Origin of the sequence: Streptomyces sp. NPDC052012, from assembly GCF_040689265.1 — a bacterium.
Taxonomy (GTDB): Bacteria; Actinomycetota; Actinomycetes; order Streptomycetales; family Streptomycetaceae; genus Streptomyces.
Genome location: NZ_JBFAXA010000002.1, coordinates 111,727 through 223,147 on the forward strand (window position 1 = coordinate 111,727; position 111,421 = coordinate 223,147).

Below are 111,421 nucleotides of genomic sequence, written 5' to 3' on the forward strand. Positions count from 1 at the left end.
GTCACCAGGGCGTGCTCCGCCGCGAACAAGGCACCCGTCCGCCCGAACCCGGTGGCGATCTCGTCGAACACCAGCAGCACGTCGTGCGCGTCGCACGCCTCACGCAGCACCCTCAGATACGCGGGGGAGTGGAACCGCATGCCGCCCGCGCCCTGCACCACCGGCTCCACGATCACCGCGGCCAGTTCACCGGCGTGCCGCTCGATCAGCTCCCGCAGATGCCCGGCGTAGGACTCCTCGTACCCGGCGGGCGGGGCGTCGGCGAACACCTGGCGGGGCAGCACCCCGGTCCACAGCTCGTGCATCCCGCCCTCGGGGTCGCACACCGACATCGGCTGCCACGTGTCACCGTGGTAGCCGCCCCGCCACGTCAGCAGGCGCCGCTTCTCCGGCCGCCCCAGCGAACGCCAGTGCTGCAGGCACATCTTGACCGCGACCTCGACCGACACCGATCCGGAGTCGGCGAGGAACACATGCTCAAGTCCCTCCGGCGACATGTCGACAAGGAGCTTCGCCAGCCGCACGGCGGGCTCGTGCGTGAGCCCGCCGAACATCACATGGCTCATCCGCGCCAGTTGCTCGCGCGCCGCCTCGTTCAGCACCGGGTGGTTGTAGCCGTGGATCGCCGACCACCAGGACGACATCCCGTCGACCAGCTCACCCGAGCCGTCGGCGAGTTTCAACCGCACCCCGCTCGCCGACTCCACGACCAGCGGGGTATGACGCCCCGGCATCGGCCCGTACGGATGCCACACATGGCGCCGGTCGAGCTCCAGTACCTCGGTGAGGGACAGCTCAGGCATTGGGCGCGAGATCCGTCCCGGCACCCCGGCGCCGTACGGCCACGAGATCGGTCCGCGGCTCGGCGGCCGGCACCGCGGCGGAGGTCCCGCACACACCGCCCCCCTCGTGCGACCCGCACCCGGCCCCCTCGTGCGACCCGCACCCGGCCGCCTCGTGCGACCCGCACCCGGAACCGGCGTGCGCCCCGCACCCGGACGCGGCGTGCGCCCCGCCCGCGGACGCCTTTTCGCCCTCCTGCGACCCGCACCCGCCGGCGTCGGCGTGCGACCCGCACCCGCCCGCACCCGCGGCACGATGCTCCGGCAGCGTCACCTGATCGGCGCCCTCCACCTCGAAGCCCGCGTCCGCGATCATCTCCAGGTCGGCCTTGCCCGCCTGCCCCTCACTCGTCAGGTAGTCCCCGAGGAAGATCGAGTTGGCGAGGTGCAGCGCCAGCGGCTGCATCGTCCGCAGATGCACCTCACGGCCGCCCGCGATCCGCACTTCGACATCCGGGCACACGAACCGCACCATCGCGAGGATCCGCAGACACCGCTGAGGCGTCAGGTTCCACTCCTTGGCGAGCGGCGTCCCCTCGAACGGGATCAGGAAGTTGACCGGCACCGAGTCCGGGTCCAGCTCGCGCAGCGAGAAGACCACGTCGATCAGGTCCTCGTCGCTCTCACCCATACCGGCGATCAGCCCGGAGCAGGCGGACAGCCCCGCCGCGTGGGCCTTCTGCACGGTCTCCACGCGGTCGGCGTAGGTGTGCGTGGTGGTGATGTCCGCGTACGTCGCCTCGGAGGTGTTGAGGTTGTGGTTGTAGGCGTCCGCGCCGGCCTCGCGCAGCCGCTCCGCCTGGCCGTCGGAGAGCAGCCCGAGGCAGGCGCACACCTCGACGCCCTCGTTCTGCTCCTTGATCGCCTTGATCGTGTCGGACACCCGGTCCACGTCACGGTCGGTGGGACCGCGCCCGGACGCCACCAGGCACACCCGCTTGGCACCGCCCGCGAGACCGGCGGCCGCCGCCTTCGACGCCTCGTCCGGCTTGAGCCAGGTGTACTTCAGGATGCCGGCCTTCGAGCCGAGCCGCTGGGAACAGTAGGAGCAGTCCTCGGGACACAGGCCGGACTTGAGGTTGACGAGATAGTTCAGTTTCACCCGCCGGCCGAACCAGTGCCTGCGCACCTTCCCGGCCGCGGCCACCACATCGAGCAGCTCGTCGTCGGACGTCCTCAGGACGGCCAGCGCTTCCTCGCGGGTCGGCGTCTCGCGCCGAAGCCCCTTGTCCACCAGCGTGTTCAGCAGGTCCATGAGAGCCGATCCTGTCCTACTCGGCCCCCCGGGGCCAAGGAGAGTTCGTACAACAGAGCCGCTCGGCGGTGTGGGTATTGCCACACCGTGCCCCGTCCGGCGGCCCGCTAGTGTCTGTGCACTGCCTACAAAAGCCCCCGGAGGACCCATGGCGTTCGGCTGGATCGACGAGCAGGCGCAGGCGCGCCGCCGCGCCGGACTCGTGCGGACGCTGCGTCCACGCGCCGCCGGCGCGCCGCTCCTCGATCTGGCGAGCAACGACTACCTGGGTCTGGCCCGCCACCCCGAGGTCGTCGAGGGCGCGGCGCGTGCCGCGCGGACCTGGGGCGGGGGCGCGACCGGCTCCCGGCTCGTCACCGGCACCACCGAGCTCCACGCGGAGCTGGAACGCGAGCTGGCCGGCTTCTGCGGCTTCGAGGCGGCCCTGGTCTTCTCCTCCGGTTACGCCGCCAATCTCGCCGCGGTCACCGCGCTGGCCCCGCACGGCTCCCTGATCGTCTCCGACGCGGGCAACCACGCCTCGCTGATCGACGGCTGCCGGCTGGCCCGGGGCACCACGCAGGTCGCGGCGCACGCCGACCCGGAGGCCGTGCGCAAGGCCCTGTCCGGGCACGACGGTCCGGCGATCGCGGTGTCGGACACGGTCTTCTCGGTGGACGGCGACGCGGCTCCGCTCGCCGGTCTGGCGGCGGTGTGCCGTGAGTACGGCGCGGGACTGGTGGTCGACGACGCCCACGGTCTGGGCGTGCTCGGAGACGGCGGGCGCGGCGCCCCGTACGCGGCGGGGCTCGCGGGCGCGGACGACGTGGTGGTGACCGTGACGCTGTCCAAGTCGCTGGGCAGCCAGGGCGGAGCCGTGCTCGGCCCGGCCCGGGTGATCGAGCATCTGGTCAACGCGGCACGGACGTTCATCTTCGACACGGGACTGGCCCCCGCGGCGGCGGGCGCGGCCCTGGCGGCGCTGACCCTGCTGCGCCGCGAACCCGAACGGGCGGCGCGGGCGGGAGCGGTGGCACGGGAGATGCACACCCGGCTGACGGCCGCGGGTCTGGAGGCGGTACGCCCGGACGCCGCGGTCGTCTCGGTGCGCGCCCCGTCCCCGGAGCAGGCCGTACAGTGGGCGGCCGACTGCCGGGCGGCCGGTCTGTCCGTGGGCTGTTTCCGTCCTCCTTCCGTGCCCGACGGCATCTCACGGCTCAGACTGACCGCCCGCGCCGACCTCTCCGGGGCGGAGATCGAACGCGCTGTACAGGTGATCGGCGAGACGCGACCGTGAGTCGGCGTGGCACGGCCGTGCGTCGCTCGATGACGGATCGACCGGTGGGCTCCGGTCACCGGTTCCGGATCAGCGGACCGCCGCGACGAATCGTGCCCAGCTCCGGGAGGAGAAGAGCAGCGCCGGGCCGGCCGGGTCCTTGGAGTCGCGCACGGCGAGCAGTCCGGCCATGGGGCCGGTGACCGGCCGGGCCGTCTCGACGCAGTTGTTCGCGCCCGTGCTGTAGCTGCTGCGCAGCCACCGCACTCCGTGCAGTCGGGTGCTGGAGGAAAGGGTCCGAGGCGGTGCAGGCATCATGCCTCCTTACACGCCGGCAGCTGTCCCGGCGATGAAATCCAACGAGTCCTCGGGCGAAAGGGCGTGGATCGAAAGGGCGTTGAAGGCCTCCGTGTACGCCCTGAGGTCTTCTTTCCGCTCGAGATAGAGGCTACTCGTCAAGTGGTCGAGAACAACCACGTCCAGATCAGAAGTGCGCGAAAAGGAGAAGATGACGAAAGGGCCGGTGACGCCGATGTGCGCCCCGGCCGAGAACGGCAGCACCTGCAACCGGACATGGGGAAGCCGCGCCGCCTCCATCAGCCGCTCCAGCTGACGGGCCATCACTCCGGGACCGCCCACCTCCCGGCGCAGCACCGCCTCGTCCAGGACGGCGCTCAGCTCCAGCGGAGGATCGGCGCGCAGCACGTCCTGCCGGGCCAGCCGCACCTCCACCAGGGCGTCCAGCCGTTCCTCCGAAGCCCCTTCCAGAGCCGCCGCGGTGACCGCCCGCGCGTACTCGGGCGTCTGCAGCAGTCCGGGGACCACCGTGGTCTCCAGCGTGCGCATGGCACTCGCCTGGGACTCCAGGCTGATGAAGTCCCGGTACGTCGGCGGCAGTACACCGCGGTACGCGTGCCACCAGTGGTGCCGGCCACCGCCGTCGTCGGAGCCGGCCAGCACCAGCAGCAGCTGGCGCAACTGCGGATCGGACACGCCGTAGGTGTCGAGCAGTAACCGTACGTCGGCCGGTTTCACCCCGCTCGTGCCGGTCTCGATGCGGCTCACCTTGGACTGGTGCCAGCCCACCAGCCGGGCCGCCTCGCCGCTGGTGAGCCCCGCCGAGGTGCGCAGCGCGCGCAGTTCGGCGCCCAGTTTGCGGCGGCGCACCGCGGGACCGTGCTGCATGGGCTTCTCCTTACTCCTTCCGAGCCGCCCAAATACGGTCTCGCGTCGTAGAGTTCACCGCTTTGAGCGACAGATATATGCATATCTTGGTGGATCGCTGCCCTGCGCCGTGCGGTGATGGCACTCTGGCGACGAAGCACCAGTGCGGGACCGTACTCGAACCATCCGCTCCGTGTCGGACTGCGGTCCCGTGGAAAGGGACGACGTCGCCATGGCAGACCACCTGGAAGCATCCGTCACTCTGCCGAGCGATCCCGCCTCGGTCTCCGCGGCCCGGGCCCATGTGGTGGGCACGCTGGCGGAGTGGGGCATGCCCGAGGACACGGAAGTGTCGGACACCGTCCGGCTGATCGTCTCCGAACTGGCCACCAACGCCGTGCAGCACACGTTCGGTCAGTCGCCGACCTTCACGGTGGACCTCGTCCTCGACCGGGACGAACGACTGCGGATCGGTGTGACGGACAGCCACCCGCGGTTCCCCAAGCGGCTGCCGGCCGCGGTTCAGCAGGACAACGGCCGCGGCCTGGTCATCATCCGCTGGCTGACCGCGGAATGCGGCGGCAGACTGAGAGTCCGCCGCACGAGGGAGGGCGGCAAGACCATCTCCGTGGAACTCCCATGGACCGCCCCGGTCGAACCGGTCACGGCGGCGGGACAGCCGGAGCCCTGAAGGTCATGAGGAGAAGCGGCAGGACGGGGCGGCGACGCGTCCGACGCGTCGCCGCCCCCTTCGGGTCACTTGACCCGGCCGTACCAGACGCTGCGGGTCCAGATCTTCTGCAGGCGTACGACGTCCCCGGTCTTGGGGGCGTGCCAGATCTTGCCCTTACCCGCGTAGATGCCGACGTGGTAGATGCTCCGGCCCGAGTGGAAGAACACCAGGTCCCCTGCCCTGCGGTTGGAGGCGGAGATGTGGCGTGTCCGGTTGTACTGCTGGGCAGCGGTGCGCGGCAGCTTCTTGCCGGCCTTCTTGAAGGAATACAGGGTGAGTCCGGAGCAGTCGAATCGATAAGGTCCGGTGGCACCCCATTGGTAAGGTGACCCCTTCTTTGACGCCGCGATCTTCAAGGCCTTGGTGCCGAGGCTCGCGGCGGACGCCTCCGATGCGGCGCCGGGGATCACGATCGAGCCGCCCACGGCGGCGAGGGTGAGGGCCGAGGCCGTACCGGCGCGGGCCATCAGAGACGGGACACGATTGAGCGCAGTCATGCGCAACCCTTCGTCAGCCGCCTGTGAAGGATGACCTGTCGGATTCGGGCTGGCGAAGTGGCCCGGCCGCACGGGTGCGGCTTCACCCCAAGGGCTGCTCGGAACGTCGAGGTTCCGGCGACCCGTCGTGCTTGGGTCCTCCACTCCTGCCGATCCACTTCCTGTCGACCGGTCATCCGGGCGGCGGCAGGACTCGGCGTCCGCCCGGATCGCCCCGCCGCGGCGGCGGGGTCTTGTCGTCAGTCACGGATCTTGGCTCATGGCCCGCCCGATTTCCCAACGGAACCGGGGATTTGTGTTGTTACTCACCACTCACCCGTTCGGGTGGACACGCCTGTGTTCGAGCCGCTGGCCGGGGTGTCGGCGGGCCCCCGACCAGCGGCGGAATACTCCATTCCGGCCTCCGCTTGCGTGCGATGCGCAACCTCGGCACCCCGAAAAAAGTCGGTTTTTCTACGCCGGATGGGGGTACGCCGTTTGGTCCGTTTCAACTCCGGTCGGTCGCGCAGTTTCGTCGGGGGCCTCAACCCGCGGAGATCGGGGGCAACATGACCCGGGCCGTGCGGCGTTCGCCGTCCAGCACCCGCAGCGCACGGGCCAGTGTGGCGGCGTGCAGTTCGGTCTCGCCGCGCCGGTGCATCAGCGCCAGCGCGTCGCGCAGCGCGACCGCCTTGCCGACCAACGCCTGCGCGGCGCGCAGACCGCGGTAGGTGTCGCCGTCGTGGGCCGGATTGATCCGGCCGATCAGGTCGACGACTTCGAGGTAACGGTCGATCAACTCGGCCTCGGCACGCGTCAGCGCGGGCAGCGGGGGGAGTTCGGGTGGCAGCATCGGCGGCTCACTTCGTGCCGGGGACCGGGCGTGCGCCCTTGCGGCTGGGCACGATCCGGTCCGCGAGGCCGTAGTCCACCGCCGCCTGCGCGTCCAGCACGGTGTCCCGCTCGGTGTCGGAGCGGACCTGCTCCGCGCCGCGTCCCGTGTGCCGGACCAGGATCTCCTCCATCCGGGCCCGAATCCGCGTCAGTTCCTCGGCCTGGATGGCCAGATCGCTCGCCTGCCCCTCCACCGGCTCCGGAAGCGCCGGCTGACGCAGCACCAGACGCGCCCCGGGCAGCACGAACCGCTTGCCCGGCGTGCCGGCCGCCAGCAGCAGCGCGGCGGCTCCCTCCGCCTGGCCGAGACAGATCGTCTCCACCTCACAGGTGACGTACCGCAGCGTGTCGTAGATCGCCGACATGGCGTGGAACGAGCCGCCGGGGGAGTTGATGTACAGCGAGATGTCCCGCTCCGGGGCCAGGTGCTCCAGGTACATGAACTGGGCCATCACGTCGTTCGCGGAGGTCTCGTCGAGCGGTGTCCCGAGGAAGACGATCCGCTCCTCCATCAGCTTCGAGTACGGATCGCTCGTCCGGTGCCCGGTGGCTGTGCGTTCGGTGAACTCGGGCAGGACGTGACGGGCGTACGGCCGGGTCATGGGTACCCCTCCTCGTGATCGGGCGCGGCGCTGCGGCCTCTGTAAAAAATGTACAGGATGTACGTCACGTTATGATGGGGGCATGGCCTACGAGATTCCGGTGACTCAAGCCAGGGCTGAGCTCGCCGACCTGATCAACCGCGTGGTCTACGGCGGGGAGCGCGTCGTGGTCACCCGGCACGGCAAGCCCCTCGTCGCCCTCGTCTCCGCCGATGACCTGCGACGACTCGACGAGCTCCCGGAGGCGACGGCACCCGCCGAGGAGCAGGTGATCAGCGCTGTCTCGGCCGTCCGTGACATCGCTCCGGCGTCCGCCACGGGCGAACGGCAGCGGTTCGGCATCGCCGCCGAGCACCGGGGGCCTGCGACCTCGTAGGCCCCGGCAGGCACGCACAGCGCGCAGGACGAGCAGAGCGAGCAGCGCCGGCAGAACGACATGACCGAGCGCCCCCGCCGCGGCGGGGGCGCTCGGTGTTTCGCACGGACGGTCAGCCGGTGGGCGCCAGGTCCCGCTCGGCCGTGGGCTGCTCGCTCCTCGTGCGCCGCTCCAGCGCTCCGCCGAGGAGTACGGCGCCCAGCCCCAGGACCGCCCACCAGGTGAGAGTGAGGGCGGGGCCCGCCGCGGCCGCGCCGTCGAAGAAGGACACCGAGCGCAGCAGCGTCACACCCGCGCCCGGGGGCAGCCACTGGCCGATCGCCCCGGCCGGCTCGGGCAGCATCTCCGGCGCCGAGGCGGCCCCGGAGAACGGATTGCCGAGCAGCATGATCAGCAGGCCGCCGAGCGCGATCCCGGCCCGTCCCAGCAACGCGGCGAGCCCGGCGACCGCCGCGCCCATGGCCAGGGTCGCCATCGTGAACGTGCCGGCCACCGCCCACCAGTTCCCCGGGACGGCCTCCAGCCAGCTCTGCGCCAGCGCGGTGGCCACCACACCGACCAGGGCGGCGCAGGCGGCCAGCGCGGTCCCGGCGCGCACCCCGCGCAGGCCGAGCAGGGTCACCGCCGCGCCGGTGCCGATCCCGGCCAGGGCGAGCGGCAGGACGCTCGCGGTCAGGGCCGCACCGCGGGGATCCTGTGCGGCGGCGGGCACGACGTCGACGGTCGTGACCGGCGTGCCCGAGGCGGAGGCCTGGTGGGCCACGGCCTGCTGGAGCGTCTGGGCCACCGCCGGGCCGGCGGCCGTGGCGGTGAGCAGCTTCGGGCCCTGCGGGGTGACGACGATCGCGCCGTACACCTCCCGGTCCTCGATGGCCTTCCGGGCGGCCGTCTCGTCGGCGTAGCGGTGGAGGTCGAAGGCGCCCCGGCGCTGTGCGAGCCGCTGCTCCACGGGGGCGGTGGCGGCCGCCGGACCGGCCACGCCGAGCGGCAGATCGCGGGGCGCGGTGCGGGCGGCGGGCCAGGCGAAGGCCCAGAGCGCCAGGGCCACCAGGGCGGGGATGAGCACCAGGACGGCGGCCGTGCGGCGCCTCGAAGTGGCGGACGTGGTGGACATGATGCTCCTTGGGGGTGTCCCGAGATCAAAAAGAAGGATCGTTCGTTTTTGTTGTGCTGTCACCGTCCCGCTGCCGGGCGCGCTTGTCAAGAAGGAACGTTCGTTTTAGGTTGGCGGCATGGCCCGCGTATCCCAGGAGCACCTCGACGCCCGCCGCCGCCAGATCCTCGACGGCGCCGCCCTCTGTTTCGCCCGCAACGGCTTCCACGCCACCTCCATGCAGGACGTGCTCAAGGAGGCCGACCTCTCCGCGGGCGCGGTCTACCGGTACTTCAGCGGCAAGGACGAGCTGATCACCGCGATCGTCACCGATGTGCTCGACACGGTGCGCGGCACCTTCGAGCAGGCCGCCCAGGAGAGCCCGCCGCCCACCCCGGACGTGCTGATCCCGCGCACCCTGGGCCGGATGCGGGAGTTGCGCCCGGCGACCCTGGACGGAGGGGAGTGGATGTTCCCCCGGCTGATGATCCAGGTGTGGACGGAGACCACGCGCAGCCCGGAACTGGCGGCCGTACTGGAGGAGGGGTACCGGAAGGTCCGGGCGGCCTGGGCGAAGGTGGTCGAGAAGTACAAGGACGCCGGCCTGATGCCCGCCGACGCCGACGCCGACGCCATGGCGCGCACGATGATCGCGCTCGCGCAGGGCTTCGCCGCCCAGATGGCGCTGTTCGGCGGCGTCTCCGAGCAGACGCTGGGCGACGGCCTGCGGGCGCTGATGGCGCTGGGCCGGACCGCACCGGACGCCTGAGCGTCCGTCACGGCACGGTTAACGTGCCGGAAACGCCGCCCCACTAGCCTGCCGCTCCATGCCACCAGGGACGTTGCCCGTGGCTGCGGCACCCGGACCCCGCACGGTCCGGAGCGAGACTGTGAGGTGGGACGCCGTGCAACTGACCCCGCACGAGCAGGAGAGGCTGCTGATCCATGTGGCGGCCGACGTGGCGGACAAGCGCCGGGCGCGCGGGCTGAAGCTGAACCACCCCGAGGCGGTCGCCCTGATCACGTCGCACATCCTCGAGGGCGCCCGGGACGGCAGGACCGTCGCCGAACTCATGGCCTCCGGGCGCACGCTGCTCACCCGGGACGACGTCATGGCGGGCGTGCCGGAGATGATCCACGACGTCCAGGTCGAGGCCACCTTCCCGGACGGCACCAAGCTCGTCACCGTCCACGACCCGATCGTCTGACGGGGGAGGAGCCGCCGTGATTCCCGGAGAGATCCTCTTCGCCGACGATCCGATCGCATACAACGAGGGCCGCGAGGTCACCCGCCTGACCGTCCTCAACACCGCCGACCGGCCCGTCCAGGTCGGCTCCCACTACCACTTCGCCGAGGCCAACCCCGGCCTCGACTTCGACCGTGCGGCGGCCCGCGGCAAGCGGCTCGACGTCGCCGCCGGGACGGCCGTGCGCTTCGAACCCGGCATCCCCGTCGAGGTGGCGCTCGTTCCGCTCACCGGAGCCCGCATCGTGCCGGGGCTGCGCGGGGAGACCGGGGGTGCCCTCGATGCGTGAGATCTCCCGCGCCGCCTACGCCGACCTGTTCGGCCCGACGACCGGCGACCGCGTCCGGCTCGCCGACACCGATCTGCTGATCGAGATCGAGGAGGACCTCTCCGGCGGGCCGGGCCGCGCCGGGGACGAGGCCGTCTTCGGCGGCGGCAAGGTCATCCGCGAGTCCATGGGCCAGTCACGCGCTACGCGCGCAGACGGCACCCCCGACACCGTGATCACCGGTGTGGTGATCGTCGACCACTGGGGCATCGTCAAGGCCGACGTCGGCCTGCGCGACGGCCGGATCACCGGCATCGGCAAGGCGGGCAACCCCGACACCATGGACGGCGTCCACCCCGACCTCGTCCTCGGCCCCGAGACCGAGATCATCGCCGGGAACGGGCGGATCCTCACCGCGGGCGCCATCGACGCGCACGTGCACTTCATCTGCCCGCAGATCGCCGACGAGGCGCTCGCCTCCGGCGTCACCACCCTCGTCGGCGGCGGCACCGGACCCGCCGAGGGCTCCAAGGCGACCACCGTCACCCCGGGGCCCTGGCATCTCGCGCGGATGCTCCGGGCGATGGAGGCGTACCCGCTCAACATCGGTCTGCTCGGCAAGGGCAACACCGTCTCGCACGAGGCGATGATGTCCCAGATCCGGGGCGGCGCCGTCGGCCTGAAGCTGCACGAGGACTGGGGCTCCACCCCGGCCGTCATCGACGCGGCCCTGACCGTCGCCGACCGGACCGGCATTCAGGTCGCCATCCACACCGACACCCTCAACGAGGCCGGATTCGTGGGCGACACCCTCGCTGCGATCGCCGGACGCGGCATCCACGCGTACCACACCGAGGGCGCGGGCGGCGGGCACGCACCCGACATCATGACCGTGGTGGCCGAGCCGCACGTGCTGCCCAGCTCGACCAACCCGACGCGGCCGTTCACCGTCAACACCGCCGAGGAACACCTCGACATGCTGATGGTGTGCCACCACCTGAACGCGGCGGTGCCCGAGGACCTCGCCTTCGCCGAGTCCCGGATCCGGCCGTCCACCATCGGGGCGGAGGACATCCTGCACGACCTGGGCGCGATCTCCATCATCTCCTCCGACTCCCAGGCCATGGGGCGGGTCGGCGAGGTGATCCTGCGGACCTGGCAGACCGCCCATGTGATGAAGCGCCGACGGGGCGCGCTGCCCGGCGACGGACGCGCGGACAACCGCCGGGTGCGTCGCTATGTCGCCAAATACACCATCAACCCCGCGCTCGCGCAGGGACTCGCCGGCGAGATCGGCTCCGTGGAGAGCGGGAAGCTCGCCGATCTGGTGCTGTGGGAACCGGCGTTCTTCGGCGTGAAGCCGCACCTGGTCATCAAGGGCGGGCAGATCGCCTACGCGCAGATGGGCGACGCCAACGCCTCCATCCCCACCCCGCAGCCGATCCTCCCGCGTCCGATGTACGGGGCGATCGGGCGGGCACCGGCCGCGAACTCGGTCAACTTCGTCGCGCCGGCGGCGATCGAGGACGGGCTGCCGGAGCGGCTCGGGCTCGGCAAGGAGTTCGTCGCCATCGAGTCGACCCGCCGCGTCACCAAGGCCGACATGCGGGAGAACGACGCCCGGCCGGACGTGCGGATCGACCCCGACAGCTTCGCGGTGCACATCGACGGGGAGCTGGTCGAGGCGACGCCGGCGGCGGAACTGCCGATGGCTCAGCGGTACTTCCTGTTCTGAGGGATCCGGAGGGGAGGAGCGGGATGTCGAGGGCCGCGTTGCTCGTCCTGGCCGACGGGCGCTTTCCGGCGGGCGGGCATGCCCACTCCGGTGGGGCCGAGGCCGCGGTCGAGGCCGGGCGGGTCACCGGGGCGGCGAGTCTGGAGGACTTCTGCCGGGGGCGCCTGCACACGGCCGGGCTGGTCTCGGCCGCCCTGGCCGCGGCTGCCGCGCTCGGGGTGGATCCGGTGGAGCTCGATGCCGCCGCCGACGCGCGGACTCCCTCGCCGGCGCTGCGGAGTGCCGCGCGGAAGCTGGGGCGGCAGTTGATGCGGGCGGCCCGGGCGACGTGGCCGTGCGGTGAACTCGACGCGCTGGCGGGGGAGTTCCCCAAAGGAGCCCATCAGCCCGTGGTGCTCGGGGTCGTCGCGCGGGCGGCGGGGCTGGGGGCGGGTGACGCGGCGTACTGCGCCGCGTACGAGAGTGTGAGCGGGGCGGCCACGGCGACGGTGCGGCTGCTGAGTCTCGATCCGTTCGACGCCACGGGGGTGTTGGCGCGGCTCGCTCCGGAGCTGGACCGGGTGGTGGATCAGGCGGTCGTGGCGGCTCGGGGGGTGGTCGACGAGGGGGTCGATGCGCTGCCCGCGTGTTCCGCGCCGTTGCTGGAGATCGGCGCGGAGTCGCATGCCGGGTGGCCTGTGCGGTTGTTCGCGTCGTGAGGGTTTCGCCCCCGCCGCCCCTTCCCGTTCCCGACCCCGGGGGCTCCGCCCCCGGACCCCCGAATCGGCCTGAACGGCCTCGTCCCCCGACGCCGGACGGGCTGTAAGGACCAGGTCCGTCGTATTAGGAGCCGTACATGCACCTCGACCACTCCCACGCCGGCCCCACCGCCCTCAGTGCCGACGCCCGGCGCCCCGACGGCGGTCGGCGTGCTCTGCGGATCGGGCTCGGTGGGCCCGTGGGGTCCGGGAAGACCGCGACCGTCGCCGCCCTGTGCCGGGCTCTGCGCGAGGAGTTGTCCCTCGCCGTCGTGACCAACGACATCTACACCCGCGAGGACGCCGAGTTCCTGCTCAGGGAGGCCGTGCTGCCACCCGAGCGGATCACCGCCGTGGAGACCGGGGCCTGCCCCCACACCGCCATCCGTGACGACATCTCCGCCAACCTCGAAGCGGTGGAGGATCTCGAGGACGAGGTCGGTCCGCTGGATCTGATCCTCGTGGAGTCCGGCGGGGACAATCTCACCGCGACGTTCTCCAAGGGGCTCGTCGACGCGCAGATCTTCGTGATCGACGTGGCCGGCGGGGACGACATTCCCCGCAAGGGCGGCCCCGGTGTGACCACGGCCGATCTGCTGGTCGTCAACAAGACCGACCTCGCCCCCTACGTCGGCTCCGACCTCGCGCGCATGGCGGCCGACGCGAAGGCTCAGCGGGCTCATCTGCCGGTGGTGTTCCAGTCGTTGCGCGGTGAGGCGGGCGTCGCGGACGTCGCCGACTGGGTGCGCGAGCGCGTCGCGGCGTGGACGGCGTGAACGCCTCCGGTGTCCGCGCCACCGCCCGGATCCGCGCCCGCGGTGACGGCCGGGGCGGAACGAGCCTGCCCGTGCTGGAGAGCGACGGGCCGCTCGCACTGCGGCGGACCCGGGGGAGCGGTGCCGAGGCGCGCGTCATGCTGGTCGGCGCCATGAGCGGACCGCACGGCGGTGACCGCTTCACCGTGCGGGCGGAGGCGGAACAAGGCGCCCGGCTGCGCGTCGGTTCGGCCGCCGCCACCCTCGCCCTGCCCGGACAGCACAAGGGCGAGGCCCGCTACGACGTACGGCTCACCGTCGCCGACGGCGCGGAACTGCACTGGCTGCCCGAGCAGTTGATCTCCGTGCGGGACAGTGAGCTGCGGGTCTCCACCCAGGTCGACCTGGCCGCCGGCGCCCGGCTCGTGCTGCGGGAGGAGCAGGTGCTGGGGCGCGCGGGGGAGGAACCAGGAGGGCTTGTCGGCCGTCTGACCCTGCGGATCGCGGGGCGCACCGTGCTCGATCAGGAACTGGCCTGCGGAGCCGGGGCTCCCGGCGGCTGGGACGGGCCCGCCGTGCTCGCCGGGCACCGGGCCGTCGGGCAACTGGTCGTCGCGCGACCCGAGTTCGCGGACCTGCCGGTGGACGCACGCGTAGTGGGTGAGGGTGCCGTCGTACTGCCGCTCGCCGGGCCGGCGGTCCTGATCAGCGCTGTCGCCCCGGACGCGCTGCGGCTGCGGCGCCTGCTGGACGAGGCGCTGACGTCCCTCGCTCCGGCGTCCGCTTAACAGAAACCCCTTATCCGGTTATCGGATTGGCAAAGAAGCGCGGCCGCCCCTGTCGCCGGACACCCGGCAACAGCAAGGATCCCCCGTACCCATCGCAACGATGAACGGGGAGGCCCCACTTGAGGGACAGCAGACCGAAGAGGCGGGCGGTGGCGCTCGGCTCGGCCGGAGTGCTCGTCACCGCGACACTCATATCCGGCGCCGTCGCGGCGCCCACGGCGAGCGCCACGGCGGACACGACCACCCACCAGGGCAAGGACCGTGAGGCCAGGGGCGTCGCCATCGCCGCAGCCCGGGCCGCGAAGGCCGGCATCGACTGGCAGGACTGCCCCGCCGACTGGAACCTGGCCAAGCCCATCCAGTGCGGCTGGGTCTCCGTGCCGCTCGACTACGCCAAGCCCCACGGCAAGCAGATCAAGCTCGCCGTCGACCGGATCGGCAACACCGGCACCCCGAGCGAGCGGCAGGGCGCGCTGCTGTACAACCCGGGCGGCCCCGGCGGCTCCGGACTGCGCTTCCCGGCCCGCGTCACCGGCAAGAACCCGGTCTGGGCGAAGACCGCCAAGGCCTACGACTTCGTCGGCTTCGACCCGCGCGGCGTCGGCAAGTCGGCGCCCATCTCCTGTGTGGACCCGCAGGAGTTCGTCAAGGCGCCCAAGATGGACCCGGTGCCGGGCTCCGAGGCCGACAAGCTCGCCCAGCGCAAGCTGGCCCGCAGTTACGCCGAGGGCTGCTACGAGCGCAGCGGCGAGATGCTGCCCCACATGACCACGCCGAACACCGCACGCGACCTCGACGTCATCCGTGCCGCCCTCGGCGAGAAGAAGCTCAACTTCCTCGGCGTCTCCTACGGCACCTACCTCGGCGCCGTCTACGCCACCCTCTTCCCGGGCCATGTGCGCCGCATGGTCGTCGACAGCGTGGTCAACCCGTCCCGCGACAAGATCTGGTACCAGGCCAACCTCGACCAGGACGTCGCCTTCGAGGGCCGCTGGAAGGACTGGCAGGACTGGGTGGCGAAGAACGACGCCACCTTCCACCTCGGCACCACCCGGGACGCCGTCCAGGCACAGTGGCTGAAGCTGCGCGCCACCGCCGCGAAGGACCCGATCGGCGGGGTCGTCGGCCCGGCCGAGCTCATCTCCTTCTTCCAGAGCGCCCCCTACTACGACTCCGCGTGGGTCCCGGTGGCGACCGTCTTCAGCAAGTACGTCGCCGGCGACACCCAGGCGCTCGTCGACGCCGCCGCCCCCGACCTGTCCGACACCGCGGGCAACGCGGCAGCCGAGAACGGCAACGCCGTCTACACGGCCGTGGAGTGCGCCGACGCCAAGTGGCCCACCAACTGGAAGACATGGGACCGCGACAACACGCGGCTGCACAAGGACCACCCGTTCATGACGTGGGCCAACGCGTGGATGAACCTGCCGTGCGCGACCTGGCCGGTCAAGCAGCAGACCCCGCTGAACGTCAAGACCGACAAGGGCCTGCCGCCGGTGCTGATCGTCCAGGCCGAGCGGGACGCGGCCACCCCGTACGGGGGCGCCGTCGAACTGCACAAGCGGCTCGAAGGCTCTCGCCTCGTCACCGAGAAGGACGCCGGTTCCCACGGCGTCACCGGGCTGGTCAACCCGTGCGTCAACGACCGGGTGGACACCTATCTCCTCACCGGCGACCCGGGCCGCGGCGACGTGACGTGCGCACCCCACGCCACGCCGAAGCCGTAACCGTCCGGCGTACGGCATGAACGAGGGGCGGCCGGAGAACCGGCCGCCCCTCACCCGTGCCGGGTGATCAGCGCTGGGGGAGCCGGGGGAACCGCCGCTTCTCCTCGGCCCGGCCCTGGTGCCCGGCCTCCTCGGCCTTGGCGACGGCCGCGTACTTGTCGACGTACTCCTGCCCGGACAGGGCGAGGATCGCGTACATGATCTCGTCGGTGACGGCGCGCAGCACCGCCTTCTCGTTCTCCATGCCGGCGTAGCGCGAGAAGTCCAGGGGCTCGCCGAAGCGGATCCGCACGGGGTGGATGCGGGGGACGACCTTTCCGGGCGGCTGCGCCTCGAACGTGCCGATCATCGCGCAGGGGATCACCGGGACGCCCGCCTTGAGGGCCATCACGGCGACGCCGACCTTGCCCTTGTACAGACGGCCGTCGTGCGACCGGGTGCCCTCGGGGTAGATGCCGAGGAGTTCGCCCTTGCTCAGTACGCCGAGACCCTCGCGGATCGCCGCCTGACCCGCCTCCTTGCCGGAGCGGTCCACCGGGATCTGGCCCGCGCTGTGGAAGAAGAACGCGGTCAGCCTGCCCTTGATGCCGGGGCCCGTGAAGTACTCGGCCTTGGCCAGGAAGGTGATGCGCCGTTTGAGTACCGCGGGCATCAGGAAGTGGTCCGAGAAGGACAGATGGTTGCCCGCGACGATGGCGGCTCCGCTCGGCGGTACGTGCTCCAGGCCCTCTATTCGCGGCCGGAAGACCAGTCTCAGCAGCGGGCCCAGCAGCACGTATTTGAGCAGGTAGTAGAACAAGGGCACGCTCCTCGACTCGGGCGGACGGGCTCGCCCACCGTGTTCCAGCAGGTCAACCGGCACGTCGTAGGGGTGCCAGTGTAGGTCCGGGCCGGGCGGCCCGGCACCACGTCCGACCGGACCGGACCGGGACCGCGCCGGGCGCCTGAACGCCCGTCAGCGAAAGCGCCGGCGGGGACGCGTGCGGCTGGGGAGGGCCACCGCAACAGCCTCCTGCCGATCACCGCCGCAGGGCAACCCGATCGACGCGCATGACCGGATCACAGGGGGTGTCCGGCGGGCTGCCCGGCGCGCGTTCCCGGCCGGCACGGTGGCCGAGTAGGCTCCGAGGTATGAGGATCTCCGTCTCCTCCGACATGGACGAACCCGTGGCCAGGGCGCTCGTCGCCGAACTGCGCGAGCGCGGTCACGAGGTGCGTCCGCACGGCGCGCTGAGCCCCGGGGACGACACCCAGTGGGCCGTCTGCACCGAGTCCGCCGTCCGCGAGGTCGCGAACGGCACGGCGGACCAGGCGGTGGTGTGCTGCTGGACCGGCACGGGCGCCTCCATCGCCGCCAACAAGGTGCCCGGCGTGCGGGCCGCGCTGTGCACCGACGCCTACACGGCGGACGGAGCGCGCCGCTGGAACGACGCCAACGTGCTGGCGCTGAGCCTGCGGCTGACGTCCGAGCCGCTGCTGAAGGAGATCCTCGACGCCTGGTTCGCCGGCGCGCCCAGCGACGACGCCGAGGACCGGCTCAACGTCGACCACGTGACCCGCCTCGACGCGCCGCGCGCCTAGGGGGTGTCCGCAAAGTCCCGCCTGCCCTGCGACGCCCGGCACGCTCCCCCACTGCCTCAAGGGCGTGGGAGGTGCCCCCACTCGCCGCACCGGGCGGACACCCGAGTACAACCAGTACGCGGATGTCCGCCCGGCACACCGAGAGCACGCACCGGACGCCGCAGGGCCCGCCCTTCGGGCGGACGACGCGACTTTGCGGACACCCCCTAGGGACCGGGGCCGGCGTCCGGGCAGTCCCGGGAGAGCTCTGCGCGCGGTCACTCCGCCGGTCCGGTCAGGGACTGCTCGGCCCAGATGATCTTTCCGTCGGCCACGAAGCGGGTGCCCCACCGCTGGGCCAGCTGGGACACCAGCAGCAGGCCCCGGCCGCCTTCGTCCATGGCGCGCGGATGGCGCAGATGGGGCGCGGTGGCACCGCCGTCGAAGACCTCGCACACCAGCGCGCGCTCGCGGATCAGCCGCAGCCGGACCGGGCCGGTGGCGTACCGGATGGCGTTGGTGACCAGCTCGCTGACCACCAGCTCCGTGGTGAAGACCAGCTCCTGAAGGCCCCACTGCGTCAGCTGCCGGACGACCGTCCTGCGGGCCTCGGCCACGACCGCCGGGTCCGCCGGCAGGTCCCAGACGGCGACCTGCCCGGCGGCCAGCCGCTTCGTGCGCGCCATCAGCAGCGCCACGTCGTCGTACGGGCGGGCCGGGGCCAGCGCGTCCACGACCGCCCGGCACCGCCGTTCCAGCGTGGGGAACCGTTCCTCCAGTGCCGCGCGCAGCCGCTCCTGTTCGGTGCCGGCGGCGGCCTGGGCCTCGTCGTCGCGGGCCAGCAGACCGTCGGTGTGCAGCGCCAGCGTGGTGCCCTCCGCCAGGGTCAGTTCCACCGACTCGAACGGCGGGCCACCCACCCCGAGCGCCGGGCCCTGCGGCAGTTCGACGAAGCCGACCGCCCCGTCGGGCGTCACCATGGCGGGCGCGGGATGGCCCGCCGCGGCCATCGTGCACCGGCCGTCGACCGGGTCGTAGACGACGTACACACAGCCGGCCCCCACGGACTGCCCGTAGGTGCCCTCGGTCCCACCGGCGGAGCCCTCGTCCCCCGCGGAGCGGCCCACCAGGTCGTCCAGGTGCGCCAGCACCTCCTCCGGCGGCAGGTCCAGCGCGGCCAGCGTCCGCACCGCCGTCCGCAGCCGGCCCATCGCCGCGGCGGCGTCGATGCCGTGCCCGGGGACCTCCCCGACGACCAGCGCGACCCGCGCCCCGGACAGCGGGATCAGGTCGTACCAGTCGCCGCCGAGGCCCGTCAGCTCGTCGGCCGGGCGGTAGCAGGCGGACACCTCGACGGCGTCCTGCTCGGGCAGCCGGCGGGGGAGCAGGCTGCGCTGCAGGACGAGGGCGGCGTCCCGCTCCCTGGTGTAGCGGCGGGCGTTGTCCACGCAGAGGGCGGCGCGCGAGACCAGCTCCTCGGCGAGATGCGTGTCGTCCTGGTCGAAGGGCTGCCGGCGGTGGCGCCGGAAGAACGTGGTCACGCCGAGGGTGACGCCCCGGGCGCGGATCGGCACGATCATCACGCTCTGCAGACCCAGCTCCAGGAACGTGTTCTCCCGCTCGCCCGCCGTGCCCACGGCCCATTCGAGGGCGAGCGGGGTCAGCTCGTCCTGCCGCCAGGAGCGGCCCGTGGTCAGACAGCGCACCGGCGGCGAGCCGGCCAGATAGCCGGCCACCCCGCCGATCTCCACCACCGTCTGCGGCAGCTCCCCCTGCGACGCCTTCTGGCCCGCACGGCGCAGCGCCACGGTGTCGGTCTCCGCGAGCGGTCCGGGCGGCAGCTCGGCGCCCCCGAGCACGGTCTCCAGGAGATCCACGGTGACGACGTCCGCGAGCCCCGGCACGACGACGTCGGCCAGCTCCTGCGCGGTGCGCATGATGTCCAGGGACCGGCCGATGTGCTCACCGGCCCGGTCGAGCAGCGCGAGGCGCTGACGGGCGCGGTGCCGGTCGGTGATGTCGACGACCGTGTAGTACACGCCGATCGGGCGGCCCCGCTCGTCGTCGAGGCGGGTGAAGGAGAGCATGTGAGCGGTCTCGCGCAGCGGCGCCGAGCGGATGCGGCCGACGTGCTCGTAGCCGACCACCGGTTCGCCGGTGCGCAGCACGTGGCGCATCCGGGCCTCGACGGCCTCGGCGTCCAGTCCCGGCTGGACGTCGGCGAACCGCAGGCCGAGGCGCTGCTCGGCGCTGCCGCCGCCGAACTGTTCCAGCGCGGTGTTCGACCACACGAACCTCAGGTTCGTGTCCACGATCGCGATCCCGATCGGCGATCCGGCGACCATCTGCTCCAGCACCGTGCGGCTCAGGGCCCCGCCGGAGGCGCCGGCCGGCTCCGACAGCAGGACCAGCAGCGACGTACGGCCCTTGGGTTCCACCGTCGGCGTGACCCGCACGATGACACCGACGGGCCGCCCGTCGCGGTGCCGGGCCGTCAGCAGCCCGGCCCAGCCGCCGTCCACCCGGCACCGCTCGACGAGCTCCGGCACCCGCTCGGCGGCCTCGGCGGTCAGCAGCTCGGCCAGTTTCCTGCCGACCGCCTCGGACGCCGTGTACCCGAGCAGCCGCTCGGCCCGTGCGGTCCAGCCCGCCACGACGCCCTGCGGATCGAGCAACAGGGGAGCGGCGTCGGCCACGTCGAACCCCTGCCGGGCCACGTCCTGCTCCTTGTGTCCGCCCACGGCCGACCTCTCTGTCGCCTGAGAGTGGTCTACCACCTCATGCCTCAATCTTCACCCTTGCCCGGAAACGGGGCGCTTCGGGTGGGATCCGGCTGAGAGGTGCGCCGTGGGCCGACACGGCCGCAGGGACGCCGCCCACGGCCGCAGGGACACGGCGAGCGGCAGGCGCGGGCTCCGGCTCGTCAGGCTCCCTGGGCCAGCACCTTCTCCAGCGTGCCCAGGGCGCCCTGCAACTCGTCCGCCGTGATCGTCAGCGGCGGGGCCAGGCGGATGGTGGAGCCGTGGGTGTCCTTGACGAGGATGCCTTCCTGCATCAGGCGTTCGCTGATGTCGCGGCCCGTGCCGAGGGCCGGGTCGATGTCGACGCCGGCCCACAGACCGCGCGTGCGGAAGCCCACGACGCCCTTGCCGGCCAGCGACTGAAGGCCCCCGCGCAGCACCACGCCCAGCTCCGCCGCCCGGCGCTGGAACTCGCCCGTCTCCAGCAGCTCCACCACCGCCGTACCGACCGCCGCGGCCAGCGGATTGCCGCCGAACGTGGAGCCGTGCTCACCGGGGTGCAGCACCTGAAGTACCTCCCGCCGGGCCACGACCGCCGACACCGGGACGATCCCGCCGCCCAGCGCCTTGCCGAGCAGCACCACGTCCGGCACCACCGACTCGTGCTCCACCGCCAGCGTGCGACCGGTGCGGCCCAGCCCCGACTGGATCTCGTCCGCGATGAACAGGCAGCCCTTGCGGCGCGTCAGCTCCCGCACGCCCGCCAGATAGCCGTCGTCCGGAACGATCACACCCGCCTCACCCTGGATCGGCTCGATCAGCACCGCGGCCGTCGTGTCGTCGACCGCCGCCTGCATCGCCGCCAGGTCGTTGTACGGCACGATCCGGAAGCCCGGGGTGAACGGGCCGAAACCCGTCCGCGCGACCTCGTCCGTCGAGAAGCTGACGATCGTCGTCGTACGGCCGTGGAAATTGTCCGACGCGACCACGATCGTCGCCCGGTCGGCCGGGACGCCCTTCACGTCGTAGGCCCACTTGCGGGCCACCTTCACCGCGCTCTCCACCGCCTCCGCGCCGGTGTTCATCGGCAGCACCATGTCCAGACCGATCAGCGCGGCCAGCCGCTCCGCGAACTCGGCGAGACGGTCGTTGTGGAACGCGCGCGAGGTCAGCGTGAGCCGGTCCAGCTGGCGGTGCGCCGCCTCGATCAGCGCCGGGTGCCGGTGGCCGAAGTTCAGCGCCGAGTAGCCGGCCAGCATGTCGAGGTAGCGGCGGCCCTCCACGTCCTCCACCCAGGTGCCCTCCGCGCGGGCCACGACCACGGGCAGCGGGTGGTAGTTGTGCGCGAGGACCGGCTCCTCCGCGCCGATCAGCTCGGCGGACGAACGCGTACGGGCGACAGAGGTCATGAGCGGATCTCCTGAGTGCAGCACTTGATACCGCCGCCTGCCTTGTGGAACTCGGACAGATCGACGGGGACGGGAACGTAGCCGCGGTCGGCGAGCTGGGCGGCGAGGGCCGTCGCCCCCGGCGAGATGAACACATGGCGTCCGTCGGAGACGGAGTTCAGACCGAAGGCCATCGCGTCCTCCCGGGTGGCGATGACCGCGTCCGGGTACAGCCGCTCCAGGACCTCGCGGCTGCCGGGCGAGAACGCCTCCGGGTAGTACGCGACGTTCTCACCGTCCAGTACGAACAGCGCCGTGTCCAGGTGGTAGAAGTACGGTTCCACCAGCGTCAGGCTGATCACCGGCACTCCGAAGAACTCCTGCGCCTCGCGGTGCGCCTCCCGGGTGGTCCGGAATCCGGTGCCCGCGAGGATCCAGCGCCCGGCCGGCACCAGATCGCCCTCGCCCTCGCACACCGACTCGGGGTGGTGGACGTCGAAGCCCTCCGCCTTGAACCAGGTGTCGTACGGCAGGGACTCGGGGCGCCGCTCGGGCGCGTGGAACAGCGAGCCGAGCACCCGGCCCTCCACGACGACCGCCGCGTTCGCGGCGAACACCATGTCGGGCAGAGAGGGCACCGGCTCCACGGTCTCCACGGTATGACCGTGATCGCGATAGGTGTCGACGAGCGTCCGCCACTGCCGCTGGGCGAGCGAGACGTCGACGGGACGGTCGGGATCCATCCAGGGATTGATCGCGTACCGCACGGCGAAGAATCTGGGTTCACAGACGAGGTATCGCCGCCGGGACGCCACACGGGACTCGGGCACGAAGGGGTTCCTCCGCTTCCACGCGCTGTCGACTAGGGATGACTCCACGTTAGGAAGCGACCCCGAGGGGCGACAAGAAACAAGAGCTGCGTCTTCACGCAGCAATACTGCGCATCCCGACCGCTCAGCGCACGTCCGTTGCGCCGTCCGGGGCGAGCTGACTCGCGCCGGCCTCCGGACTGTCCGGCAGCAGATGGGACAGCACCATCACGCTGATCGTCTTCCGGATGAACGGCTCCGCACGGATCCGCTCCAGCACCTCCTCGAAGTGCTCCACGTCCCGCGCCCGCACATGCAGCAGCGCGTCCGCCCCGCCGGTCACCGTCATCGCCGCGGCGATCTCCGGATACGCGCGCACCACCTCCGCGAGCCGCCTCGGCGGCGCCGCGCCCTCGCAGTACACCTCGACGTACGCCTCGGTGCGCCAGCCCAGCGCCGACGGCCGCACGGTCGCCGTGAAGCCCGTGATCACCCCGGTCTCGCGCAGCCGGTCCACCCGGCGCTTGACCGCCGTCGACGACAACCCGATCGCCCCGCCGATCTCGGCGAAGGACGTCCTGGCGTTCGCCATCAGAGCGGTGACGATCTTCCGGTCGAGCTCGTCGAACGACGCGGGCCTGCTGTTCATGCGGGCACTGTATCCAGCGCGCCGCGACACCGTGTCCGGCGAGAACGCCCACGTCCGGCCATGTACCAGACGACGGCCTCGCCCCTACACTCCGCTTCATGCTGCGCGCCCTGGCCGTCGACGACGAACGTCCCTCGCTGGAGGAACTGCTGTACCTGCTGAACGCGGACCCGCGCATCGGCAGTGCCGAGGGCGCCGGCGACGCGACCGAGGCGCTGCGCCGCATCAACCGCGCCCTGGAGTCGGGACCCGACGGGCCCGAGGCCATCGACGTGGTCTTCCTCGACATCCAGATGCCCGGCCTCGACGGACTCGACCTCGCCCGGCTGCTCACCGGCTTCGCCCGGCCGCCGCTCGTCGTGTTCGTCACCGCCCACGAGGACTTCGCCGTGCGGGCCTTCGATCTCAAGGCGGTGGACTACGTCCTCAAGCCCGTGCGCAAGGAACGGCTGGCCGAAGCCGTCCGCCGGGCCGCCGCACAGCGCGGCACCGCCCCACGCATCCCGGTCAGCGAACCCGACCCGGACCACATACCCGTCGAGCTCGGCGGCGTGACCCGCTTCGTCGCCGTCGACGACATCACCCATGTCGAGGCCCAGGGCGACTACGCCCGCCTGCACACCGACAAGGGCAGCCACCTCGTCCGGATCCCGCTGTCCACCCTCGAGGAGCGCTGGCGCTCCCGCGGCTTCGTCCGCATCCACCGCCGCCATCTGGTGGCCCTGCGCCACATCGGCGAGCTGCGCCTGGACGCGGGCACCGTCAGCGTCCTGATCGGCTCCGAGGAACTGCAGGTCAGCAGGCGGCACGCCCGGGAACTGCGGGACCTGCTGATGCGCCGGACCACGAGCTAGGGGGAGACCGCATGCCCCAGGACCCCACCGAACGCCGCGTGGTCGTCACCGGCCCGCCCCGTCGCGCCGGCCGCGCCTCCGGCTACTACCGGCCGCGCACCGAGATCGACGAGCAGACCACCCTCGGCCACACCTACGTCCGCTCCCTGATGCGCACCCAGCTGCGCGCCGGACTCAGCGTCTTCGCCGTTCTCGCCCTGCTGATCGGCCCGCTCCCCCTGGTCTTCGCCGCCGCCCCCGACGCCCGCCGCCTGGAGTGGGCGGTCCTCGGCTTCGGGCTCTACGCCCCGCTGGTCCTGCTCGCCCGCTGGTACGTCCGCCGCGCCGAACGCAACGAACGCGACTTCGTACGGCTCGTCGAGGACCGCTGAGACAAGGACCGCACGGGCCGTGAACTCCAGCTACGCCGTCCCAGCCGTCGCCCTGGTCGTCCTGGCGACCGTCCTCGTGGGCGCCTTCGGCCTGCGCATATCCCGCACCACCTCCGACTTCTACGTCGCCTCCCGCACCGTCGGCCCCCGCCTCAACGCCGCCGCCATCAGCGGCGAGTACCTCTCCGCCGCCTCCTTCCTCGGCATCGCCGGGCTCGTCCTGGTCCAGGGCCCGGACATGCTCTGGTACCCGGTCGGCTACACCGCCGGCTACCTGGTGCTGCTCCTCTTCGTCGCCGCCCCGCTACGCCGCTCCGGCGCCTACACGCTGCCCGACTTCGCCGAGGCCCGGCTCGCCTCGCACGCGGTACGGCGGCTCGCGGGCGCCTTCGTGGTCGGCGTCGGCTGGCTGTATCTGCTGCCCCAGCTGCAGGGCGCCGGGCTCACCCTGAACGTCCTCACCGGGGCGCCGGACTGGCTGGGCGGGCTGATCGTCGCCGTCGTGGTGACCGTCATCGTCGCCGCGGGCGGCATGCGCAGCATCACCTTCGTGCAGGCCTTCCAGTACTGGCTCAAACTCACCGCCCTGCTCGTCCCCGCCCTCTTCCTGGTCCTCGCCTGGCAGCGTGACGGCGCCCCCAGCCACGCCTTCGACGAGCCGGCCGCCTTCCGCGAGCAGCGGGTCGTCCGCGTCGAGGACAGCCTCGACCTCCGGCTGGACAAGCCGCTGCCCGTGACCGTGGACGGCACCGTCGACGGCCGCGCCCACGACGGCACCGACCTCGTGCTCCCCTCCGGCACCCACCACATCGACAGCGGCACCCGCCTGACCTTCGCGAAGGGCACCGAGGTCCCCGCCGCCGGACGCGGCGCCGACGACGCCCTGTCCCCGTCCCGCGCCGAGTCCCGCGAGGAACGCCCGCTGTACGCCACGTACGGCCTGATCCTCGCCACCTTCTTCGGCACCATGGGCCTGCCGCACGTCGTCGTCCGCTTCTACACCAGCCCGCACGGAGTCGCCGCCCGCCGCACCACCGTCGCGGTCCTCGGCCTGATCGGCGCGTTCTACCTGCTGCCGCCCGTCTACGGCGCCCTCGGCCGCCTGTACGCCCCCGAGCTGACCCTCACCGGCAACGCCGACGCGGCCGTGCTGCTGCTGCCCGACCGGATGATCGGGGGAGTGGGCGGGGATCTGCTCGGCGCGCTGGTCGCCGGGGGCGCCTTCGCGGCCTTCCTGTCCACGGCGTCGGGGCTGACCATGGCCGTCGCCGGGGTGCTCACCCAGGACGTGCTGCCCTCCCGGGGCGTGCGGCACTTCCGGCTCGGCACGGTGCTCGCCATGGCCGTCCCGCTGGCCGCGAGCATCCTGGTCGGCGGCCTGCCCGTGGCCGACGCCGTAGGGCTCGCCTTCGCCGTGTCCGCCTCCTCGTTCTGCCCTCTGCTCGTCCTCGGCATCTGGTGGCGCAGGCTCACCCCGCCGGGCGCGGCCGCCGGGATGCTGGTGGGCGGCGGTTCCGCCTTCCTCGCGGTCGCAGCGACCATGACCGGCTACCCGGGCGAGGGCACCTGGCACGCCCTGCTCGCCTGGCCCGCCCTGTGGTCGGTGCCCCTCGGCTTCCTCACCATGATCCTCGTCTCCCTGGCCACTCCCGGCCGCGTGCCGCCCGGCACGGCGGGTGTACTCGCCCGGTTCCACCTCCCCGAGGAACTGCGCACGGAGGTGTCCGCATGAGCGGCTTCCTCGCCGGCCTCCTCGTCGCCGTACTGCCCCTGCTCGCCGCCGGCTTCTGGCTGGGCCGGCGCACCGCCCGCCCGGCCAGCCTCGCCGGACTCGGCACGCCCGTCGAGCACGCCACCTTCGAGACCCTGCACACCGCCTCCCTGGCCACACCGCCGCTGCGCGCGGGGCTCACCGAGGAGACCGCCCGCAAATCCGCCCGCAAGCTGCGCTCCCTGCTCGGCACGGACGCCCTGTGCCTCACCGACCGCGAGCGGGTCCTGGTCTGGGACGGCGTCGGCTCCCATCACCGCGGCGAGATCATGGAACGCCTCGCCGGCCCCCTCGACACCGGCCGCGGCGAGGCCTTCCCGCTCACCTGCGACACCCCCGACTGCACGGTGCGCTGGGCCGTCGTCGCCCCGCTGACCGTCGACGACCGGGTGCACGGCGCCCTCGTCGCCTGCGCGCCCCGCGAATCGGCGGTCCTGGTCCGGGCCGCCGGGGAGGTCGCCCGCTGGGTCTCGGTCCAGCTGGAGCTCGCCGACCTCGACCAGTCCCGCACCCGTCTCATCGAGGCCGAGATCAGGGCCCTGCGCGCCCAGATCTCCCCGCACTTCATCTTCAACTCGCTCGCGGTGATCGCGTCCTTCGTCCGCACCGACCCCGAGCGGGCCCGCGAGCTGCTGCTGGAGTTCGCCGACTTCACCCGCTACTCGTTCCGCCGGCACGGCGACTTCACCACCCTCGCCGACGAGCTCCACGCCATCGACCACTACCTGGCGCTGGTGCGGGCACGCTTCGGCGACCGCCTCTCCGTCACCCTCCAGATCGCCCCCGAAGTACTGCCGGTCGCCCTGCCGTTCCTGTGCCTCCAGCCCCTGGTGGAGAACGCCGTCAAGCACGGCCTGGAGGGCAAGGCGGACACATGCCACATCCAGATCACGGCGCAGGACACGGGCGCCGAGGCCCTGGTCGTCATCGAGGACGACGGCGCCGGGATGGACCCCGGCCTGCTGCGCCGCATCCTCGCCCGAGAGGTCAGCCCCACGGGCGGCATCGGCCTGTCCAACGTCGACGACCGGCTCCGTCAGGTGTACGGCGACGACTACGGCCTCGTCATCGAGACCGCCGTGGGCGCGGGCATGAAGATCACCGTCCGGCTGCCGAAATACCAGCCGGGCGTGCACTCCGCGGCGCGGCTCGGGGGATGAGGCTCAGGTGCTGCGCGTCGCGACCATACCGAGGGTGATCAGGCCCAGGACGACCCAGCCGAACCACAGCCAGCCGTTGCTGCCGAGCGCCACCGTGTAGGCCGTGACGGCGACGAGCCCGCCGACGGTGAGCACTCCCATGGTCTTCGTCGAGGTGGAACCGTTCGTGGAACCGGGCATCGCAACACCCTCCTCATGCGGTTCCCTCCATGGTGCCCCTTGGACACCGTCCGCACATGCGTTCAGACACCCAGTTTTCGCGCGGGCGGTCGGCGCACCGGTCTCGCCCGCTCAGTTTCCGCGTGCGTGCAGGGAGGCCAGGTAGGCGTTGTACGCCTCGAGCTCCTTGTCCCCGTCCCGGTCGGCCGCGCGGTCCTTGCGGCGGGCCTGCCGCTGGTCCGAGGCGTACCACTGGAACAGCAGGGCGATCAGCACCAGCACGGACGGGACCTCGCTGAACGCCCAGGCGATGCCACCGGCCGCGTTCTGGTCGGAGAGCGCGTCGATCCCGAGGGAGGCCGGCGGGTTCTCGAACGTCGAGATCATCGGCGTGGACGCCATCATCAGCGCGATGCCGAAGAACGCGTGGAACGGCATGCCCGCGAACAGCTCCAGCATCCGCATCAGATACCCCGGCCGGTGCGGACCCGGGTCCACGCCCATGATCGGCCAGAAGAACACCAGCCCGACGGCGAGGAAGTGCACCATCATCGCGATGTGCCCCACCTTGGACCCCATCAGGAAGTCGAACAGCGGGGTGAAGTACAGCCCGTACAGGCTCGCGATGAACAGCGGGATCGTGAACACCGGGTGGGTGACGATCTTCATGTACCGGCTGTGCAGCAGCATCAGCAGCAGCTCACGCGGCCCCTTGCGCCCCCGCCCCGCAGTCGGAAGCGCCCGCAGGGCCAGAGTGATGGGGGCGCCGAGCAGCACGAGGATCGGCGACACCATGCTGATCATCATGTGCTGCACCATGTGCACGCTGAACATGACCATGCCGTAGTCGTTCAGCTTGGTGCACATCATCAGCCCGACACTCAGGACCCCGAGCACGAACGCGACCGTCCGTCCGACGGGCCACTTGTCACCGCGCCGGACCAGCCGCACCACACCCCATCCGTACAGCGCCAGCGCCAGCAGACAGGCGACGAGAAAGAACGGGTCCGCCGACCAGGCGAGCCCCCGCCCCAGCGTGAACGGCGGCAGATCCATGGTCATGCCGTGCCCGCTGTGATCCATCCACCGGCTCCTGATTCGTGGGGGTTGTACGAGTCTGTCCGCCCCACAGACTACGGCGAACCCCGGCCGCCTCTGCGACCGGGGTCAGCTGCAGCGCCCCTCCAGGGGCGCGGGGAACTGCGCGATCAACCACATACGACCGTCAGCCCGCGACGAACCGCAGAACCCGAGCTCTACCCGGGACTACAACACACACTCGGCCTCGGCGTACCGCCCCTCCGGCACCGTCTTCAGCCTCTCGACGGCCTCGGCCAACGACACCATCACGATGTCCGTCCCCTTCAGCGCCGTCATCATCCCGAACTCACCCCGGTGCACGGCCTCCACCGCATGCCACCCGAAACGAGTCGCCAGCACCCGGTCGTACGCGGTCGGCGTTCCACCCCGCTGCACATGCCCCAGGATCACCGGCCGCGCCTCCTTCCCGAGCCGCGACTCCAGCTCCAGGGACAGCTGCCGCGCGATCCCCGCGAACCGCTCGTGACCGTAGATGTCCTTGCCGCCCTCGTCGAAGTCCATCGTCCCGGCCTTCGGCTTGGCCCCCTCCGCCGCGACGACGATCGCGAACCGCTTGCCCGCCGAGAACCGCTCGCCGACCTTCGCCGTCAACTCGTCGATGTCGAAGGGCCGCTCGGGCACGACGATGGCGTGGGCGCCCGCCGCCATGCCGGAGTGCAGCGCGATCCAGCCGGTGTGGCGGCCCATGACCTCCACGATCAGCACGCGCTGATGGGACTCGGCGGTGGTCTTCAGCCGGTCCAGGGCCTCGGTGGCGACGCCCACGGCCGTGTCGAAGCCGAAGGTGACGTCCGTGACCGCGATGTCGTTGTCGATGGTCTTCGGCACGCCGACTATCGGCAGACCGTTGTCGGACAGCAGCCGGGCCGCCTTGAGCGTGCCTTCCCCGCCGATCGGGATGATCGCGTCGAGGCCGAGCTCACGGACATGTCCCTTGGCTCGCTCCACACCGTCCCGCAGATGCTCGGGACGCACCCGGGAGGAGCCGAGGATCGTGCCGCCGCGGGCGAGGATGCCGCTGACCGCGTCGAGGTCGAGCTTGAGGTAGTCGCACTCCAGGAGGCCCTTCCAGCCGTCCCGGAAGCCGATGACCTCGTCGCCGTGGTCGGCGACGGCACGGTGCACGACGGACCGGATGACGGCGTTCAGGCCGGGGCAGTCGCCGCCGGACGTGAGGACACCAATGCGCATAGCCCGAAACAACCTTCTCGATGTGGGCCGGGACCGGACCGCGCTGTCCGGCTCGATCCCCGCCACCCTAGCGGCAGAAGGGGGCGGGGCCGCACCTCGCGTCCGCCTGCTGGACGACCCCGCTCACCTGTGCGGACCAGCCGTCAGACGGGCCTCGAGAACGCCGTGACGAACGCCGTCACGCAGGCTGCTGCGCAGCCGCGATGCGCTCGTTGCGCAGCGCCTCGTACCACCGGTCGTCGGTCGGCGGCAGCGCGTTGACGTCGAGCGCCAGCTTCAGCAGCAGGTCGGCGATCTGCGGATTGCGGGCCAGCACCGGACCGTGCATGTAGGTGCCGAACACCGTGTCGTTGTACGCGCCTTCCGTGCCGTCACCCGTGCCGTTGCCGTTGCCGAAACGCACCCGTGCGAACGGGCGTGCCGTCGGGCCCAGATGGGTGATGCCCTGGTGGTTCTCGAAGCCCGTCAGCGGCGGCAGCCCGAGCTGCGGGTCGATGTCGGCGAGCACGTCACCCACGCACCGGGCACCCTCACCCCGCACCGACACCACGTCGAGCAGTCCGAGACCGGGCTCGCGCTGGCCGAGGTCGTTGATGAACTCGTGACCGAGGATCTGGTAGCCGGCGCACACCGAGAACACGATCGCGCCGTTCTCCACCGCCCGGTGCAGTCCGCCGTCCCGGCGCAGCCGCTCGGCCGCGAGCCGCTGCGGACGGTCCTCGCCGCCGCCGATCAGGTAGATGTCACCGGAGGTCGGGATCGGCTGGTCGCTGCGCACGTCGAGCCGGGCCACGTCCAGGCCGCGCTGCCGCGCACGGCGCTCCACGACGAGCACGTTGCCCTGGTCGCCGTAGGTGCTGAGCAGGTCGGGGTAGATCCAGACGACCCGCAGGCTGTTGTCACTCACAAGAATCCCCTGAGTTGTCAGTTGCCGACGCGGCGGCGCAGGTCCTGGAAGGCTGTGTAGTTGGCGATGACCTCGATGCGGCCCGGCGGGCAGGCGGCCACCGCCTGGTCGAGGTTCTCGCAGACCTGGAACTGCTGGTCGGCCACCTCCAGCCGCACCGCGAGGTCCAGCCGCCGGTCGCCGATGACGCAGATCGGGTGCCCGGTGAGCCGGGTGTAGTCGACGTCCCACAGCCAGGAGGTGTCGGTGCCGTCGGCGGAGCGCGCGTTCACCGAGAGGATCACCGGGGTGGGCGGCGGGTCGATGAGCGAGAACGTCTCCAGCCAGCCGGCGGGGTTCTTGGCGAGCAGCAGCCGCAGATCCCGTCCCTGGAACTGCACGACGTCGTAGCGGCCGGCCACGGCCTGCACCTGGTACATGCGCTCCAGCGCGACCTGCGGCGGCACGCCGAACACGGCGGCGACGGCGGCGGAGCTGGCGGCGTTGGCCTTGTTGGCGCGCCCCGGCAGCTGGAGGTGGATGGGCCAGGCCGACCCGTGCGGGTCGAGCACGTGGTCGCCGGACAGTGCCCAGCTCGGCGTGGGCCGGCGGAAGCCGCACTCGCCGCAGAACCAGTCGTCACCGGGGCGCTGCATCACGCCGCCGCAGGACGGGCAGGACCAGGCGTCGTCCTTCCACATCTGCCCGGCGGCGACCCAGATCACGTTGGGCGACGAGGAGGCGGCCCATACGACCAGCGGGTCGTCGGCGTTGGCGACGATGACGGCCTTGGACCCGGCCAGCCCCTCACGCCAGTTCTCCGCGAGCATGCGGGTCTCCGCGGCGCGGTCCAGCTGGTCGCGGGAGAGGTTGAGCAGGGCGATGCACTTCGGGTCGGTGTCGCGGGCGACCCCGGCGAGGTACTTCTCGTCGACCTCGATGACGCCGAACTTCGCGTCCGAGCCACCGGCGAGCGCCGAGGTGATACCGGCCGGCATGTTGGCGCCGAGGGCGTTGGAGACCACGGGCCCCGCGGCCCGCAGCGCCTCGGCGATCAGCCGTGTCGTGGTCGTCTTGCCGTTGGTCGCCGAGACCAGCACGCAGTCCAGGTTCTGCGCGAGCCGCGCGAGGAGGTCGGGGTCGAGTTTCAGCGCCACCCGGCCGCCGATCACCGAACCGCTGCCGCGCCCGGCGGCGCGGGATGCCGCTGCGACCGCCTTGCCCGCGGTCACGGCCAGCTTGGCCCGCGGCGTGAGCGGGTCCGAGTTGCCTGCCATCAGTTCTCGATCCTCCTTGCGTACGCGCCGCGCCTTGTGCCTGACGGCCACGTGGTGTGGACCTCAGCCTATCGAGATCCATTCGCACTCCAGAACCGCGGCACCACCGTGAGACGGGCGTTGCTGGAAGGACCGTACTCTTGCCGCCATGCGACACGGCTCCATCCCCGGCGTCCACGGACGCGTGCGGCCCCTCACCCTGCTCGGCGCCCCGGTCCTGCACGCCCCCTGCCGCGAGGTCACCGACTTCGGCCCGGAACTGGCCCGCCTGGTGGAGGACTTGTTCGCGACGATGTACGCGGCGCAGGGCGTGGGCCTGGCGGCGAACCAGATCGGCGTACCGCTGCGCGTGTTCGTCTACGACTGCCCGGACGACGAGGATGTCCGGCATCTCGGACATGTGGTGAACCCGCGCCTGGTGGAGGCGGACGGAGTGGTGATCCGGGGCCCGGAGGGCTGCCTGTCCCTGCCGGGCCTGGAAGCGGGCACGGAGCGTTACGACCACGCGGTGATCGAGGGCGTCACGATGACGGGCGAGCCGGTGACGATCCACGGCACAGGCTGGTTCGCCAGATGCCTGCAACACGAGTACGACCACCTGGAGGGCAAGATCTACGCGGACCGCCTGAAGGGCTGGCGCCACCGCCGCTTGATGCGCCGAGCAAGCCGCGCCTCCTGGCACCGGCCCGGATGACCTACCTGGGGTGCGGGGCTGTCTCGATGGGCGGCTCCGCCGCGTGGGCGCGACAAGCCGCAACGCACCCGCAGCCGCCCCACCATCCTCAGAACCCCGGACCTCCGACCTTGTCCCCCGCCGCGGCAAGACGACCCCACAACAGGTCAGCCAGACTCCGCACCAACTCGGCCCGAGAACAAGGACGCTCACCGAGCCACCAGTCCCCGGCGGCATGCATCATGCCGACGATCCCGTGCCCCCACACCCGCGCCAGCTGCTGGCTTCCCGGCCCGAGATCCACCCGCTCCTCGATGACCTGCGCCAGCTCCTCACCCATCCGCCGCAGCAACGGCGCCGAGTGCTTGCCCACGTCGAACCCCTGGTCCCCCGACGACCCCTCCGCCGGATGCATCAGGAAGCGGTACACCTGAGGCCGCGCCTCGATCGCCGCGAGATACGTGTCCAGCGTGTGCTCCACCCGCTCCCGCCGCTCCGCGGGAGCGTCCAGCGCGGCCCGCAGCGAGTCGAGCAGGGCGTCGGTGTGCCGTTTCGCCAGCGCCGCGTACAACCCGCCCTTGTCACCGAAGTGCCGATAGAGAATCGGCTTCGTGATCCCCGCCTCCGCCGCGATCGCGTTCATCGACGCCTGCGGACCGTCGCGCAGCACCACCCGGTCGGCGGCCTCCAGCAACTCGCGCCGGCGGCGGTCGGCGGACCGCTGCTGATCGGTCCGCTGTGTGGTGTCCATGAGCTCTCCCCACCAGTGCTGGTTCGGTGACGCCTGCGCAAACTAACACTGCCACCGGCCCGCCCATCGAACGGGATACCGACCTGTGCTCGGGAGTTGACTTTTCCTACCCACCGGTAACAGACTGCGGTTACCGCAAGTAACACGCACGTGCGTCGCCGCTGGAGGGGACATGGCCGAGTTCACCATGGAGCTCAACGACGAACAGAAGGAGGTGCGGGACTGGCTGCACGGCTTCGCCGCCGATGTCATCCGCCCCGCGGCCGCCGAATGGGACGAGCGTGAGGAGACTCCCTGGCCGGTCATCCAGGAGGCCGCCAAGGTCGGAATCTACTCCCTCGACTTCTATGCGCAGCAGTACTTCGACCCGACCGGTCTCGGCATCCCCATGGCGATGGAGGAGCTGTTCTGGGGCGACGCGGGCATCGCCCTGTCCATCGTCGGCACCGGTCTCGCCGCCGTCGGCGTCCTCGCCAACGGCACCGAGGAGCAGATCGGCACCTGGATCCCCCAGATGTACGGCGACGCCAACGATGTCAAGGTCGCCGCGTTCTGCTCCTCCGAGCCCGACGCCGGCTCCGACGTGGCCTCCATGCGCACCCGCGCGGTGTACGACGAGGCCAAGGACGAGTGGGTGATCAACGGCACCAAGACCTGGGCGACCAACGGCGGCATCGCCAACGTCCACGTGGTGGTCGCGGTCGTCGACCCGGAGCTCGGCTCCAAGGGCCACGCCTCCTTCATCGTCCCGCCGGGCACCCCGGGTCTGTCCCAGGGCCAGAAGTTCAAGAAGCACGGCATCCGCGCCTCGCACACCGCCGAGGTCATCCTGGACAACGTGCGCGTGCCCGGCTCCTGCCTGCTCGGCGGCAAGGAGAAGCTCGACGAGCGCCTCGCCCGCGCCCGGGAGAAGGCCAGGCAGGGCGGCGAGCGTGTGAAGAACGCCGCGATGGCCACGTTCGAGGCGTCCCGTCCGGCCGTCGGCGCCATGGCGGTCGGCACCGCCCGTGCCGCGTACGAGGTGGCCCTGGAGTACGCGCAGACGCGTGAGCAGTTCGGCCGCCCGATCATCGACAACCAGGGCGTCGCCTTCCAGCTCGCCGACATGCGCACCCAGATCGACGCCGCGCGCCTCCTCGTCTGGCGTGCCTCCTGGATGGCGATCAACGGCAGGCCGTTCACGGCGGCCGAGGGCTCGATGTCCAAGCTGTTCGCCAGCGAGACGGCGAAGAAGGTCACGGCCCAGGCGATCCAGATCCTCGGCGGCAACGGCTACACCCGCGAGTACCCGGTGGAGCGGATGCACCGCGACAGCGCGATCTACACGATCTTCGAGGGCACGAGCGAGATCCAGCGTCTCGTCATCGCCCGCACCCTGTCGGGCATGCCGATCCGCTGAACGGCGCGACAAGGGGCGACCCGCCGGTCCCGCCGGGTTGCCCCTTCCCGGCCGTCGGGGAACCCTCATGGGTGACCGACGCGACGGAGGACGCGATGACACGCACGGCTCGGGACCTGCTGGAGACGATCACCGGGGAGCTCGCCCCCGACCCGCGGTCCAATCCCCTGGTGCCGCTGATCGCCTCGGGAGAGGCGGACCGGGACGTCCTGGCCGTGCTCGCCCTGGAACAGATGTGGGTGATCCCCGCCGACCGCCGTGCGTTCCTGCAGCTGGCCCTGCGGTCCACGGCGGAGCCGGAGGCCGACGCCTTCTTCACCGCCCTCGCCCAGGGCGAGGCTCTGGCCCAGGAGCGGCTGGGGACGTTCGCCGCCGCGTGCGGCGTCGACGAGGCCCGCGCGTCCGCGTACACCCCCTTGCCGGGCTGCCAGGCGTACCCCGCCTACGTCGCCTGGCTGGCCCTGAACGCCGCACCGGCCGACGCCGTCCTGGCCCTGACCGCCAACTTCTCGGCGTGGGGCGGCTACTGCGCGACGATCGCCGGAGCCCTGCGCATCCACTACGGCTTCTCCGACGAGGCGTGCGCCTTCTTCGACTTCTTCGCCGAACCGGCCCCCGACCTGGACCGCACGGCCGAGGCCGCGGTCCGGGCGGCCCTGGACGCCGGCCGCCTGGACGAGAACCGCGCACGCGCGTACGGCCACCTGCTGCAGAGCTACGAGTCGCTGTTCTGGCGGACCCTCCACCGGCCGGCCTGACAACGCACGGCTACGGGGCTCCGCCGCTGCTGTGCGCGATGCACGCCACGTCGATCCGGTCGGCCAGCTTGGCCAGCTCGATGGTGAGCGCCGCCACCGTGTCCTCGTCGAGCCCTTCCTCCCCGGCCTCGACCAGACGCACCCACCGTCCGCCCACCGTCCGCAGCAGCTTGCTGACATCGGCCGCAGCCACCTGCAAGGTCCCGCGGTCGTCGACGATCAGAGGCAGAGTCACTTCGCGGTTCACAGATCGGATCGTAGCCCCGGAAGCATCACGCACCCTGCCAAACCGTGGTGATGTTGCAGAACTCGCGGATTCCGTGCCCGGACAGCTCACGTCCGTACCCCGACCGCTTGACCCCGCCGAACGGGAACGCCGGATGCGACGCCGTCATCCCGTTCACAAACACGCTCCCCGCCTCCAGATCCCGTACGAACCGGTCGACTTCCGCCTCGTCCCGCGTCCACACGTTCGAACTCAGCCCGAACAGGGAGTCGTTGGCTATCAGCACCGCCTCGTCCAGGTCCGCCGCCCGGTACAGCGTGGCGACCGGGCCGAACGCCTCCTCACGGTGGATGCGCATCTCCCGGTCGATCCCCGCCAGGACCGTCGGCGGGTAGTACCAGCCCGGTCCCTCGGGCCGCTCGCCGCCGCACAGCACGCTCGCGCCGCCCCGCACCGCGTCGTCGACCAGCTCCTCCAGATCCTGGCGGCCCTGCTCGCTCGCCAGCGGCCCGACGTCCGTGCCCTCGTCCAGCGGGTCGCCCACCTTCAGCGCCTTCATGCCCTCGGTGAAGCGCTCGGCGAAGGCGTCGTAGACGTCCGTGTGCACGATGAACCGCTTCGCGGCGATGCAGGACTGCCCGTTGTTCTGCACCCGGGCGGTCACCGCGACCTCGGCGGCCCGGTCCACGTCGGCCGACGGCATGACGATGTACGGGTCGCTGCCGCCCAGCTCCAGCACCGTCTTCTTGATCATCTCGCCGGCCGTGGAGGCGACGGCCCGTCCCGCGGGCTCGCTGCCGGTGAGGGTGGCCGCCTTGACCCGCTCGTCCCGCAGGATCTCGTCGACCGCGCCGGAGCCGATGAGCAGCGTCTGGAAGCAGCCCTCGGTGAAGCCCGCGCGGTGGAAGAGGTCCTCCAGGTACAGGGCGGTCTGCGGCACGTTCGAGGCGTGCTTGAGCAGGCCCACGTTGCCCGCCATCAGCGCCGGCGCGGCGAACCGCACCACCTGCCACAGCGGGAAGTTCCACGGCATCACCGCGAGCACCGGGCCGAGCGGCCGGTAGCGCACCACGGCCCGGGAGGCACCGGAGTCCTTCACGTCGGACGCGTCGGGCTCCTCGTCGGCGAGGAGCCGCGCCGCGCGGTCGGCGTACCAGCGCATCGCCTTGGCGCACTTGGAGGCCTCCGCGCGGGCCTGCTTGACCGGCTTGCCCATCTCGGTGGTCATCACCCGGGCGATGCTCTGCTGGTCCTCGTCGAGCAGGTCGGCGGCGCGGCGCAGCAGGGCGGCCCGCTTGTCGAAGCTCGTCGTCCGGTACGTACGGAACGTGGCCTCGGCGAGCTGGAGCCGGCGCTCGATCTCCTCCTCGCCCATGGCCTCGTACGTCTTGAGCGTCTCGCCGTTCGCCGGGTTCACCGTTGCGATGGGCATGGCCGACCTCCCTCGGGACTGTGCGTTTCGACCTTCCCGCGCGGTCGTGGGCGGCGCAACGCGGGAGGGCTCCTCAGGGCGAGTGCTCCGCCAAGCGGTCGAGAAACGCCGACTGCGCCTTGACGATCACCTCACGGGCCCGGTCCAGGGCGAGCCACTCCACCCGGTCCAGCTCGGGGAACTCCTGGATGCGCCCCGACTTCGGCGGCCACTCCATCTCGAACGTGCCCGGCACCACCGTCGCGGGGTCGAGATCGGCCTCCAAGGCCCACGCCGTGACGATCTTGCCGCCGGACTGCCGGACCTCCCCGAGCGGTACGGCCTGCCCGTCGGGCGGCTCGAGGCCCAGTTCCTCCCGGAACTCCCGCAGGGCCGCCTCCCAGGCCGGTTCGGCCGGGTCGTACTCGCCCTTGATCACGGTCCAGGCACCGGTCTGCCTGCGGGCGAAGAACGGGCCGCCCATATGACCGAGCAAGACCTCCAGGCCCTGATCGGTGTGCCGGAACAACAGCAGTCCGGCGCTGCGGGGGCCCGTCACGGCCGTACCTCCGGGTGCGCGGCCAGCAGGGACTCGACCGTGTCCGCCTCCTCGGGACGCTTGTCCTCGCGGTAGCGGACCACGCGTGCGAAGCGCAGCGTGACGCCGGCCGGGTAGCGGGTGGAGCGCTGCAGGCCGTCGTAGGCGATCTCCACGACGAGTTCGGGCCGCACGGTCACGACGTACCCGCTGTCGTCGACGGCCAGCTCCCGCAACCGCTCGGTCTGCCAGGTCAGCATCGCGTCGGTCATGCCCTTGAAGGTCTTGCCGAGCATCGCGAAGGAGCCGTCGGCGGTGCGCGCGCCCAGGTGCAGATTGGACAGCTTGCCGGTGCGGCGGCCGTGACCCCACTCGGCGGCCAGCACCACCAGGTCGAGCGTGTGCACGGGCTTGACCTTCAGCCAGGAAGCCCCGCGCCGGCCCGCGCTGTAGGGGGCGTCGAGCCCTTTGACCACGACGCCCTCGTGGCCGCGCTTCAGGGTCTCGGCGAGGAACTCCTCCGCCTCGGACACGTCGTCCGGTCCGGACACGACCGTGCGCCGCACCCGCATCGGCTCCGGGACGAGCCGCGCCAGCTCCGCGTGCCGCTCGGTGAACGGCAGGTCCAGCAGGTCGCGGCCGTCGACGGACAGCGCGTCGAAGAAGACGGGCGAGACGGGCACCTCGCGGGCGGCCGTGGTCACGTCCACCCGCGAACCGACCCGGCCGGCGGTCTCCTGGAAGGAGCGGGGGCGGCCCTCGGCGTCGAAGGAGATGACCTCGCCGTCCAGGATGAACCGCTCGCCCCGCAACTCCCGTGCCGCCCGGGTCACTTCCGGCAGCCGGTCGGTGATGTCGTCCAGGGTGCGGGTGTGCACGCGCACGGTGTCGCCGTCACGGTGCACCTGGACCCGGATGCCGTCCAGTTTCTCCTCGACCGCGCAGGCCCCCAGCTTCTCCACCGCCTCGGCGACCGAGGAGGCGCTGTGCGCCAGCATCGGCAGCACCGGACGGCCGACCGTGAGCCGGAACCGCTCCAGCGCCTCCGGCCCGTGGGCCAGCAGCGCCTCGGCCACCGTCTGCAGCGAGCCCGCGAGCATCACCGCCCGCCGTACCGCGTCCGGGGGCGCCCCCGTCGCCTGCGCCAGCCCCTCCACCGCGACCGCGTCCAGGGCGCCCTGCCGCACCTCGCCGGTGATCAGCCCGAACAGGAACCGCTGCTCGTCCTCGGTGGCGGCGCCCATCAACTCCCCGACCAGCCGGGCCCGCTCGGCCTGCGACCCCGGCCCGGCCACCTTGCCGAGCGTGGTGAGCAGGGCGTCGACCTCGCGCACGGTGAGCGTGGGCTCGGCGGCCGGGGCGACCGGGCGGCTCAGCACCTTCCAGCCCACCCCGAGCCGCCCCTGCGGCAGCCGGCCCGCCAGATACGGGATGACGATCGGCACGTCCTCCGCCTCCGCCTCCCGGAACAGCTCGGCGAGCAGGGCGATCTTCCGGGACCGCGCCGAGGTGGCGGCGACCTCCTGGGACACACGGGCCAGCCGGGTCAGCAGCATGCAGCCATGGTGCTACGGAGGCGTGCGCTCCACACCCGGACCGCTACACGCCGGCGTCCAGTTCGCTCATCAGCAGGTCGCCCACGATCGCCGCCGCGGCCCGGTAGCCCCCGCTCGCCGCGTGGATCACCTGCTCGGCGAAACCGATCGCGTTGCCCGCCGCCCACACGCCCGGCACCGTGGTCAGCCCGGTCGCGTCGACCACCGGGTAGGCCCCGAACGGGGTCTCGTTCATCTCGGCGCCCAGCTTCCGCAGCAGGCCCGTCTGCGGGACCGGGCGCGGGCCGACATAGAGGACCGACCGGGCGTGGAGGGAACCGTCGGCGAGACGGACCCCGGTGAGCCGGTCGCCGTCGATGACCAGCCCGGCGACCTCGCCGGGCACCACGTCGACCCCGGCGGCGGCGAGCCGGCGCAGGTCCTGGTCGGACAGCTCCTCCTCGGCGACGGTGTGCAGGAAGAAGGTCACGTCCTTGGACCACTGCGACACCATCAGCGCCTGGTGCACGCTCGCCGCGCCGGACGCGAGCACGCCGAACGGCTCGTCCCGCACCTCCCAGCCGTGGCAGAACGGGCAGTGCAGCACGTCCCGCCCGAACCGCTCGGCGACGCCCGGGACGTCGGGCAGCTCGTCCTCGAGCCCGGTCGCGACGACCAGGCGGCGGGCGCGCACCTCGCGTCCCCCGTCCAGGACGACGGTGAAGTCCGCGCCCTCGGTCACGTCGGTCACCCGGTCCCGGACCAGCTCGACGCCGTACCGGGCGATCTCCTCCCGGCCCACCGCGAGGAACTCGGCCGGTGACATCCCGTCCCGCGACAGATAGCCCTGCATGTGCGACGAGGGCGCGTTGCGCGGCTCGCCCGCGTCCACGACCAGCGTCCGGCGCCTGGCCCGGCCCAGCACCAGCGCGGCGGACAGCCCGGCCGCGCCGCCCCCGACGACCACCACGTCGTAGCGATCGTTCCCGTACTGCTCGTTCCCGTTGCTCTCGGTCACGTCGACCACCTCCACGCCCGACGGTCGCTCAGCGACTGCCGGATTGACAAACTTCTTTGCCGAAACTGCAATGTCCACATGACGACGGACGACGTTCTCGCGGAAGTGGGCCCCCGGCTGCGCCGGATCAGGAAGGAGCGGGAGGTCACCCTCGCCGCGCTGTCCGAGGCGACCGGGATCTCCGTCAGCACCCTGTCGCGGCTGGAGTCCGGGCTGCGCAGGCCCAGCCTGGAGCTGCTGCTGCCGATCGCCAGGGCGCACCAGGTGGCACTGGACGAACTGGTCGGTGCGCCCCCGGTGGGGGACCCGAGGGTGCCGACGAGACCGCTGGTGCGGCACGGGCGCACCTACTGGCCGCTCACCCGGCAGCCCGGTGGCCTCCAGGCCTACAAGGTGCTGGTGCCGCAGGGCGCGGAGGAGCCGGAGCCGCGCACGCACGAGGGCTACGAGTGGCTGTACGTGCTGTCCGGGCGGCTGCGGGTCGTGCTGGGCGAGCACGACGTGGTGATGACGGCGGGGGAGGCCGCGGAGTTCGACACGCGCGTGCCGCACTGGTTCGGCTCGACGGGGGAGGGGTCGGTGGAGTTCCTCAGTCTGTTCGGGCCGCAGGGCGAGCGGATGCATGTGCGGGCGCGGCCGAAGCGGGCGGGAGATGCCTGACCTGCCTGTTCCGTGAGTGACGCGTCTTACTCGCGTCCGAGGTGCCTCCGGCTGTTCCCTCATCGGCAAGCGACCGCTTAGTATGCGAACCGACCCCGGTCAGACGAAGCAGTCCCCCGTGGAGGCCCCGCATGCAGGCATGGCAAGTGCACGAGAACGGTGAGCCGGGCGAGGTGATGCGGCTCGAGGACGTCGAGACGCCCACCCCCGGCGAGGGTCAGGTCCTGCTGAAGGTGCGCGCCGCCAACATCAACTTCCCCGACGCGCTCCTGTGCCGGGGCCAGTACCAGGTCCGGCCGCCGCTGCCGTTCACGCCGGGCGTGGAGATCTGCGGCGAGACCGAGGACGGGCGCCGCGTGATCGCCAACCCGGCGCTGCCCCACGGCGGTTTCGCCGAGTACGCCGTCGCCGACGCGAGGGCGCTGCTGCCCGCGCCCGACGCGCTGGACGACGCCGAGGCGGCCGCCCTGCACATCGGCTACCAGACCGGCTGGTTCGGTCTGCACCGCCGGGCCGGTCTGGAGGCCGGAGAGACGCTGCTCGTCCACGCTGCCGCAGGAGGGGTCGGCAGCGCGGCCGTGCAGCTGGGGAAGGCCGCCGGCGCCACCGTCATCGGTGTCGTCGGCGGCGCCGCCAAGGTGGCCGTCGCCCGCGAGCTGGGCTGTGACGTGGTGATCGACCGGCGCGAACAGGACGTGGTCGCCGCCGTCAAGGAAGCCACCGGTGGCCGGGGCGCCGACGTGATCTACGACCCGGTCGGCGGCCAGGCCTACGCACAGTCCGCCAAGGTCGTCGCCTTCGAGGGCCGGATCGTGGTGGTCGGCTTCGCCAGCGGCACGATCCCCAGCCCGGCGCTGAACCACGCCCTGGTCAAGAACTACTCGATCCTCGGCCTGCACTGGGGCCTGTACAACACCAAGAACCCCAAGCTGGTCCAGCACTGCCACGAGCAGCTCACCGAACTGGCCGCTCGCGGCGCGATCAAGCCGCTGGTGAGCGAGCGCGTGCCGCTCGCCGGGGCCGCCGACGCCGTGCAGCGCGTCGCCGACGGTGTCACCACCGGCCGCGTCGCCGTGCTGCCCTCGCTGGAGAACGGAGCCGCCGCATGACCGACGCCGCCGAACTGCGCCGCCGCACCCAGGAGTTCCTGGCCGCGCACGCTCCCGCCGACACCGACCGCCTCGACTTCCTGCGCGCCCGCTTCGACGCCGGTCTCGCCTGGGTGCACTTCCCCGAAGGGCTCGGCGGCCTCGGCGCGCCCCGCTCGCTCCAGGCCGTCGTGGACGCCGAACTGGAGGCCGCCGGGGCGCCCGACAACGACCCCCGGCGCATCGGCATCGGCCTCGGCATGGCCGCGCCGACCATCCTCCAGTACGGCACCGAGGAGCAGAAGCAGCGGTTCCTGAAGCCGCTGTGGACCGGCGAGGAGGTCTGGTGCCAGCTGTTCAGCGAGCCCGGCGCCGGATCCGACCTGGCCGCGCTCGGCACGCGAGCCGTCCGGCAGGGCGACGAGTGGGTGGTCAACGGGCAGAAGGTCTGGACGTCCAGCGCCCATGTCGCCCGCTGGGCCATCCTCATCGCCCGCACCGACCCGGACGTGCCCAAGCACCGGGGCATCACCTACTTCCTGTGCGACATGACCGACCCGGGCGTCGAGGTGCGGCCGTTGCGCCAGATCACCGGCGAGGCCGAGTTCAACGAGGTCTTCCTCACCGACGTCCGCATCCCCGACTCCCGCCGGCTCGGCGAGGTCGGTGACGGCTGGCGCGTCGCGCAGACCACGCTGAACAACGAACGCGTCGCCATCGGCGGCATGCGGCTGCCCCGCGAGGGCGGCATGATCGGCCCGGTCTCCCGGACCTGGCGCGAACGCCCCGAACTGCGCACCCACGACCTGCACCAGCGGCTGCTGACACTCTGGGTCGACGCCGAGGTCGCCCGCCTCACCGGCGAACGCCTGCGCCAGCAGCTCGTGGCAGGCCAGCCCGGCCCCGAGGGCGCCGGCATGAAGCTGGGCTTCGCCCGCCTCAACCAGGCCATCAGCGGCCTCGAAGTGGAACTCCTCGGCGCCGAGGGCCTGTTGTACGACGACTGGACCATGCGCCGTCCGGAGCAGGTCGACTTCACCGGCCGCGAGGCCGGCTACCGCTACCTGCGCTCCAAGGGCAACAGCATCGAGGGCGGGACCAGCGAGGTCCTGCTGAACATCGTCGCCGAGCGCGTCCTGGGCCTGCCGGCCGAGCCGCGCACCGACAAGGACGTCGCCTGGAAGGACCTCGCCCGATGAGCACACAGCCGGACCTCCTGTACTCGGAGGAGGAAGAGGCACTGCGCGCCGCCGTCCGTGACCTGCTCACGGACCACTGCGACGCGGCAGGCGTGATCGCCCGCGCCGAGACGGACGCCCCGCACGACCTGTCGCTGTGGAAGGCCCTCACCGACGGCATGGGGCTCGCGGGCCTGCTCGTCCCCGAGGACCGGGGCGGCCAGGGTGCCACCCACCGCGAGGCCGCCGTCGTGCTGGAGGAGCTGGGGCGCGCGGTCGCTCCCGTGCCGTACCTGACCAGTGCGGTCGTGGCCACCGAGGCGCTGCTCGCCTGCGACGGCGGCGGCGAGCTGCTCGCCGAACTGGCCTCGGGGCGGAGGATCGGTGCTCTCGCCGTCGGACTGCACACCGCTCCGGGGGGCGCCCTCACGACCGTCCGGGCGGAGAACGGCACGCTGCACGGCGAGGTGAGTGCCGTCGCGGACGCCGGCGTCGCCGATGTGCTGCTCGTCCCGGCGGACGACGGCGGGCTGTACGCGGTGGAGGCCGACGCGGTCACCGTGACCCCGCAGACGTCCCTGGACCTCACGAGGCCGGTCGCCACGGTGGCGTTCGACGGCGCCTCGGGCCGCCGCCTCGGTGACGCCGAACCCGCCGTACGACGCGCCCTGCGCGCGGGTGCCGGACTGCTGGCCTCGGAGCAACTCGGTCTCGCCGACTGGACGTTGACCGAAACCGTGCGCTACCTGAAGGACCGCAAGCAGTTCAACCGCCCCGTCGGCGGCTTCCAGGCGCTCAAGCACCGGCTCGCCCAGCTGTGGCTGGAGGTCGTCAACCTCCGCGCCGCCGCCCGCGCCGCCGCCGACGCCCTCGCGACCGGCCAGGACGCCGACGTGTCCGTCGCCGTCGCCCAGGCCTACGCGACCTCCGTCGCCGTCCACGCGGCCGAGGAGGCCCTGCAACTGCACGGCGGAATCGGCATGACCTGGGAACACCCGGTCCACCTCTACCTCAAGCGTGCCAAGGCCGACTCGATCGCCTACGGCACCGCGGGCGCCCACCGTGAGGCGCTGGCCGAACTGGTGGACCTCCGGGCGCCCTGACCCGCGGAGCGTTCCGAGCCACGGCCGGAGCCCGTCCCCGCACGGGGGCGGGCTCTTCGTGTGCCCGGCCTGCTCCGGTGAGGTGAACGCGCGACGGCGGATCGGCCAACTCCCCGCACGACCCTGCTCCTTGGCCCCGGGCGGACCTCATACTCCTTGAGGTCCCACAGGTCCTTCCAGGGAGGCAGAGCATGGCCCTCACCACCCGTCGCAGAGCCCTCACCACCCTCGGCGCCGCCCTCGCCGGCTCGGTCGCGCTGCCCGCCACCCAGGCGCTGGCCGGTGAACAGGGGCACCGCCCGCGCCCGTTGTGGCGCGCCCACGCCCACAACGACTACGAGCACCCGCGCCCCCTCCTCGACGCCCTCGACCACCGCTTCGGCAGCGTCGAGGCCGACATCTTCCTGGTCGGCGACCAACTCCTCGTCGCCCACGACCCCGTGGACCTCGACCCGTCCCGCACGCTGGAGTCCCTCTACCTCGAGCCCCTCGCCGCACGCGTCCGCGCCCACCGCGGCTCGGTGTACCGGGGGTACTCCAAGCCCCTTCAGCTGCTCATCGACATCAAGACCGAGGGGTCGTCCACCTACCTGGAACTGGACCGCCATCTGCGCCGCTACCGGCACCTGTTCACCACCTACGCGCACGGCCGGGTGCTGCCCGGGCCGGTCACCGCCGTCGTCTCCGGCGACCGCGCGGCCCGGCTCCCGATGGAGGCGCAGCGCGTGCGCCGCGCCTTCTACGACGGCCGGCTGGCCGACCTCGGCGGCCCGGCGCGGGCCTCCTTCATCCCGCTGATCAGCGACAACTGGACGCTGCACTTCACCTGGCGGGGTGTCGGCGCGTTCCCGGAGACCGAGCGTGCGAAGCTGCGGCAGATCGTGCGCACGGCCCACGCACGCGGGCAGAAGGTGCGGTTCTGGGCCACCCCTGACCTGCCGGGCCCGGAGCGCGACGCCCTGTGGGGTGAACTGGTCGCCGCGGACGTGGACTACCTCAACACCGACGACCTGGCGGGCCTGGAGTCCTTCCTCGACGCGTATCGCCCGGCGTAGACGCCGTCGGCCCGGACCCCGTCCGGGGCGGACACCACTCGTTCGGAGGACGCCTCAGCCGCCCGGATGAACCCTCCGCTACGCCACACTTGCGGCCGAACGCCGCGAAGCGGACGTGGCGGAGGAGGTTGACGATGGCCGTTTCCATCTCTGTGGTGCTGCTGCTCGGGATCCTGGCGGTGATCTTCCTGCGCAACGGCGGGTTGAAGTTCTCCCACGCCCTGGTCTGTCTGCTGCTCGGCTTCTACCTGGCCAGCACCAGCATCGCCCCCACCATCCACAGCGGCCTCACCGCCACGGCGGACATCGTCAGCAGCCTGCGGCCGTGAGCCCGCTCGGGCGGCCCGGACCAGCTCGGCGTCAGGCGCGTTCGGCCACCGCGGCCGGGTCGTCCAGGACGCCCCGCACCACCGAGTGCGCCGCGCCCAGCAGCGGCCCCTGCGGCCCGAGCGCCGAGACCGTGACGGGGCAGGCCGGCCCGGCGGTGCGCCGCGCCAGCTCCGACCGCAGCGACGGCAGCAGCCAGGGCGCGAGGCCCGCCAGCGCGCCGCCCAGCACCACACCCTCCGGGTCGAGCAGGTTCACCGCGCCGGTCAGGGCGATGCCGAGCGCGGTTCCCGCCTCGTTCAGGGCGCGTCGTACGTCCGTGTCGCCCCGTTCGGCGCGGCCCGCGAGCAGGCCCACGCGGTCCTCACCGGGCTCCAGGCCCGCCGCCCGCAGCACGGCCTCCTCACCGGCGTACTGCTCCAGGCAGCCCCGGCCCCCGCACGGGCACGCCGGACCGTCCGGGTGCACCGGCACATGACCCAGCTCGCCCGCGAAACCGCGGTTGCCGTGCAGCAGCCGCCCGTCGACGACCACGGCCGCGCCGATGCCGATCTCCGCCGACACATGCAGGAAGTCCCGCGGGGTGCCCTCGCCGAGCCAGAGTTCGGCAAGGGCGCCGAAGTTGGCCTCGTTGCCCACCGTCAGCGGGAACCGGTCCGGGAGGAGCGCGCCGAGGTCGGTGTCCTGCCAGCCGAGGTTCGGCGCGCGGACGACGGTCCGGGCGTCGCGGGCCACCAGACCCGGCACGGCCACGGCGAGCCCCGCCGGCCACAGCCCCTCGCCCTCCGCCTCCGCGACGACCCGGCCGATCAGCTCCGCCAGTTCCGCGATCACCGGTTCGGGTGCGCGGTCCCGGTTCGCCGCGTGCCGCACCGCCCGCGCCCTGACCTCTCCGCGCAGGTCGATCGCGCACACGGCGAGATGATCGACACCCACCTCGGCGCCGATGCCCGCGGGGCCGTGCCCGCTGACCGCGAGCGCCGAGCCGGGGCGGCCCACCCGACCGGGACGCTCCGGGCCCAGCTCCTCCAGCAGCCCCGAGCGGATCAGCTCGTCGACGAGGGTCGACACCGCGGCCCGGGTCAGACCGATGCGTGAGGCGACTGCGGCCCGGGACAGCGGTCCCTCGGCGCTGACGGTGTGCATCACGCGCGAGAGGTTGCGGCGGCGCATGCCCTGCTGGGTGTCGGGCAGCGCCCGCCCCGGACCGACCGCCGGTCGTGCCTCGTGCAGCGGTGCGCTCATGCCTCCGTCAGTCCTCGGTCGGTCGTGTCACGGGTGGTGTGGCCGCCGGGCGCGGCCGGCCACACCGTCATCGTCTGCCCTCGCCGCGGGCCGCTCTGCCGCGCCGTCAGCGTCCGCCCCTGCCGCGGACCGCTCTGCCGCGCCGTCAGTCGGTGTCGGCGCCGCGGTCCAGGAGCTGCGCCGCGTCGGAGCGTACCCCGGCGATCCTGGTCAGCGTCTGCTCGTCCCGTTCCACGGCCTCCAGGACCGGCCCGGCGGCCGTGTTCCAGCGCCGGGCGACCGCCGCCGCGTCCTCCCCGGTGAGCAGCCCGGCCGCCTGTGCCGCCGCACCGAGCGCGACCAGTTCCCTCGCCTCGGGCACCTGCACGGGCCGCCCCGACAGCCGCCGTACGGTCTGCTGCCAGGCCGTGCCGCGGGCGCCACCGCCGATCAGCAGCAGGGGGGCCGACGGGTCCGCGTCCTCGTCGAGGACGAGATCGAGGGCGCCGAGGAGGGAGTGCACGGCACCGTCGTAGGCGGCCTGGAGCAGCTGGCCGCCGGTGGTGTCGTGGCGCAGTCCGTGCAGCAGGCCGGAGGCGTTCGGGAGGTTCGGGGTGCGTTCGCCGTCCAGGAACGGCAGCAGGGTGACGCCACCGCCGGGCTCGACCGCCTCACGGTCCAGGCCCAGCAGCGTGGCGACGCGGTCCACGGCGAGCGTGCAGTTGAGCGTGCAGGCGAGCGGCAGCCAGTCGCCGCGGGCGTCGGCGAAACCCGCCACGGTGCCGCTGGGATCCGCGGGCCGCCGGCGCGACACGGCGTACACCGTGCCCGAGGTGCCGAGGCTCATCACGGGTACGCCGGGCCGCAGCCCGAGGCCCAGCGCGGCGGCGGCGTTGTCACCGGTGCCGCAGGCCACCAGGGTGCCCTTGGAGAACGGCAGGTCGTGGTGGTCGCGTACGGTTCCGGCCACCTCGCCGGGGTGCACCACGCGCGGCAGCAGCGCCGGGTCCAGCCCCACGTGGGCGAGGATCTCCTCGTCGTACGCCTCGGTCCCGGACGCCCACCAGCCGGTGCCGGAGGCGTCACCGCGGTCGGTGGTGCCCTGACCGGTGAGCCGCTCGGTGAGGTAGTCGTGGGGGAGCCGTACCGCCCGGGTGGCGCGGACCGCCTCCGGCTCGTGCTCCGCCAGCCAGGCCCACTTGGTGACCGTGAAGGAGGCGGCGGGGACGCTGCCGGTGCGTTCGGCCCAGAACTTCGCGCCGCCCAGCTCCTCGGTCAGCCGGCGGGCCTGGGGCGCGGAGCGCACGTCGTTCCACAGCAGGGCCGGGCGCACCGGCTCGCCGTGCTCGTCCAGGGTGACCAGGCCGTGCTGCTGCCCGCCGACGGACACCGCGGCGGCCTCGCGCGCCGGCTCGCCGCACTGGCGCAGCGCCTCGCACAGGGCCTCCCACCACTGGCGCGGATCGCTCTCCCGGCCCGCGCCCGAGGTCACCGTGTGCGGTGCCTGGCCGCTCGCGACCACCCTCCCGGTGGCGACGTCGACGACGAGCGCCTTGGTGGACTGGGTGGACGAGTCCACGCCGACGACGAGCGGACCCTCGGCTGCTGACATCGGTCTCTCCCTCTTCCGGGCTCGGGCGGCTCTGCGGGATGTGTCACGGGCGGATCGGGACACCTTGTGACTTCCCAGAAGTGCGCTCGCATACTAATTTGTAAATCGCCATGACGAAATAGCCTCAGCGAGCAAGGAGCCGCGGCATGAGCCACCAGCCCACCCCCGAGGACAAATTCACCTTCGGCCTGTGGACCGTCGGCTGGCAGGGACGGGACCCCTTCGGCGACGCCACCCGGCGCGCCCTCGATCCCGTCGAGTCGGTGCAGCGCCTGGCCGAGCTGGGCGCCTACGGCGTCACCTTCCACGACGACGACCTCATCCCCTTCGGCTCGAGCGACAGCGAGCGCGAGGAACACATCAAGCGGTTCCGGCAGGCACTGGACTCCACCGGCATGAAGGTGCCGATGGCCACCACCAACCTCTTCACCCACCCGGTGTTCAAGGACGGCGCGTTCACCGCCAACGACCGCGACGTGCGCCGCTACGCGCTGCGCAAGACCATCCGCAACATCGACCTCGCGGTCGAGCTCGGCGCGCAGGTCTACGTCGCCTGGGGTGGCCGTGAGGGTGCCGAGTCCGGGGCGGCGAAGGACGTACGCGTGGCGCTGGAGAGGATGAAGGAGGCCTTCGACCTGCTCGGCGAGTACGTCACCTCCCAGGGCTACGACCTGCGCTTCGCCATCGAGCCCAAGCCGAACGAGCCGCGCGGCGACATCCTGCTGCCCACAGTCGGGCACGCGCTGGCGTTCATCGAGCGCCTGGAGCGCCCCGAGCTGTACGGCGTCAACCCGGAGGTCGGCCACGAGCAGATGGCCGGGCTGAACTTCCCGCACGGCATCGCGCAGGCGCTGTGGGCGGGCAAGCTCTTCCACATCGACCTCAACGGCCAGTCCGGCATCAAGTACGACCAGGACCTGCGCTTCGGCGCCGGTGATCTGCGGGCCGCGTTCTGGCTGGTGGACCTGCTCGAGTCGGCCGGCTACAGCGGCCCGCGGCACTTCGACTTCAAGCCGCCGCGCACCGAGGACCTCGACGGCGTGTGGGCGTCGGCCGCGGGCTGCATGCGCAACTACCTCATCCTCAAGGAGCGCGCGGCGGCCTTCCGCGCCGACCCGGAGGTCCAGGAGGCGCTGCGCGCGGCCCGCCTGGACGAGCTGGCCCAGCCGACGGCGGCCGACGGCCTTCAGGCGCTGCTGGACGACCGGTCCGCCTTCGAGGACTTCGACGTGGACGCCGCGGCGGCGCGGGGCATGGCGTTCGAGCGGCTCGACCAGTTGGCGATGGATCACTTGCTGGGGGCTCGGGGCTGACGCTCCGCGATCCGTGCGGCGGGCGCGGCTCCTTCGTCTGACGCCGCGTCCGGCGGGTGCCGCGGCCCCGCCGCGTGCTCCACGCGCGTGTGGTGTGTCCGGCGGTGCTTCACGCGCGTGTGTGTCCGGCGGTGCTGTCCGGCGGTCGCGCACGCGCGCGGTGCGGTCCGGGTGAGGCAGGGCGCCGAGTTTTCGTGCGCGTGCGGTGTGTCGCCTGGCGCGGATGCGCGCGTGCGTGAGGCGCCGGGCCGGCCCGTGCCCGCCGGGGTGCTGCCGGGCCGGGTGCGCACGCCGGTGTCCCGTCAGGCGCGGCCAGGGCGGCGCACGCGTCGCCGAGCGCGTGGGCGTCGCGCACCGCCCTGGGGCACGGGCGTCCGCGTCAGTCGCCGGCGGGTGCGCCTCGGCGGCGTCTGCCGTTCCGCGCGGCATGCTCGCGCCGTGCGCTGTCGGCGGCGACCATGGGGCGTATGGCCATTCCACCCGTACCGCCCCAGCCGCCGGCCGGACCACCGGGGGACACGCCGCCTCCGGGCGGTGGTTTCGGACCGCCCTCGTACGGCGGCGCCCCACCGCCGGAGCCCCCCGGCGACCACGGCGGCGGGGGACGGGGACCCGGTGGGCGCAGGGTGCTGCTGGTCCTGCTCGCCGCGATCGTGGCCGTCACCGTCCTGTCCCTGATCGTGCTGTTCGCCTCGGGCGACGAGGACTCGCCGGACACGGAGCCGACCGGTACGGGCACCCGCGGCTCGCCCGACCCGTCCCTGGGCATCCCGTCCGAGCTGCCCAGCGGTCTGCCGAGCCGGCTGCCCTCGGGATTCCCCACCGCACTTCCGTCCGAGCTCCCGTCAGGTTTCCCCTCCGAGTTGCCGTCCGACGTCCCGACAGCGTGGCCGTCCGGTTTCCCCAGCCATCTGCCGAGCGGTCTGGAATCGCTGCTGCCATCCGTGGGCGAGGCCGCCGCGCCCTGACGCCCTCGACGCGGGCCCCGTCGCCATGGGCGGACCTCGCCTGCCGCGGCACTACTCGCCGGCCGCTCCCTCCGCCGTCGCCAGTGCCGTCGCCGGATCCTGGGCGGCGGCTCCCGCCGGGGTCCAGCGGCCGCGCTCCTTGCGGTAGGGCCACCAGCGGCCGTCCCGGCCCAGGCGCAGCTGGACCGGCGCGCCGACGACGGTCCACCGGTTGGCGCGGACCCTCAGCCGCGGGCGTTCGTCCTCCTCCCAGGCCGAGCCGAGGGCGGCACGCGCGCGTGCGAGGGCGTCGCCGTCCACCGCCCACTCCTCGTCGAGCACCGCCAGCGCCGCCGCACCGCCCTGCTGCCAGGCCCGGACCGCCACGGCAAGCCCGTCCCGGCCGCGCCCCGACCCCTCGGCGAGGCGGTCCTCCACCGCGCGTACGGGCGTCCCGGCGGCCAGCCGCACCGCGTCCTCGGCCACCGTCGGCTCCACCGCGACGGCCTGCCGCTCGTGCCCGTCCCGCAGTGCCTCCGCGAGCAGCCGGTGTGCCTCCGCGGCGGTCCGGGCGGCCAGGAACTCCAGCGCGTCGGGGTCGATCCCGGCGGCCGGCGGGGTCTCCGTGTCCAGGGACGGGGGAGTGCCCGGCTCCTCCGGCAGAGCCGGAAGGGCCGGCAACGACGGCAGGACGGCCCCGGCCGCGTACGCCTCGGCCGCGTCCACGCCCTCCGCCTCGGCTCGCCGCCCCCCGGTCTTGGATGTCCCGCCGCGCGTCTGGAGTGCCTCCAGCAGGTCACGTTCGGCCCGTCCCCGCATCAGCAGCAGCACGAACGGGTCCTGGTCCAGCAGCCGGGCCATCTGGTAGCACAGCGCCGCCGTGTGACCGCAGTGGTCCCAGGCCCCGCATTCGCACTCGGGCTCCAGGTCGCCGAGACCCGGGAGCAGTTCGACCCCGGCCAGCTCCGCGTCCTCCACCAGATGCGTAGGCATCTCCCGGTCGAGCAGCGCCGCGACATGCCCGGCCCGTTCGACCGTCATGTCCAGGAAGCGGTCCCACTGCTCGCCCGTCAGCTCCTGGAGCAGGACGTCCGCCCGGTGCGCCGTGCGGTCGCTGTCCTGGACGACCGCCGTGATGCGCCCCGGCCGCACCGACACCGCCCCGACCGCTCCCGCCCGCGCGAGCCTGCGGCCCGCCTTGAGCTGCTGGGCGTCCAGCGCCGTACCCTCCAGCGCGGTCAGCCAGGCGAGCCCCCACCAGGTCTGTGCGAAACCCCGCCCCCGCGCGGGAGGCAGTGCGGCGAACGTCCGCTCCGCATCGGCCCCTTCACCGTCGTACCGGCTCATCGCAGTCCCCCTCGCTCGTCCTCGCGCAGCGCCACCAGATCCGCCAGCTCCGCGTCCGTCAGCTCGGTGAGCGCCGCCTCACCGGAACCCAGCACCGCGTCGGCCAGCTCCCGCTTGCGGACCAGCAACTCGGCGATGCGGTCCTCGATGGTCCCCTCGGCGATGATCCGGTGCACCTGCACGGGCCGGGTCTGGCCGATCCGGTACGCGCGGTCCGTCGCCTGGGCCTCGACGGCGGGGTTCCACCAGCGGTCGTAGTGCACGACGTGCTCGGCCCGGGTCAGATTCAGGCCGGTGCCCGCGGCCTTCAACGACAGCAGGAACACGGGCACCTCGCCCTCCTGGAAGCGGTGCACCATGGCCTCGCGTTCGGCGACCGGTGTGCCGCCGTGCAGGAACTGGGCCGGCACGCCCCGCGCGGCGAGGTGGCGTTCCAGGATCCGGGCCATCGCCACGTACTGCGTGAAGACCAGCACACCCGCCTGTTCGGCGAGCACCGTGTCCAGCAGTTCGTCCAGCAGCTCCAGCTTCCCGGAGCGACCCGCCACGACCGGGCGGTCCTCCTTGAGGTACTGCGCCGGGTGGTTGCAGATCTGCTTCAACCCCGTCAGCAGCTTCACGATCAGCCCGCGGCGCGCCATGCCGTCCGCCTCGGCGATCTCGGCCATCGCCTCACGCACCACGGCCTCGTACAGACCCGCCTGCTCCTCGGTGAGCGACACGGCGTGATCGGTCTCCGTCTTGGGCGGCAGCTCCGGCGCGATCCCCGGATCCGACTTGCGGCGGCGCAGCAGGAACGGCCGCACCAGCCGGGCGAGTCGCTCCGCCGCCGCCGGATCCTGACCGCCCTCGACGGCATCGGCGTACCGCCTGCGGAACGTGCCGAGCCGGCCCAGCAGCCCTGGTGTCGTCCAGTCGAGGATCGCCCACAGCTCCGTCAGGTTGTTCTCCACCGGGGTGCCGGTGAGCGCCACGCGCGCGCGTGCGCCGATGGACCGCAGCTGCCGGGCGGTCGACGCGTACGGGTTCTTCACGTGCTGGGCCTCGTCGGCGACGACCATGCCCCAGTCGACCTGGGCGAGCCGGCCGGTGTCCAGGCGCATGGTGCCGTACGTCGTCAGGACGAACTCGCCGTCGGCCAGGTCGTCCAGCGAGCGGCGGGCGCCGTGGAAGCGACGCACCGGAGTGCCGGGCGCGAACCGTTCGACCTCGCGCTGCCAGTTGCCCATGAGCGACGTGGGACAGACCACGAGGGTCGGTCCGGCCGCCGCCGGATCGGTCTGCCGGTGCAGATGCAGGGCGATCAGGGTGACGGTCTTGCCGAGCCCCATGTCGTCGGCGAGGCAGCAGCCGAGGCCCAGGGACGTCATGCGGGCCAGCCAGTTGAGGCCGCGCCGCTGGTAGTCGCGCAGGGTGGCGGCGAGCGCGGCCGGCTGCTCGACGGGCTCCTGCGCCTCGGGATCGGCCAGCCGGTCCCGCAGCGCCGCCAGCCAGCCGGTCGGCCGCACCTCGATCCGCCGGCCGTCGACCTCGACGGAGCCCGTCAGCGCCGCGCCGAGCGCGTCCAGGGGCGTGACCTTATGGTCCTGGCGTGCGCGGGCCCGCAGCACTTCCTGAGGGTCGATCAGGACCCACTGGTCGCGCAGTCGCACGACCGGACGGCCGGCCTCGGCGAGCCGGTCCAGCTCCTCGCGTGTGAGCCGTCGGTCGCCCAGCGCGAACCACCAGTCGAACGCGAGCAGGGCGTCGGCGGACAGGAACGACGGTCCCTCCGCGAACCCGGACCGCCCGGCCCGCTGCTCGTCCTCGGAGGGACCGACCTCCGCGCCGGTGGACACCTCCCGCGTCAGCTCCTTCGGCCAGTGCACGTCGACGCCCGCTCCGGCCAGTGCGCGGGTGCCGTCCACGAGCAGGTCGGTGACCTCCTCGTCGGCCAGCTCCACCGCGTCCGGAACGGTCGTCGCCAGCAAGGGTGTGAGCGGTGACCACGCGCGTGCCGCCCGGCGCAGCGCCAGCAGCGCGTCCATCCGCGCGGGCGCGCCGAAGGCGCCGCCCGACGAGTCGGACCAGACCTCGGCGGCGTCCGCGACGAGGGAGGGGTCGCTGACGCTGTGCACCTGGAGCACGGCCCGGAACGTCACGCCCGCGGAGGCGGTGCCGTCGTCCGCTACGGCATCCTCCGCCTCTGCGTCCTGCGGGTCCGTGAGGCCGTCCACCTCGATACGCAGGGACAGCCGTACGCCCGCGTCGTGGCCCGCGGCGACGTCGGCCGCCCAGGCCCGCAGCTCGGGCAGCCGCTGCGGCCGCGGAGCCGCGTAGGCGGGAGTGCCGGTGACCAGAGGCGCGGCGGCGGTGCGGGGGAGGGAGTCGGCGACCGCGTCCAGGAAGGCGCGCAGCAGCCGTTCGGGGTCGGGCAGCCGCAGCGGCTCGGTGTCGTCCACCGGTACGGCGTGCGCCTCGGGCGGCATGGCGGCGGCCAGCCGGCGCACCGCCTCGATGTCCTTGGGCCCCAGCGGTCCGGTGCGCCAGGCGTCGTGATCGGCCGGGGAGAGCCCCGGCAACAGCAGACCGCGGGCCACCAGGTGAAGGGCGTGCACGGCGGCGGCGCCCCAGAAGACGGCGGCCCGGTGACCGTGCTGCCCGGCACGCGCGCGCGTGAGCACGGGCAGGGCGGTGCGCACCGGCACGAGCAGTGCGGGCACCACCACCGGTTCGACCCCGTCCGGACCGGGCACGGCGACGGTCAGGTCCTCGACGTCTCCCGGCGCGACGGCGGGGGGAGACGAGCCGTCGGGCCGCCAGAAGGCGACCCGGCCGGTGCGGGCCGGCTCGCCGGGCACGAACACGGCGGAGCAGTGGGCGAGTTCGGACAAGTCGGAGGGTGCGGACAGCGGAGCGGGCGGAGACGTCTGCGCGGTGATGACTTATTCCTCAAACTTGACTAGTGAAGCCGGAGTCGCCGAGGGTACAGCACGATCGGCGCCGGCCGGGTATGCCTGGGGTGTGAGCCGGGTCACCATGGATGGGCCGCGGAAGACGTGGACGCGCGGAGGAGAACCGGCGACATCCGGGAGTCCCTAGGGGCGGCACCTCAGGGACGTCTCAGGGTCGCGATCCGGAACCGCCGACGGCGCGGGGCCGTTTTCACGACAGAGAGCGGCAGTGGCCGCGAAGGAGGCGACACTCATGTCGAAGAACGCGAAGATCGCCGCGGGGGGTGTGGCGGCCGGGCTCATCCTGCTGATCTGGCTGCCCTGGTGGGCTGCCCTTCTGATAGTCCTGGGCGTCCCGGCCGCCGCATACCTCGCCCTGGACCCCGCACAGCGGCGCAGGCTGCGCCGCGTCTCCCGCAAGGAGCTGGGCCGCTGAGGCGCTATGCCGCCTCGCCATCCCCCAGCGCGCAGGAGTCGACCACGTCGCCGTCCGCGGGCCTGCCGATCGTGCGGTCCGCGGGCGGCCTGACTCCGCGCTCCACCCATGCGACCAGGGCGTCGAACGCCGCGCTGTGACAGGGCAGGATCGGCCGCAGCCGGTCCGGGTACGTGTCGTACAGCCCGTCGACGTGCGTGCCGCCCCGCACCGCGTAGTAACGGTGCAGCCTGTCCCGTCCGCTCGCGTCGATCATGCGGGCGTACACATCCGAGTCGGCCGCCTTGGGCAGCAGGGCGTCCAGATCGCCGTGCAGGGTGATCAGCGGCCGTCCGATGCGTCCGCTCAGTGCCACCCGGGCCACCGCACGGTGCACGGAGGCGGGGCGGGCGGCGTAGTCGTAGGAGGCGTCGGAGGCGCAGGGCGCGAGGATCTCCTCCGTCGTACTTCCGGCGGAGGGGCCGGGGCACGCTGGGTCGTAGGCCGGGTCGAACTCGGCCCGGTAGATCTTCTGGGTCAGGCCCCAGTAGGCCTTCTCGTGGTACGGCCACAGGAATTCGGAGCCGGGTGCGAAGCCCACCGCGTGGAGATCCTCGTCCCGGGCCGCGCCCATCGTCCGGGCCACCGTCGTCGGCAGGGAGGTGAGCAGGCTGGGCCCGTCGGCGGTCCACAGCGCGCCCTCCCAGTCCACACCGCCGTCGTACAGCTCGGGGTGGTTCTCCAGCTGCCAGCGGGTGAGGTAACCGCCGTTGGAGATGCCGGTGATGTACGTGCGGCGCGGGGCGTGGCCGTAGCGCTGGGCCACGGCGCGCTTGGCGGCGCGGGTGAGCTGGGTGGTCCGCGCGTTCCACTCGGCGACCGCGTCGCCGGGCCGGCGGCCGTCCCGGTAGAAGTCGACCCCGCTGTTGCCCTTGTCGGTCGAGGCGTAGGCGTATCCCCGCGCCAGCACCTGGTCGGAGATCGCCTTGTCCGTGGCGTACTGCTTGCGGGTCCCGGGAGCGCCGGTGACCACCAGCCCGCCGTTCCAGCGGTCGGGCAGCCGGATCACGAACTGAGCGTCGTGCCGCCAGCCGTGGGTGTTGTTGAAGCGGGAGGAGTCCGGGAAGTAGCCGTCGATCTGCACCCCTGGCACGCCGGACGGCGACCGTGTGGCCGCGGCCGTCAGTCCCGCCTGGTCGGCCATGTCGGTGTACGGGGTGCCGGCAAGCCCTGCCGTGGTCAGGTCCGCCAGGCAGGCGCTGCGCTGATGGGCCGCGCCCGGCACCCGGACACGGTCCTGGCGGGCACAGTGCCCCTCGCCCGCCGCGGCGGCCGGAGCCGGAGCGGTGAGGGCAGCCGAGGCGAGGGCGAGGGCGAGGGCGAGCAACGGAACGCCACGGGACGGGCGCATGACGGCCTCCGGAAGGGTCGGAAAGCGGAAGAGGGGCAGGTGCTGCTGCCACAGCTGCCCCATCGTGCGGGCCCGACCCCGCCGTCATCGATGGGTTGGCGCCACATGGAACGGTGCCTGTGCATGGCGGTTCAAGACACGTGCCACGAGGCCGCGTTCCGTGCGAGCTCCGTTCCCTCGGGTCCTCCGGCAGCCCTGCGTGTTCTCAGAGAGGGCGCACCGCCATCTTGTCCAGGGCCTCCAGGAGTCCGGGGAGTTCCGGCCCGCGGCCCACCGGGAGCACCTCGCCGGGTTCGTCGTCGAGCAGGACGAACGCGATGTCGTCCGTCCGCGCCACCAGGGACCACCCGGGACCGTCGGCCCGCAGCGTGCGCGCGCCGCCCGGCGCGAAGGAGGAACGGACCCGGCCGAGGGGCGGCGGCGCGTCGATGTAGCCGCGCGCCTCGGCGAGCACCCGCCGGATACCGCTGTGACGCGGCTGCCGGTCCCCTCCGGGCGCGCCGACCGGGTTCACCTCGCCCGGGGCGACCTCCGGGCCGGTGCCCGCATCGCTCTCGCGAGGTGCGTGCGTGACGTCCCCGCCCGCGTCGTCCCCGCCCACACCCCCATCGCCGCCCGCGCTCGCGCCGCTTCCGTCCGGGCTGTTCCCGGCGGACCGGGCGGGACCGTCCGTAGCGTGCCCGGAGCTGCCCGATGCCGGCTTCTCGGCGCCGTCGGGTGACGCACTCTCGGCGTCGCCCTGCGCCGGGTCCCCGGCGTCGCCCGCTGGGCCGTTCGCGGGCTCGCCCGGCATCGCGAAGGCGCTGTCGTCGACCTGTTCGCGCCAGATCGCCCACTGGAGCGCGATCTCGTCGGCCCCCAGGCGGCGCTGGGCCGGTCCCCAGACGCTGGTGTCCGGCGGGGTCAGCGGCGGGCGGCCGGCGACCTCGAGGGAGGGGTCGTGCGGCGCCGGCACGTTCGGGGCCGCCACGGCCACCGCGAGGGGCCAGCCCGGCAGCGCGGTGACCACCGTGCGCTCGTCCGGCGACAGGTCGTGCTCCATGCCGCAGTCCCAGGAGGCGATCGCGACCGCGACCAGGGAGACGTCGTCGACGACGACGGTCCACCGCGCGCCCTCGCCGTCCTGCCCGAGGACCAGCCCGTAGCCGTCGGCCACGGGCGGGAGACCGAGCGCGGCGCACGCCTCCGGGTAGTCGTCGCCCAGCACACTCGGGAACTTCGCCGGCGTCAGCAGCACCGCCGTGAGCACATAGAGCGCGTCGTCCGCGGCGGCGACGGCTTCCTCGTCCGTCCCGGCCATCCCAGCCTCCCCATCGGTTCGTCCATCGGCGCGCACCCTATTCCGACCCCGAGCCCCTTGTCACGACCCGGCAGTCACACCCGGAGCTGCAGTTTTCCTGCCGGACCGGGCGAATGGACCGCACGCCGCGGGACGGATCAGGCGGCCGGCAGCCCCAGCAGCTCCCGTGCGACGGTCCGCGGAGACTCGTCGCGCTCCCGCGCGAGGGCGATGACGGCCCGGCACGCCAGCTCGTTCACCCCGAACGACAGCGCCTCCGGCGACACCCACCCGGCCGCCTCGTCGATCCGGTCCTGATCGTCCTCCGCGCAGGCCGAGACATACGCCGCGGCGGCCTCGAAGAGGTTGTGCGGGCGCTCCTCCCGCGCGGACTGCTCCTGCGTGCGCAGACTGTCGATCACTCTGCCGCCGATCCTGCGAACCCTGCCCCACATACGGTCCACCTTCCCGCTGCGCGGTTGCCTCGCCGGCCGTTCATCTCCTGTTTCCCAACGTAGAGTTGGAAGCCCCGAGTCAGAAGAGGGCGGCAGGAAAGGCACTGAGCTCAGCCCTCCCGCACCGCCAGCGCCAGGAACCGGGCGTCCTCGTCGACGTACGACGTCATGCGCCAGCCGGAACCGGCCAGCAGCGGACGGAGGTTCGGCTCGGCGCGCAGGTCGTCCGGCGTGATCGCGCGGCCCTGGCGGGCGGCGAGTGCCGCCCGTCCGATCGGGTGGAACAGCGCCAGCACGCCACCGGGCCGCACCACCCGCGCCAGCTCCCGCAGATTCTCCGCCGGCCGGGGCAGATGGGCGATCAGACCTGCCGCGAACACGGCGTCCAGCACCCCGGAGCGCAGCGGCAGCGCGGCGACGTCGGTGAGCAGCAGCACCCCGTCGCGGTCCCGCCCGGCCCCGGCCGCCTCCCGCAGCATCGCCGGGGTGAGATCCGCCCCGAGGACCACTCCCGAAGGTCCCACGGCGGCACGCAGTGGCGGCAGGGCCCGCCCGGTGCCGCAGCCCGCGTCCAGCACCCGGTCGCCCGCGCGCAGCCCGAGCTCGGCGACCGCCCCCGCGTAGGCGGGACCGTCGTCGGGGAAGCGGCGCTCCCAGCCGGCGGCACGCGCGGTGAAGAACTCCTGGACGTGTGTGTGGTCGTCGCTCATGTTCCGCATGATCCCTCACCGCTACGGAGGACGCCGCTGTGCGCACGTTCGAGCGTGACGCGGTCGTTCCGGTGCATAGCTGCGTCATATTCCAGCACCTTTCGAAACGCGCCCCCTTCGCGCGCCTATGCCCCCTAGCGTCCCGGAGCCATGGGACACCTGGACCACGCCGCCCTGGGGTGGCTTACCCCCGTGCTGTCGTACGCGATGGCCTGCACCGGCGCCGCACTCGGACTGCGCTGCACCGTCCGCGCCCTCGCCGCCACCGGCCGCTCCCGGCGCAACTGGCTGATCACCGCCGCGTCGGCGATCGGCACCGGCATCTGGACCATGCACTTCGTGGCCATGCTCGGCTTCAGCGTCAGCGGCACCGAGATCCGCTACCACGTACCCCTCACCATCGCGAGCCTGCTCGTCGCCATGCTCGTCGTCTGCGCCGGTGTGTTCGCCGTCGGCTACAGCCGTGACCGGGGCCGGGCGCTGCTGCTCGGCGGGCTCACCACCGGGCTCGGTGTCGCGAGCATGCACTACCTGGGCATGGCGGCGGTGCGCCTGCACGGCGAGGTGCGCTACGACCCGATGCTCGTCGGCCTGTCCGTCCTGATCGCCGTCGTCGCGGCCACGGCGGCCCTGTGGGCGGCGCTCAACATCAAGTCGCCCGTCGCGGTCACCGTCGCGTCCCTGATCATGGGCGCGGCGGTGAGCAGCATGCACTACACCGGGATGTTCGCCGTGAGCGTGCGCGTCACGCCCTCCGGGGACGCCCTGCCCGGGGCCACGGCGATGCAGTTCATCTTCCCCCTCGCCGTCGGCCTCGGGTCCTACCTCTTCATCACCTCGGCCTTCGTCGCGCTGTCACCGACCGCGGGTGAGCGCGAGGCCTCCGCCTCGGCCCAGCGGCCGGTCGAACCCGTCGCCCCCTGACCGCGCCCCGGCGGCGCCGATGCCGTAACCGGCCCCGATGTAACCGGCCCGCCCCCACCACTCTTCGAGCGAGGAGTCCATGCGCCCATCCCGGAGGACCTCCACGGCCCGCGCCGAAGCGTCGCCCCCGCCGCCCCCGCGCGGCCGGCGCGCCCACGCCGGGCCGCCCGCCGACGAAGGCCCGGACCCACTGGGGGAGCCGGCACCTCGGACGGCACCCACGCGCGCGGGGCGCGGGTTCAGCGCGCCGCGCACCGTGCGCGCCAAGATCGTCTGCCTGCTGATGGTGCCCGTGGTCTCACTGCTCGCCCTGTGGGGCCACGCGACGGTCACCACCGCCCAGGACGTCGCCAGACTGCGCCAGATCCAGCGCGTCGACGCCACGGTCCGCGCCCCGGTCGCCGCGGCCGTCGCCGCCCTCCAGGCGGAACGTTCAGCCGCGGTGCGCCGCGTCACCGACGCCTCCGCCGTGTCCACCGACGACCTGAACGAGCGCGCCCGCGCCACCGACCGGGCCGTCGCCGAGCTGCGGCTCGGCGAGAACGGCACCGTCGCCTACGGCGAGGAACTGCCCCGCGCGGTGGCCGACCGGCTCGAGGCGTTCGTCACCGCCACCGAACGACTGCGACCGCTGCGCACCGACGTACGCGAAGGCGACGCGGGCTGGCGGTCCACGTACGACCGGTACACGAGCACCATCGCCACGGCCTTCGGCGCGGTGGGCGCCCTGACGGGACTCCAGGACGCCGATCTCGGCTCCGACGCGCGCGTGCTGCTGGAGTTCTCCCGCGCGGGCGAGGCACTGGCGCAGGAGGACGCGCTGCTGGCCGGCGCCCGCCTGGACGGCGGACTCGCCGGGGAACGGCTGCGGCTGTTCACCGGAGCCGTCGAACTGCGCCGCAGCCTCACCGGCTCCGCCGTCACCGACCTGCGCGGCGCGGAACGCACCGCCTGGGACAGGCTCGCCGGGAGCGACGCCTACGCCGCCCTGTCGGCCACCGAGGACAAGGTGCTCTCCGGCGGCCCCGGCTCCCGGGCCCTGGAGGCGGCACCGGCGGACACGTGGAACACCGCCCACGCGCGCGTGCGGGACGGCATGCGCACCATCGAGGACGACGCGGGCCGCGGGGTCGCGCGCCGCGCCGACCCGCTCACCCGAGGACTGCTCACCCCGGCGGGCGCCGCGGTGTTCTTCGGCCTCGCCGCGGTCGCCGCCTCCCTCGTCATCTCCGTCCGCATCGGCCGCGGGCTCGTGATCGAACTGGTGCGGCTGCGCAACGACGCACTGGAGATCGCCCGCCGCAAACTCCCCGAGGCCATGCGCAAGCTGCGGGCCGGAGAGGACATCGACATCCGCGCCGAGGCCCCGCCGGGACCGCCCGCGCAGGACGAGACCGGCCAGGTCGCCGAGGCCCTCGGCACGGTCCACCGGGCCGCGCTGCGCGCCGCCGTGGAACGGGCCGAACTCGCCGACGGCATCTCGGGCGTCTTCGTCAACCTCGCCCGCCGCAGCCAGGTCCTGGTGCACCGTCAGCTGAGCCTGCTGGACAGCATGGAACGCCGCTCCGACGACCCTGGCGAGCTGAGCGACCTGTTCCGTCTGGACCACCTCACCACCCGGATGCGGCGCCACGCGGAGAGCCTGATCATCCTCTCCGGAGCGGCACCCGGCCGCGCCTGGCGCATGCCGGTCTCCCTCACCAACGTGGTCCGCGCCGCGGTCTCGGAAGTCGAGGACTACGCGCGCGTGGAGGTGCGCCAACTGCCCGAGACGTCCGTCGTCGGGGCGGCCGTCGCCGACCTCACCCACCTCCTCGCCGAGATCATCGAGAACGCCGCCCAGTTCTCGCCGCCGCACACACGCGTGCGCGTCACCGGCGAACCCGTCGGCAACGGCTACGCCATCGAGGTCGAGGACCGCGGACTCGGCATGGGCAAGGAGACCCTCGCCGAGGCCAACCGCCGCATCGCCCAGTCCGAGGCGCTCGACCTGTTCGACAGCGACCGGCTCGGCCTGTTCGTGGTCAGCAGGCTCGCCGCCCGGCACGACATCAAGGTGCATCTGAAGACGTCCCCGTACGGCGGCACCACCGCGGTCGTCCTGCTGCCCACCAGCCTGCTGGACGACAGCGCGGCGGGCCATACCCCCCGCGAGGCCCGCCCCGCGCGTCCGGTGGAGGAACGCGCCTTCGCGCGCGTGCCCGGCGAGCCCGGTGAGGAGGACACCCGCGCGCGCGTGTCCGCGGACCTCCCGCAGCAGCGGACCGTGCCCGGACCGGACGACCGGCCGGCACTGGTGGCACCGGTGGCTCCCGTGGCTCCCCCATCCGACGGGGCGGACACCGCCGCCCCGAACCGACCCCCAGGAGTCGCCACCTTGCGACTGCACCGCCCCCAGGAGGAGCCGGCCGGCTCCGACGACCTCCCACGCCGCGTCCGCCAGGCCAGCCTCGCCCCCCAACTGCGCGACGGCCGCCCCGACACACCCGCCCCGGCGCGGCGCGACCAGGACGACCGCACACCCGAGCTCGTACGGGACCGCATGGCGGCCTACCGCGCCGGCTGGGCGCGCGGCGGCGGCAGACAACCCGGCCGCGGCGCCGCACCCGGCACGGACAGGCAGCACGACGGCAGCGAAGGAGACCCCGCATGATCCAGGACCCGAGCATGAGAGCCGCCCGGCGCACCGGTGAACTCGACTGGCTGCTGGACGACATGGTGCTCCGCGTCGCCGACGTCCGCCACGCCGTGGTGCTGTCCAACGACGGACTCGCCGTGGGCGCCTCGAGCGACCTCGGACGCGAGGACGCCGAGCATCTGGCGGCCGTCGCCTCCGGCTTCCACAGCCTCGCCAAGGGCGCGGGCCGGCACTTCGGGGCCGGCGGAGTGCGCCAGACCATGGTGGAGATGGACGACGCCTTCCTGTTCGTGGCCGCCGCCGGGGACGGTTCCTGCCTCGCCCTGCTCACCGCCGTCACCGCCGACATCGGCCTCGTCGCCTACGAGATGGCACGGCTCGTCAAACGCGTCGGCGAGCACCTCTACACCCCGCCCCGTGTCGGCGCGCAGCCACCCGCCGCCGGATGAGGCGAGAAAGCGGCACGAGCAGATGACCGAGCACACGACCGGCATCCCGAGCGAGCCCGGCAGCCAGTGGTACGACCACGAGGCCGGGCCCCTGGTCCGCCCGTACGCCATGACCGGCGGACGCACCAGGCCCGGCCCCAGCGGGGTGCACTTCGACCTGATCGCGCTGGTCACCCTCGACGCGGCAGCGCCCGGTGCGGACGACCCGGCGCTCGGACCGGAACACCGCACCCTGATCGAACTGTGCCGCCCGGAGACCCAGTCGGTCGCCGAACTCGCCGCGGGCGCGGACCTGCCCGTCGGCGTGATCAGGGTGCTCCTCGGCGACCTCGTGGAGCGCGGCTGTGTGACCGTCAGCCGGCCCGTGCCGCCCGCGCACCTGCCCGACGAACGCATCCTCCGCGAGGTGATCGAGGGACTACGGGCGCTCTAGGAGCCCGTCCCCGCAGAAAGACACCGCGCGGCGACATCCGCCGCGCCGGCGGCATCCCCGTACTCCTGCCGACCGCGGCCGGCATTCCAGAGAGAAGTGATCCATGGTCCCTGAGCACCCCGACGCCCCCGGCGGCGAAACGGCCGCACTGGCGCTGAAGATACTGGTCGCCGGCGGTTTCGGCGTGGGCAAGACCACCCTGGTCGGCGCGGTCAGCGAGATCAGGCCGCTGCGCACCGAGGAGATGCTGAGCGAGGCGGGCCAACTGGTCGACGACACCGGCGGCGTGGACCAGAAGGTCACCACGACCGTCGCGATGGACTTCGGACGCATCACCATCCGATCCGGCCTGTCGCTCTACCTCTTCGGGACGCCGGGACAGGACCGCTTCTGGTTCCTGTGGGACGAACTGGCGCAGGGAGCCCTCGGCGCGGTGGTCCTCGCCGACACCCGGCGGCTGGAGGACTGCTTCCCCGCGGTGGACTACTTCGAGCACCGCGACATCCCGTTCGTGGTCGCCGTCAACTGCTTCGCCGGAGCGCGGCGCCACGAATCGCAGGACGTGTGCCGTGCGCTCGACCTGGACGCCGGGACGCCCGTCGTGCTGTGCGACGCACGCGAGCGCGACTCGGGCAAGGAGGTGCTGATCCGGCTCGTCGAGTACGCCGGGCGCAGGCACACCGCCCGGCTGCTCGACTCGGTCGGATGAACCTCGGGCCCTCGGTCGGGCCCGTGATCAGTCCGCCACGCCCTTCTCCGAGAGGACCCTGTCGACCGTGACGCGCACGAGGAGTTCGCCGGGCACGCCGTTGCGGGCACCGAACTCCTCGGCGCGGTCCTCGCCCATGTACCGTGCGCCGATCCTGGCCGCCCAGTGCCGCAGCTCCCCGGGGTCGTCCACGAAGTGTGCCCGGCCGTTCAATACGACGAAGGCGAACGGCGGACGGTCGTCGTCCACGCACAGGGCGACCCGGCCGTCACGCGCCAGATTGCGCCCCTTCACCGTCCGCTCCCCGGTGGTGAACACCAGCTCGTCACCGTCCAGCACGAACCAGACCGGCGCGACATGCGGGCTGCCGTCGGCGCGGACGGTGCAGAGCTTGGCGGTGCGGGTCCCCTGCGAGACGAACGCCCGCCACTCTTCGTCGGTCATCTTCTCTCCCATGGCTCCCATCCTCCTTGCCCGGCGCCCGGTCGTGGGGAAGGCTGACGCGGGGAGCCCTCGCACGGCGGGAGCCATCACACGGGGCAACACCGGGGAACACACGGGGAGAGTGCGCGACATGGCGCAGAACCAGGGACTCGACTGGCTGCTGGACGACCTGACCCAGCGCGTCGAACACGTACGGCACGCACTGATCCTGTCCAACGACGGGCTGGTGACGGGCGCGAGCACGGGACTGCGCCGCGAGGACGCCGAACACCTCGCGGCCGTCTCGTCCGGACTGCACAGCCTCGCCAAAGGCTCCGGACGCCACTTCGGCGCGGGCGGAGTGCGCCAGACGATGGTCGAGTTCGACGACGCGGTGCTCTTCGTCACCGCGGCCGGCACCGGCAGCTGCCTGTGCGTGCTCAGCGGCGCCGAGGCCGACATCGGCCAGATCGCCTACGAGATGACCCTGCTGGTGAACCGGGTCGGCGAACATCTGGACGTGGACGCCCGACGACCGGCCCCGGATCCCGAAATAGAGCTCTGACCTGCGAGTTTAGGCAGCGTTGCGAGGTTATCCACAGGCTCGACACGGAGAGTGACAATTCGGCTACGGTCTTTCCCGGCAGGCGCACTCGGCGCCGGCCGCACTCGCTTCCACGGGGGAGACCACCGACCATGTCCCAGAACACCGTCACGCACGACCGCCCGGCCACCGCCGAGCGCCGCACAGCCACCCACGACACCTGGCTCACGCCGGGCCGTGCGGCGCGGGAGCTCGGGCTCAAGCGCAGCGAGTTCGACCTCGCCGTGCACCTCGGGCGCATCCGCGCCGTACCCGACGGCGGGGGAGGGGGACTCCGGGTCGACCGCGCCGAGATCGAGAGGCTGCGCGCCCGGCCCGGTTTTCCCGAAGCGCTGCGCGAGAGCGTGGAGACGGTGGGCACCACACAGGGCGCCGCCCTCATGGGCGTGACGAAGGACCGCTTCACCCGCCTCGCCCGGCTGGGACTGCTGGTCCCCGTGCGTTTCCACCTCAATCGCTACCGGGCCGTGGTCTGGCTCTATCTCGGGGAAGAACTACGGCAGTTCGCCGCCGACGAGAAGAACGGCCCGCTGCTGACCGGCCGCACGCCCGAGACCCTCAGGAGCCAGCTCGACGCCGGAACCGATCTACGGCCCCGCAACTGGCGCCACCGCCACCTGGGATTCATGCTGCGCCTGGCGGACGATCCCTGGTCCCGCGCGGGAGCCGTGGCGTCGCTGCTCGACCCGCTGCATGTCGCGGAGGTCGTGAAGGACCCCTACGACCGCTCCCATCTGAACGGGTTCCGGCAGGCGCCCCCGTCGCACGGCACGCCGGGCTCCCCGGCCGCGCACCTGGCCCAGGAGCTCATGACGGCCCAGGACCCCGACGAGATCGCCTGGTTGCAATCGGACCTGGTGCGGCTGACGGACGAGGCGCAGCTGTACCGCGCGGCACCCCGGCCCGCCTCTCGCCGTCACGGAACGACCCGGGAGACCGGCCAGGAGCCGGAACGGCGGCGCACCGGCGCTCGCCGCCTGCTCGGCAAGTGGCTCCGCGGCGAGCGATGACCTACAGCGCCCGGAACAGACCCTCCTGGACCACGGACACCAGCATCCGTCCCTCGAGGTCGTAGATACGCCCGCGGGCCAGACCCCGCCCGCCCGTGGCGATCGGCGATTCCTGGTCGTACAGGAACCACTCGTCCGCGCGGAACGGACGGTGGAACCACATGGCGTGGTCCAGTGACGCCATGTCGAATCCGCGCGGGCCCCACAGCGGCTCCACCGGGATCCGCACGGCGTCCAGCAGAGTCATGTCGCTGGCGTAGGTGAGCGCGCAGGTGTGCACCAGCGGATCGTCGCCGAGCGGACCGACCGCCCGCATCCACACCGCGCTGCGCGGCTCCGCGCCCTTCACCTCGTCGGGGTCCCAGCGCAGCCGGTCCACATAGCGGATGTCGAAGGGCTGGCGCCGGGCCATCCGCTCCAACTGCTCCGGCAGCGTGCCCAGATGCTCACGGATCTCGTCCGTGACCGTCGGCAGCGACTCCGGATCCGGCACCTTCCGGGCCGGCGGCAACTGGTGCTCGAAGCTCGCTTGTTCAGGCTTGTGAAAGGAGGCGGTGAGATTGAAGATCGTGCGGCCCTGCTGCACGGCGGTGACCCGGCGCGTCGTGAACGACCGCCCGTCCCGCACGCGTTCGACCTGGTACACGATCGGCACGCCGGGCCGGCCCGGCCGCAGGAAGTACGCGTGCAGCGAGTGCACGGGCCGGTCGCCGTCCGTGGTGCGGCCCGCGGCGACCAGCGCCTGGCCGGCCACCTGGCCGCCGAAGACCCGCTGCAGCGACTCCTGCGGGCTGCGGCCGCGGAAGATGTTCACCTCGATCTGCTCCAGGTCGAGCAGGTCGACAAGCCGTTCGGCCGGATTCGTCATGGTGCGCATTCTCCCGTGGTCACAGCTGGCCGACGTCGGTGACCCGGACGACCGCGCGGCCCTCCGCGTCGGAGGCGGTGAGGTCGACCTCGGCGCTGATGCCCCAGTCGTGGTCGCCGTTCGGGTCGTCGAAGATCTGCCGGACGCGCCACAGCCCGTTCTCCGGCTCCTCCTCGATCAGCAGCAGCTTGGGCCCGCGGGCGTCGGGGCCGGTGCCGAGCTCCTCGTACTCGTCCCAGTACTTGTCCATCGCCTGGCCCCAGGCGTCCGCGTCCCAGCCGGACTCGGCGTCCATCTCGCCCAGCTCCTCCACCTGGTCCAGCGCGGCGAGCTCCACCCGGCGGAACAGGGCGTTGCGGACCAGCACCCGGAAGGCACGCGCGTTGGCGGTGACCGGCTTGACCTGGTCGGCCTTCTCCTGGGCCTCCTCGGCGGTCATCTCCTCCGGGTTCGCCAGCTGCTCCCACTCGTCCAGCAGGCTGGAGTCGACCTGGCGCACCGTCTCGCCCAGCCAGGCGATCAGATCCTGCAGGTCCTCCGACTTGAGATCGTCCGGGACGGTGTGCTCCAGGGCCTTGTAGGCGCTGGCGAGGTAGCGCAGCACGATGCCCTCGGTGCGCGCCAGCTCGTAGAAGGACACCAACTCGGTGAAGGACAGCGCCCGTTCGTACATGTCCCGCACCACCGACTTCGGCGACAGCGGATGGTCACCGACCCACGGGTGGCTCTTGCGGTAGGTGTTGTACGCGTGGAAGAGCAGCTCCTCCAGCGGCTTCGGGTACGTGATGTCCTGGAGGCGCTCCATGCGCTCCTCGTACTCGACGCCGTCCGCCTTCATCGCGGCGACCGCCTCGCCGCGCGCCTTGTTCTGCTGGGCGGCGAGGATCTGCCGCGGGTCGTCCAGCGTGGACTCCACCACGGAGACCATGTCCAGCGCGTACGACGGCGATTCGGGGTCAAGGAGTTCGAACGCGGCCAGCGCGAAGGTGGACAGCGGCTGGTTCAGCGCGAAGTCCTGCTGGAGGTCCACGGTGAGGCGCACGATCCGGCCCTCGGCGTCCGGCGCGTCCAGCTTCTCCACGATGCCGCCGCCGAGCAGCGAGCGGTAGATGGCGATCGCCCGCCGGATGTGCCGCAGCTGCTGCTTGCGCGGCTCGTGGTTGTCCTCCAGCAGCCGGCGCATCGCCTCGAAGGCGTTGCCGGGGCGCGCGATCACCGACAGCAGCATCGTGTGCGTCACCCGGAAACGGGACGTCAGCGGCTCCGGCTCGGAGTCGATGAGCTTCTCGAAGGTCTTGTCGGTCCAGCCGACGAACCCCTCGGGCGCCTTCTTGCGCACCACCTTCCGGCGCTTCTTCGGATCGTCGCCCGCCTTGGCCAGCGCCTTCTCGTTCTCGATGACGTGCTCGGGCGCCTGCGCCACGACGAAGCCCTCGGTGTCGAAGCCGGCCCGTCCGGCGCGGCCCGCGATCTGGTGGAACTCACGGGCGCGCAGGGTCCGCACCCGGTTGCCGTCGTACTTGGTCAGGGCCGTGAACAGCACGGTGCGGATGGGCACGTTGACGCCCACGCCGAGCGTGTCCGTCCCGCAGATCACCTTCAGCAGGCCGGCCTGCGCGAGCTTCTCCACCAGCCGCCGGTACTTGGGCAGCATCCCGGCGTGGTGCACGCCGATCCCGTGGCGGACGTAACGGGAGAGATTGCGCCCGAACTTGGTGGTGAAGCGGAAGTTGCCGATCAGCTCGGCGATCTGGTCCTTCTCCTCGCGCGAGCACATGTTGATGCTCATCAGCGCCTGCGCCCGCTCCACCGCCTGCGCCTGCGTGAAGTGCACGATGTACACCGGCGCCTGCCGGGCCTGGAGCAGATCGGTGAGCGTCTCGGTGAGCGGTGTGTAGCGGTACTCGTAGGACAGCGGCACCGGGCGGGTGGCCGAGCGGACCACCGCGGTGGGGCGCCCCGTGCGGCGTGCGAGGTCCTTCTCGAAGAAGGACACGTCGCCGAGGGTCGCCGACATCAGCACGAACTGCGCCTGCGGCAGCTCCAGCAGCGGGATCTGCCAGGCCCAGCCGCGGTCGGGCTCGGCGTAGAAGTGGAACTCGTCCATCACGACCTGGCCGACGTCGGCGTGCCTGCCGTCGCGCAGCGCGATCGACGCGAGCACCTCCGCGGTGCAGCAGATGACGGGCGCGTCCGCGTTGACGGAGGCGTCACCGGTGAGCATGCCGACGTTCTCGGTGCCGAACAGCTTGCACAGCTCGAAGAACTTCTCCGACACCAGGGCCTTGATCGGCGCCGTGTAGAAGGTGACCTCGTCCCTGGCCAGCGCGGCGAAGTGAGCCCCCGCGGCGATCATGCTCTTGCCGGAGCCGGTGGGCGTCGAGACGATCACGTTCGCCCCGGAGACCACCTCGATCAGCGCCTCCTCCTGGTGGGGGTAGAGGGTGAGCCCCCGCTCCCCGGCCCACGACTCGAAGGCTTCGTACAGGGCGTCGGGGTCGGCGGTCGGCGGCAGCTGATCGATGAGGGTCACGCCCCCATCTTGCCTGCCCTCCCACCCGATGCGGGAATCGGCTGCCGCCACGAAGATCGCGAACGCTACGCTGTGCCGTCGGCGGGGCGGCAACGCCGCCGGTCAACCGGTAGGCGGCACACGAGGAACGGGGCGGGCAACGGCGATGATGGGACCAGCACACTCACTTTCGGGCGCCGCGGCCTGGCTCGGCGTCGGTGCGGCGAGTGCCGCGGCCGGACACACGATGCCCTGGCCGGTCCTGCTGGCGGGCGCCCTGATCTGCGCCGGTGCCGCGCTCGCCCCCGACCTCGACCACAAGGCGGCCACCATCTCGCGGGCCTTCGGGCCGCTGTCCCGCGGGCTGTGCGAGATCGTCGACAAGCTGTCCTACGCGGTCTACAAAGCCACCAAGAAGCAGGGCGACCCACGCCGCTCGGGCGGCCACCGCACCCTCACCCACACCTGGCTGTGGGCGGTCCTGATCGGTACGGGCACCTCCGCGTTGGCGATCACGGGCGGCCGCTGGGCGGTGCTGGCGATCCTCTTCGTGCACATGGTGCTCGCCATCGAGGGGCTGCTGTGGCGGGCGACCCGGGGCTCCAGCAGCGACGTCCTGGTGTGGCTGCTGGCCGCGACCAGCGCGTGGATCCTCGCGGGCGTCCTGGACAAGCCGGGCAACGGCTCCGACTGGCTGTTCACCGCGCCGGGCCAGGAGTACCTGTGGCTGGGCCTGCCGATCGTGCTGGGCGCGCTGGTGCACGACATCGGGGACGCGCTGACGGTCTCCGGCTGCCCCATCCTGTGGCCGATACCAGTGGGCCGCAAGCGCTGGTATCCGGTCGGCCCGCCGAAGGTCATGCGGTTCCGGGCGGGCAGCTGGGTGGAGCTGAAGGTGCTGATGCCGGCGTTCATGCTGCTCGGCGGGGTGGGCTGCGCGGCGGCGCTCAACGTGATCTGAGCGGCGCGAGCGTACGGGCGTCAGCCGGCGCCCCGGCCGCCCTCACCGCCGTAGCGCCGCTCGAAGCGGGCGACGCGGCCCTCCGTGTCCACGGTGCGGGCCTTGCCCGTGTAGAAGGGGTGGCTCTCCGAGGAGATCTCCACGTCCACGACGGGGTAGGTCTCGCCGTCGTCCCACTCGATGGTCTGGTCGCTGCTCGCGGTGGACCGGGTGAGGAAGGCGTAACCGGCGGCGCGGTCGCGGAAGACGACCGGGTGGTAGTCGGGGTGCTTGTCCTGCTGCATGGATGCTCCTCGGTCGACGGGTCGGTCGACGGATCGGTGGGCGACGACCGGAACGACGGGGACGACGGTCGGGCGTCTGCCGGGCTCGACGCGGATGACGGCGGGGGCGGCAGTGGCGTCGCGGGATCAGCCGGGCAGGGAGTCCTCGTCGACGACGTGCATGGCGGCCTCCTCGGCGGAGGCGGCCGCGCCGTCGATCCCGACGTCCGTGGCGACCAGGGCTTCCTCCTCGTCCTCGTGCGCCCCTTCGTCGGGGGCGACGAGCCGGCCGGAGCGGGCGGCGCCGACCTCGTTGTCCAGGAGTTCGCCGTCGGTGCCCTCGCAGTCGCCGAGACCGTCGCCGTCGGCGGCGGCGAGGTCGGGCAGCTCCTCGGAGAGCCGCTGGTCCAGCGTCTCGCCCTCCAGGCGCTCCGCTGCGGTCACCCCGCGGTGCTCCACGGCCCAGGGCCGCTCGGGCGGGGACCAGCCCCGGTCCAGCGGGTCGGCGACGCCGTCGTTCTCCAGGGTGTCCTCGGCGTCGAGCAGTCCGGCGTCGTCCTGAATCTCGGACGCGTCGGGCTGGTAGACGTCGTCTCCCCATCCGTCGGCGCTGTTCACGGGTACCTCCAGGGGGTGGGGACAGGCCCGTTCCCGCCGCGGCCCACACCGGGCCGCCACTGCACGGGGCACTGGCGCCGCCGGTCCCCGATCCACCGGGGTTCCGGCCGTTCCCCGAGCCGGTGCCTGACTCCAGACTTCCACCCCGCTTCGGCACCGCGCAACGGCACGACTCCCGCGCCGGGCGCCACGCGGCACCCCGGCCGCCCCGGGACCGCCCCGGACCGGGCCGCGCGGGCCCGCCCGTCCCGACAGGACCAGGCAGCCTGCGCCGGCCGGGCGAGCCCGATGCGGTGCCTCGCCCCGCACGGGCCCGCCCCTGCCTCGTTCACCCGGCCGTCGCCCGCCTCACCCGTGCCAGGACCGCCACAGCGCCGCGTACGCACCGTCCGCAGCGACCAGCTCGTCGTGGCTGCCCAGTTCGCTGATGCGGCCGTCCTCGACGACAGCGATGACGTCCGCGTCGTGGGCGGTGTGCAGACGATGGGCGATGGCGACGACGGTGCGGCCGTCGAGGACGCGGGCCAGGGAGCGTTCCAGGTGACGGGCGGCGCGCGGGTCGAGCAGCGACGTCGCCTCGTCCAGGACCAGCGTGTGCGGATCGGCGAGGACCAGGCGGGCCAGCGCGATCTGCTGGGCCTGGGCCGGGGTGAGCGCCAGCCCGCCGGAGCCGACCTCGGTGTCGAGGCCGTCGTCGAGCGCGCGGGCCCAGCCGTCCGCGTCGACGGCGCCGAGCGCCGCCCACAGTTCGGCGTCCTGGGCGTCCGTCCGGGCGAGCCGCAGGTTGTCGCGCAGGGACCCCACGAAGACGTGGTGCTCCTGGTTGACCAGGGCCACGTGCGACCGGACCCGCTCCGCGGACATCCGGGACAGCTCGGCGCTGCCGAGGGTGATCCGGCCCTGCCGGGGCGCGTAGATCCCGGCGAGGAGTCGCCGGAGGGTCGACTTGCCCGCGCCCGAGGGGCCGACCAGGGCCAGCCTCGTGCCGGGAGCGACGTCGAGGGAGACCGTGCGCAGCACGTCCACGCCCTCGCGGTAGCCGAAGTGGACCCGTTCGGCGCGCACATGGCGTCCGTCGGGAGCGAGCGAGGCGTCGCCGGCGTCGGGCTCGATCTCCCGCACACCGACCAGCCGCGCCAGCGACACTTGCGCCACCTGCAGCTCGTCGTACCAGCGCAGGATCAGCCCGACCGGGTCCACGAGCATCTGCGCGATCAGCGCGCCCGTCGTCAGCTGGCCCACCCCGATCCAGCCCTGCAGGACGAACACCCCGCCGATCATCAGCACCGAGCCGAGCACCGTCACATGGGTGATGTTGATGACGGGGAACAGCACCGAACGCAGCCAGAGCGTGTAACGCTCCCAGGCCGTCCACTCCCGCACCCGCTGGTCCGACAGCGCCACCCGGCGCTCACCGAGGCGGTGCGCCTCGACGGTCCGCCCGGCGTCCACGGTCTCGGCGAGCGCGGCGGCCACGGCGGCGTATCCGGCGGCCTCCGAGCGGTAGGCGGCGGGCGCCCGCCGGAAGTACCAGCGGCAGCCGGCCACAAGCAGCGGCACCGCCACCAGCACGGCCGGGGCCAGCTCGGGCGCGGTGACGACCAGACCGCCCAGCAGCAGCACGGCCCACACCACGCCGATGGTCAGCTGCGGCACGGCCTCACGCATCGCGTTGCCGAGCCGGTCGATGTCGGTGGTGATCCGCGACAGCAGATCGCCCGTGCCGGCCCGCTCCAGGACCCCGGGCGGCAGTCCCACCGACCGCACCAGGAAGTCCTCGCGCAGATCGGCCAGCATCCGCTCACCGAGCATCGCCCCGCGCAGCCGCACCTGCCAGACGAACACCGCCTGGGCGACGAGCGCGAGCACGAACAGACCGGCCGTGAGCTCCAGATGCAGCTCCCGCGCCCCGTCCGAGACCCGCTCGACCAGACCGCCGAGCAGATAGGGACCCACCATCGAGGCGACCACGGCGATCGTGTTCACGGTGATCAGGAGCAGGAAGGCCCGGCGGTGCCGGCGCAGCAGTTCGCCGACGTACGAGCGGACGGTCGCGGGGGCTCCCACCGGCAGGGTGCCGGCCGTGGTCGGGGCCGCCGGGTCGTAGGCCGGGGGCGCCACGCCGATCATGCTGTCTCCTCGATCTCTTCGAGCTTGTCCAGCCGGTGCAGCAGGGTGTCCCGGCCGTCGTCGTGCAGCACCTCGTCCTCGGTCTCCCGGGTCACCACCGCCCGGTACCGGGGCTCGGTGTGCACCAGGTCGCGGTGGCCGCCGACCGCCACGACCGTGCCCTCGTGCAGGAACACCACCCGGTCGGCCCGGTCCAGCAGCAGCGGCGAGGAGGTGAACACCACGGTGGTGCGTCCCGCGCGCAGATCGCGCACCCCCTGGGCGATACGGGCCTCGGTGTGCGAGTCGACCGCCGACGTCGGCTCGTCCAGGACGAGCACCTCGGGATCCGTGACCAGCGACCGGGCCAGCGCCAGCCGCTGGCGCTGGCCGCCCGACAGGGACCGGCCGCGCTCGGTGAGCCGCGCGTCCATCGCGTCCCGGACGTCCAGCGAGCCCTGCACCAGTGCCGCCAGCACGTCGGCGCACTGCGCCGCGTCCAGGGCCGCCCGCGGATCGACCTGCCCGGACGCGGGTACGTCGAGCAGTTCGCGCAGGGTCCCGGACAGCAGCACCGGGTCCTTGTCCTGGACGAGCACGGCCTGGCGGGCGCAGTCCAGCGGCAGTTCGTCGAGCGGCACCCCGCCGAGCAGCACCGAGGTGCCCGCCTGCGCGGCGTGCCCGCCGAGTCGTTCGGCCAGTCGCCCCGCCGCGTCCGGGTCCCCGCACACCACGGCGGTGAGCCGGCCGGCCGGGGCGAGCAGCCCGGTCTCGGGGTCGTACAGATCGCCGGAGAGAGTCTCCGCGGCCCGCGAACCCGCGGTGTCCGTGGCCCGCTCCAGCGCCAGCACCCGCGCGGCCCGCCGGGCTGAGGGCTTGGAGAAGGAGTAGGCCATCGCGATCTCTTCGAAGTGACGCAAGGGATAGGTGAGCAGCATGACCGAGCTGTAGACGGTGACCAGTTCACCGACCTCGATCCGGCCCTGGCGGGCCAGATGCACGCCGTACCCGACCACACCGATCAGGAGGAGTCCCGGCAGCAGTACCTGGATCGCGGCGATCAGCGACCACATCCGGGCGCTGCGCACGGCGGCGTGGCGCACCTCCTGGGAGGCGCGGCGGTAGCGGTCGAGGAAGAGGTCCTCGCCGCCGATGCCGCGCAGCACGCGCAGTCCCGCCACGGTGTCCGAGGCGAGTTCGGTGGCCCGCCCCGCCTTCTCGCGCTGGACGTCGGCCCGCCGGGTGGCGCGGGGCAGCAGCGGCAGCACGGCGACGGCCAGCACGGGCAGCCCCACGGCGACGACGACACCGAGCGCCGGCTGGTAGACGACCAGGCCGACGCAGACCAGCACGATGGTCACCGCCGCCGCGGTGAACCGCGACAGGGCCTCCACGAACCAGCCGATCTTCTCGACGTCACCGGTGGACACGGCCACCACCTCACCCGCCGCGACCCGCCGGGTCAGCGCGGCGCCGAGGACGGCGGCCTTGCGGGCCAGCAGCTGCTGGACGCGGGCGGCGGCGGTGATCCAGTTGGTGATGGCGGCCCGGTGCAGGAAGGTGTCGCCGACCGCGTTGCCGGCGCAGGCCAGCGCCAGCAGGCCGCCCGCCAGCGCGAGCCGGCCGCCCGAGCGGTCGACGGCGGCCTGCACGGCGGTGCCCACGCAGAACGGCAGCGAGGCGACGGAGGCGAAGTGCAGCAGGCCCCAGGCGAGCGAGGTGAGCTGCCCGGACAGCTGATTGCGGAAGAGCCACCACAGGAATCGGGGACCCGAGCGCGCGTCGGGCACACCCGGGTCGGGAAACGGAAGGTCTTGAATCTGCATGACGTCCCAGGGACTCGGATCACGGGCAGGCGGAGACAGCAAACCGTGACAGGTTGACGCCGCTACGTGCAGGCGGGCAACCGGTTTTCCGCTCCGCCGCCCGGAACCGGCTGGGCCGCGGGGCTCACGGCGAGGCTCACCGTGGAGCTCACGGCGAGGCTCACCGCGGGGCTCACCGTGGAGCGGCCGTCCCGTCGATCAGGGTGTCGAGCAGTTCGCCGAGGACCTCACGCTGTGCGTCCCCCAGCGGAGCCAGGATCTCCTCGGCGGCGGACCTGCGCGCCGCGCGCAGTTCCCGCAGCGCGGCACGTCCGTCGTCGGTCAGCTCGATCCGGATCACCCGCCGATTGGCCGGATCCGGCACCCGCCGCACCTTGCCGCTCGCCTCCAGGCCGTCGACCAGAGTCGTCACCGCCCGGGGCACCACTTCGAGCCGCTCGGCGAGATCGGCCATGCGGGGCGGCGAGCCGTAGTGCGCGAGGGTGCGCAGCAGCCGCGACTGGGCCGGGGTGATGCCGAGTTCGCGCCGCTCCAGGTGCCGTTTCTGGATGCGGTGCACCCGGCGGGTGAGCCGAAGCAACTGCTCGGCCAGCAGGCCGTCGGGATCGGGGGCGGTCATGCGGGAACAATATCAGGATGACGTTCATTATGAGCATAGGTAACAATGAGCTAGGCTCCGATCGCCCGACGCCTCGAAGGAGACCATGCACCCCGATCACGAACCCGCCTGGACCCCGCCCGCCGGCGCCGAGGACGACCGGCCGCCCCGGCAGGTCCGCCGCATCCTGCGCCTCTTCCGCCCCTACCGCGGCCGGCTCGCCGTCGTCGGTCTGCTCGTCGCCGCCGCGTCGCTGGTCACCGTCGCCTCGCCGTTCCTGCTGAAGGCGATCCTCGACGTCGCGATCCCCGAGGGCCGCACCGGGCTGCTCAGCCTGCTCGCCCTCGGCATGATCCTCAGCGCGGTCCTCACCAGCGTCTTCGGCGTGCTGCAGACCCTCATCTCCACGACCGTCGGGCAGCGCGTCATGCACGACCTGCGCACGGCCGTCTACGGCCGGCTCCAGCGCATGTCGCTCGCCTTCTTCACCCGCACCCGCACCGGCGAGGTCCAGTCCCGCATCGCCAACGACATCGGCGGCATGCAGGCCACCGTGACCTCCACGGCCACGTCCCTGGTCTCCAATCTCACCAGCGTGGTGGCGACCGTCGTCGCGATGATCGTCCTCGACTGGCGGCTGACCCTGGTCTCCCTGGCGCTGCTGCCGGTGTTCGTATGGATCAGCCGCCGGGTCGGCAACGAGCGCAAGAGGATCACCACCCAGCGGCAGAAGCAGATGGCCGCGATGGCCGCCACGGTCACCGAGTCGCTCTCCGTCAGCGGCATCCTGCTGGGCCGCACCATGGGCCGCTCCGACTCCCTGACCGGGGCGTTCGCCGACGAGTCCGAGCGCCTGGTGGACCTCGAGGTGCGGTCGAACATGGCGGGCCGCTGGCGCATGGCCGTCATCACCATCGTCATGGCCGCCATGCCCGCCGTCATCTACTGGACCGCGGGCGTCGCCGTCCAGGCGGGCGGCCCCGAGGTGTCCATCGGCACGATCGTCGCGTTCGTCTCGCTCCAGCAGGGCCTGTTCCGGCCGGCCGTGAGCCTGCTGTCGACCGGCGTCCAGATCCAGGCCTCGCTCGCGCTCTTCCAGCGCATCTTCGAGTACCTGGACCTGCCGATCGACATCACCGAACGCCCGGACCCGGTGCACCTGGACCGGATCAAGGGCGAGGTCCGCTTCGAAAACGTCGAGTTCCGCTACGACGACAGGAGCGGCCCCGTCCTCGACGGCATCGACATCACGGTCCCCGCGGGCTCCAGCCTCGCCGTCGTCGGATCGACCGGCGCGGGCAAGTCCACGCTGGGGCATCTCGTGCCGCGGCTGTACGACGTGACGGGCGGCCGGGTCACCCTCGACGGGGTCGACGTCCGCGACCTCGACTTCGACACGCTCGCCCGCGCGGTCGGCGTCGTCTCCCAGGAGACGTACCTCTTCCACGCCTCCGTCGCCGACAATCTGCGCTTCGCCAAGCCGGACGCCACCGACGAGGAGCTGTACGCGGCCGCGAAGGCGGCGCAGATCCACGACCACATCGCCGCCCTGCCCGACGGGTACGACACGGTCGTCGGCGAGCGCGGCCACCGGTTCTCCGGCGGTGAGAAGCAGCGTCTGGCGATCGCCCGCACCATCCTGCGCGATCCGGCGGTGCTGGTCCTCGACGAGGCCACCAGCGCCCTGGACACCAGGACCGAGGCCGCCGTCCAGCAGGCCATCGAAGCCCTGTCGGCGAACCGGACCACGCTCACCATCGCCCACCGGCTGTCCACCGTCCGTGGTGCCGACCAGATCGTGGTGCTCGACTCCGGGCGGATCGCCGAACACGGCACGCACCAGGAACTGCTGGAGCGGGAGGGGCGCTATGCGGCCCTCGTACGCCGGGATGCCCAACTGGAGCCGACAAGATGAAAATATGCCGGGTTTATCCCGAAATGGGGGTTACCGTGCCCGCATGCAGACGAACACTCCGTCACGGAACTCGATCCGACTGACGCGCCGGGGCCGTCTCGCCCTCATGGCGACCGGGGCTGTCGTGGCAGGCACCGCCGTGGCGGTGCCGCTGCTGATCCTGGGCGATGGGGACGACCCCCGCCCCACGGCCCTGGTCATCCCGGAGGGCTGGCGCGCCAGCCAGGTGTACGCCGCGGTCGACAAGGCCCTCGCCCTGCCCGCGGGCACCACGAAGAAGTCCCTCGCGAAGGCCGACGTCAAGCTGCCCAACGACGCCGAGGGCAACCCCGAGGGCTACCTCTTCCCCGGGACCTATCCGCTCGAGAAGGGGACGACGCCCGAGAAGCTGCTGTCGTCGATGGCCGCCGCCGCCAACCGGAAGTTCAACGGGGTGCCGGTCGCCGCCGGTGCGCAGCGCAACGCCATGAACGTCTATCAGGCGGTCACCATCGCGAGCATCGTCCAGGCGGAGGCCGCCACCGAGGCCGACATGGGCAAGGTGGCCCGGGTGATCTTCAACCGGCTGGAGCGCGGCATGCCGCTGCAGATGGACTCGACCGTCACCTACGCCCTCGACCGGCCGACGCTGCACGCGAAGGCGCCCGACACCAAGGTCGACAGCCCCTACAACTCCTACCAGCGCATGGGCCTGCCGCCCACCCCCATCGGCAACCCCGGCGAGGAAGCGCTCCGCGCCGCGATCAACCCCGCCCCCGGCGACTGGCTCTACTTCGTCACGGTCAAGCCCGGCGACACCCGTTTCACCGCGAACTACGAGGAACACCAGCGCAACGTCGCGGAGTTCGACGCCGAGCAGCGGAAGAGGGCGGAACAGACGCAGGGCTGAGCCGGTGCCCCCCGCGGACGTCGGGCAACGGCCGTCAGGCGGCGGCGAGCGGCTCCCGTGCCAGGAGCCGTCTGATGTCCCGCACCGCCGCGCGGCCCGCGCGGTTCGCGCCGATGGTGCTGGCGGACGGGCCGTAGCCCACCAGGTGGATGCGTGGGTCGGCGGCCACGCGGGTGCCCTCCAGGCGGATGCCGCCGCCCGGTTCGCGCAGCCTCAGCGGAGCCAGGTGGTCCACCGCGGGGCGGAATCCCGTGGCCCACAGGATGACGTCGGCCGTCAGGTGCCGGCCGTCCTTCCACTCCACGCCGTCCGGGGTGATCCGGTCGAACATGGGCTGCCGGTCCAGGACGCCCTCGGCGATGCCCCGTCGGATCGCGTCGTTGAGCGGAAGCCCCGTTACCGACACGACACTGCGCGGCGGCAGTCCCTGCCGCACCCGCTCCTCGACCAGCGCCACGGCGGAGCGGCCCGCCTCCTCGTCGAAGGGACCCTCGCGGAACACCGGTGGCCGCCGGGTCACCCATGTGGTGGCTGCGGCGTAGGGCGCGATCTCCAGCAGGTGCTGCGTGCCCGAGGCCCCACCGCCCACCACGACCACCCGCTGCCCGGCGAACGCCTCGGGTCCCGGATACTGCGCCGTGTGCAGCTGCCGCCCTCGGAACGTCTCCTGCCCCGGGTAGCGCGGCCAGAACGGCCGGTCCCAGGTGCCGGTCGCGTTGATCAGGGCCCGCGTCGACCAGGTGCCGTCCGAGGTCTCCACCAGCAGTCGCCCGTCACCTGCCTCCCGTACGGCCGTCACGTCCACGGGTCGCCGCACGCGCAGGTCGAAGGTCCGCTCGTAGCGGTCGAAGTACTCGGTGATCACCTCGGCGGAGGGACGTGCCGGATCGGCGCCCGTGAGTTCCATGCCGGGCAGCGCGTGCATGCCGTGCACCTTGCCGTACGTCAGTGACGGCCACCGGAACCGCCAGGCGCCACCGGGACCGGGGGAGTGGTCCAGGACCACGAAGTCACGGCCCGGCGCGAAACCGGTGCGCCGAAGGTGGTAGGCGCTGGACAGCCCGGCCTGCCCGGCGCCGATGACGACCACGTCTACCTCACGCACGTTGCTCACACTTTCAACAACTCCGCCGTGGTCGCGGATCTTCCCGCCGCTCCCGGGAGGCGGGCGGCCCCGCCTCTCCAGGCCCGCCCCTCCCCGGGGAAGCCCGGCGCATGGGTCAGGATGGGGGCATGTCAGATGCCTTCACCACCCGAGTCCTCACCGTCGCCACCGGCTCCGCGGAGAGGGTCGTCGACATCACCGGCGACTGCGAGTCCTTCCTGCGGGAGACGGCGGCCGGCCGCGACGGCCTGCTGAACGTCTTCGTGCCGCACGCCACGGCCGGTGTCGCCGTCATCGAGACCGGCGCGGGAAGCGACGACGACCTGCTGGCCGCCCTGCACACCCTGCTGCCCGCCGACGACCGCTGGCAGCACCGCCACGGCAGCCCCGGCCACGGCCGCGACCACGTCCTGCCCGCCCTGGTACCGCCCCACGCGACCCTTCCGGTGGTCGGCGGCCGCCTCGAGCTGGGCACCTGGCAGTCGGTGTGCCTGGTCGACACCAATCGCGACAACCCCGACCGCCGGGTACGGCTGAGCTTCCTCGCAGGCTCCTGACGCGCACGCGCCCAGTCCTCACGGCCGCCGCTGCCGGGGGAACGACTCCAGCGCCGCGGCCAGTCCCGAGGCGTCCGTGCCGATCTTGCGGTACACCGACGACAGCAGCTGCCGCACGCCCTGTTCGGTCAGGCGGAGATCGCCGGCGATCACCACCGGGTCCACGCCCCGCGCGGTCAGCTCCGCGGCCCTGCGCTCGGGCGCGGTGAGCGTGTCCGTCTGGGCGTAGCGCAGGGGCAGCGGCCTCAGTCCCGCGGTGGCGAGCTCGTCCCTGGCCCGGACCGCCAGCGCCTCCGCACCACAGTGCACGGCGCACTCCAGCCCTTGGTAGAGACGGTCCGCGGCCTCCTGCAACCGCCCGTCGCGGGACAGCGCCGCCCCGTGGCCGACCAGGGCACGGGCCAGCTCGTAGGAGGCGGGCGACCGCTGCAGATGGTCGACGGCCTCCGCGTGCAGGTCGAGCGAGGCCGGACCCCCGGTCACCTCGGCCAGGGTGTGCACCGCCTGCCCGATCACGGAGGCCGCCCCGAAGTCCCGGGCCCGCTTGACCGCTTCCTGGGCGTGATGGACCGCCCGGTCGGGGGCGCTGCGCGCGAGCGCCGACGCCAGCCGCAGCTGCCAGGGGCACCACGCCGGATTGCGCCAGTCCCGCCCCTCCAGCCAGTCCCCGACCTCCGACAGCAGCGCGGCCGCCTCGGCGTCCCGCCCTTCCGTCAGCAGCAGTTCGGCGTACACGGTGCGCGGCTCGGGATAGATCACGGCGTTCGGGACCACCGTGCCGTAGCGGTAGGAGTCGGCCAGCCGGCGAGCCGCCGTCGTGCGGCCCCGGGCCAGCAGCGTCTGCACCAGGACGCCGATGGCGTACCACTGCGCGGGGACCGCCCCCTCCACCCGGTCCGCGATGCGCAGCCCCTCCCGGACCAGGTTCTCCGCCTCGGCCAGGCAGCCGCGGCGGTAGCGGATGTACCCGGCCAGGGTCTGCCCGAGGGCCAGATGGCTGCCGCGCCAGCCCTTGGTCTCGCACTCCGCCATGCCCTTGGCGAACAACTCCTCGGCCCGCCGCGGCTGGTCGCAGTACATGAACACCAGCGCCACCGAGACCGGCACCTCGAAGCCCCGGTTCTCGTGGGTCCAGCTCAGGCCGCCGCGCAGCGCCTGCTCCGCGTAGTCGAGGGCCGTCCGCCGCGGCTCCCCGCACACCACGGCGTCCCAGGCGCGCAGGCCCAGGATGTACCGCTCCTCGATGCCCCGGCCGGTCACCTTCCGGGCCAGCCTGGCCAGCCGGCGCGAGCGCGCGGCCGAGTCGGGCTCGTCGGCGCGGAAGGAGCTCCACACGAAATGATCGGCCTGCATACGCAGCCGGATCCGGGGATGGCCGGCACGGCGGGCCTCCTCGGCGGCGACGGACGCGGCCTCGGCCATCCGGTCGGTGTGCGCCAGCGCCTGGGTGAGCCGGTACACGATGGACGCCCGCAGTTCCGGCTCGATCCCGGGCTCCGCCAGCGCCTCCTGGAGGTGGGCGACCGTGGCCGTGGGTGTGATGAGGAAGGTGGAGCAGGCGAGTTCGTGCAGCAGCACGGCGCGCTGCTCCGGCAGCGGCGGCTCCTGCAGCGCCCGGGTCAGCAGTCGGCGGGCGGCCTCCGGGGCGCCCGCACGCAGATACTCACGGGCGGCCTCGCGCAGACACGCCACCGCCTCGGTGCGGCCCTCGCAGGGCACCTCCAGCAGATGGCGGGCGGCCGCCGTGGGCCCGAACCCGGCGGCACGGATGGCCTCCGCGGCCTGGTTGTGCAGGCCCACCCGCAGATGCGGGGGGATGGAACGGTAGATGGTGGTGGCGATCAGCGGGTGGACGAACGCCAGGCCGTCCCCGGTCCCGTCGGGCTCCGCGAGGATTCGGGCGGCGCGCAGCTGCTCGACGGCCTCCGCGGCCGCCTCGCTGCCGACGACCGCGATCCCCGCGGCGAGCTCCTGGGAGACGGACTCGCCCAGGACGGCAGCCGCGTAGGCGAAGCGGGTGGTGGCGGTGCCGAAGCCGCGCAGCCGCTCGACCAGGCCGGGCCCCTTGACCGCCGCGGCGAGGTCCCGCATGACGGGCAGCTCCTGCCGGGTTCCGCGGAGATTGCGTTCGCCCAGGCGGATGGCGAGCTCGACCGCCTCGAACGGGCTGCCCCCGGTGACCGTCCAGCACTCCTCGCAGAAGCCGTCCTCCGCGTCCTGCCCGACCTCGCCGCGGACGATCCGCGCCACACCGTCCGCGGTCAGCGGCTCCAGGGCGTAGGGCCGCCGGTCCGGGCCCGTGGCCAGTAGGCGCAGTGGCTCCGCCTCGGGCGGCAGGTCGTCGGGCCGGTAGGCGAGGACGATCAGCAGCGGCAGGTCGGCCACGCGTGGGGCGAAGGAGGCGAGCCAGCCGAGGGACTCGACGTCCGCCCAGTGCAGATCGTCCAGGAGCAGGACCACCAGGGCCTTCTGCACCGCCAGGCGGGTCATGACCCAGTCCAGACCGTCACGGACGCCCGTCGGGTCCGGTGCGGGGGTGCCGTCGCCGGCCTCCAGACCGAGCGCCGCGGCGACGATGTCGTACCAACTGCCCAGGAAGCCGCGCAGTTCAGGTTCCCGCATCGCGGCCAGCGCGGGCTGGAGCAGCTGGCGCACCACACGGAACGCCATCTCCTGCTCGTTCGCGCCGCCGCTGCCCGAGAGCACGGTGATGCCCCGTGCCGCGGCGCGGGTCCGGGCCGCGGCCAGCAGGGTCGTCTTGCCCATTCCGCCCGGACCGGTGAAGGCGAGCAGCCCGCCGCGCGGCACCCGGGGCACTCCGTCCTTGGTGTCGGCCAGCGCTTCCAAGGCGGCGTCCAGCGCCCGTAGTTCGCGCCTGCGTTCGAGCAACGGCCGGTCTTCGGTGACGGGGTGCCGCAGCTGGTACGCCATGTGCCTTACCGCTTCCTGTGGTTCGGCCGACCCGGAGGCAGCCGAGCGTACGCCGTCCGCGCGGCACGGCGTTCGGCTTCCGCGGTGAGCAGGACGAGGACGGGTGAATCGACGGCAAGGGCGGATTGTGGCACCGTGCTCGCGGGTAGTGACGAATGAATGGGCTGACGGCCGAATGGGGCGATCGTCGAAGGGGGCGATCGTCGAAGGGGCCGATGGTCGAACGGGCCGAGAGCCCCGACCGCCGGCCCGCGGCCGGGGTCAGGGCTCTCGCTCAGGACCGGACCGGCGCCGACGCGCCGTCCGCGTAGCGCGGCACGGTGCGCGACCAGTGGTAACAGCCGCGGATCCATCCGGCCATGCCTTCCACATAGCCGACGGCCGAGGGGCTCAGCCGTGGCCGGAGCTCACCGAAGAGATGCTCGAACTCGGCGATCGTGGCGTTGATCCGGCGGATCGCCAGCAGCACGGCCGCCGGCAGCGAGCAGCGGTGCGCGCGCTGGAGGGCGAGAGCCAGGTTGATCAGCTCGCCCGCCTGCTGCTCCTTCACGGCGGAGTAGAGATCCGGGATCCACACCGCGGCATCGGCCGACAGCCGCGTGAGCCGCCGCATCACGGGGTGGTACAGCTCCTCGGCGGACAGCTCGCACGGCTGCGCGGCCTCGCACAGCGGGTGGAACGGCTCGACGCCCGCGGTGAGTGCCCGAATCGACGTGCACAGCCGGGTCGGTACCGGCGCCGTGTGGGCCTGCGCCACCGCCTCGTACAACAGGCCGTGCACATACTCACGGCTCTTGGCGGCCCAGCGCGCGGCCTGAGCGGGCGTGCACCGCTCCCGGACCTGCCGGTACAGATCCGCCAGGGCCGCCCCGAGGGTGGTCGAGGCCGACGCGTCGTACCGCAGCACGGCGACGCTCTCCTCCAGCATGGGCAGCAGCCGGCCGGGCGACTGCCGGCCGATCTCCTCCGCCCGGTCGTCGAACACGAATTGGTAGGCGATCTGGTTCGCGACGATCTGCAGCAGATCGCGGTCCATGTCGGGGCTGTTGTAGGAGGCGAGTTCGGCCGGCCGGGTCCGTGCGATCATTTCCGGAACACCCGGCTCGTCGGACAATCCGGATTCCCGCAGCCACTTCTCGACGCCTGCCGCCACGTCACGCTCATGCGGATTGCTCGCGAAGGGGAACGGCATGTGGAGATGGGCGTCGATCAGCTCGCTCAGACGGGAGCCGGTAATTCCGCTCCGCGTCGCGGTCGGCATTTCCTCACGCACGGTCGGCATCCTGGTCACCCGCCTTTCGGAATTCCGTCCGTCCGGACAGCGCGGTGTCCCGTGTTGAACCGGAAGCGGCTCGCGCCGGCGCGGGGACGGTGTCGCCGGTCCGGGGCACACAGATCATGGGCAGCGACCTCGGCCCCAGGGTGACCGTCGGCCGCACGGGCGTGACGGGCCCCGGCGGATGGCGCAGCCGCCAGTGGCGGGCGATGGTGGCGAGGGCCACGGTGGTCTGCGCCATCGCGAAGCTGTCGCCGAGACATTTCCGGCTGCCCGCGCTGAACGGGATCATCGGGCTGTACGGTCCGCCGTCGCCGCCCCGGGACAGCCACCGCTCGGGGCGGAACCGCTCCGGTTCGGGGAACGACGCCGGCGTGTGATGCAGCAGATAGGGGCTGTAGAGAACGGTGGTCCCGCGCGGCAGGCGGCGTCCCCCGAAGTCGACGTCCCTCGTGGTGACCCGGGTGAAGAGCCAGCCGGGCGGCGAGTGACGCAGGGTCTCCTCGATCACGGCCCGGGTGTGGACGAGGCGGGGCAGGTCGTCGGGGCCCGGACACGGGCGCCCGCCCAGCACGGTGTCGACCTCGGTGTGCAGCCGGCGCTCGGCCTCCGGGTGCCGGGCGAGCAGACTGAAGGCGGAGGACAGGCACAGGGAGGGACTCTCGGAGCCGGTGAGCAGGAGCGAGACGAGCTGGTCGTGGACCTCCTGGTCCGTCACCGCCGGGTCGTCGCCCTCGGCCGCGGCCAGCAGTGTGCCCAGGAGGTCGTCGCGCCGTGCACCCGCGCGGCGCTCGGCGATCGCCGCGTCCACGAGCCGGTGCAGCCGGGCGACCGCGTCGCGGTACCGGCGGTTCGCCGGCGTGGGGAGCCGGAAGAGGACGTCGACCGGCACCACCGTTCGCACGAAGAGGCCGTGCACGACCTCGGCGAGACAGTCCCGCACCTCGGCGGTCCGCGCGGCGTCGAGCGAGTCGGAGAACAGCACACGGCTGACCGCGCCGGTGGTGAGGGTCATCATGGCCGCGCTGACGTCGACCGTCCGCCCCGACCGCCACCCGAGGCACACCGCCAGGGCCTCCTCGCCCATCGCGTCGATCTGGGCGGTGACCCGAGCGGGCCGGAAGGCGGGTTGCAGCAGCCGGCGCTGACGACGGTGTTCGGAGTGCGGGCAGGTGACGACCCCGCCGCCCATCAGCGGGCGGAGCCGTTCGTAGAGCGGACCGCCCTTGTCGAACGTGCCGGTGTCCCTGAGCATGTCGTGGACCAGACGTGGATGGCACACCAGCCAGGCACGCACCGGACCGAGGCGTATCTCCACCAGATCACCGTGCGTGGGTAAGGAATTCAGAAACTCCAGCGGGCGGCGGAACAGAGCGATACCGTGGCTGACGGGCGGGAATATGCCCGGAGCAGTGCCGGATTTCCATGATTGCTCTGATTCTGCGGTCGGGGTCGATTCCGGGATTCGGTTCATCGGATACCACCTGCCTCAGTCGGCACAAGGGAATCACAAGGGAATTCCGTGATGTCACGCGTAGATGTCGCGTGAATCCTGTCCTGCCCAGTCCAACCCGGGGCCCGATGTGGCGAACCCTTTCTCCAAGGGGGCGCACAGGAGCACGGCGAAGCACACGCAGAATTCCGCCGGTCGGGCGGGATTCAGAAGAGTTTCTCGCCGGGCAGGCCGACGGCCTGGCCGAGCCAGTTCACCAGCAGGTCCTCGTCGAGCTCATCGCGACGAACCGTTGTGCCAGGTCAGCTTCACGTACCTGGTGAAGCAGTGGACGCTGAGGAACCACCCGTCGCCCTCGACGCCGTAGAAGGGCGAATTCCAGGGGACCGCTTTGCGCACCTGGGGACGGTGCGCACGCGAGGTCGTCGAGCCGGCGGCCGATCTCGCGTTTCCAGCCTGGCATCGCCTCGATGTACGCCCGGACGGGCTCGTCGCCGTCGCCCTTCGGCATCTGCGGGTTGCCGCCCGACAGCAGGCGCGGCTTCCGGGCTGTCCGATCCGGTGCCCGATGTGCCCTACGCCCCATGGTAGGACGCTCATTCGTGGCGCCGCACCACGGTCACCGGGCAGTCGGCGTGATACAGCAGCGCCTGGCTGACCGAGCCGAGCAGCATCCCGGTGAAGCCGCCGTGCCCGCGTGCCCCGGTGACCAGCAACTGGGCCTCCCGCGAGGCCTCGAGCAGCGCATGACGCACCCGGCCCCGTTCCAGGCGCAGCTCCACGGCGACCTCCGGATGGGCGGTGCGCAGCCCTGCCACGGCGTCCACCAGCAGTCGCTGGTGGGTCTCGCGCAGCCGGTCCAGATCGACCACGACGTTCAGCGGGTCGGCGGGCCCCTCGTACGGCGTCGGCTCGCTCCAGGTGTTCCACACGTGCATCGCGACCAGCGGCGCCCCACGCAGCGCGCACTCGGCGAAGGCGAACTGCGCCGCCGCGGCCCCGGCCGGCGAGCCGTCCACGGCGAGCAGCACGGGCCCCTGCGGATCGGGACGTCCGCGGACCACCATGACCGGGCAGTGCCCGTGCGCGGCCAGCTTCACCACCGTCGAGCCGAGCAGCAGGTCCCCGAACCCGCCATGACCCCGCCTGCCGACCACCGCCAGCACCGCGTGCCGCGACTCGCTCCGCAACACCGTCAGCGTGTCACCGGCCGCCACGGTCCGGGCGACGTCCAGGTCCGGCGAGAGGTCGTGGGCGCGCTGCTCGGCCTGCGCCAGCGCCCCGTGGATCATCGGGTCCAGGTCGGCCGGCTGGCTGAAGGCGTGCACGATCCTCAGCTGGGCGCCCCGCAGATGGGCCTCCCGGGCCGCGATGTCGACCGCGGCGAGACTCGACGGCGAGCCGTCCACTCCAACGATCACCGTGTCATTCACTGCTCACTCCCGTCCCCGTGCCCGGCCCGCGGCACGGCCGGCGTGATCCCGGACGTCCCGGAGCCGGCAGCGCATCCGAGTACCCGCGGGTACGGACGCCTACCCGGGCCGGGAGGCCACCTCGTGGCCGATCACGGGCGGGCGGGCGGGCGGCGGCCCACGCGTCTGCTCTCTCGCGGGCGGTGCCCAGACTCCTGCGCTCTCGCGGGCGGCGGCCCAGGCTCCTGCGCTCTCGCGGCGCACACGGGTTCTGACCTGCGGCGAGACGGCCTCCCCGGGCATCCTGTGCCCGGACCGGGACCCCTGTCCATCCGTGACAACACCCATGTTCCGGCCGACCGGCCGGATGGCACCATGTCCGGGGCGGGTGTGGATCACCGGTGCGACGACGCACCGCACCCGGCATGTCGAACGGACGAGAACGAAGAGAACCTGGAAGGGGACGGGCTGTGCCTGCTCCACGGATGAGCACCACGCCGCTGCCGGGCATCGGCGTGAAATACGACCTCACCACGCGTGAGCACCAGCACCTGTCCGTCATCGCGCACCGGGACGGCGCCCGCACGGTCAACATCTACCGCTCCGACGACCCGGACGCCTGCGCCCAGTCGCTGAAGCTGTCCGTCGCCGAGTCGGCCGCGCTCATCGACGCCCTGATGCCGGCCCACCACAGCCCCAATCTGCTGCACACCACCGACCTCGGCCTGGTCGCCGAGCGCATCGAGCTGTCCGCCGCCTCCCACTGGAACGGCCGGGTGCTGGGCGAGACCCGGATGCGCACCGAGACCGGAGTGTCGATCGTGGCGGTGCTGCGAAGGGCGGAGGCGATTCCGTCGCCGGCGCCGGACTTCCGGCTGGCGGGCGGGGACACGCTGATCCTCATCGGCACCCGCGAGGGCATCGAGGCCGCCGCCGAGATACTCGGGCGGGAGTGAGCGCGTGCACTCCTCCGCGATCTTCCTGATCGAGTTCGGCGCGATCATCCTCGGCCTCGGTCTGCTCGGCCGGCTCGCCGGACGCCTGCGGTTCTCGCCGATCCCCCTGTATCTGCTCGCCGGGCTGGCGTTCGGCGAGGGCGGGCTGCTGCCGCTCGGCGCGAGCGAGGAGTTCGTCGCGATCGGCGCCGAGATCGGTGTCATCCTGCTGCTGCTCATGCTGGGCCTGGAGTACACGGCCAGCGACCTGGTCTCCAACCTCAAGACGCAGTACCCGGCCGGGCTCGTCGACATGGCGCTCAACGCCCTGCCCGGCGCCGCCCTCGCCCTGCTCCTCGGCTGGGGACCGGTCGCGGCCGTGGTCCTCGCCGGCGTCACCTGGATCTCGTCCTCAGGTGTGATCGCCAAGGTCCTGGGCGACCTCGGACGCCTCGGCAACCGCGAGACCCCGGTCATCCTCAGCATCCTGGTCCTCGAGGACCTGGCGATGGCGGTCTACCTGCCGATCATCACGGCCCTGCTGGCCGGGGTCAGCCTCGCCGCGGGCAGCGTGACGCTGGCCATCGCGCTCGGGGTCGCCGGTCTCGTCCTCTTCGTCGCCGTCCGCTACGGCCGGGTGATCTCCCGCTTCGTCTCCAGCGACGACCCGGAGAAACTCCTGCTGGTGGTGCTCGGCCTGACCCTGCTCGTCGCCGGTCTCGCCCAGCAGTTGCAGGTGTCGGCGGCCGTCGGCGCGTTCCTGGTCGGCATCGCCCTGTCCGGCGAGGTCGCCGAGGGAGCCCACAACCTCCTGGCGCCCCTGCGGGACCTGTTCGCCGCGGTGTTCTTCGTCTTCTTCGGCCTGCACACCGACCCGCAGTCGATCCCCCCGGTGATCCTCCCCGCGCTGGGTCTCGCCGTCGTCACGGCGCTCACCAAGATCGCCACCGGCTACTGGGCCGCCCGCCGGGCCGGAATCTCCCCCAAGGGCCGCTGGCGCGCGGGCGGCACCCTGGTCGCCCGCGGCGAGTTCTCCATCGTGATCGCGGGCCTCGCGGTCACCGCCGGCATCGAACCGGACCTGGGCCCCCTGGCCACGGCCTACGTCCTGGTCCTGGTCGTCCTCGGCCCGCTCACCGCCCGCTACACCGAACCCCTGGCCCTGCGCCTGACCCGCCCCCGCGTCCCGTCGCCCGAACCGGCGCCGGCACCCGCGAAGGAAACCCTCGAACCCGCCGACGAGGCCGGCCTCGAGCGCTAGGGGGTGTCCGCAAAGTCCCGCCTGCCACGCGGCGCCCGGCACGCCCTCTCGCCGCACCCAGAGCACGCACCGGACGCCGCAGGGCCCGCCCTTCGGGCAGACGACGCGACGTTGCGGACACCCCCTAGCCCGTCGGCCGCACCGGCACCGGCGGCGAGAAATGCACGTGTCGCAGCGCCTCGCTCGCAGAACGCCGGCACGCCGACCACACGCCGCCCGCCGGCCGGCCCGCAAGCAGCCGGGCCGGCCGGCGGGCTTCGTCGAACTGTTCGGCGGCGCGCACCGCCGCTCGCCGCCGACCGGATCCACCCGGGCCGGGAACGGCGCACCGGCGACGCACTCTTGAACAATGCTCACGTTTCCTGCTGTGATCTGCCGCACTGCCGACCGACCGTGCCGGAGGTCCCGTGTACCGCCGTCTGCTCGCCGCGCTCGTCTGCACAGCCCTCAGCACCCTCCTGCTCGCCACCGGAGCCGCCCACGCGCAGGATCCCGCCGGCCACCGGGACTCGCCCCCCGCCATCCCCCGGCTGACGGACGACCACGGCCGCGTGCTGACCCTGCGTGGCTGGAACGTCGAGGACAAGACCCACCGCGGCGAGGACGCGCTCTCCGCGATCACCGAGCGCCACTTCCGCGACCTGCGCGCCCAGGGCTTCAACTTCGCCCGCCTCCTTGTCTTCTGGGACGATCTCGAACCCGAGCGCGGCCGCTACAGCGAGCGGTACCTCCGCAGGATCGAGCGGATCCTGGACTGGGCGCACCAGCACCGCGTGCGGGTACTGATCGACGCCCACCAGGACGTCTTCGGGCCCGCGTTCGGACACCGCGGCATCCCCGAGTGGGCCACGCGGACCGACGGCCTGCCGTTCACCCCGCACCCCGAGGACTGGTTCGCCGAGTACTTCGAACCGGCCGTGCAGCGGGCGTTCACCCACCTCTACGAGGACCCGGACCTGCGGCGCGCCCAGGCCGGCATGTGGCGTGTCATGGCCGGTCGCTTCGCCGGCCACCCGGCCGTCCTCGGCTACGACCTGATCAACGAGCCCATGGGGGAGATCGCCCCCGGCGAGGACCTGCCGACGGCCGCCCGCCGCATCGAACGCGACCAGCTCACCGCCATGTACAACCGTCTCGCCGATGCCGTCCGGTCCGTGGACGACGACTCCTGGATCTTCTTCGAGCCGACCCCCATCGTCGGCGAGGGCGTCCCCACCGGACTGGGCCGCGTCCACGACCGCAAGGCGGTCTACGCCCCGCACTTCTACAACACGGCGATGGAGGCGGGCGCCGACTACGACCCGTCGGCCGGCTGGATCGAGGCCTACGAGTCCGCCGTGACCGTCTACCCGCGCCGGTACGGCGTCCCGGTGGTCGTGGGGGAGTGGGGCCCGCTCAACAACTCCCTGCCGAACATGGGCCGTTTCTACCGGGACGCCCTGGCCTCCCTGAACCGCTACAGCTCCGGCTGGGCGGGCTACGTCTGGTGCTACGGCGGCGGGTACTGCGCCGTCGACCGCGAGGGCCGCTTCCGTACCAACAAGGAGCAGACCGCCGCACCGTACGCACCGGCGGTCGCGGGCCGGATCACCGCCGAGCGGTACGAGCCGGACAGCGGGGTCTTCACCGTGGAGTACCGGGCCGGCCGCCACGTCACCGAGATCTCCGTGCCGCCTCGTCCGGGCGGCTGGCGCATCGAGCTGACCGGGCCCGCCCGGACCAGCACACCCACCCTGCCCGCGGACCGCTCGGCGACCGCCCGGGTGCGGGCCCGGCCCGGCGCGCACATCGGGATCACCGTCACCCCGCTCCCGTCGCCACGGTGACCCCACGGGCACACGACAGCACCCCCGGCCGGAAACCCGGTCGGGGGTGCTGGAAGTCGGTGGCGAGGAGAGCGAGCGGACTAATTTCAGGAAAGGAAAGGAGAAGGAAGCCCGTTCATGGCCTCGCCGCAGCCGAGCCTAGCAGTCACTCGGGGATCAGGTCGCGCAGATTTCCGGGGGTGACGACCCGGGAGTCCGGGTGGAGGCCCTCGGGGCGTTCCAGACCGATGAAGGTGACCGGACCGTCCGGGACCTTCTGCCCGTCCCACGAGGTCACGGCCTCGGCGCGCTCCGCCAGCAGCCCGGTCAGGTAGCCGACGGTGAGGTGCTGACGCTCGACGATGCCGCGCAGCAGCGTCGCCACCGAGACCCGGTTGCCCTCGACCCGGTTGGCCGACGGGTGCCCCTTCAGGTACAGGTGCAGCCACCGGGCGTGCCACCGCCCGTCGTCGTCGCGCACGAAGGCCAGCGGCAGCGCGACCCGGCCGGGCCCGCGCAGCTCCGACTTCATCCGCACCGTGCGCGGCTCGAACGGACGGCCGCGCTGCTCGGCGTCCCGCAGCATGAACCCGAAGAAGGACTCCTCGACCTCCTCGAACCCCTCCCCGGAGTAGATGTTGACCTGCGGCACGATGTACGTGCCGCGCACGGCCCCCAGCCTGAGGTTGATGAACTCCGAGGCCCCGTCGGGAGCGTCGGTGATGTCACCGGAGTGCTCGCCCTCCACGTCCCTGAGCGCGGTGTACGACAGCCACAGGACCGTCTCGTAGGAGGCGTCCAGCACCAGCGCCGACAGGTCGTAGTCGGTCGTGCGGGCGGTCTGCTTCCAGTACACGAAGAAGCGCAGCAGCTCGCCCTCCACCGCGGACCGGGACCCGCGCGGCAGCACCCCGAGCCCGGCCGACGTCGCCCGGCCGCTCAGCGGCAGTGCCACGTCCAGCATCGCGGGGTCGACCAGTACCTGCCCCGCCTCGGGCAGCCGGCGGACCACCTCGGCGTCGAGGGCGGCGATCAGACGCTCACGCACCGGTCCCGGCACCGGCCCACGGTCGTCCGAGGTCACCCACGCACGGCCGAGACGGTTGACGAAGACACGGCGCTCCTCGGCGCCCGCCCGGTTGTGGAAGTGCTCCCGCGCCGAGAGCACCACCCGGCCGGACACCTGCGGCGCGACCTGCTGAGCCGCGGCCACCACGGCCTCCCGCTCGTCCTCCGTGCCGGCCTCCCGCAGCAGCCGGTCCAGCGCGCGGAACAGCTTGCCGGGAGCGGACCTCAGCAGCTCCACCGCACCGGTCAGGTCACCGCGCCCGAGCAGTTCCTCCACCCGGCTGTCGAAGGACGGCACCCGCTGCTCGCCCCGGGCGACCGCGAACACCTCCGCGGCGTGCGGCCACCGCGGGTACTCGTGCGGGTGCAGCCGCTCGCCCAGCCGCTTGAACGCCTCACGATGCCCGTGCACGTCGGCCAGCTTGGCCGGGGACGCGGCCACCACCGCGTCGAGGCCGGCCAGCAGCGCACGGCGCGCCGGCCGGGACAGCGCCTTGAACCGGGTGGGCTCCTGGAGCGTCACGTCCCCGTCCGACAGGGCACAGGCCAGCCGCAGCACGTCGGTCACCGTGTCCAGCAGCGGCTCCGCACCGGCCTCCAGCCGCGCCCGGTTCACGACCGCGCGGTTCTCCCGCACCGGGATCGACTCGGGCTGCGGCCCGTCCGCACACGCCCCGGCGAGGACCGCGAGGTCGGCCAGCGTCTCGTCGCCCAGCGGGGTGCTGCTCCCGGCCAGGGCCAGGTACAGGGCGGCGACCTCGTCGTCCACCGGGCCGCCGAGGTGCAGCACCGTCACGCGGTCACCGGCGGCGGCGATCAGCTCGTCGTGGGCGGCGAGCATCTCGGCGTAGGTGTGGCGGTAGGTGCCGTACGACGGCAGCGTGAGCAGGTCCACCACACCCGTGCTGAGCTGCTTCAGGGTGCTCTCGCGGGCGTTGTCGTCGGCGAGGGCCTCGGCGATGCAGCGCATCCAGAAGTCGAAGGTGTCCGGGACGTTCGCCGGGAAGCCGACGAAGTACACGTTGTGCCGCACGTGGTCGCCGACGATCTCACGGACGGTGCCCAGCGTGCGGACGGCCGTGTCGACGACCGTCCCCTCGGACAGCCTCGACAGATGCTCCAGCAGTTCCGCGGAGAGCTTGAACCCGACCGACATCAGGGCGGCGTCGAACTGCCGCGCCGCGACGCTTCCGTCACCCGCGGGACCCGTGGGGGAGGGGAGACGACGCGTATGCCGGACGATCAACTGTTCGAGAGGGTGAACCATCCGGGCATGATCCCAGAGCGGCGGCCCGGGGCGCCCCCGAATTTCCGGCCCACCGGGGGCCGTACCGCCGCGACCTCAGTCGTCCGCGCTCTCCGCCTTGCGCTGCTTCAGACGGGCCGCCTCCTTGCGCACCTCCGCCTGAGTGGCCCGCTCCCGCTCCAGCCACTCGGGGCGCTCCTGCTTCAGCGCCTCGATCTGCTCGGTGGTGAGGGGCTCGGTGATCCCGCCGCGCGCCAGCCCCGAGATCGACACGCCCAGCTTGGCCGCGACCACCGGACGGGGGTGCGGGCCGTCGCGCCGCAGATCCCGCAGCCACTGCGGCGGATCGGCCTGGAGCGCGTTCAGCTCGGCGCGCGAGACCACACCCTCACGAAACTCGGCAGGGGTGGCCTCGAGGTACACACCCAGCTTCTTCGCCGCGGTCGCGGGCTTCATCGTCTGGGTGCTCTGGTGCGACGTCATGGGGTCCAGGGTATCGAGCGTGTGCACGAGCGCCGACCACGGCCGGTAACCTGGCCAGGTGACAGGCCAGGAAGTGTCCCCCTCGTTCCGGCTCGTGTACGTACCCGGGGTGATGCCCGACAAATGGGTGCGCATCTGGAACGAGCGGCTGCCCGATGTCCCGCTGGCCCTCACCCAGGCACCGCCCGGCACGGCCGAGGAACGGCTGCGGAGCCGGGACGCCGACGCCGGCCTCGTACGGCTGCCCGTCGACCGGACGGTCCTCAGCGCGATCCCCCTCTACACCGAGCAGACGGTCGTCGTGGTCCCCAAGGACCATCTCGTGACGGCCGCCGACGAGGTGTCCGTCGGCGATCTGGCCGACGACATCGTGCTGCATCCCCTCGACGACGTCCTCGCCTGGGAGGCGCTGCCCGGCCGCCCCGCCCTGGAACGCCCGGCCACCACCGCCGACGCCGTGGAACTGGTCGCCGCCGGGATCGGCGTCCTCGTCGTGCCGCTGTCGCTCGCCCGGCTGCACCACCGCAAGGACCTCACCCACCGGCCCCTCACGGACGCGCCCGCATCGAGCGTGGCGCTGGCCTGGCCCGAGGACGCGCACACGGACCGGGTCGAGGACTTCATCGGCATCGTCCGCGGCCGCACCGTCAACAGCACCCGCGGACGCAAGCAGCCCGCCGCGCAGGAGAAGGACCGCCGTCCCGGCCAGGACCGGGCCGACCGGCAGCGCAGGGCGGGCGCCCCGGCCGGTGGCAGCCGCAGGGGAGGCACGGGAGGCAGCCGCCGGAAAGGCACCGGCGGCACGACGAAGGACCCACGACGGGGCAAGCCCCGCCGCAGGTCCTAGGGGGTGTCCGCCCAGGGGAGCCCGGTCGCCCCGCCGGTTACTTGACCGTCCCCGACGGCGAGGGCGCCGGCGACACCGTGTTCAGGTCCTCCAGCCCCTTGGGGATCTCCAGCACCTTGACCGGTGCGCCGGCCGGCGGCGCCGGCGGGGTCACCTGCTCCGCGGGCATCTTGGGCGGGCTGGTCTGCTGGAAGTTGACCTGCTCCTGATTGACCATGCCCGTCTTCTCCAGCACGGTCATGTGGTCGAGCACCGTGTCGTTGGCCTGGTCGGCCAGCTGCCGGATCAGCGTGTTCCTGGTGCTGGCGCGGATCTTGGCGATGGCCGGGAAGATCTGACCGTGCGTCACACGCATGATGTTCGCCGCGACCGAGTCGAACTCCCGGCCGGTGGCGGAGTTCACGGTCTCCACGAACTGCTCCTGCTGCGGCGACGCCTGGTTGGGCAGCGTGATGCCCAGCTCGATCGAGATCTTGCGGCAGCTCGCGTCCAGCCGTCCGTGCCCGACGACGAGATGCTCGCCCGCCTCCTTCATCTCCGGCGTCGTGCCCCGCTCCATCGCCAGCAGACCCAGCGGGTGCTCCCAGAGACCCGCCGCGCGGACCTTCACCACGAAGTCGCGGTCCGCCTCGGTGAGCGGCCCGTAGTTCGTGTTGGCGATGATCCGGTCCGGCTTGGTCGAGGTGTTCTGCACGCCCAGCATGGTGGGATAGGCGAGCGCGGCGAGGGTGAGAATCATGGCTCCGCCCACGAACGCGGTTCCTGCCGTGCTGCGCGAGATGCGCATCGTGCCTCCTGGGATATGAACGGCCCAACAGCAGGGAGTACGGACGACAGGCGCGAGACAATCAGCGTTCGCGGAAAAATCTTCGGCGGGCTTCAGGGCGCGTACGTGGCCACCCACACGGTTCGATATATCGGACATTGTGCGAAGGGGTGACCAGGCGATAGGGAGGGGAGCAGGAGCACGTCAACGGGGCGGAGTGATCGCTTGCCGGATGCTCACTTGCGTGCGCCGCGCCCGATCGACTCCACCAGGGGCAGCAGCCGGTGCGGGACCCGCTCGCGCAGGGCCACCTCGGTGCGGGTGCGGACCACACCGGGCAGGCTGATCAGCTTCTGGATCACGTCCTCCAGATGCCCGTTGTCCCGCGCCACCACCCGGGTCAGCAGATCGCCGCCGCCGGTGATGGAGAACGCCTCGACGATCTCCGGGACGCCCGCCAGCGCGTCGCCGACCTCGTCCAGATGACCCTGGGTGACCTCGATGTGCACGAACGCGAGCACGGGATGGCCCAGCGCGGCGGGGGAGAGGGCCGGCCCTGTACCGGTGATCACGCCCTCGCGCTCCATACGGTCCAGGCGGGCCTGGAGGGTGCCCCGCGCCACTCCCAGGATGCGGGCGTACTCCCGCACGCTGGTGCGCGGCTGCTCCAGCAGCAGCCGCAGGATGCGGGTGTCGAGCTCGTCCACGGCCATCGTGCCCGGCCTCCTCGGTGCAGCGTCGGCCGTTGGCACTCCGTCGGCCGCTCATCAGGGACGTCAACTGTACCAATGGCCCAGCGTCCGGCTCGCCAGTTGAGCCACTGGCGGCAGGGATGGTGATATGGATGCGTCGATGGCGCTGCGGACCCCGCGGCGCCTTTTTCATGCCACATTCCGAACGACACTCCCAGGGGGCGGTAAGCAGTGCTGAAGAGGGTGTTCATGGCTCCGGACCCGGGCCGCGTGCGGCTGCGCTTCGCGGCCCGCGCCGTGCTCGGCATCTCTCTGGCCGTCGTCGTGTGCGGCCTGGCCGGACACTCGCTCGCGGGCGCCGTCACCGGCGGGCTCGCCGCCCTGCTCGCCCTGTTCACCGTCACCGACCCGACGGTCCGCGGCCAGGCCGTCACCACCGCGCTGCTGCCGGCCGTCGGCCTGCCCCTGCTCGCCGTCGCGGCCGAGCTGCACGACCAGCCGCTCGCCCGGGACCTCGCTTTCCTCGCCGTGGTAGGTGCGGGGGTCTACGCCCGGCGCTGGGGTCCGCGCGGGCACAGCCTCGGCGTGTTCGCGTTCATGACGTACTTCGTGGCGCAGTTCCTGCACGCGACCCCGGGCCAGCTGCCCGAGCTGTACGCCTCCGTCCTGCTGTCCGTGCTCGCCGCCGCCGTCGTGCGCTTCGGGCTGTGGTGCTACGAGCGCCGCATGCCCCCCGCCGTCGTACCCGCCCCGCCGGGCGGCACCGGTCTGGCCCGCATCACCACCCGCCAGGCGATCCAGGCGACCGCCGGCGCGGGATTCGCCCTCGTCGTCGGCCAGCTGGTGTCCGGCCAGCGCTGGTACTGGGCCGTCGGCGCCACCTGGTGGATCTTCGTCAACACCACCTCCCGCGGGGAGACCCTGGTCCGCGGCTTCCGCCGGTTCATGGGCACGGTCCTCGGCATCGGGCTCGGCCTGTTCGTCGCCCTGCCCGTGCACGGGGACGCGTTCCCCACCGCCGTGATCGTGGCCGTCTCCGTCTTCGGCATCTTCTACACCGCCGCTGTGTCCTACACCTGGATGATGCTCTGGGTGACCTTGCTCGCCGCGATGCTCTACGGCCTCCTGGGCGTCCTGAGCCCGGAACTGCTGGCCCTGCGGCTCGTGGAGACCGGTGTGGGCGCGCTCGGCGCCGTCCTCGCCGTGGCGTTCGTGCTGCCCGTGACCACGCACAGCGTCACTGACGCCTGGATCCAGCGCGCCTTGCGCTGCGTCCACGCCTGCACCGCCGAGACGGCCGCCCGCCTGGCCGGGACCGAAGGCGCCGACCCGAGCCCGAAGGTGGCCGAGCTGGAGCAGCTGCTCGCGCGGGTACGGCTCTCCGTCGCGCCGCTGGTGCACCCGCTGAACCCCATGCTCGGCCGCAAGCGCCGGGCTCGCCGGGTGCTCGGCCTGCTCGACGACTGCGCCCGGGAGATCCGCGGCCTCGTCGCCGTCGCCGCCGACCCCGAGGCCTCGCACGACGCCCGCCTGGCCGCCGCCTGCTGGCGCGTGGAGGCGGCGGTCGAGGCGCTCACCGGCGGCCGGGACCTGCCGGTCCGCACCGCGCCGGCCGCCACGGAACCCGCCCTGGCCCATCTGCACGGCCTGGAGCGGGCCCTGGCCGAACTCGCCGCGCCCCTGCGGGCCCCGTCCGGCTCCCCGCTGGTGGGCGCCTGAGCCGCAGCACACATCCGGCCGTCCTTGGTCTGGACCTTCCGTGATCGACTGCTACCGTCAGCCCGACGAGCGGGCCCAGTGGTTCAGTGGACAGCGGGACGAGAGGGGACAGCCGTGGCGGACGGCAGGCGACGGGCGTACATCGGATCCTTCACGGCCGCCGGAGGCCCCGGCATCGTCACGGCGGCGATCTCCCCCGACGACGGCGCGCTGACCGCCCTGGGCACGGTGAACGGCGTACCCGACCCCTCCTTCCTGGCCCTGTCGCCCGACGGCCGCACGCTGTACGCCGTCAGCGAGACGTCCGAAGGCGCGGTGGCCGCGTACCGCGTGAGCGGGGACAGGCCCGAGCCGGACGGCCCCCCGGTGCCCGTCGACGGCAGCGGGCCGACCCACCTGAGCCTGTTCGCCGGTCACCTCCTGACCGCCAACTACGGCTCCGGCAGCGTCACGGCCGTGCCCGTGCGCGCCGACGGTTCCCTCGCCCCGGCCGCGTCCGGCAGGCTCCTGCACACCGGCTCGGGACCCCACCCGCAGCGCCAGCAGGGGCCGCACGCCCACCAGGTCCAGCCCGACCCGAGCGGGCGCTGGGCCGTCACGGTCGACCTCGGCACGGATTCGGTACGGGTGTGCACCCTGACCGGCGGCGCCCTCGCCCTGCACCGCGAGATCGCCCTGCGCCCCGGCTCGGGCCCACGCCATCTGGCCTTCCACCCGGACGGCACGCGGGCGTACCTCCTCAACGAGCTCAGCCCCACCCTCGTCGTCTGCGCCTGGGACGCGGCTCAGGGCCTGCTCAAGCCGCTCACCGAGCTTCCGGTGCTGCCCGGCGCCCCGGCGGGCGACGCCTACCCGTCCGGCGTCGCGGTCTCCGCCGACGGGCGTTTCGTGTGGACCGCGACCCGGGGCGAGGACGTCCTGTCGGCGTTCACGGCCGAGGGGCCGGGAGAGCACGACGGGGAGGGGGCGACGCCCGGCCTGCGGCTGGTCGGCACGGTGCCCTGCGGCGGACACTGGCCCCGTGCGCTCACCGCGTCCGGCCGCTTCCTGTACGTCGCGAACGAGCGCTCCGGCGACGTGACCTGGTTCACCATCGACCCGGCCACCGGCATCCCCCGTCGCGGCGGGGCGATCCCGGTACCGGCGGCGTCATGCGTAGTGATCGACTGAGCGAGGGCCACGCTCTCGTGGGGGGCGCGGGAAACGCCCTGAAGGGGCGCGGGGAACTGCGCGACCAGCCCCCACCTACCCGCAGCCGACCGACGACCCCCGCGGCACGGAGAAAGGGCCTGCTCATCATGAGCAGGCCCTTTCTCCGTGTCGGCGTCCACGCCTGCGCGTCAGCGGGCCGGCGTCCCCTGCGGCTGCTGCGGCGCGATGCCCAGGGCCGTCGTGTACTTGGCCAGCGCGAGCTTGCCGATCGCCGGGTACGGGCCCAGCGGCTCGGCGGCGGAGCACCCCGCCTCCTTCGCGGCCTCGGCGATCAGACTCGCGTCGATCTCCGGACCGATCAGATACGGCGCGAGCGCCAGCTGCTGCGAACCGGCGCCGCGCAGCTGCTCGGCGACGGACGCGATCGAACCCTCCTGGTCCAGCGCCGCGGCCATCACCGGCACGGCGAGGCGCGCGGCGAGCAGCATGCCGGTGATCCCGGCCGCCTGCACGGCCTCGTCCCCACCCACGGAGGCCAGGATGATGCCGTCGGCGGCGGTCGCCACCGTGAACAGCCGGGCACGGTCGGCGCGGGCCAGACCCGCCTCGGACAGCCGCACGTGCAGCGCCTCGGCGAGCAGCGGGTGCGGGCCGAGCACATCGGTCAGGTCGGCGGCGACCCGGCTGTCCATCACGGACTGACGGACCTGGCGCAGCAGCGCGCTGTCCGGGCCGGCGAGCAGCGGCACGACCACGGCGACGGGACCGTCCGGCTCCTTGACGTCCAGACCGACGGCACGCGCCTGCTCGAAGCGGGCGGAGCGCTCCTCGGCGGCGCGTGCGAGCACCGACTGCAGCGACGGGAACTCCGCGGAGGCGTCGGCGTCGCCGTCGAGGTAGCCGATCCGGGCGTCGAGGCCGGGCAGCTCGGAGCGGGCGATGCTCACGACCTCGTCGGCGAGTGAGCGGGTGGCACTACTGGGAGTACCCGGCACGGCGAGGACGAGCGCGGGCGCGCCCTCGGGAGCCACCAGGGGCTCGGGACGGCGGTGCCGTCCTGGCTGGCGGGGGCGCGGCATTCGTACTGGCAGGCCGGACGCGGGCCCAGTGGGGGTGCTCATGCTGCGGCATGTTAGTGGCTTCTTGGGCTCCCCTGTTCGGGGAGGGTGCAGGTGAGCGGTATCCGTCCGGATATGTCTGATGAGTTACCTGTCGGCACTCGGCCCACCGGCGAGCCCTTCACCTGCCGGGCTGATCACACGCAGCATCGCCTCGTCACTCGGAAGGGTGAAGGAACCGGCCGTGAGGTCCTCCGCGATCCGTACCGATCCGTGCAACGGATCCCCCTCCGCCGGCACTCGCCGCGCCCCCGGCAACCGCTTCGCCAGCTCCTCGTCCACTGCCGTGACCAGGCGGTCGCCCAGCTTCAGCAGGCCACCGGTGACGGCGACCAGCGGCTCCGTCGCGCCCGTTTCCGGCAGGACGGCCGCGGCGGAGTCCGCCATGTGCCGGGCCGCCGCGCGCAGGATGCCCTCCGCGACCGGGTCGCTCTCGGCGCACTCGGCGACCCGCGGCGCGAACGAGGCGAGGACGGCGGGCCGGTCGCTGCGCGGATACAGCCGACCCGGCAGCCCGGCCGCGGGACCGAACATCTCCTCGGCACACGTCAGCAGCGGGGCGGAGCCGCCCGCACGGCCGTCGTGGGCGCGCAGCGCCGCCTCCAGACCCGCCCGGCCGATCCACGCGCCGCTGCCGCAGTCGCCCAGCAGATGACCCCAGCCGTCCGCCCGGCGCCAGCCGGTCAGGTCGGTGCCGACCGCGATCAGACCCGTGCCGGCGGCGATCACGGCACCGGGCCGGGGGCCGAGGGCGCCGACGTAGGCCGTGACCGCGTCGGCGGCCAGCGCCACCCGACGCACACCCAGCTCACGGGCGAGCGCGCCCGGCAGCTCGGCGCTCAACTCGTCCCCCAGAGTCGCCAGCCCGGCCGCCCCGACCACAGCCGTGACCAGACCCGCAACCCCCGCCTCGGCGGCCAGGTCCCGCGCGAGCGGCACCACTTGTTCCAGGAAATGGCCCGCGTCGAGCCCCCGGGGCCCGGTCCGCACCGGTTCCCCGGAGGCACCCCGGGCCAGCGGCCCGGACCCGACCGCCCCGACGACCGCCCGCAGACCCGAGCCGCCCGAGTCGACGGCGAGATACCCGGGACCCGGCTCCGCCCGTGCCCCGGTCACGGCAGTCGCCAGTCCACCGGCTGGCCGCCCTGACGGATCAACAGGTCGTTGGCCCGGCTGAACGGCCGGGAGCCGAAGAAGCCCCGGTCGGCCGACATCGGCGAAGGGTGCGCCGACTCCACCGCGGGCAAGTCGCCCAGCATCGGGCGGCAGTTGCGCGCGTCGCGGCCCCACAGGATGGAGACCAGCGGCTTGCCGCGCCCGGCCAGCGCCCGGATGGCCTGCTCGGTGACCTCCTCCCAGCCCTTGCCGCGATGCGCGCCGGGCTTGCGCGGAGCCGTGGTGAGCGCCCGGTTGAGCAGGAGCACGCCCTGCTCGGTCCACGGCGTGAGGTCACCGGTGGTCGGCTGGGGCAGGCCGAGGTCGGACGTCAGCTCGCGGAAGATGTTGACGAGGCTGCCGGGCAGCGGGCGCACCTCGGGCGCCACCGAGAACGACAGCCCCACCGCGTGCCCCGGGGTGGGGTACGGGTCCTGGCCGACGATCAGGACGCGTACCTCGTCGAAGGGCTGCTGAAAGGCCCGCAGTACGTGGTGCCCGGCCGGGAGGTAGGTGCGTCCCGCGGCGATCTCCGCGCGCAGGAACTCGCCCATCCCGGCGATGTGTCCGGCCACCGGTTCCAGGGCCTTCGCCCAGCCCGCTTCGACGATCTCATGCAAGGGTCGTGGTGCCACGGGCGTCACCCTACTGCCGTAACGGCAGGGGCGATCAACCAGTGGCCAAGACCGGACGGGACCGGCTCTGCGCTCATCCGACCACCGCGGCCCGCACACACAGCACGTCCGGCAGATGCGCCGCCAACTGCCGCCAGCTGTCGCCGTCGTCCGCGGACGCGTACACCTCGCCGTTGCGATTGCCGAAGTACATGCCCGCCGGGTCGGCGCCGTCGTGGCACATGGCGTCGCGCAGCACCGTGCCGTAGTGGTCGCCCTGCGGCAGGCCCGCGCTGAGCGGCTCCCAGCTCCGGCCCGCGTCCGACGTCCTGAAGACCCGGCAGCGCCGGTCCGCGGGCACCCGGTCGGAGTCGGCGTTGATCGGGAAGACGTACGCCGTGTCACCGCGATGCGGATGGGCCACCGCCGCGAAACCGAACGTGGACGGCAGCCCCTCGCCGATGTCCGTCCAGTGCGCGCCCGCGTCGTCGCTCCGGTAGACCCCCCAGTGGTTCTGCAGATACAGCCGGTCCGGGTTCACCGCGTCCCGGGTCACCTTGTGCACACACTGGCCGAACTCCGGGTCGGGATCCGGCAGGAACACCGCGGACACCCCCGAGTTGGACGGCGCCCAGCTCGCGCCGCCGTCCAGGGTGCGGAACACACCCGCCGTCGAGACGGCCACCGTGACCGCCCGCGGGTCGCGTTCGTCGGTCAGCACGGTGTGCAGCCCCTCGCCGCCGCCGCCCGGCATCCACTTGGAGCGCGTCGGGTGCTCCCACAGCGGACGGATCAGCTCGAAGGTCTCCCCGCGGTCCTCCGAGCGGTACAGCGCGGCCGGTTCCGTCCCCGCGTAGACGACGTCCGGCTCGGCGGCGGCCGGGTGCAGCTGCCAGACCCGCTCCAGCGAAGCCCCGGTGTCCTTGGGGAACTTGACGGCGGGCCGGGACGGCTCCGTCCAGGTCCGGCCCAGGTCGTCGGAGTGGAACACGGACGGCCCCCAGTGCGAGCTGTCGCCGCCGACCAGCAGCCGCGGGGCCGCGCCGCGGGTGTCGATGGCGACCGAGTACACGGCCTGCGCGTTGAAGTAGGGGCTCTCGTCGAACTCCCAGGCGCCACCCCGCCGGCGCCCGATGAACAGTCCCTTGCGGGTGCCCACGGCGAGCAGTACCTCGGTCATGCCGATCACCTCCGCGACGTCGTCCTCGACGTCTTGATTTCGGACATCGGCCAGTCTGCACCCCGCCACTGACAGTCACCTCTGGATCAGACGGCGCCGCAGGTCAGACCGGTGTTGCGACCGTGCGGGGCGAGCACGGCACCGGACCGGGCCCACGGGGCGGTGAGCATCCGGCGACGGCCCGACGTATGGGAGGGCGGCGCGGGAAGGCCCTGCGGGGTGTGAGGAGGGTGCCGTCGATGGCGGTGCGTGGACCGGGGCGTTGGCTGTGGCGCTGGCGGCGCAACCCGCTGAAACGGCGGGCGGACAGGATCGAGTCCTGGTTCCTGCTCGCGTCCTGGACCCTCGTCCTGCTGATCGCCGCGTCCGCCGGTGCGGCGGTGAGCCACTCCGTCGAGCGCGAGCTGGCCAGGGAACGTGCCGAGTGGCGCCGGGTCGAGGCACACCTGACCGAGCGGGCACCGGGAACCGCGCGAGGTGACGGGCGGGACAGCCGCGCCGACCACGTCTGGGCGACGGCGCGGTGGACGGCCGCCGACGGCTCCGTGCACACCGGCCAGATCAGGGTCCAGGCCGGCAGCGTGGCCGGCACCCCCGTCACCGTGTGGACGGATCGCCGGGGCCGCCAGGTGACGCGGCCCGCCACCGTGTCCGAGGCGAGGTTCCGAGCGGTCCTGGTCGGTGCGGTGGCGGCGCTCGGGGCGTCCGTGGTGCCCTTCGCGGCAGCACGCGCCCTGCGCACGCGGCTGGAAGACCGCCGCCTGGAGGAGTGGGACGCGGAGTGGGCCCGGCTGGGTCCGCAGTGGGGTCGCAGCGCGAGCTGAGTCTGGGCGGGTTCGGCTTTGCACCGTGCCGGAGGTGGGGGTCGCTCGCCCGCGCCGGAACTTATACTGCCCGCAAACCACGTCGAACGATGTCGAACTATGTCGAACTCAAGCATGCCTCCCGGCATCTGCGCAGCAGAATCTCGTCCTCGTGGAGGTCGGTGCCGGCGTAGCCGCCGGGGGTCGCTCGATGGCGGCGCCGGGCGGCCAGCTCCGTGCGGAGCAGGTCGCACAAGGGCTCAGCCTCCGGGCCCAGACGGACCGCGAGGGTGGCGATCGGAACGCGGGTGTAGGGGCTCTCCCGCCAAGCTGCCCGCAGAGTGTCCGACGCCGGGTCCGGTTCGCCCGTGACGCGCCACAGGGCGCATGCGGCAGCGGTCCGTTCCCACAGATCGCCGGACCGGATCAGCCGGTACAGGCCCGGCGCGGCGGGACGGGCCGCCGGGCCCATCCGGCCCAGGGCCTCGGCCGCCACCCGGGCGCTGCCGCCCGCCTCGCCGGTCAACTCGCCGAGCAGCAGCGGCAGTACCGCCTCCGCATCCCCCTCCAGCACCCACAGTGCTTCGGCCGCCGCGATCCCGCACGGGCCGTCCAGCAGCCCGCGCAGCACCGGTACCGCCTCCCGGGCGGCGGCACCGAGCGTCCCTAGTGTGCGGGCCGCCGAGGCCACCACCGTCTCCCGCAGGCGCACTTCCGCGGGCAGGCCGGTCATGAGCCGCAGCACCGCCGGCAGTGCCTCGGTGTCGCCGAGGGCCGCCACCGCGCACAACAGGGGGACGGCGCGGTCGTGCAGGTCGGGCGCGTCGAGGGCCAGTCCCGCGAGACGCCCGCGCAGCGCCGGGGCGAGCGGGGCTGCGGTCCGTCCCAGGTGGGGGATCACATGACCGAGTTCCGCAGGAACGATCGGGCCCGCCAGCACCTCGGCCAGCACCGGCACCGCCCGTGGATCACCGGTGCGTGCCAGCGCCTTGAGCGCGTCGCCGAGGGCCGGCGTCCCCCGCTCCCAGGTGCGGACGCGTGTCTCGGGACGTTCGGTGACCAGGGTGTGCAGCGCGTCGGCCGCGGGCGCCGCCAGCTCGTGGAGCTCGGCGAGTACGGACACCGCGGCATCGCGCAGCCGGACGTCCTCGCCGGGCAGCTGGGCGCCGATCAGGGCGACGGGCTCCGAGTAGTCGGCGCGCCAGGTGCGGAACAGGCCCGTCGACATCCACACCGCGTTGCACCGGTCGACCGGATCGGGGCAGGCCAGTTGTCCCGACAACAGCGCGATCCGTTCGGTGACCCGGTCGTCGAGGGCGGTGTGCAGGGTGCGCAGCAGCTGGGAGCCCTCCTCGTCCGAGGGGCGCAGGAGCCGCAGCCGGCCGATGAGCGTGTCGGTGCCGGGACGGTCCGGCTCGTCGGGGAGGGCGGGCCGTTGCCGGGCTCGCTCCCTCAGCAGCCGCAGGACGTGCGGGACCAGATCCGCGGGAAGCCGTTCGGGCGCGCACCCCGCGAGCTGGCCGAGTGCCGCGAGCCGCAGCCCCGGGCCGTGGGGAGGCGCGCTCTGCGCCTCCAGCAGATCCACCGCCTCGCCGGCGCGGGCGGGGTGCCGCCGGGCGAACCGGCCCAGGCCCTCGATCAGCGCGAGCAGCACCCGGTCGTCCCGCTCGGCCCTGATCCGCTCCCGCAACAGGCAGAGGGCCCGCTCCGGTTCGTCCAGGAACCGGACGACCGCGCCGGCCGCCGCCCGGCGCACCGCGGCGTCCGGGTCCGTCATGAGCCGGACGAACACCTCGGCGCCCGCGCGGACGGCTGCCCGCGCCCGGGCGGCAGTCCCGTCCCCGCCCGGCTCGTCACTGGCGACACCACCGATGCTCGCGAGCAGTTCCACGATGCCCGCCCGGTCCCGGACCTCTTCGCGGACGGCGAGCGCGAAGAGGAACGGGACGCAGGCGAGCGTCGAGTCGTACACGTCTCCCTGGTGGTGCACGGCGCCGTACATGCCGTCGAGCGCGGTCTCCCGCTCGGCGGCGTCCGCGGAGGCCAGCCCCTCCAGCAACGCGGGCACGTCCTCCGCGCTGCCGTACGCATGCCGCATCGAGGCCCAGTCGACCTCGTCGATCCCCGTGAACACGTTGTCCTCCCCGGGCGAAGTGCCAACTGTCCGCGAGTCTGCACCACTGCACTGACAACGAAGCGCAGCCGAGGGGTGACTTGGGGTGACTGTGCGCAAATCATGCGCCCCGGTGGCTTGATGCGGGGTCAGCCGCCGTCCGGAAGCGCCCGTTCCAGGATCGCGTCGAGGTCGGCCGCCGCGGGGAGCGTGCCAAAGGCGTGGCCCCAGTCGCCGCCGAGCCGTGTCGCACAGAAGGCGTCGGCGACGGCGGCCGGAGCGTGCCGGACGAGGAGGGAGCCCTGCAGGACCAGGGCCATCTGCTCCACCAGCCGGCGGGCCGACGCCTGCGATCCGTCCGCGAGTTGCTTCTCGAGCCGGGCCACGGCAGCGTCCAGCCGGGCGTCCGCACCCTTGGCCGGCGCGAGTTCGTCGAACAAGGCCCGAGTGGTGGCGCGGTCCCTGCTCAGCGCCCGCAGCACATCCAGCGCGTTGACGTTCCCCGAGCCCTCCCAGATCGACAGCAGCGGCGCCTCACGGTAGTGCCGGGGCATCCCCGACTCCTCGACGTAGCCGTTGCCGCCCAGGCACTCCAGGGCCTCGGCGGTGAACGCCGGACCCCGCTTGGTGACCCAGTACTTTCCGACGGCGGTCGCGATCCGGCGGAACGCCTGCTCCCGCGCGTCCCCGCGCACCGCCCGGTCGGCCGCACCCGCCAGCCGCAGCGTCAGCGTCGTGGCGGCCTCCGACTCCAGCGCGAGATCGGCCAGAACGTTGCGCATCAACGGCTGGTCCACCAGCCGCGCCCCGAAGGCGCTGCGGTGCCGCACATGGTGCCCCGCCTCGACGAGCGTCTTGCGCATCAGCGCCGCCGACATCATCACGCAGTCCAGACGGGTGCAGTTGACCATCTCGATGATGGTCTTCACTCCCTGCCCCTCGGGGCCGACCAGCCAGGCGACGGTCCCGTCGAACTCGGGCTCGGAGGAGGCGTTGGACCGGTTGCCGAGCTTGTCCTTCAGCCGCTGGATGCGGAAGGTGTTGCGGGTGCCGTCCGGCAGCACGCGCGGGACGAGGAAGCAGGACAGCCCGCCCGGGGCCTGCGCCAGCACCAGGAACACGTCGCACATCGGCGCCGACGTGAACCACTTGTGCCCGCGCAGCGTGAACACCCCCGCCTCCGCGGTCGGCGTCGCCACGGTGGTGTTGGTGCGGACGTCCGAGCCGCCCTGCTTCTCGGTCATCCCCATGCCGGCCAGCAGGCCACGCTTCTCGGCCGGCACCCGCAGGCCCGGCTCGTACTCCCGGCTGGTCAACAGCGGCTCGTAGACCTTCGCCAGCTCCGGCTGACGGCGCAGGGCGGGCACCGCCGCGTACGTCATGGAGGTCGGGCAGCCGTGACCCGCGTCGGTGTGCCCCCACACGAGCCCGCCCGCACTGCGCGCGACATGCGCGCCGGGCCGGTCGTCCGCCCAGGGGGCGGCGGCCAGCCCCTCGGCCACAGCCGTGCGCATCAGATGGTGCCAGCTGGGGTGGAACTCGACCTCGTCGATGCGGTGCCCGAAGCGGTCGTGGGTGCGCAGTTCGGGCTCATGGCGGTTGGCCTGATCGCTCCACTCCTGCACCTGCGCGCTGCCCGCCACCCGGCCCAGCCGGCGCACGTCCTCCTCGGCCCAGCCTGCGCCCTCGCGCCGCAGCCCCTCGAGCAGGGCGGCGTCCTCGGAGGCGTCGTAGGGGGCCAGGGGGCCTGCCTGGTTGGTGACGTCGTGCGTGGCGTACCCGTCGAGTCCGCCGCCCGGTCCGCCCGGACCCGGACGCTGCTCCTGCGTGAAAGTGGTGACCATGACCGGAGTGTTGCACCATGCCTACGGCTGTAGCAATAGTGCAACAGCAGCTCCCCGCGTACAGTACGGACCCATGCCGATCAACGACCCGGTGCTCCCCGGCGACCTGCGCCTGCGCTCGCTGTCCGCGCGGTCGGTCGTGCTGAGCCTGCTGCTCGGCGCGCATCCGCCGGAGCTGCCCGCGCGGGACCTGGTGCGGCTCATGGAGGGATTCGGCGTCGGCGGCTCCACCCTGCGGGCGGCGCTCAGCCGCATGGTGGCCGCCGGAGATCTGCGGCGCACGGACACCGGCTACCGTCTCAGTGACCGGTTGCTGCGACGTCAGCGCCGTCAGGACGAGGCCGTGCGGCCCCGCACGCGCGCATGGAACGGCGACTGGGAGATGGTCGTCGTCACCGCCACGGGCCGTGGTGCCGCCGAACGCGCCGAGCTGCGCACGCGGCTCGCGGCCCTGCGCCTCGCCGAACTGCGCGAGGGCGTCTGGCTGCGCCCGGCCAATCTGGACCGCCCCCCGCCCGCCGGACTCGACACCGTGGCCCAGCACTACACGGCCCGCCCCGACCTGCCCGCCCGCGACCTCGCCGCGCGTCTGTGGCCACTGGACGCCTGGTCCGCCACGGCCCGTGCCCTGCTCGCGCACATCGAGCGCCTGGACCGACCCGCCGACCGCCTCCCCGCATTCGCGGCCGTCGTCCGCCACCTCCTCGCCGACCCCGTGCTGCCACCCGCCCTGCTTCCCGCCGGCTGGCCGGGCGAGGCCCTGCGGGCCGCGTACACCGACTACCAGCAGGAGCTGGCGGGCGAGGTGCACGCGCGCGTAGCAGGCGACGCAGGCGACACCGACTACACGGACTGCACGGACTGCACGGACGGCACCGCGTGACCGGGCCGGACGCGCGGGCGGCCGTACGGGGCCCCGCGCGGGAGCCTCGTACGGCCGCCTGTGTCAGTGGGCCGGTCCGTGGGGGACTAGCGGTAGGTGATGTCGGACGACGTGTACTTGCAGTACGTGCCGTCGGGGCCCGAGCCGTTGCTGTCGGGCTCGTCACCGTCGTCGTTGCCGATGTACTTCTGGCACGGGACGATCTTCTTGCTGGTGTCGCCGATGATCGTGATGTTCCGCAGGGTGGCGCTGTCGCCGTAGTTGGTGTTGATGCCGGCGATCCGGCTGCCCTTCCAGGTCACCTCGATGGTGTTGAGGTTGATCGTCCGCTTGTACTGCGTGGAGCAGTTGCCGCAGGAGCGCACGAAGGTGCCGAAGTTCTTCACCGCGAAGTTCGACACGTTCAGCGTCCCGGCGCCGTTGAACTGGAACACCTTGTCGCTGGCTTCCTTGGCGCCGCCGCCGGTGACGGTGTAGACGGCCGACGACGACTTGCCCTTGAAGGTGGCGGCGTCCTCGCCGACGTCCTCCCACCACACGTTCTGCAGGGTGCATGAGCCCTTGCAGTGGATGCCGTCGGCCGCGGGGGCGCCGAGGATGACGTTCTTCAGGACCGCGCCGTCGGCCAGTTCCAGGATCGGCCCCTGATCCTCGTCCTGGCCGCCCGAGCCCAGGTCGCCCGTGCCGTACAGGCGCTTCATCCCGTAGTCCTTGGTGCCGGAGACCGAGATGGTGGAGGAGACTCCCTGACTGCCGTTGGGGGTCGGCCACGTGGCGGCGCCGGCCGGGGTGGCGGTCATAGTCATGATCATGCCAACCGAGACGCCGAGGGTGGTGAGTGCGCCGGCGAGTGCCCTCGTGCGTGGTCGTGTCGCAGAAACCATGTTCCGAACCCTTCTGTGTGGGGAGTTTCGGAGCTGAGTCGTCTACTTGAACCTCGTTCAGCATGTTGTCCATCCTGCCGTCATTCGACGGTGGCGGGTCATGCTGTTGAACGGAACGTAGGGGGTAAGCGCTTTCTGGTCAACGGGTCGCGCGGAAAACAGGACCGCCCCGCCGGGCCGTGGGGGCCTGCGGGGCGGTGCGGGTCAGGGGCAGGGGGTGCCCGGTGGGTGGCTAGACGGAGCGGTGGTACTGGTCCGGCACGTGCACCTCGCCACCCAGCTCGCGGGCCGCGTGGCGGGCCCACGAGGGGTTGCGCAGCAGTTCGCGGCCCAGCAGGACCGCGTCCGCCTCGCCGTTGGCCAGGATCTTCTCGGCGTGCTCGGCCTCGGTGATCAGACCCACGGCCGCGACCGGCATGGGCGTCTCCTTGCGCACCCGGGCGGCGAAGGGGACCTGGTAGCCGGGTTCCGTAGGGATGCGGACGCCGGGGGCGTTGCCGCCGGTGGAGACGTCGAGCAGATCGACGCCGTGGGCGTGCAGCTCGCCCGCGAAGCGGACCGTGTCGTCCGGGGTCCAGCCGGCGTTCTCGAGCCACTCGGTGGCCGAGATGCGGAAGAACAGCGGCTTGTCGTCCGGCCACACCTCCCGCACGGCGTCGACGACCTCGAGGGCGAAACGCGTCCGGTTCTCGTGCGAGCCGCCGTAGGCGTCGGTGCGCCGGTTGGAGTGCGGGGAGAGGAACTCGTTGATCAGATAGCCATGGGCGCCGTGGATCTCCACGATCTCGAAACCGGCGGCGAGCGCGCGGCGGGCGGCGGCCGCGAACTCCCCCACGACCTCCTTGATCTGGTCCACGGTCAGTTCGTCCGGCACGGCGTGCCGTTCGTCGAAGGGGAGCGGGCTCGGGGCGACCGGCTGCCAGCCGTGGCCCTCGGGCCCGACCGGCGCGCCACCCTTCCAGGGGCGCTCGGTCGACGCCTTGCGGCCGGCGTGCGCGAGCTGGATGGCGGGCACCGTGCCCTGCGCGGTGAGGAAGCGGGTGATCCGGCGCAGCGCCTCGGTCTGGGTGTCGTTCCACAGGCCGAGGTCGTAGGGCGAGATCCGGCCCTCCGGGGACACTGCGGTGGCCTCGACCACGA

At 72.7% G+C, this 111,421-nt stretch carries 105 protein-coding genes and 1 riboswitch (2 of these 106 running past the window's edge); of the genes, 47 read left to right on the forward strand and 58 right to left on the reverse strand.

All coding sequences use genetic code 11. The annotated features are described in order from the left end of the window. Both AB0412_RS04190 and bioB read right to left on the reverse strand, forming a co-directional pair. Nucleotides 1-803, reverse strand: partial view of an adenosylmethionine--8-amino-7-oxononanoate transaminase gene (locus tag AB0412_RS04190; RefSeq protein WP_366400921.1) — the 5' portion only. Its footprint begins 478 nt before the window's first position; the window shows 803 of its 1,281 coding nt (coding positions 1-803); its start codon is at nt 801-803; its stop codon lies off the left edge, out of view. Further along, nucleotides 796-2,097 (reverse strand): biotin synthase BioB, encoded by a 1,302-nt coding sequence (gene bioB, locus AB0412_RS04195; RefSeq protein ID WP_366400922.1) that lies wholly within the window; start codon nt 2,095-2,097, stop codon nt 796-798. Before bioB ends, AB0412_RS04190 begins: the two co-directional genes overlap by 8 nt. Before the next feature lie 148 nt (nt 2,098-2,245). On the opposite strand from bioB, the gene AB0412_RS04200 reads away from it, so the two are divergent. Then, entirely contained in the window at nt 2,246-3,373 is a 1,128-nt protein-coding gene (locus tag AB0412_RS04200) for an 8-amino-7-oxononanoate synthase (RefSeq protein ID WP_366400923.1), read from the forward strand. Nucleotides 3,374-3,442: 69 nt separating this feature from the next. On the opposite strand, the gene AB0412_RS04205 is transcribed toward AB0412_RS04200, so the two are convergent. Both AB0412_RS04205 and AB0412_RS04210 read right to left on the reverse strand, forming a co-directional pair. Next, nucleotides 3,443-3,667: a DUF397 domain-containing protein gene (locus tag AB0412_RS04205; RefSeq protein WP_366400924.1), complete on the reverse strand. Its 225-nt coding sequence runs from the start codon at nt 3,665-3,667 to the stop codon at nt 3,443-3,445. A 9-nt stretch (nt 3,668-3,676) separates the two neighbouring features. Beyond that, complete coding sequence (locus tag AB0412_RS04210) at nt 3,677-4,537, reverse strand: helix-turn-helix transcriptional regulator (RefSeq protein ID WP_366400925.1); 861 nt, start codon at nt 4,535-4,537, stop codon at nt 3,677-3,679. 211 nt (nt 4,538-4,748) lie between these two features. On the opposite strand from AB0412_RS04210, the gene AB0412_RS04215 reads away from it, so the two are divergent. Beyond that, complete coding sequence (locus tag AB0412_RS04215) at nt 4,749-5,207, forward strand: ATP-binding protein (protein ID WP_366400926.1); 459 nt, start codon at nt 4,749-4,751, stop codon at nt 5,205-5,207. Nucleotides 5,208-5,272: 65 nt separating this feature from the next. Here AB0412_RS04215 and AB0412_RS04220 read toward each other — a convergent pair whose 3' ends face one another. The 3 genes from AB0412_RS04220 to AB0412_RS04230 all read right to left on the reverse strand — a co-directional run bounded on the left by AB0412_RS04220 (nt 5,273) and on the right by AB0412_RS04230 (nt 7,221). Beyond that, the gene (locus AB0412_RS04220) at nt 5,273-5,746 is read right to left on the reverse strand and encodes a C40 family peptidase (RefSeq protein ID WP_366400927.1); all 474 of its coding nucleotides are present in this window, start codon (nt 5,744-5,746) and stop codon (nt 5,273-5,275) included. A 3-nt stretch (nt 5,747-5,749) separates the two neighbouring features. Continuing rightward, nucleotides 5,750-5,945, reverse strand: a riboswitch (cyclic di-AMP (ydaO/yuaA leader). A gap of 324 nt (nt 5,946-6,269) precedes the next feature. Further along, nucleotides 6,270-6,578 carry a hypothetical protein gene (locus tag AB0412_RS04225; RefSeq protein WP_366400928.1) on the reverse strand — a complete coding sequence of 103 codons (309 nt, stop codon included), beginning with the start codon at nt 6,576-6,578 and terminating at the stop codon, nt 6,270-6,272. A 7-nt stretch (nt 6,579-6,585) separates the two neighbouring features. Next, a complete protein-coding gene (locus tag AB0412_RS04230) occupies nt 6,586-7,221 on the reverse strand; it encodes an ATP-dependent Clp protease proteolytic subunit (protein ID WP_366400929.1) in 636 nt (211 codons plus the stop codon). A gap of 82 nt (nt 7,222-7,303) precedes the next feature. On the opposite strand from AB0412_RS04230, the gene AB0412_RS04235 reads away from it, so the two are divergent. Beyond that, entirely contained in the window at nt 7,304-7,597 is a 294-nt protein-coding gene (locus tag AB0412_RS04235) for a type II toxin-antitoxin system Phd/YefM family antitoxin (RefSeq protein ID WP_366400930.1), read from the forward strand. A gap of 112 nt (nt 7,598-7,709) precedes the next feature. Here AB0412_RS04235 and AB0412_RS04240 read toward each other — a convergent pair whose 3' ends face one another. Then, on the reverse strand, nt 7,710-8,711 hold the full coding sequence (locus AB0412_RS04240) for an ABC transporter permease (RefSeq protein ID WP_366400931.1): 1,002 nt from the start codon (nt 8,709-8,711) through the stop codon (nt 7,710-7,712). Nucleotides 8,712-8,829: 118 nt separating this feature from the next. Here AB0412_RS04240 and AB0412_RS04245 point away from each other — a divergent pair, with 118 nt between their 5' ends. The 8 genes from AB0412_RS04245 to AB0412_RS04280 all read left to right on the forward strand — a co-directional run bounded on the left by AB0412_RS04245 (nt 8,830) and on the right by AB0412_RS04280 (nt 15,947). After that, nucleotides 8,830-9,459, forward strand: a complete 630-nt coding sequence (locus AB0412_RS04245; RefSeq protein WP_366400932.1) for a TetR/AcrR family transcriptional regulator — start codon at nt 8,830-8,832, stop codon at nt 9,457-9,459. A 136-nt stretch (nt 9,460-9,595) separates the two neighbouring features. Beyond that, nucleotides 9,596-9,898, forward strand: a complete 303-nt coding sequence (locus AB0412_RS04250) for an urease subunit gamma (protein ID WP_366400933.1) — start codon at nt 9,596-9,598, stop codon at nt 9,896-9,898. A gap of 16 nt (nt 9,899-9,914) precedes the next feature. Continuing rightward, nucleotides 9,915-10,226, forward strand: coding sequence for an urease subunit beta (locus tag AB0412_RS04255; RefSeq protein WP_366400934.1), 312 nt, complete (start codon nt 9,915-9,917; stop codon nt 10,224-10,226). After that, the gene (locus AB0412_RS04260; RefSeq protein ID WP_366400935.1) at nt 10,219-11,940 is read left to right on the forward strand and encodes an urease subunit alpha; all 1,722 of its coding nucleotides are present in this window, start codon (nt 10,219-10,221) and stop codon (nt 11,938-11,940) included. Before AB0412_RS04255 ends, AB0412_RS04260 begins: the two co-directional genes overlap by 8 nt. 23 nt (nt 11,941-11,963) lie before the next feature. After that, nucleotides 11,964-12,638: an urease accessory UreF family protein gene (locus AB0412_RS04265; RefSeq protein ID WP_366400936.1), complete on the forward strand. Its 675-nt coding sequence runs from the start codon at nt 11,964-11,966 to the stop codon at nt 12,636-12,638. A gap of 137 nt (nt 12,639-12,775) precedes the next feature. Next, nucleotides 12,776-13,453 (forward strand): urease accessory protein UreG, encoded by a 678-nt coding sequence (ureG, locus tag AB0412_RS04270; protein WP_366400937.1) that lies wholly within the window; start codon nt 12,776-12,778, stop codon nt 13,451-13,453. Continuing rightward, nucleotides 13,441-14,220 (forward strand): urease accessory protein UreD, encoded by a 780-nt coding sequence (locus AB0412_RS04275; RefSeq protein ID WP_366400938.1) that lies wholly within the window; start codon nt 13,441-13,443, stop codon nt 14,218-14,220. Before ureG ends, AB0412_RS04275 begins: the two co-directional genes overlap by 13 nt. Before the next feature lie 119 nt (nt 14,221-14,339). Beyond that, nucleotides 14,340-15,947 carry an alpha/beta hydrolase gene (locus tag AB0412_RS04280; RefSeq protein ID WP_366400939.1) on the forward strand — a complete coding sequence of 536 codons (1,608 nt, stop codon included), beginning with the start codon at nt 14,340-14,342 and terminating at the stop codon, nt 15,945-15,947. A 67-nt stretch (nt 15,948-16,014) separates the two neighbouring features. On the opposite strand, the gene AB0412_RS04285 is transcribed toward AB0412_RS04280, so the two are convergent. Then, complete coding sequence (locus AB0412_RS04285) at nt 16,015-16,746, reverse strand: lysophospholipid acyltransferase family protein (protein ID WP_366400940.1); 732 nt, start codon at nt 16,744-16,746, stop codon at nt 16,015-16,017. Between the two features lie 332 nt (nt 16,747-17,078). Here AB0412_RS04285 and AB0412_RS04290 point away from each other — a divergent pair, with 332 nt between their 5' ends. Continuing rightward, on the forward strand, nt 17,079-17,528 hold the full coding sequence (locus tag AB0412_RS04290; protein ID WP_366400941.1) for an RpiB/LacA/LacB family sugar-phosphate isomerase: 450 nt from the start codon (nt 17,079-17,081) through the stop codon (nt 17,526-17,528). Nucleotides 17,529-17,785: 257 nt separating this feature from the next. Here the strand turns inward: AB0412_RS04290 and AB0412_RS04295 are convergent, their stop codons facing one another. From AB0412_RS04295 to AB0412_RS04310, 4 genes are all read right to left on the reverse strand, one after another. Then, a complete protein-coding gene (locus AB0412_RS04295; protein ID WP_366400942.1) occupies nt 17,786-20,248 on the reverse strand; it encodes a SpoIIE family protein phosphatase in 2,463 nt (820 codons plus the stop codon). 182 nt (nt 20,249-20,430) lie between these two features. Next, nucleotides 20,431-21,657 carry an ornithine--oxo-acid transaminase gene (gene rocD / locus AB0412_RS04300; protein ID WP_366400943.1) on the reverse strand — a complete coding sequence of 409 codons (1,227 nt, stop codon included), beginning with the start codon at nt 21,655-21,657 and terminating at the stop codon, nt 20,431-20,433. Continuing rightward, a complete protein-coding gene (ddaH, locus tag AB0412_RS04305; protein WP_366400944.1) occupies nt 21,654-22,466 on the reverse strand; it encodes a dimethylargininase in 813 nt (270 codons plus the stop codon). The genes rocD and ddaH overlap by 4 nt, the downstream gene beginning before the upstream one ends. A 124-nt stretch (nt 22,467-22,590) precedes the next feature. Next, nucleotides 22,591-23,094 (reverse strand): Lrp/AsnC family transcriptional regulator, encoded by a 504-nt coding sequence (locus tag AB0412_RS04310; RefSeq protein ID WP_366400945.1) that lies wholly within the window; start codon nt 23,092-23,094, stop codon nt 22,591-22,593. Between the two features lie 98 nt (nt 23,095-23,192). Here AB0412_RS04310 and AB0412_RS04315 point away from each other — a divergent pair, with 98 nt between their 5' ends. From AB0412_RS04315 to AB0412_RS04330, 4 genes are read left to right on the forward strand one after another with little or no spacing between them, the layout of a single operon-like run. After that, the gene (locus AB0412_RS04315; RefSeq protein WP_260825475.1) at nt 23,193-23,948 is read left to right on the forward strand and encodes a LytTR family DNA-binding domain-containing protein; all 756 of its coding nucleotides are present in this window, start codon (nt 23,193-23,195) and stop codon (nt 23,946-23,948) included. Between the two features lie 11 nt (nt 23,949-23,959). Next, entirely contained in the window at nt 23,960-24,319 is a 360-nt protein-coding gene (locus AB0412_RS04320; protein ID WP_366400946.1) for a hypothetical protein, read from the forward strand. A gap of 19 nt (nt 24,320-24,338) precedes the next feature. Next, the gene (locus AB0412_RS04325) at nt 24,339-26,051 is read left to right on the forward strand and encodes a cation acetate symporter (protein ID WP_366400947.1); all 1,713 of its coding nucleotides are present in this window, start codon (nt 24,339-24,341) and stop codon (nt 26,049-26,051) included. After that, entirely contained in the window at nt 26,048-27,250 is a 1,203-nt protein-coding gene (locus AB0412_RS04330) for a histidine kinase (RefSeq protein WP_366400948.1), read from the forward strand. Before AB0412_RS04325 ends, AB0412_RS04330 begins: the two co-directional genes overlap by 4 nt. A 3-nt stretch (nt 27,251-27,253) precedes the next feature. Here the strand turns inward: AB0412_RS04330 and AB0412_RS04335 are convergent, their stop codons facing one another. From AB0412_RS04335 to AB0412_RS04355, 5 genes are all read right to left on the reverse strand, one after another. Further along, nucleotides 27,254-27,430 carry a membrane protein gene (locus tag AB0412_RS04335; RefSeq protein WP_030865508.1) on the reverse strand — a complete coding sequence of 59 codons (177 nt, stop codon included), beginning with the start codon at nt 27,428-27,430 and terminating at the stop codon, nt 27,254-27,256. Nucleotides 27,431-27,541: 111 nt separating this feature from the next. Further along, a complete protein-coding gene (locus AB0412_RS04340) occupies nt 27,542-28,492 on the reverse strand; it encodes a cytochrome c oxidase assembly protein (RefSeq protein ID WP_366400949.1) in 951 nt (316 codons plus the stop codon). A gap of 183 nt (nt 28,493-28,675) precedes the next feature. After that, nucleotides 28,676-29,701 (reverse strand): 6-phosphofructokinase, encoded by a 1,026-nt coding sequence (locus AB0412_RS04345; protein WP_366400950.1) that lies wholly within the window; start codon nt 29,699-29,701, stop codon nt 28,676-28,678. A 178-nt stretch (nt 29,702-29,879) separates the two neighbouring features. Next, entirely contained in the window at nt 29,880-30,608 is a 729-nt protein-coding gene (locus tag AB0412_RS04350) for a glutamine amidotransferase (protein ID WP_366400951.1), read from the reverse strand. A gap of 17 nt (nt 30,609-30,625) precedes the next feature. Then, the gene (locus AB0412_RS04355) at nt 30,626-31,864 is read right to left on the reverse strand and encodes a MurT ligase domain-containing protein (RefSeq protein ID WP_366400952.1); all 1,239 of its coding nucleotides are present in this window, start codon (nt 31,862-31,864) and stop codon (nt 30,626-30,628) included. A 148-nt stretch (nt 31,865-32,012) separates the two neighbouring features. Here AB0412_RS04355 and def point away from each other — a divergent pair, with 148 nt between their 5' ends. After that, nucleotides 32,013-32,558, forward strand: coding sequence for a peptide deformylase (gene def, locus AB0412_RS04360; RefSeq protein ID WP_366400953.1), 546 nt, complete (start codon nt 32,013-32,015; stop codon nt 32,556-32,558). 88 nt (nt 32,559-32,646) lie between these two features. On the opposite strand, the gene AB0412_RS04365 is transcribed toward def, so the two are convergent. Further along, nucleotides 32,647-33,288: a TetR family transcriptional regulator gene (locus AB0412_RS04365; RefSeq protein WP_366400954.1), complete on the reverse strand. Its 642-nt coding sequence runs from the start codon at nt 33,286-33,288 to the stop codon at nt 32,647-32,649. Nucleotides 33,289-33,460: 172 nt separating this feature from the next. On the opposite strand from AB0412_RS04365, the gene AB0412_RS04370 reads away from it, so the two are divergent. Beyond that, nucleotides 33,461-34,687 (forward strand): acyl-CoA dehydrogenase family protein, encoded by a 1,227-nt coding sequence (locus tag AB0412_RS04370; RefSeq protein ID WP_366400955.1) that lies wholly within the window; start codon nt 33,461-33,463, stop codon nt 34,685-34,687. Between the two features lie 95 nt (nt 34,688-34,782). Beyond that, nucleotides 34,783-35,445: a transcriptional regulator gene (locus tag AB0412_RS04375; RefSeq protein ID WP_366400956.1), complete on the forward strand. Its 663-nt coding sequence runs from the start codon at nt 34,783-34,785 to the stop codon at nt 35,443-35,445. A 10-nt stretch (nt 35,446-35,455) separates the two neighbouring features. On the opposite strand, the gene AB0412_RS04380 is transcribed toward AB0412_RS04375, so the two are convergent. From AB0412_RS04380 to AB0412_RS04400, 5 genes are all read right to left on the reverse strand, one after another. Beyond that, nucleotides 35,456-35,692 (reverse strand): DUF6213 family protein, encoded by a 237-nt coding sequence (locus tag AB0412_RS04380; RefSeq protein WP_142196766.1) that lies wholly within the window; start codon nt 35,690-35,692, stop codon nt 35,456-35,458. A 25-nt stretch (nt 35,693-35,717) separates the two neighbouring features. Beyond that, on the reverse strand, nt 35,718-37,103 hold the full coding sequence (locus AB0412_RS04385; RefSeq protein ID WP_366400957.1) for an NADP-dependent succinic semialdehyde dehydrogenase: 1,386 nt from the start codon (nt 37,101-37,103) through the stop codon (nt 35,718-35,720). Between the two features lie 73 nt (nt 37,104-37,176). Then, nucleotides 37,177-37,641 carry an NUDIX domain-containing protein gene (locus tag AB0412_RS04390; RefSeq protein WP_366400958.1) on the reverse strand — a complete coding sequence of 155 codons (465 nt, stop codon included), beginning with the start codon at nt 37,639-37,641 and terminating at the stop codon, nt 37,177-37,179. Further along, entirely contained in the window at nt 37,638-39,176 is a 1,539-nt protein-coding gene (locus AB0412_RS04395; RefSeq protein WP_366400959.1) for an ATP-dependent DNA ligase, read from the reverse strand. The genes AB0412_RS04390 and AB0412_RS04395 overlap by 4 nt, the downstream gene beginning before the upstream one ends. A 43-nt stretch (nt 39,177-39,219) precedes the next feature. Then, nucleotides 39,220-40,182, reverse strand: coding sequence for an NAD(P)/FAD-dependent oxidoreductase (locus tag AB0412_RS04400; RefSeq protein ID WP_366401486.1), 963 nt, complete (start codon nt 40,180-40,182; stop codon nt 39,220-39,222). Between the two features lie 69 nt (nt 40,183-40,251). Here AB0412_RS04400 and AB0412_RS04405 point away from each other — a divergent pair, with 69 nt between their 5' ends. The 6 genes from AB0412_RS04405 to AB0412_RS04430 all read left to right on the forward strand — a co-directional run bounded on the left by AB0412_RS04405 (nt 40,252) and on the right by AB0412_RS04430 (nt 45,586). Next, on the forward strand, nt 40,252-40,833 hold the full coding sequence (locus AB0412_RS04405; protein WP_366400960.1) for an XRE family transcriptional regulator: 582 nt from the start codon (nt 40,252-40,254) through the stop codon (nt 40,831-40,833). A gap of 131 nt (nt 40,834-40,964) precedes the next feature. Continuing rightward, nucleotides 40,965-41,942: an NADPH:quinone oxidoreductase family protein gene (locus AB0412_RS04410; protein WP_366400961.1), complete on the forward strand. Its 978-nt coding sequence runs from the start codon at nt 40,965-40,967 to the stop codon at nt 41,940-41,942. After that, nucleotides 41,939-43,120 carry an acyl-CoA dehydrogenase family protein gene (locus AB0412_RS04415; RefSeq protein ID WP_366400962.1) on the forward strand — a complete coding sequence of 394 codons (1,182 nt, stop codon included), beginning with the start codon at nt 41,939-41,941 and terminating at the stop codon, nt 43,118-43,120. Before AB0412_RS04410 ends, AB0412_RS04415 begins: the two co-directional genes overlap by 4 nt. Then, the gene (locus AB0412_RS04420) at nt 43,117-44,202 is read left to right on the forward strand and encodes an acyl-CoA dehydrogenase family protein (RefSeq protein ID WP_366400963.1); all 1,086 of its coding nucleotides are present in this window, start codon (nt 43,117-43,119) and stop codon (nt 44,200-44,202) included. The genes AB0412_RS04415 and AB0412_RS04420 overlap by 4 nt, the downstream gene beginning before the upstream one ends. A 191-nt stretch (nt 44,203-44,393) precedes the next feature. Then, nucleotides 44,394-45,257 (forward strand): phosphatidylinositol-specific phospholipase C/glycerophosphodiester phosphodiesterase family protein, encoded by an 864-nt coding sequence (locus AB0412_RS04425; protein WP_366400964.1) that lies wholly within the window; start codon nt 44,394-44,396, stop codon nt 45,255-45,257. A 134-nt stretch (nt 45,258-45,391) separates the two neighbouring features. Further along, nucleotides 45,392-45,586: a hypothetical protein gene (locus tag AB0412_RS04430; protein WP_260825455.1), complete on the forward strand. Its 195-nt coding sequence runs from the start codon at nt 45,392-45,394 to the stop codon at nt 45,584-45,586. A gap of 31 nt (nt 45,587-45,617) precedes the next feature. On the opposite strand, the gene AB0412_RS04435 is transcribed toward AB0412_RS04430, so the two are convergent. After that, nucleotides 45,618-46,829: an ROK family transcriptional regulator gene (locus AB0412_RS04435; protein ID WP_366400965.1), complete on the reverse strand. Its 1,212-nt coding sequence runs from the start codon at nt 46,827-46,829 to the stop codon at nt 45,618-45,620. A gap of 145 nt (nt 46,830-46,974) precedes the next feature. Beyond that, entirely contained in the window at nt 46,975-48,420 is a 1,446-nt protein-coding gene (xylB, locus tag AB0412_RS04440) for a xylulokinase (RefSeq protein WP_366400966.1), read from the reverse strand. Nucleotides 48,421-48,566: 146 nt separating this feature from the next. Here xylB and xylA point away from each other — a divergent pair, with 146 nt between their 5' ends. Continuing rightward, nucleotides 48,567-49,733, forward strand: coding sequence for a xylose isomerase (gene xylA / locus AB0412_RS04445; RefSeq protein ID WP_366400967.1), 1,167 nt, complete (start codon nt 48,567-48,569; stop codon nt 49,731-49,733). Between the two features lie 467 nt (nt 49,734-50,200). After that, nucleotides 50,201-50,701, forward strand: coding sequence for a hypothetical protein (locus AB0412_RS04450; protein ID WP_366400968.1), 501 nt, complete (start codon nt 50,201-50,203; stop codon nt 50,699-50,701). 51 nt (nt 50,702-50,752) lie between these two features. Here AB0412_RS04450 and AB0412_RS04455 read toward each other — a convergent pair whose 3' ends face one another. Both AB0412_RS04455 and AB0412_RS04460 read right to left on the reverse strand, forming a co-directional pair. After that, entirely contained in the window at nt 50,753-52,027 is a 1,275-nt protein-coding gene (locus tag AB0412_RS04455; protein WP_366400969.1) for an SWF or SNF family helicase, read from the reverse strand. Next, on the reverse strand, nt 52,024-54,900 hold the full coding sequence (locus AB0412_RS04460) for a DEAD/DEAH box helicase (RefSeq protein WP_366400970.1): 2,877 nt from the start codon (nt 54,898-54,900) through the stop codon (nt 52,024-52,026). Before AB0412_RS04460 ends, AB0412_RS04455 begins: the two co-directional genes overlap by 4 nt. Before the next feature lie 313 nt (nt 54,901-55,213). Here AB0412_RS04460 and AB0412_RS04465 point away from each other — a divergent pair, with 313 nt between their 5' ends. Then, a complete protein-coding gene (locus AB0412_RS04465; protein ID WP_030822433.1) occupies nt 55,214-55,396 on the forward strand; it encodes a hypothetical protein in 183 nt (60 codons plus the stop codon). Nucleotides 55,397-55,400: 4 nt separating this feature from the next. Here AB0412_RS04465 and AB0412_RS04470 read toward each other — a convergent pair whose 3' ends face one another. The 4 genes from AB0412_RS04470 to AB0412_RS04485 all read right to left on the reverse strand — a co-directional run bounded on the left by AB0412_RS04470 (nt 55,401) and on the right by AB0412_RS04485 (nt 59,230). Then, nucleotides 55,401-56,786 (reverse strand): tannase/feruloyl esterase family alpha/beta hydrolase, encoded by a 1,386-nt coding sequence (locus AB0412_RS04470; RefSeq protein WP_366400971.1) that lies wholly within the window; start codon nt 56,784-56,786, stop codon nt 55,401-55,403. Between the two features lie 205 nt (nt 56,787-56,991). Beyond that, on the reverse strand, nt 56,992-58,086 hold the full coding sequence (locus tag AB0412_RS04475; RefSeq protein WP_366400972.1) for a hypothetical protein: 1,095 nt from the start codon (nt 58,084-58,086) through the stop codon (nt 56,992-56,994). A gap of 137 nt (nt 58,087-58,223) precedes the next feature. After that, nucleotides 58,224-58,520, reverse strand: coding sequence for a hypothetical protein (locus tag AB0412_RS04480; RefSeq protein WP_366400973.1), 297 nt, complete (start codon nt 58,518-58,520; stop codon nt 58,224-58,226). A gap of 110 nt (nt 58,521-58,630) precedes the next feature. Further along, complete coding sequence (locus AB0412_RS04485) at nt 58,631-59,230, reverse strand: class I SAM-dependent methyltransferase (RefSeq protein WP_366400974.1); 600 nt, start codon at nt 59,228-59,230, stop codon at nt 58,631-58,633. Nucleotides 59,231-59,380: 150 nt separating this feature from the next. On the opposite strand from AB0412_RS04485, the gene AB0412_RS04490 reads away from it, so the two are divergent. The 5 genes from AB0412_RS04490 to AB0412_RS04510 all read left to right on the forward strand — a co-directional run bounded on the left by AB0412_RS04490 (nt 59,381) and on the right by AB0412_RS04510 (nt 64,383). Continuing rightward, nucleotides 59,381-60,154, forward strand: coding sequence for an MHYT domain-containing protein (locus AB0412_RS04490; RefSeq protein WP_366400975.1), 774 nt, complete (start codon nt 59,381-59,383; stop codon nt 60,152-60,154). A gap of 79 nt (nt 60,155-60,233) precedes the next feature. Then, a complete protein-coding gene (locus AB0412_RS04495; protein ID WP_366400976.1) occupies nt 60,234-62,807 on the forward strand; it encodes a nitrate- and nitrite sensing domain-containing protein in 2,574 nt (857 codons plus the stop codon). Further along, nucleotides 62,804-63,241, forward strand: coding sequence for a roadblock/LC7 domain-containing protein (locus AB0412_RS04500; RefSeq protein WP_366400977.1), 438 nt, complete (start codon nt 62,804-62,806; stop codon nt 63,239-63,241). Before AB0412_RS04495 ends, AB0412_RS04500 begins: the two co-directional genes overlap by 4 nt. Nucleotides 63,242-63,263: 22 nt before the next feature. Beyond that, nucleotides 63,264-63,674, forward strand: coding sequence for a DUF742 domain-containing protein (locus tag AB0412_RS04505; RefSeq protein ID WP_366400978.1), 411 nt, complete (start codon nt 63,264-63,266; stop codon nt 63,672-63,674). Nucleotides 63,675-63,777: 103 nt separating this feature from the next. Then, nucleotides 63,778-64,383, forward strand: coding sequence for an ATP/GTP-binding protein (locus tag AB0412_RS04510; protein WP_366400979.1), 606 nt, complete (start codon nt 63,778-63,780; stop codon nt 64,381-64,383). Nucleotides 64,384-64,410: 27 nt separating this feature from the next. On the opposite strand, the gene AB0412_RS04515 is transcribed toward AB0412_RS04510, so the two are convergent. Beyond that, nucleotides 64,411-64,839 carry a PPOX class F420-dependent oxidoreductase gene (locus AB0412_RS04515; protein ID WP_366400980.1) on the reverse strand — a complete coding sequence of 143 codons (429 nt, stop codon included), beginning with the start codon at nt 64,837-64,839 and terminating at the stop codon, nt 64,411-64,413. 118 nt (nt 64,840-64,957) lie between these two features. Here AB0412_RS04515 and AB0412_RS04520 point away from each other — a divergent pair, with 118 nt between their 5' ends. Then, complete coding sequence (locus AB0412_RS04520) at nt 64,958-65,371, forward strand: roadblock/LC7 domain-containing protein (RefSeq protein WP_366400981.1); 414 nt, start codon at nt 64,958-64,960, stop codon at nt 65,369-65,371. A gap of 131 nt (nt 65,372-65,502) precedes the next feature. Next, on the forward strand, nt 65,503-66,420 hold the full coding sequence (locus tag AB0412_RS04525; protein ID WP_366400982.1) for a DUF6397 family protein: 918 nt from the start codon (nt 65,503-65,505) through the stop codon (nt 66,418-66,420). A 1-nt stretch (nt 66,421) separates the two neighbouring features. Here AB0412_RS04525 and AB0412_RS04530 read toward each other — a convergent pair whose 3' ends face one another. After that, nucleotides 66,422-67,288 (reverse strand): acyl-CoA thioesterase II, encoded by an 867-nt coding sequence (locus AB0412_RS04530; protein WP_366400983.1) that lies wholly within the window; start codon nt 67,286-67,288, stop codon nt 66,422-66,424. A gap of 19 nt (nt 67,289-67,307) precedes the next feature. Further along, nucleotides 67,308-69,821, reverse strand: coding sequence for a DUF3516 domain-containing protein (locus AB0412_RS04535; protein WP_366400984.1), 2,514 nt, complete (start codon nt 69,819-69,821; stop codon nt 67,308-67,310). Between the two features lie 145 nt (nt 69,822-69,966). Between AB0412_RS04535 and AB0412_RS04540 the strand changes: the two genes are divergently transcribed. Continuing rightward, the gene (locus AB0412_RS04540) at nt 69,967-70,761 is read left to right on the forward strand and encodes a metal-dependent hydrolase (protein ID WP_366400985.1); all 795 of its coding nucleotides are present in this window, start codon (nt 69,967-69,969) and stop codon (nt 70,759-70,761) included. Nucleotides 70,762-70,781: 20 nt separating this feature from the next. Here AB0412_RS04540 and AB0412_RS04545 read toward each other — a convergent pair whose 3' ends face one another. From AB0412_RS04545 to AB0412_RS04565, 5 genes are all read right to left on the reverse strand, one after another. Further along, a complete protein-coding gene (locus AB0412_RS04545) occupies nt 70,782-71,045 on the reverse strand; it encodes a type B 50S ribosomal protein L31 (RefSeq protein WP_366400986.1) in 264 nt (87 codons plus the stop codon). Nucleotides 71,046-71,171: 126 nt separating this feature from the next. Beyond that, the gene (locus AB0412_RS04550) at nt 71,172-71,642 is read right to left on the reverse strand and encodes a DUF5709 domain-containing protein (RefSeq protein ID WP_366400987.1); all 471 of its coding nucleotides are present in this window, start codon (nt 71,640-71,642) and stop codon (nt 71,172-71,174) included. Between the two features lie 348 nt (nt 71,643-71,990). Then, nucleotides 71,991-73,772, reverse strand: coding sequence for an ABC transporter ATP-binding protein (locus AB0412_RS04555; RefSeq protein WP_366400988.1), 1,782 nt, complete (start codon nt 73,770-73,772; stop codon nt 71,991-71,993). Beyond that, entirely contained in the window at nt 73,769-75,577 is a 1,809-nt protein-coding gene (locus tag AB0412_RS04560) for an ABC transporter ATP-binding protein (RefSeq protein ID WP_366400989.1), read from the reverse strand. Before AB0412_RS04560 ends, AB0412_RS04555 begins: the two co-directional genes overlap by 4 nt. A gap of 172 nt (nt 75,578-75,749) precedes the next feature. Next, nucleotides 75,750-76,196, reverse strand: coding sequence for a MarR family transcriptional regulator (locus AB0412_RS04565; protein WP_366400990.1), 447 nt, complete (start codon nt 76,194-76,196; stop codon nt 75,750-75,752). An 85-nt stretch (nt 76,197-76,281) separates the two neighbouring features. On the opposite strand from AB0412_RS04565, the gene AB0412_RS04570 reads away from it, so the two are divergent. Both AB0412_RS04570 and mltG read left to right on the forward strand, forming a co-directional pair. Continuing rightward, on the forward strand, nt 76,282-78,090 hold the full coding sequence (locus AB0412_RS04570) for an ABC transporter ATP-binding protein (RefSeq protein WP_366400991.1): 1,809 nt from the start codon (nt 76,282-76,284) through the stop codon (nt 78,088-78,090). A 43-nt stretch (nt 78,091-78,133) separates the two neighbouring features. Further along, entirely contained in the window at nt 78,134-78,979 is an 846-nt protein-coding gene (mltG, locus tag AB0412_RS04575; protein WP_366400992.1) for an endolytic transglycosylase MltG, read from the forward strand. Nucleotides 78,980-79,013: 34 nt separating this feature from the next. On the opposite strand, the gene AB0412_RS04580 is transcribed toward mltG, so the two are convergent. Further along, the gene (locus AB0412_RS04580; protein WP_366400993.1) at nt 79,014-80,093 is read right to left on the reverse strand and encodes an NAD(P)-binding domain-containing protein; all 1,080 of its coding nucleotides are present in this window, start codon (nt 80,091-80,093) and stop codon (nt 79,014-79,016) included. Nucleotides 80,094-80,212: 119 nt separating this feature from the next. On the opposite strand from AB0412_RS04580, the gene AB0412_RS04585 reads away from it, so the two are divergent. After that, the gene (locus tag AB0412_RS04585; protein ID WP_366400994.1) at nt 80,213-80,641 is read left to right on the forward strand and encodes a secondary thiamine-phosphate synthase enzyme YjbQ; all 429 of its coding nucleotides are present in this window, start codon (nt 80,213-80,215) and stop codon (nt 80,639-80,641) included. An 18-nt stretch (nt 80,642-80,659) separates the two neighbouring features. Here AB0412_RS04585 and AB0412_RS04590 read toward each other — a convergent pair whose 3' ends face one another. The 5 genes from AB0412_RS04590 to AB0412_RS04610 form a co-directional block, all read right to left on the reverse strand. Next, nucleotides 80,660-83,572: an AAA family ATPase gene (locus tag AB0412_RS04590; protein ID WP_366400995.1), complete on the reverse strand. Its 2,913-nt coding sequence runs from the start codon at nt 83,570-83,572 to the stop codon at nt 80,660-80,662. A gap of 274 nt (nt 83,573-83,846) precedes the next feature. Beyond that, the gene (locus AB0412_RS04595; protein ID WP_366400996.1) at nt 83,847-84,845 is read right to left on the reverse strand and encodes a (-)-alpha-amorphene synthase; all 999 of its coding nucleotides are present in this window, start codon (nt 84,843-84,845) and stop codon (nt 83,847-83,849) included. Next, on the reverse strand, nt 84,838-86,322 hold the full coding sequence (locus AB0412_RS04600) for a cytochrome P450 (RefSeq protein WP_366400997.1): 1,485 nt from the start codon (nt 86,320-86,322) through the stop codon (nt 84,838-84,840). The genes AB0412_RS04595 and AB0412_RS04600 overlap by 8 nt, the downstream gene beginning before the upstream one ends. A 255-nt stretch (nt 86,323-86,577) precedes the next feature. Then, nucleotides 86,578-86,700, reverse strand: a complete 123-nt coding sequence (locus AB0412_RS04605) for a hypothetical protein (RefSeq protein ID WP_366400998.1) — start codon at nt 86,698-86,700, stop codon at nt 86,578-86,580. A gap of 197 nt (nt 86,701-86,897) precedes the next feature. Continuing rightward, nucleotides 86,898-87,722 (reverse strand): universal stress protein, encoded by an 825-nt coding sequence (locus tag AB0412_RS04610; protein ID WP_366400999.1) that lies wholly within the window; start codon nt 87,720-87,722, stop codon nt 86,898-86,900. A gap of 476 nt (nt 87,723-88,198) precedes the next feature. On the opposite strand from AB0412_RS04610, the gene AB0412_RS04615 reads away from it, so the two are divergent. The 3 genes from AB0412_RS04615 to AB0412_RS04625 all read left to right on the forward strand — a co-directional run bounded on the left by AB0412_RS04615 (nt 88,199) and on the right by AB0412_RS04625 (nt 91,735). After that, nucleotides 88,199-88,669: a TrkA C-terminal domain-containing protein gene (locus AB0412_RS04615; protein WP_366401000.1), complete on the forward strand. Its 471-nt coding sequence runs from the start codon at nt 88,199-88,201 to the stop codon at nt 88,667-88,669. A 4-nt stretch (nt 88,670-88,673) separates the two neighbouring features. Continuing rightward, entirely contained in the window at nt 88,674-89,909 is a 1,236-nt protein-coding gene (locus AB0412_RS04620; protein WP_366401001.1) for a cation:proton antiporter, read from the forward strand. 458 nt (nt 89,910-90,367) lie between these two features. Further along, entirely contained in the window at nt 90,368-91,735 is a 1,368-nt protein-coding gene (locus tag AB0412_RS04625; RefSeq protein WP_366401487.1) for a cellulase family glycosylhydrolase, read from the forward strand. Nucleotides 91,736-91,880: 145 nt separating this feature from the next. Here AB0412_RS04625 and AB0412_RS04630 read toward each other — a convergent pair whose 3' ends face one another. Both AB0412_RS04630 and AB0412_RS04635 read right to left on the reverse strand, forming a co-directional pair. Next, complete coding sequence (locus AB0412_RS04630; RefSeq protein ID WP_366401002.1) at nt 91,881-94,049, reverse strand: TerD family protein; 2,169 nt, start codon at nt 94,047-94,049, stop codon at nt 91,881-91,883. Between the two features lie 75 nt (nt 94,050-94,124). Next, nucleotides 94,125-94,511, reverse strand: a complete 387-nt coding sequence (locus AB0412_RS04635) for a DUF5997 family protein (protein ID WP_366401003.1) — start codon at nt 94,509-94,511, stop codon at nt 94,125-94,127. A gap of 58 nt (nt 94,512-94,569) precedes the next feature. Here AB0412_RS04635 and AB0412_RS04640 point away from each other — a divergent pair, with 58 nt between their 5' ends. Further along, nucleotides 94,570-95,358 carry a LysR family substrate-binding domain-containing protein gene (locus AB0412_RS04640; RefSeq protein ID WP_366401004.1) on the forward strand — a complete coding sequence of 263 codons (789 nt, stop codon included), beginning with the start codon at nt 94,570-94,572 and terminating at the stop codon, nt 95,356-95,358. Between the two features lie 37 nt (nt 95,359-95,395). Here AB0412_RS04640 and AB0412_RS04645 read toward each other — a convergent pair whose 3' ends face one another. Then, on the reverse strand, nt 95,396-96,145 hold the full coding sequence (locus tag AB0412_RS04645; protein ID WP_366401005.1) for a DUF4142 domain-containing protein: 750 nt from the start codon (nt 96,143-96,145) through the stop codon (nt 95,396-95,398). Nucleotides 96,146-96,360: 215 nt separating this feature from the next. Continuing rightward, nucleotides 96,361-96,837 carry an Lrp/AsnC family transcriptional regulator gene (locus tag AB0412_RS04650; protein WP_366401006.1) on the reverse strand — a complete coding sequence of 159 codons (477 nt, stop codon included), beginning with the start codon at nt 96,835-96,837 and terminating at the stop codon, nt 96,361-96,363. 210 nt (nt 96,838-97,047) lie between these two features. Between AB0412_RS04650 and AB0412_RS04655 the strand changes: the two genes are divergently transcribed. Together AB0412_RS04655 and AB0412_RS04660 are read left to right on the forward strand one after the other, a co-directional pair. Beyond that, the gene (locus AB0412_RS04655) at nt 97,048-98,535 is read left to right on the forward strand and encodes an FUSC family protein (RefSeq protein WP_366401007.1); all 1,488 of its coding nucleotides are present in this window, start codon (nt 97,048-97,050) and stop codon (nt 98,533-98,535) included. A 114-nt stretch (nt 98,536-98,649) separates the two neighbouring features. Then, nucleotides 98,650-99,705 carry a lactonase family protein gene (locus AB0412_RS04660; protein ID WP_366401008.1) on the forward strand — a complete coding sequence of 352 codons (1,056 nt, stop codon included), beginning with the start codon at nt 98,650-98,652 and terminating at the stop codon, nt 99,703-99,705. 170 nt (nt 99,706-99,875) lie between these two features. Here the strand turns inward: AB0412_RS04660 and AB0412_RS04665 are convergent, their stop codons facing one another. From AB0412_RS04665 to AB0412_RS04680, 4 genes are all read right to left on the reverse strand, one after another. Next, entirely contained in the window at nt 99,876-100,808 is a 933-nt protein-coding gene (locus tag AB0412_RS04665; protein WP_366401009.1) for a hypothetical protein, read from the reverse strand. 84 nt (nt 100,809-100,892) lie between these two features. Further along, nucleotides 100,893-101,921, reverse strand: a complete 1,029-nt coding sequence (locus AB0412_RS04670; RefSeq protein WP_366401010.1) for a BadF/BadG/BcrA/BcrD ATPase family protein — start codon at nt 101,919-101,921, stop codon at nt 100,893-100,895. Next, the gene (locus tag AB0412_RS04675; protein WP_366401011.1) at nt 101,918-102,595 is read right to left on the reverse strand and encodes a uracil-DNA glycosylase; all 678 of its coding nucleotides are present in this window, start codon (nt 102,593-102,595) and stop codon (nt 101,918-101,920) included. The genes AB0412_RS04670 and AB0412_RS04675 overlap by 4 nt, the downstream gene beginning before the upstream one ends. 73 nt (nt 102,596-102,668) lie before the next feature. After that, nucleotides 102,669-103,823: an exo-alpha-sialidase gene (locus AB0412_RS04680; RefSeq protein WP_366401012.1), complete on the reverse strand. Its 1,155-nt coding sequence runs from the start codon at nt 103,821-103,823 to the stop codon at nt 102,669-102,671. Between the two features lie 170 nt (nt 103,824-103,993). Here AB0412_RS04680 and AB0412_RS04685 point away from each other — a divergent pair, with 170 nt between their 5' ends. Beyond that, complete coding sequence (locus tag AB0412_RS04685; protein ID WP_366401013.1) at nt 103,994-104,578, forward strand: hypothetical protein; 585 nt, start codon at nt 103,994-103,996, stop codon at nt 104,576-104,578. Between the two features lie 97 nt (nt 104,579-104,675). On the opposite strand, the gene AB0412_RS04690 is transcribed toward AB0412_RS04685, so the two are convergent. Continuing rightward, nucleotides 104,676-106,691: a HEAT repeat domain-containing protein gene (locus tag AB0412_RS04690; RefSeq protein WP_366401014.1), complete on the reverse strand. Its 2,016-nt coding sequence runs from the start codon at nt 106,689-106,691 to the stop codon at nt 104,676-104,678. Between the two features lie 128 nt (nt 106,692-106,819). Continuing rightward, nucleotides 106,820-108,514 (reverse strand): DNA alkylation response protein, encoded by a 1,695-nt coding sequence (locus AB0412_RS04695; protein ID WP_366401015.1) that lies wholly within the window; start codon nt 108,512-108,514, stop codon nt 106,820-106,822. A gap of 73 nt (nt 108,515-108,587) precedes the next feature. On the opposite strand from AB0412_RS04695, the gene AB0412_RS04700 reads away from it, so the two are divergent. Next, nucleotides 108,588-109,397: a PaaX family transcriptional regulator C-terminal domain-containing protein gene (locus AB0412_RS04700; RefSeq protein ID WP_366401016.1), complete on the forward strand. Its 810-nt coding sequence runs from the start codon at nt 108,588-108,590 to the stop codon at nt 109,395-109,397. An 86-nt stretch (nt 109,398-109,483) separates the two neighbouring features. Here AB0412_RS04700 and AB0412_RS04705 read toward each other — a convergent pair whose 3' ends face one another. Both AB0412_RS04705 and AB0412_RS04710 read right to left on the reverse strand, forming a co-directional pair. Then, complete coding sequence (locus AB0412_RS04705; protein ID WP_366401017.1) at nt 109,484-110,281, reverse strand: pectate lyase; 798 nt, start codon at nt 110,279-110,281, stop codon at nt 109,484-109,486. 232 nt (nt 110,282-110,513) lie between these two features. Next, nucleotides 110,514-111,421, reverse strand: partial view of an NADH:flavin oxidoreductase/NADH oxidase gene (locus AB0412_RS04710; RefSeq protein WP_366401018.1) — the 3' portion only. It continues 172 nt past the right edge of the window; 908 of the gene's 1,080 nt are visible here — the last part of the coding sequence; its start codon lies beyond the right edge, outside the window — the gene reads right to left on this strand; it ends in the stop codon at nt 110,514-110,516.

Excerpts from the sequence above, each read along its gene's own strand:
- bioB (WP_366400922.1), bottom strand. The coding sequence starts at position 2,097 with ATGGACCTGCTGAACACGCTGGTGGACAAGGGGCTTCGGCGCGAGACG.
- AB0412_RS04200 (WP_366400923.1), top strand. The coding sequence starts at position 2,246 with ATGGCGTTCGGCTGGATCGACGAGCAGGCGCAGGCGCGCCGCCGCGCC.
- AB0412_RS04205 (WP_366400924.1), bottom strand. The coding sequence starts at position 3,667 with ATGCCTGCACCGCCTCGGACCCTTTCCTCCAGCACCCGACTGCACGGA.
- AB0412_RS04210 (WP_366400925.1), bottom strand. The coding sequence starts at position 4,537 with ATGCAGCACGGTCCCGCGGTGCGCCGCCGCAAACTGGGCGCCGAACTG.
- AB0412_RS04215 (WP_366400926.1), top strand. The coding sequence starts at position 4,749 with ATGGCAGACCACCTGGAAGCATCCGTCACTCTGCCGAGCGATCCCGCC.
- AB0412_RS04220 (WP_366400927.1), bottom strand. The coding sequence starts at position 5,746 with ATGACTGCGCTCAATCGTGTCCCGTCTCTGATGGCCCGCGCCGGTACG.
- AB0412_RS04225 (WP_366400928.1), bottom strand. The coding sequence starts at position 6,578 with ATGCTGCCACCCGAACTCCCCCCGCTGCCCGCGCTGACGCGTGCCGAG.
- AB0412_RS04230 (WP_366400929.1), bottom strand. The coding sequence starts at position 7,221 with ATGACCCGGCCGTACGCCCGTCACGTCCTGCCCGAGTTCACCGAACGC.
- AB0412_RS04235 (WP_366400930.1), top strand. The coding sequence starts at position 7,304 with ATGGCCTACGAGATTCCGGTGACTCAAGCCAGGGCTGAGCTCGCCGAC.
- AB0412_RS04240 (WP_366400931.1), bottom strand. The coding sequence starts at position 8,711 with ATGTCCACCACGTCCGCCACTTCGAGGCGCCGCACGGCCGCCGTCCTG.
- AB0412_RS04245 (WP_366400932.1), top strand. The coding sequence starts at position 8,830 with ATGGCCCGCGTATCCCAGGAGCACCTCGACGCCCGCCGCCGCCAGATC.
- AB0412_RS04260 (WP_366400935.1), top strand. The coding sequence starts at position 10,219 with ATGCGTGAGATCTCCCGCGCCGCCTACGCCGACCTGTTCGGCCCGACG.
- AB0412_RS04265 (WP_366400936.1), top strand. The coding sequence starts at position 11,964 with ATGTCGAGGGCCGCGTTGCTCGTCCTGGCCGACGGGCGCTTTCCGGCG.
- ureG (WP_366400937.1), top strand. The coding sequence starts at position 12,776 with ATGCACCTCGACCACTCCCACGCCGGCCCCACCGCCCTCAGTGCCGAC.
- AB0412_RS04290 (WP_366400941.1), top strand. The coding sequence starts at position 17,079 with ATGAGGATCTCCGTCTCCTCCGACATGGACGAACCCGTGGCCAGGGCG.
- rocD (WP_366400943.1), bottom strand. The coding sequence starts at position 21,657 with ATGACCTCTGTCGCCCGTACGCGTTCGTCCGCCGAGCTGATCGGCGCG.
- AB0412_RS04310 (WP_366400945.1), bottom strand. The coding sequence starts at position 23,094 with ATGAACAGCAGGCCCGCGTCGTTCGACGAGCTCGACCGGAAGATCGTC.
- AB0412_RS04315 (WP_260825475.1), top strand. The coding sequence starts at position 23,193 with ATGCTGCGCGCCCTGGCCGTCGACGACGAACGTCCCTCGCTGGAGGAA.
- AB0412_RS04320 (WP_366400946.1), top strand. The coding sequence starts at position 23,960 with ATGCCCCAGGACCCCACCGAACGCCGCGTGGTCGTCACCGGCCCGCCC.
- AB0412_RS04330 (WP_366400948.1), top strand. The coding sequence starts at position 26,048 with ATGAGCGGCTTCCTCGCCGGCCTCCTCGTCGCCGTACTGCCCCTGCTC.
- AB0412_RS04335 (WP_030865508.1), bottom strand. The coding sequence starts at position 27,430 with ATGCCCGGTTCCACGAACGGTTCCACCTCGACGAAGACCATGGGAGTG.
- AB0412_RS04340 (WP_366400949.1), bottom strand. The coding sequence starts at position 28,492 with ATGGATCACAGCGGGCACGGCATGACCATGGATCTGCCGCCGTTCACG.
- AB0412_RS04345 (WP_366400950.1), bottom strand. The coding sequence starts at position 29,701 with ATGCGCATTGGTGTCCTCACGTCCGGCGGCGACTGCCCCGGCCTGAAC.
- AB0412_RS04355 (WP_366400952.1), bottom strand. The coding sequence starts at position 31,864 with ATGGCAGGCAACTCGGACCCGCTCACGCCGCGGGCCAAGCTGGCCGTG.
- def (WP_366400953.1), top strand. The coding sequence starts at position 32,013 with ATGCGACACGGCTCCATCCCCGGCGTCCACGGACGCGTGCGGCCCCTC.
- AB0412_RS04365 (WP_366400954.1), bottom strand. The coding sequence starts at position 33,288 with ATGGACACCACACAGCGGACCGATCAGCAGCGGTCCGCCGACCGCCGC.
- AB0412_RS04370 (WP_366400955.1), top strand. The coding sequence starts at position 33,461 with ATGGCCGAGTTCACCATGGAGCTCAACGACGAACAGAAGGAGGTGCGG.
- AB0412_RS04375 (WP_366400956.1), top strand. The coding sequence starts at position 34,783 with ATGACACGCACGGCTCGGGACCTGCTGGAGACGATCACCGGGGAGCTC.
- AB0412_RS04385 (WP_366400957.1), bottom strand. The coding sequence starts at position 37,103 with ATGCCCATCGCAACGGTGAACCCGGCGAACGGCGAGACGCTCAAGACG.
- AB0412_RS04395 (WP_366400959.1), bottom strand. The coding sequence starts at position 39,176 with ATGCTGCTGACCCGGCTGGCCCGTGTGTCCCAGGAGGTCGCCGCCACC.
- AB0412_RS04405 (WP_366400960.1), top strand. The coding sequence starts at position 40,252 with ATGACGACGGACGACGTTCTCGCGGAAGTGGGCCCCCGGCTGCGCCGG.
- AB0412_RS04410 (WP_366400961.1), top strand. The coding sequence starts at position 40,965 with ATGCAGGCATGGCAAGTGCACGAGAACGGTGAGCCGGGCGAGGTGATG.
- AB0412_RS04415 (WP_366400962.1), top strand. The coding sequence starts at position 41,939 with ATGACCGACGCCGCCGAACTGCGCCGCCGCACCCAGGAGTTCCTGGCC.
- AB0412_RS04420 (WP_366400963.1), top strand. The coding sequence starts at position 43,117 with ATGAGCACACAGCCGGACCTCCTGTACTCGGAGGAGGAAGAGGCACTG.
- AB0412_RS04425 (WP_366400964.1), top strand. The coding sequence starts at position 44,394 with ATGGCCCTCACCACCCGTCGCAGAGCCCTCACCACCCTCGGCGCCGCC.
- AB0412_RS04430 (WP_260825455.1), top strand. The coding sequence starts at position 45,392 with ATGGCCGTTTCCATCTCTGTGGTGCTGCTGCTCGGGATCCTGGCGGTG.
- AB0412_RS04435 (WP_366400965.1), bottom strand. The coding sequence starts at position 46,829 with ATGAGCGCACCGCTGCACGAGGCACGACCGGCGGTCGGTCCGGGGCGG.
- xylB (WP_366400966.1), bottom strand. The coding sequence starts at position 48,420 with ATGTCAGCAGCCGAGGGTCCGCTCGTCGTCGGCGTGGACTCGTCCACC.
- xylA (WP_366400967.1), top strand. The coding sequence starts at position 48,567 with ATGAGCCACCAGCCCACCCCCGAGGACAAATTCACCTTCGGCCTGTGG.
- AB0412_RS04450 (WP_366400968.1), top strand. The coding sequence starts at position 50,201 with ATGGCCATTCCACCCGTACCGCCCCAGCCGCCGGCCGGACCACCGGGG.
- AB0412_RS04455 (WP_366400969.1), bottom strand. The coding sequence starts at position 52,027 with ATGAGCCGGTACGACGGTGAAGGGGCCGATGCGGAGCGGACGTTCGCC.
- AB0412_RS04465 (WP_030822433.1), top strand. The coding sequence starts at position 55,214 with ATGTCGAAGAACGCGAAGATCGCCGCGGGGGGTGTGGCGGCCGGGCTC.
- AB0412_RS04470 (WP_366400971.1), bottom strand. The coding sequence starts at position 56,786 with ATGCGCCCGTCCCGTGGCGTTCCGTTGCTCGCCCTCGCCCTCGCCCTC.
- AB0412_RS04475 (WP_366400972.1), bottom strand. The coding sequence starts at position 58,086 with ATGGCCGGGACGGACGAGGAAGCCGTCGCCGCCGCGGACGACGCGCTC.
- AB0412_RS04480 (WP_366400973.1), bottom strand. The coding sequence starts at position 58,520 with ATGTGGGGCAGGGTTCGCAGGATCGGCGGCAGAGTGATCGACAGTCTG.
- AB0412_RS04485 (WP_366400974.1), bottom strand. The coding sequence starts at position 59,230 with ATGAGCGACGACCACACACACGTCCAGGAGTTCTTCACCGCGCGTGCC.
- AB0412_RS04490 (WP_366400975.1), top strand. The coding sequence starts at position 59,381 with ATGGGACACCTGGACCACGCCGCCCTGGGGTGGCTTACCCCCGTGCTG.
- AB0412_RS04495 (WP_366400976.1), top strand. The coding sequence starts at position 60,234 with ATGCGCCCATCCCGGAGGACCTCCACGGCCCGCGCCGAAGCGTCGCCC.
- AB0412_RS04500 (WP_366400977.1), top strand. The coding sequence starts at position 62,804 with ATGATCCAGGACCCGAGCATGAGAGCCGCCCGGCGCACCGGTGAACTC.
- AB0412_RS04505 (WP_366400978.1), top strand. The coding sequence starts at position 63,264 with ATGACCGAGCACACGACCGGCATCCCGAGCGAGCCCGGCAGCCAGTGG.
- AB0412_RS04510 (WP_366400979.1), top strand. The coding sequence starts at position 63,778 with ATGGTCCCTGAGCACCCCGACGCCCCCGGCGGCGAAACGGCCGCACTG.
- AB0412_RS04515 (WP_366400980.1), bottom strand. The coding sequence starts at position 64,839 with ATGGGAGAGAAGATGACCGACGAAGAGTGGCGGGCGTTCGTCTCGCAG.
- AB0412_RS04520 (WP_366400981.1), top strand. The coding sequence starts at position 64,958 with ATGGCGCAGAACCAGGGACTCGACTGGCTGCTGGACGACCTGACCCAG.
- AB0412_RS04525 (WP_366400982.1), top strand. The coding sequence starts at position 65,503 with ATGTCCCAGAACACCGTCACGCACGACCGCCCGGCCACCGCCGAGCGC.
- AB0412_RS04530 (WP_366400983.1), bottom strand. The coding sequence starts at position 67,288 with ATGACGAATCCGGCCGAACGGCTTGTCGACCTGCTCGACCTGGAGCAG.
- AB0412_RS04540 (WP_366400985.1), top strand. The coding sequence starts at position 69,967 with ATGATGGGACCAGCACACTCACTTTCGGGCGCCGCGGCCTGGCTCGGC.
- AB0412_RS04545 (WP_366400986.1), bottom strand. The coding sequence starts at position 71,045 with ATGCAGCAGGACAAGCACCCCGACTACCACCCGGTCGTCTTCCGCGAC.
- AB0412_RS04555 (WP_366400988.1), bottom strand. The coding sequence starts at position 73,772 with ATGATCGGCGTGGCGCCCCCGGCCTACGACCCGGCGGCCCCGACCACG.
- AB0412_RS04560 (WP_366400989.1), bottom strand. The coding sequence starts at position 75,577 with ATGCAGATTCAAGACCTTCCGTTTCCCGACCCGGGTGTGCCCGACGCG.
- AB0412_RS04565 (WP_366400990.1), bottom strand. The coding sequence starts at position 76,196 with ATGACCGCCCCCGATCCCGACGGCCTGCTGGCCGAGCAGTTGCTTCGG.
- AB0412_RS04570 (WP_366400991.1), top strand. The coding sequence starts at position 76,282 with ATGCACCCCGATCACGAACCCGCCTGGACCCCGCCCGCCGGCGCCGAG.
- mltG (WP_366400992.1), top strand. The coding sequence starts at position 78,134 with ATGCAGACGAACACTCCGTCACGGAACTCGATCCGACTGACGCGCCGG.
- AB0412_RS04585 (WP_366400994.1), top strand. The coding sequence starts at position 80,213 with ATGTCAGATGCCTTCACCACCCGAGTCCTCACCGTCGCCACCGGCTCC.
- AB0412_RS04590 (WP_366400995.1), bottom strand. The coding sequence starts at position 83,572 with ATGGCGTACCAGCTGCGGCACCCCGTCACCGAAGACCGGCCGTTGCTC.
- AB0412_RS04600 (WP_366400997.1), bottom strand. The coding sequence starts at position 86,322 with ATGAACCGAATCCCGGAATCGACCCCGACCGCAGAATCAGAGCAATCA.
- AB0412_RS04615 (WP_366401000.1), top strand. The coding sequence starts at position 88,199 with ATGAGCACCACGCCGCTGCCGGGCATCGGCGTGAAATACGACCTCACC.
- AB0412_RS04630 (WP_366401002.1), bottom strand. The coding sequence starts at position 94,049 with ATGGTTCACCCTCTCGAACAGTTGATCGTCCGGCATACGCGTCGTCTC.
- AB0412_RS04635 (WP_366401003.1), bottom strand. The coding sequence starts at position 94,511 with ATGACGTCGCACCAGAGCACCCAGACGATGAAGCCCGCGACCGCGGCG.
- AB0412_RS04645 (WP_366401005.1), bottom strand. The coding sequence starts at position 96,145 with ATGCGCATCTCGCGCAGCACGGCAGGAACCGCGTTCGTGGGCGGAGCC.
- AB0412_RS04650 (WP_366401006.1), bottom strand. The coding sequence starts at position 96,837 with ATGGCCGTGGACGAGCTCGACACCCGCATCCTGCGGCTGCTGCTGGAG.
- AB0412_RS04665 (WP_366401009.1), bottom strand. The coding sequence starts at position 100,808 with ATGAGCACCCCCACTGGGCCCGCGTCCGGCCTGCCAGTACGAATGCCG.
- AB0412_RS04685 (WP_366401013.1), top strand. The coding sequence starts at position 103,994 with ATGGCGGTGCGTGGACCGGGGCGTTGGCTGTGGCGCTGGCGGCGCAAC.
- AB0412_RS04695 (WP_366401015.1), bottom strand. The coding sequence starts at position 108,514 with ATGGTCACCACTTTCACGCAGGAGCAGCGTCCGGGTCCGGGCGGACCG.
- AB0412_RS04700 (WP_366401016.1), top strand. The coding sequence starts at position 108,588 with ATGCCGATCAACGACCCGGTGCTCCCCGGCGACCTGCGCCTGCGCTCG.
- AB0412_RS04705 (WP_366401017.1), bottom strand. The coding sequence starts at position 110,281 with ATGGTTTCTGCGACACGACCACGCACGAGGGCACTCGCCGGCGCACTC.